Origin of the sequence: Cytobacillus kochii (assembly GCF_020171845.1) — a bacterium.
GTDB classification, from domain to species: Bacteria; Bacillota; Bacilli; order Bacillales; family Cytobacillaceae; genus Cytobacillus; species Cytobacillus kochii.
Map to the genome: position 1 here is coordinate 115343 of NZ_JAIVAM010000013.1, position 86916 is coordinate 202258.

Genomic DNA, 86916 nt, shown 5'->3' on the forward strand with positions numbered 1-86916 from the left:
AAGCAGTGAAGAATCATCCGAATGTGACAGTAATAAATGAGGAAGTAACGGATATTCCTGAAGGGATTACTGTTATTGCGACAGGCCCATTAACAAGTGAATTACTTTCTGAGAAACTACGTGAACTGTCTGGGGAAGATTATCTTTATTTTTATGATGCAGCGGCACCAATTATCGAAAAAGATTCCATTAATATGGATAAAGTCTATTTGAAATCTCGATATGATAAAGGGGAAGCAGCTTATTTAAATTGTCCGATGAACGAGGAAGAGTTCAATGTTTTTTACGAAGCGTTAATTAATGCTGAAACTGTGCCGCTAAAAGAATTTGAGAAAGAAATCTTTTTTGAAGGTTGTATGCCTATCGAAGTTATGGCATCTCGTGGGAAGAAAACAATGCTCTTTGGACCGATGAAACCTGTTGGTTTAGAGGATCCTAAAACAGGGAAGAGGCCATATGCTGTTGTCCAATTACGTCAAGATGATGCAGCAGGTACACTATACAATATTGTTGGATTCCAAACGCATCTAAAATGGGGGCCACAAAAAGAGGTACTTCGTTTAATACCAGGCTTAGAAAATGCTGAAATTGTAAGATACGGTGTTATGCATAGAAATACTTTTATTAATTCTCCTAAAGTGCTTAAATCAACTTATCAATTTAAGAATAGAGAATCTTTATTCTTTGCTGGGCAAATGACTGGCGTAGAAGGGTATGTTGAATCAGCTGCTAGTGGGTTAATTGCAGGGATTAATGCTGCCCGTCTTGTGAAGGGCCAAGAAACAGTAGAGTTTCCGATTGAGACTGCTATTGGGAGTATGGCAAGATATATTGCTAACGCCAATCCAAAGAATTTCCAGCCTATGAATGCCAATTTTGGTTTATTCCCAGAGTTAGAAAAAAGAATTAAAGGTAAGCAGGAGAGAAATGAACAACATGCTAATCGAGCATTAGAGACAATTCAGAACTTTGTGAAAAATATGTAAATTTTCTTGCGTGGGTTGCTTAAATATGATAGTATGATGAAGCCCTTGTGAGGTGAGTACAAAAAATGAGCGAAAATGTGAACATTTCTTTAAAGTTATTTATCGAATATTTACAAATCGAAAAGAATTATTCACAATATACAATTGAGCATTATCAGACGGATATAAAAGGATTTTTTATGTTCATGGCTGAACAAGGTTTGAAAAAGTTAAATGATGTCGAATATATGGATGTTCGATTATTTCTAACAAAGCTTTATCAAGAAGGTTTAGCTCGAAAGACAATTGCTCGTAAAATTTCCTGCTTAAGAAGCTTTTTTAAGTTATTGGTACGAGAAGGTATGGTTAATGATAATCCTTTCCAATTAACATCCATCCCAAAAGGTGATAAAAGACTGCCGCAGTTTTTTTATGAAGAAGAGATGGAACAACTCTTTAATAGTGTAGAGGTAGATACAGCACTTGGCCAAAGGAATATGGCGATTTTAGAAGTGATGTATGCAACAGGCATAAGGGTAGCTGAATGTGCTTCTATACAGCTAAGTGATATTGATTTGGATATTTCCGTAATTCTTATTCATGGAAAAGGGAAAAAAGATCGATACATACCATTCGGAAGCTTTGCTCACGATGCTCTTTTAAAATATTGTCATGATGGACGTCTAAAACTCCAAAAAGAGAAGAGCAACCATTTATTTTTAAACCACCGTGGTGGCGCATTAACTGACCGCGGTATAAGAGGTATATTAAATAAATTGATTGAAAAGTCGTCTCTAGAAGGTGGCATCCATCCCCATAAGATTAGGCATTCATTTGCTACACATTTAATGTCAAATGGGGCTGATATGAGAACAGTTCAAGAGCTTTTAGGTCATGCTTTTCTTTCATCAACGCAAATTTACACACATGTTACACCTGATTACTTGAAAAAGACATATAATCAGTATCATCCTAGAGCATAGATTTTAAAGAAGTTTAACTATATGATGGATAAACGAATAGTCATACTCATATATAGTCTATAGTGGATTATTAACATACTCCAAAAGGAGGAATAAACATGTCACAATTTCATGCAACAACAATTTTTGCAGTACAACACAATGGCGAATATGCAATGGCTGGAGATGGACAGGTTACATTTGGTGAATCGGTTGTCATGAAGCATACTGCAAGAAAGGTAAGAAAGCTTGCAAATGGCAAAGTGATTGCCGGATTTGCAGGGTCTGTTGCCGACGCATTTACTTTATTCGAGAAGTTCGAAGGAAAGCTTGAAGAATATAATGGTAACTTGCAGAGAGCGGCTGTAGAGCTTGCTAAAGAGTGGAGAAGCGATAAGGTTCTTCGGAAACTTGAAGCGCTTTTAATTGTTATGAATAAAGACGGTTTATTGCTCGTATCAGGAACAGGTGAAGTCATTGAACCTGACGATGGTGTACTAGCAATCGGTTCAGGTGGTAACTATGCATTAGCAGCAGGTCGATCTTTAAAGAGATTTGCAGGTGAACATTTAACAGCTCGGGAAATTGCAAAAGCTTCGCTTGAAATGGCTGCAGAAATTTGTGTATATACTAACCACAATATTATTGTGGAAGAACTGTAAAACAAAGGAGTGCTAAAATGGTTAAAATGACAAGTTTAACACCCCGTCAAATTGTCGAAAGACTAGACCAGTTCATAATCGGTCAAAAAAATGCCAAGAAAGCTGTAGCAGTTGCATTAAGAAATAGATATCGTAGAAGCCTACTGCATGAAGAGCTTCGTGATGAAGTAAGTCCTAAGAATATTTTGATGATTGGACCAACAGGAGTTGGTAAAACTGAGATTGCAAGAAGGATTGCGAAATTAGTTGGTGCTCCATTTGTTAAGGTAGAGGCAACGAAATTCACTGAAGTGGGTTATGTAGGTAGAGATGTAGAATCTATGGTTAGAGATCTAGTTGAGACATCTGTGCGACTTGTGAAAGAAGAAAAGGTAGCAAGTGTGCAAGAAATAGCAGAGAAAAATGCTAATCGCCGAATTGTCGAATTGCTCGTACCTAGTAATAAAAAGTCCGCCAATTATAAGAACCCTTTAGAAATGTTTTTTGGTGGTGGGAATGATCAACAAGAGAGCGATCATGAGCAACAAGATGATCAGTCAATTCAGCAAAAGCGTAAAGTAGTGAAAACAAAGCTTGAAAATTTAGAGCTAGAAGATGAAATAATCACTGTTGAAATAGAAGAACAGCAGCCGTCTATGTTTGATATGCTCCAAGGTTCGGGTATGGAACAAATGGGGATGAATATGCAAGATGCACTTGGTGGATTAATGCCAAAGAAAAAGAAGAAGCGAAAACTTACAGTAAGCGAAGCTAGAAAAGTTTTAACGAACGAAGAAGCACAAAAGCTTATTGATATGGATGAAGTAGGTTCTGAAGCCATCTATAGAGCAGAACAATCTGGTATGATCTTTATCGATGAAATTGATAAAATCGCAAGTAAAAACTCAGGTGGCTCCTCAGCAGATGTTTCTCGCGAGGGTGTGCAAAGAGATATTCTTCCTGTCGTTGAAGGATCAACGGTTGTAACGAAATATGGTACAGTAAAAACCGATCATGTCTTATTCGTTGCAGCTGGAGCATTCCATACCGCTAAACCGTCTGATTTAATACCTGAATTGCAAGGACGTTTCCCGATTAGAGTCGAATTGACAAAATTAACTGTGGATGATTTTGTGAAAATATTAGTTGAGCCTGATAATGCCTTAATCAAACAATATCAAGCATTATTGGAAACAGAAGGTATACAAATTGAATTTTCTGACGATGCTATACGTAGGATTGCAGAATTTGCTTATGATGTAAATCAAAATACCGATAATATTGGAGCAAGACGATTGCAAACGATTATGGAAAAAATGCTTGAAGACCTTTCGTTTGAAGCGCCTGAGGTAACATTAGAGAAGATTGTGATTACGCCACAATATGTAGAAGAGAAGCTCGGGGAAATTTCTAAGAATAAAGATTTAAGTCAATTTATATTATAATCCTTATTTGATGAAATTTCATTGTACTCCTAATCAAGCAAATCTTAGCAAAAAAATAAGTAACGAAACATTCAAGGGATTGAAATAATGTTCCAAAGTTATAGGAGGAAAAATCAATGAATTTATTAAAAAAATCAAGAACAATTAATGCAATGCTACAAAAGGCTGCAGGTAAGCCAGTTAACTTCAAAGAAATGGCAGAAACTTTAAGTGCTGTTATCGAAGCAAATATCTATGTAGTAAGCCGTAGAGGTAAACTATTAGGATATGCTGCGAACCAACAAATCGAAAATGAGCGAATGAAGAAAATGCTTGAAGATCGTCAGTTCCCAGAAGAGTACACTAAAAACTTATTTAACATTCAAGAGACATCATCTAACTTAGATGTGAATAGTGAATATACTGCATTCCCTATCGAAAATAAGGAGTTATTTGGCGCTGGATTAACGACAATTGTTCCTATTATCGGTGGAGGAGAACGTTTAGGTACCCTCATTCTGGCAAGAGTGGAAGATGCTTTTGAAGATGATGATTTAGTTTTAGCTGAATATGGTGCTACAGTAGTAGGTATGGAAATTCTTCGTGAAAAAGCAGAAGAAATTGAAGAAGAAGCTAGAAGTAAAGCAGTTGTACAAATGGCGATTAGCTCTTTATCATACAGTGAGTTAGAAGCAATTGAACATATCTTTGAAGAGTTAGACGGAAAAGAAGGTCTATTAGTTGCTTCAAAGATTGCCGATAGAGTTGGAATCACACGTTCGGTTATCGTTAATGCACTAAGAAAATTAGAAAGTGCTGGCGTAATTGAATCAAGATCATTAGGGATGAAAGGTACTTATATTAAAGTATTAAACGATAAATTCCTTTTCGAGTTAGAAAAATTAAAATCTAACTAAGAAGTAAAATAAAAAAACTTTTAAAATAACACGGAGACGCAGTGATGCGTTACCGTGTTATTTTTATGGTGTCAAATTTTTCTGTATTACAACTTTATTACGAACGAAATAATAAAGTAATAACGAATAAAGTAGAACTTTGAACCTATTTTTAAAAAACAAAATTCTTATAGTTCTTTATGCCTATTCAAAAATATGTTCGAACGGTTGATTCAACTGATAGTGATTGGTGTTTTTAAAAAATACGGAAAAATGAAGCGTATTTTTACCTAGTAAGAAAAATGTCGAAAATAGGACAAAAGAATTACCAAAAAACCCTTCTAGGTCATAGACTTATTATTTCATATTCTTTACAATGATGATAGATGAAATTATTAGTAAGTGCTAATTGGGGAGAATTTTGGAAAAATGAGGTGAAGTTTGTGAAAGTCTTCTCACAATCCATGTCGATTATCGAAAACGCAATTCAACAAACATCGACAAAACAAAAGGTGATCTCGCAAAATATCGCAAATGTTGACACGCCAGGATATAAAGCGAAAGATGTAAGCTTCAAATCTGCTTTTGATTCCGCATTATCTAACATGAATACATATAAAACGGATGAAAGGCATTTTGATTTCACGCCATCTAATTTAAATACCACCGTCTTGACGAAGAAAAATGTAACCTATAACGAAAGTGGTAACAGTGTAGATATGGATCAGGAAATGTCAGAGCTTGCAGCAAACCAAATTCAATATAACGCATTGGTTGACCGCATGAGCAGTAAATTTAATGGACTCGAAAACGTAATTAAGGGAGGTAGATAATCGATGACTATCTTTCATAGTTTAGATACAACAGCTTCCGCACTGACAGCGCAAAGGTTAAGGATGGATGTCATCTCTTCAAATATGGCCAATGCTGATTCTACTCGCAGCGTGACTGGGGAAGACCCTTATAGAAGAAAATCTGTCGTGCTTCAAGCGAAAGATAACGGCTTTTCATCATTTTTACAAACAGCAATAAATGAAAAAGGCCAAACGGGTAATGGTGTAAAGGTAACGAGAATTGTTGAGGATGAAACGCCTTTTGAACTCGTCTATAATCCATCTCATGCTGATGCTAACGCAGAAGGGTATGTAGAAATGCCAAATGTGGACCCATTAAGAGAAATGGTAGATTTGATGAGTGCAACACGTTCATATGAAGCAAACGTCACTGTATTTAATGCGAATAAGAATATGCTCTTGAAGGCATTGGAAATAGGCAAATAAGAAGGAGACTAAGAGATGAATATTAATAGCTTCTCTCCCGTCGTACATACAAATAGTCCGGATAATGCTCAAAATGTAAAAGAGATTACACCGAGTGATGCACATAATAGCTTTGCTTCGGCTTTGAAAAGTGCAATTGATAGTGTAAATGAAAGGCAAATATCATCGGATGAAATGACGACAAAACTTGCTACGGGGCAGGATGTTGATCTTCACGACGTAATGATCACCGCTCAAAAAGCGAGTGTATCCATGTCTTTAACACTAGAAGTACGTAACAAGGCAGTCGAAGCATATCAAGAGATGATGAGAATGCAAGTGTAAAACATGTATTCTCGTCTGATGACTAACCAAGGACCATCGGGGGATTTTTAGATGAAAGATTCTTTGCAAGCATATGGTACAAAGGTGAGAACGTTCTGGGATGCGAAAACAAAGGGGCAAAAGGCTCTAATAATCGGTGCTCCGTTATTATTAATCATTGGTATTAGTATCATTGTTTTTCTTTCGACCAGAACCACCTTAGTCCCACTATATAGTAACCTGACACCCTCAGAAACAGGCAGTATAAAAGAAAATTTAGATGCTAAGGGGATTAAGTCAGAAATCGTTGAAGGTGGTACAGCTATTAAAGTACCAGAAGAACAAGTAGATAGCCTCATGGTAGAGCTAGCTGCAGAAGGTATCCCAGATAGCGGTAATATTGATTACTCATTTTTTAGTCAAAATGCTGGGATCGGGATGACGGAAAATGAATTTGACGTGATGAAACTAGATGCGATGCAGTCTGAATTAGCAGAGTTAATGAAAGGTATTGATGGTATTAACAACGCTAAAGTCATGATAAACATGCCTGAATCTGGTGTGTTTTTAAATGAAACAGAGGAACAAGCATCGGCGTCTATCGTTTTAAACACGGATCCAGGTTATAAATTCGAAAATCAACAAATCCAAGCACTCTATCATTTAGTGTCTAAAAGTGTACCTAATTTACCTACTGATAATATCGTCATAACTAATCAAAACTTTGAGTACTTTGACTTGAAAAACAGTGAAGAATTTTCGACAGGCAATCAATTTGCCGTACAACATGAAATAAAAAAAGAAATCGAAAAGGATATCCAACGTCAAGTGCAAACGATGCTAGCTACCTTAATGGGTCAAGAAAAAGTAGTGGTGTCTGTTACAGCAGATGTCGATTTTACACAAGAGAATAGAGAAGAAAATCTTGTCGAACCAGTAGATGAAGAGAATATGGAAGGAATAGCCATTAGTGCACAAAAGCTAACAGAAACCTTTACAGGGAATGGAGATACAGAAGGGGGTATCCCGCAAAGTGAAGATGGTGCGGATGCACTCGGCTCTTCTTATGTTGAAGGTTCAAATAGCAACGGCGATTATGAAAAAATAGAAGAAACAATTAATAATGAAGTAAACAGAATAAGAAAAGAAATTGTTGAAAGCCCGTATAAAGTTAGGGATTTGGGCATTCAAGTAATGGTGGAACCACCTGATGCTAATAATCCAAATTCATTGCCACAAGATCGAATTAATGATATTACGCAAATCTTATCAACCATTATCCGTACATCTATCGATAAAGATACATTGGATGAAACGTTAACTGATGAAGAGCTACAAAATAAAATAGCTGTCTCCGTTCAAGAGTTCAATGGAAAAGTTGAGTTTCCAAATGAAGAAGCAGCAACGATTCCTTGGTGGATATATTTGGTTGTCGGATTACTATTATTAGTAATTATATTATTACTATGGTTATTTTTACGTAATAAAAAAGAGAAAGAAGAAGAGATTGTAGAGTATGAAGTGGAAGAGCAATTAAATGATTCTATACCTGATGTACATCAGGAAAAGGAAACAGAGGCAAGCATCCGAATCAAGCAATTAGAGAAGCTAGCTAAAGAGAAACCGGAAGACTTTGCCAAGCTCCTAAGAACATGGATTACGGAAGATTAGGAGGCCAGTCAAGCGTGAAAAGGGAGAAGAAAAATCTTTCAGGACGGCAAAAAGCAGCCATTTTATTAATATCTTTAGGTCCAGATATTGCTTCTAATGTGTATAAGCATTTAAGTGAAGAAGAGATTGAAAAGTTGACTTTAGAAATATCCGGTGTAAGAAAAGTAGACACTGAGGCAAAAGAAGATGTGCTAGATGAATTTCATCAAATCGCTCTTGCTCAAGATTACATTGCGCAAGGGGGGATCGGATACGCGAAGACTGTGCTCGAAAAGGCATTAGGAAACGAACAAGCAACAGCGATAATAAATCGTTTAACTTCGTCGCTTCAAGTGAGACCATTCGATTTTGCCAGAAAAGCTGACCCAACACAAATATTGAATTTTATTCAGAATGAACATCCGCAAACCATTGCGTTAATTCTTTCTTATTTAGAACCACAGCAGGCTGGTCAAATACTGTCGGAATTACCTCAAAATACGCAAGCAGATATTGCTAGAAGAATCGCAGTAATGGACGGCACTTCTCCTGAAATTATTAATGAGGTCGAACAGATTTTAGAAAGAAAGCTGTCCGCTACTGTTACACAAGATTATACGCAAACTGGTGGAGTTGAGTCTGTAGTAGAAGTGCTCAATGGAGTGGATCGCTCAACTGAACGTACGATTCTTGATGCATTAGAAATTCAAGATCCAGATTTAGCTGAAGAAATAAAGAAAAGAATGTTTGTGTTTGAGGATATTGTTACGCTTGATAATAAAGCGATTCAACGAGTGATAAGAGATTGTGCAAGTGAAGATCTTATGCTTTCTTTGAAAGTGTCTAGTGAAGAAGTAAAAGAGATTATTTATAAAAATATGTCACAGCGTACTGTGGATACATTTAAAGAGGAAATGGAATTTTTAGGACCAGTTCGACTTCGAGAAGTCGAAGAAGCACAATCAAGAATTGTCGCAATTGTACGCAGACTGGAAGAAGCTGGGGAGATCATCGTCGCCAGAGGCGGAGGGGATGATATTATTGTCTAGGTTATTTAAACATTCTTCTCACGATTACTTAAGTGAAGAGGAGCAAATAACAATCTCTATTCGGCCGATGTTTAAACAATCAGAGGATCATCCATCACAGCAGATGTCTGCCTATTATGACCAGGTGATTAATGAAGCAGAGAAGAGAGCGGAGGAAATTATTCAATCAGCAAATCAGCATGCTGATCGCATATATCAAACAGTTCAAGAAGAAAAGGAAAAGGCAAAAGAAGAACAAGAATTGGTACGTAAAGAGGCATATGAAGAAGGTTATCTCACCGGGATGAGTAAGGGTAAAGAAGATGGATTTAACTCATATTCATCTAGATTAGCAGAAGTAAAAGAGATAATTAATGCAGCAAAAACTGATTATGAAGAAACTATTCAGTCAGCGGACCGAACGATATTAAAAATTAGTATGAATGTAGCAGAGAAAATCATTGCAACGGAATTAACTCATCATACGGAGCACTATCAATCTTATGTAAAAAACGCATTAAAAGAAGCCAAGCATTACAAAAACATTAAACTTATTGTTCATCCTGATAAATATCTAGAGTTATTAAGCTATAAGGATGAACTAAAGGCAATGTTACCAGTTGAAGCTGGCCTATATATCCTTCCCGATGAAGAACTTTCTGTAGTAGATTGTGTGATTGATTCAGATAATGGTCGAATTGATGCCACGTGTAAAAGCCAAATAGACGAGATCAAAGAAAGACTATCAGAATGGTTGGAGACCCATCATGAACTTGGATAAGTTATTAGAGGAAATCCATGTCACAGATAGTTTCAAAAAATACGGGAGAGTCAAGAGAGTTGTTGGCCTAATGATCGAATCTCAAGGGCCGGTTAGTTCCATTGGTGATGTTTGCTATATTCATGTACAAGGTAAGAAGAGCAGGAAGATACGTGCAGAAGTGGTCGGATTTAAAGATGAGAATATTATTCTTATGCCGTATACAACGGTTACTGATATATCGCCTGGGAGTTTAGTAGAAACAACAGGAAAACCGTTAGAAATTAAAGTTGGGACTTCTCTTGTAGGGAATGTCCTTGATTCCTTGGGACAACCATTAGACGGGTCTCTACTTCCAAAAGGTTTAAGAGAGGTGCCAACAGAACAAGAGCCACCAAATCCCCTATTGCGACCACCCATTAGTGAACCAATTGAAGTAGGCGTTAGGTTGATTGATAGTTTACTAACAGTTGGTAATGGCCAAAGAGTGGGGATTTTTGCAGGTAGTGGTGTTGGTAAAAGCACCCTACTCGGCATGATTGCCAGAAATACAAAAGCAGACATTAATGTTATTGCTTTAATTGGTGAAAGAGGAAGAGAAGTCCGTGAGTTTATCGAGAGAGATCTTGGTCCTGAAGGATTAAAACGTTCAATTGTCATTGTAGCTACCTCTGATCAACCGCCATTAATGAGAATAAAAGGGGCCTATACTGCGACAGCCATTGCAGAATACTTTCGTGGCAAAGGTATGAAGGTTATGATGCTAATGGATTCTGTTACTCGGGTAGCAATGGCGCAACGGGAAATAGGTTTAGCAATTGGCGAACCCCCGACAACAAAAGGCTATACGCCATCAGTTTTTTCTGTTTTACCTAAGCTGTTAGAGAGAACTGGCACCTCCATAGAGGGGTCCATCACTGCCTTTTATACAGTGCTTGTTGATGGTGATGATATGAATGAACCAATTGCTGATACTGTGAGAGGTATATTGGATGGTCATTATGTGTTAGATAGAGAGCTCGCTAATAAGGGACAATATCCTGCTGTAGATGTACTCAAAAGTATCAGTCGTGTAATGAATCAAATTAGTAGTAAGAGGCATATAAAAGCAGCTGAGAGTTTAAGAGAATCACTTAGTACTTATAGGCAATCAGAGGATTTAATTAATATCGGTGCATATAAGAAAGGATCATCACAAGAAATAGATCGAGCGATTGCTTTATATCCACAAATTTTAAATTTTCTTAAACAACAAACGGATGAAAAAGTGACGATTGATGATGGAATTGAACAACTATTTGCGCTAGTTGGAGAAGGAGCACAGTAACAAATGTCTTTTAAATATAAGTTCGAGAAAATTATGCATGTAAAAGAACGTGAAAAAGATGAAGCTTTGGATATTTATAATCAAGCGACGAGACGTTTTGAAGAAGCTGCGACCAAACTATATGATTTGCTAAAGAAAAAAGAAGATTTAGATAGATTGCAATCAGAAAGACTAGTTAGTGGTTTACAAGTAGTGGAAATGCGTTATCAGCAACAGTTTATTTCGAATTTAGAAAAGACAATTAGTCATTATCAAAAAAGAGTAATGAATGCCCGTACTCAAATGTACTATTATCAAGAAAAGCTTGCAGAAAAAATGACAGAGTACAAGAAATATGAAGTCATTAAAGATAAGAAGAAGATGCAATACGTATCAGAAATGAAGAGATTAGAAAATATTGAAATGGATGATATTTCAATCCAGCAATTTATCCATAAAGAACTTTAGGTGATAAGATGGAAAGTCACAAAGAGAAAAAGTCTAGACCGGTCATTAAGATATTTATGATCATTGCCACCACTTTAATTGGACTTATCGCAATTGGATTATTAATCCTAACTGTAAGTGGATATAACATTTTTGATGTGGCGAAAAAGTATGGTCAAAATGTTCCTGTTCTATCTACCCTTTTTGAAGAAGATCAAACAGAAATGATGCAAACAATGGAAAATAGACTGATCGAACTAGAGGCAGAGGTAAATGACCGTGAGGCAAGAATTGAGCAACTGCAAAATCAAGTAGAAAGTAAAGATAATGAATTAAATAAAGCAAACCAAGAAAAAACACGATTAGAGAATAGAGTAGACGAATTAGTTTTAATGAAAGAAGAGAATAAGCGGGCATTTAGTGACATTATTAAAACTTATGAAGAAATGGCTGCTAAAAAAGCTGCGCCTATTTTATCTAATATGAATGAAGAAGAAGCGGTGCGAATCCTGGCAGAGGTAAAACCTGAAGTACTTGCTGATATACTGGCAAAAATGGAACCAACAAAAGCTGCTTCATTTACAAGCCTGGTAACAGCGTCTGTAGAAAATACTTCTACCACAGATGACGATGAGAAAGCCGCTGAATAAAGAGGGAGATGTTTCATGGAACTCATGTCACTGTTACCTATAAGTAATAACCATCAATCTACTAAAGAAATATCAGCTAATGAGAAGATGGGTAAAGGCGATTTCGCTCAATTTTTAGGGAGTGTTCTGTCAAATGTGGAAACGGTCAGTCCGAATAGCGACGTCACGAAAGATACAGTTACAGAGCAAGATGATTTGCTATCTCTTCTCGGGGTATTAGAGTGGGAAGATTTGCCGGAAGAATGGCAACCGTTTATGTATATCGACTTACGTGATGAACCGCTTGTTGTAGAACAGGCTAGTCAGTTATTAAACATTGAAGAAGAAGAGATGGAATTGATTTTTACTCATATCCAGTCATTGTTGACAAATCAAGCTAATATTTCTACAGATCTTCAAACGACAGAAGCTCGAGAGAATTTTCTTTCAAAGTTAGTTTCAGCAGTGGAAGGTGGACGTGCGCAAACGCAAACAACTGACCTTATCACTCAGAACAAAGCCGTCTTCCAAACAATAAAGCTTGTACAAATGATGAATCAACAAACAGAACCATCACCATTTAATCAACAACAATTAGCTGGTCTCGTAAAAGACATCGTGAAAATACTAGAAAACGAAGCAGTAGTACCGATACCTCAATCCATTTCTTTAAAAGCCCAAGAGGCACAACTTCGAACACAACAGTTGGTCAATCATTCACCACTAAGCATGACGTTAATAAATAGTGAGCAGAAGCAAATGGAAACAGAAGTGGAAATACGAGCAACAATTAGTAAAGGAATAGAGGATCAAAATCTGGACATTAAGACTGTGCAAGTTCCTACAAATCCGGTTGCAATCTCTAAGAACGATACTTTACAGTTGCATATTCCACAAAATGGAAAACCAATTCCGGCAGAACAATTAGTAAAACAGTTTGAGAATACCTTATCTCGTGCCAAATTTACGACGGTTAATGGAATACAAAAACTGAGCATACAACTCACACCAGAACATTTAGGCACATTGAAGATAGAAATTGTCCAAAAAGATCAAGTGATGATTGCTAGAATTATTGCAAGTACACAGGCAGCCAAAGATGCATTTGAATCTAGCGCACAAACTCTCAGACAAGCATTTCATACACAAAATATCAATGTCGATAAGATCGAAATTTATCAAACCTCATTAGAACAAAAGCATGCAGAGGAATCGTTCAATCAAAGAGAGAAGAATCAACCAAATCAAGATGGTGATGGTCATAACGGCAGAGATGAACAAGAGACTAAAGCAACCTCTTTCTTCGATGAATTAGAAGCAGAATTATTAAATCTAAAGGTTTAGGTGGTACGTTATATGACAAACAGTATTGATTCTTCTTTATTGCTATCACAATCACAAGCAGCCAATACCAGTAATAGCAATACATTAGGTAAAGATGACTTTTTAAAACTATTAATGGTTCAACTTCAAAATCAAGACCCAACAAGCCCGATGGATGATAAAGAATTCATTTCACAAATGGCTCAGTTTTCTTCTTTAGAACAAATGACTAATCTGACAACAAGTATGGAAGAAATGATCAACATTCAAGAGCAGAACCAATTACTATCTTATTCTCATTTTGTAGGTAAAGAGATTACTTGGCATAAATTAAATACTAATGAGGCTAATGTGGAAGTTGATCAAGGAACTGGAAAAGTTGCTTCCATACAGTTCAAAGATTCTACTGTCACATTTATTCTTGAAGATGGAACCGAGTTATCACCAAGTAATATTTCTGAACTAAATCAGCCAACGATTGATGAGAATACATTAGTTCAATCTAGTTTATTAATCGGAAAAGAAATTACTTATCAGGATGATCAAGGGGAAAATCAAATAGCTAAAGTGGAGTCAGTGTCCTTTAAAGATGGACAAACATATTTTCATATTTCAGGTTCTGAAAAATTAATTACCCCTCAGCAAATTATGAAAATTGAATAAAAGCGAAATGATATATTTGATGATTTAAAGGAGGAAATGCAATGTTACGCTCAATGTATTCAGGGATCAGTGGAATGAAGAATTTTCAAACAAAATTAGATGTAATTGGTAATAATATCGCCAATGTTAATACTGCCGGTTTTAAGAAGAGTAGAGTGACATTTAAAGATGCAATGAATCAAATGGTGGCTGGTCCATCCTCGCCGACAGAATTACGTGGGGGGCGAAATGCAACACAAGTTGGCCTAGGGTCTACTTTGGCTACTATCGATGTTATTCACTCTGGATCGAGTATGCAAACGACCGGTAGAGCATTGGATTTAGGCATTGAAGGAGATGGTTACTTTATCGTTCAGCAAGGCGGCGCCCAGTATTATACGCGCGCAGGTAATTTTTATTTGGATGATGATGGCAGTCTAGTGAATAGTGAGGGTTTAAAAGTACAGGCATATAATAGCAACGGTGTATTAGGTGATGTGGTTGTAAATGTGAATGCCACCCTTCCTTCAGTAACAACAGAATCAATCACTATCCAAGGAAATCTAGCAAAAGATGCGAATGTTGGAACGGTATTCAATCAACAAATAAAAACAATTGACAGTAATGGCAATGCCCATGCGTCAACTGTGTACTTTAAAAAGGTGGGCGAAAATAGCTGGGGTGTCTTTTTTGATGAAGAGCCAAAACCATCTTCTGTTGGTACAATCACAAGTTCAAATGAAGACGCTGGAAATATTAGTGTGAAAAATCCAGAAGGTTACAAGGGGACACAAACAGGAGAATGGGAAGTTGAGTTAAATAATGATGTATATACGATTTCAACACCTGATGGTGAGGTAACTGTAGATGCTTCTGCAGTGGAGAATGGCGTCTTATCTGCCCATGGCTTACAAATTGATGTATCAAATGTGAAAGAAAATGGTACTTGGACGTTTAATGTTACGGCACCCACCCAACCTGAGGATAATCTTACATTAAGCTTTGATGCCAATGGACAAATCGTAGGTGCTGATGCGTTAAAAGAAGGCATTAGAATACCAGTTCCTTCAGGTGTAACAGATAATATGGCAACGGCTGAAGATGAAAGTCAATTATTAGTTAATCTTGATTTTTCTGCACTTACACAAGTAGAAGGAGCATCGAATGCCAATGTATTCCCTGATGGTTATACGGAAGGGAAACTGGAAAGCTTTAACATTGGTGCATCTGGTGAAATTAATGGTGTCTATTCAAATGGTCTTATCGATATTCTTGGAACGATCGCTTTAGCCAAATTTAGCAATAGCTCAGGGTTAACAAAAGCTGGTAATAACCTTTATCAAGCTTCTGCCAACTCAGGTGTGGCTAATATTGGTATGGCAGGTGACGGAAGAGGGAGCTTAGCAGCAGGATCACTTGAAATGTCTAATGTTGATTTATCAGAAGAATTTACTGAAATGATTACTGCCCAAAGAGGCTTCCAAGCAAATACAAGAATTATTACGACGTCTGATGAGATCCTTCAAGAACTAGTTAACTTGAAACGTTAAAAAGGGAGGTTTAGGCAAGCTTAGGTTTGCCTATTACAATAAATTGATAAAATTATCGAGATTAAATGGTCAATCGTTTAGGTTAAATGCGTTTTATATCGAAACAGTCGAATCATTTCCTGATACAACAATCACACTTACCAATGGTAAAAAGTATGTTGTGAAGGAAAATGAATTAGAAGTAGTGGAAAGGATTCAGCAGTTCTACCAGGCTGTTGGTATGATTAAAGCTCATTCTATGTGGGAGGAGAACGGTGAAGATGAATAAAAAATGGCTCATCGTTGGAATTCTGTCATTGTTACTAGTTATTAGTGGTTCGTTATTTTACTTTACGGATGTATTTGCAAAGGATGCAAATGAGTCTTCTATTGATGATATTCTTGAACGCACTGTCTCTATTGACCAGATTACGACAAATCTAGCAAGTGACGATTATATACGGATATCTTTTACTATCCAAGTGGAGAGTAAAAAGGCGAAAGAAGAGTTAGAGAAAAGAGATTTCCAAGTGAAGAACTTAATGATCCAAGAGTTATCAGAAATGCAAGCAGATGATTTAAGAGGTAAAGATGGTCAACTATTATTACAGAAAAATTTAACAAAAAAAATAAATGACCTGATGGAATCGGGCAAAATTGAAAAAATCTATATAACTGAATCAATCCTCCAATAACATAATTGCTGACAGATTACTCATCTTTTAAAAATAAGAGTTTAATTCAAAGATATGGAGGTGACTTTTTTGCCAGGAGAAGTTTTATCGCAAAGTGAAATAGATGCGCTTCTATCAGCCCTTTCAACTGGAGAGATGGACGCTGATCAACTGAAAAAGGAACAGAGTGAGCGCAAAATTAAAACATATGATTTTAAACGTGCTCTTAGGTTCTCTAAAGATCAAATTAGAAGCATAACAAGGATTCATGAAAATTTTGCTCGGTTATTAACAACGTACTTTTCTGCACAATTAAGAACTTATGCGCAAATTTCAGTGACGTCTACTGATCAAATTCCATATGAAGAGTTTATTAGTTCTGTTCCAAAAATGACAATCCTTAATGTTTTCGATGTGCCACCACTTGATGGGAAAATATTGATCGAAGTAAATCCCAATATCGCATACGCATTAATGGATCGCATGATGGGTGGCAAAGGATCTAGCTTAAATAAAGTAGAAAACCTAACAGAGATAGAAACAAAAATTATGTCTAATACGTTTTCGAAAGCTTTTCTTCTCTTGAAAGAGGCTTGGAGTAATGTAATAGACATCGAGCCAAGTTATGCAGATTTTGAAGTCAATCCTCAATTCTTGCAGATGGTCTCACCTAATGAAACAGTTGTCGTAATATCTCTCACTGCCACAATAGGCGAGGCGAGTGGAATGATTAACATTTGTATCCCGCATGTGGCATTAGAAGCCATTATGCCAAAGTTATCAGTAAGATATTGGATTGAATCAGATGTAAAGAACAGAGAGCCTGAAGAGATAGAACGATTAACAAAGAATATTGAGATGGCCAGTATTCCCGTTGTCTGTGAATTAGGATCGACGGATATTAATATTGAAGATTTCTTAGATTTAACAATTGGTGATGTGATTGAGTTGGATCAGGGCATTAACGAACCGATGCAGATTAAAGTTGGCGAAATTCAAAAATTCACAGGACAACCTGGGAAAGTCCATAAAAAAATGGCTGTACAAATTTTGGATTTTGTGAAAGGAGAAGAAGAAAATGAGTAATGATATGCTTTCACAAGATGAAATTGATGCATTGTTAAAAGGAACGGGAGACGAGAACGAAACATTTTTTCGTTCTGCTCCAGAAGAGCAAGACAAAGGGCAAGAACTAACGCTTATTGAACAAGATGCTCTTGGAGAAATAGGTAATATTTCATTTGGTAGTTCGACGACAGCTTTGTCTACGTTATTAAATCAGAAGGTAGAAATAACGACTCCTTCTGTTTCTGTTATTGAATATGATAAATTAATCGAAGAATTCCCCCATCCTTATGTTGCCATTAAGGTGAATTATACAGAAGGGTTCAAGGGAACGAATATTCTTGTTATTAATCAACATGATGCATCAATCATTGCCGATTTGATGCTTGGTGGTGATGGAAGTCAACCATCGCCAGATATGGGAGATATTCATTTAAGTGCGGTGCAAGAAGCAATGAATCAAATGATGGGCTCAGCTGCTACTTCAATGTCCACTATTTTTGGGAAAAGGGTGGATATATCACCTCCGACAATTGATATACTTAATTTAACGACAGGTGAAGGGGCAGAAACGATTCCTAGGGAAGATCCTCTAGTGAAAATCTCTTTTCGCATCATCATTGGTCAATTAATTGATTCTCATATTATGCAAGTATTACCTTATCACTTTGCCAAAAGCTTAGTGAAGGAGTTATTACAAACAACAGCTGAAGAACAAAGTGACAAGGAAATGGAACAACAAAAAGCAAATGTTGTTCAACCGCAAGAGATTGCACAGATGAAAGAGACAAGCTCATCTTTAACAATGAGTGATATGTCTCATAGCTCTACTGAGAATGGTGATACATATAGTCAGCCTAATGATTATCAACAACCAACTGAGCCAATGCAAAAACAAGTGGCACAGGCGCAGATTCAGCCGGCCAACTTTTTAGAGTTTGGTTCGCAACAACCAGCTGAAAAGCAAACGAATAATTTGGATATGCTCTTAGACATACCTTTGCAGCTAACAGTCGAATTAGGACGTACCAAAAGATCTGTAAGAGAAATTTTAGATATGACGCAAGGGTCAATTATTGAATTAGATAAATTGGCAGGCGAACCAGTAGATATTTTAATAAATAGTAGATTAATAGCAAAAGGTGAAGTGGTTGTAATAGATGAAAACTTCGGTGTAAGGGTCACTTCAATAATCAGTCAACAAGATCGTCTTAAAAAGTTAAGGTAACCAAGGAGGAATAGAAAATGTCTCAAAAAATATTAATTGTCGATGACGCAGCTTTTATGAGAATGATGATTAAAGATATATTGGTGAAAAATGGTTTTGAGGTTGTAGGTGAGGCAGCAGATGGTTTACAAGCCGTTGAAAAGTACAAAGAAACAATGCCTGATTTAGTTACAATGGATATTACCATGCCGGAAATGGACGGAATCACAGCATTAAAGGAAATCAAAAAGATTAATAGTCAAGCTAAGATTATTATGTGTTCTGCTATGGGACAGCAGGCGATGGTGATCGATGCCATTCAAGCAGGTGCAAAAGATTTTATTGTTAAACCATTTCAAGCAGATAGGGTTATCGAGGCGATTTCAAAAACATTGAATCAATAAGCCGTAAGAAGTGAGATGTAATGAACATGTATAAACAAGTAATAGGAAGAATATGTCTACTAACCATTTCCTGCTTATTTTTGACGCAGTTACTTCATGTGACTGCGTCAGCTGAATCTAGAAGTGTTGAGGAAATGGTGAAGGATGAGGAAAAATCCGCAGAGAAAAATGAGGTTGAACCAAATATACACTCAGAAGAAATAACAGCAGACACTGCGGAAGTCGGGTTAAACGCTTGGGATTTTATTCAGATGATTTTTGCTACAGTGTTTGTTGTTGGATTGTTATATGGATTGTTAAAGTTTGTTAATAAAAAGAGCCGCTCTTATAAATCAACCAATGTCGTTAATCACCTTGGTGGGACTGCCTTAGGTCAAAATCGCTCGGTGCAAGTCGTCAAAATAGGTGAAAAAGTGTATATACTAGGCGTTGGTGAAAATGTACAACTCATCAGTGAGGTCGCTGATAAAGAAGAGCGGGATACTTTATTAAAAAATTATGAAGAACAAGGCGACCAGTCATTGCCAGCAAAACAGTTTCTTACTCAACCTTTCAAGATAATGAAGAAGTCGAAAAGTGAACAAGTTAAGAACCAATCGTTTCAAGATATTCTTAGTAAACAACTGGCAGATATGAAAAAAAAACGTTCCGACCAACTTGAAAACTTGAAGAAAGGTAATCACGAACATGAATGAAGTAATGGAGATATTTAATAACAGTTCACCCGATAATATTTCAACATCTATTAAACTGTTACTAATGTTAACGGTACTTTCTTTAGCGCCAAGTATTTTAATATTAATGACATGCTTTACGCGTATCGTGATTGTTCTCTCTTTCGTTAGGACGGCATTAGCTACTCAATCTATGCCTCCCAATCAAGTGATAATTGGACTTGCCTTATTTTTAACTTTTTTTGTGATGGCGCCTACTTTTCATGAGGTTAACGAACAAGCATTATCACCCCTATTCAATGAAGAAATTGATCTAGAGGAAGCATATGATAGAGCTTCCCTTCCCTTAAAAGAGTTTATGAGTGCTCATACGAGAGAAAAGGATCTACAGCTATTTCTAGATTATTCAGGAGCTGAAAAGCCTTCTTCTATCGAGGAGATTCCATTAACAGCACTAGTGCCAGCATTTGCTATTAGTGAAATTAAAACAGCCTTCCAGATTGGTTTTATGATTTTTATTCCTTTTCTAGTCATTGATATGGTCGTAGCCAGTGTATTAATGTCGATGGGAATGATGATGCTTCCACCTGTAATGATCTCATTACCTTTTAAGATTTTATTGTTCGTGTTAGTTGACGGTTGGTATTTAGTAGTGAAATCACTACTACAAAGTTTTTAAGTAAGGGAATGTTAGAGAAATGACTTCGGAAACCGTAATTTCAATCGCCGAGCAGGGGATAATGGCAGTACTAATTGTATGCGGACCATTATTATTACTAGCCTTAGTGGTCGGCTTAATTGTGAGTATCTTTCAAGCAACAACACAAATTCAAGAACAGACGCTAGCATTTGTGCCAAAGATTGTCGCTGTGTTAGTTGGTATAGTCGTCTTTGGACCATGGATGTTAAATTATATGGTTAGCTATACGAGTGATATTCTTTCTAATTTAACAAGGTATATAGGTTAAAGTTATTATGCAAGAATTATTCAACTATTTTCCAAGTTTCCTATTAGTATTTGTAAGAATTACTTCATTTTTTGTGATGATGCCGATTTTTTCATATAGGAATGTTCCTAATACAATGAAAATAGGGCTTGGCTTTTTTATTGCATGGATTATGGTATTTACACTCGATTTACCATTACTTGAAATAGACAATATGTATATTTTTCTCATTCTTAAAGAAGCATTGGTTGGTTTGTTTATCGGCTTTCTTGCTTATTTATTATTATCGGCGATTCAAACAGCAGGTGGCTTTATCGACTTTCAAATGGGTTTTGCGCTAGCGAATGTCATTGATCCACAAACTGGTGCACAAAGTCCGCTAACGGGTCAATTTTTATACATTATCTCACTTCTATTTCTATTATCGGTCAATGGTCATCATTTATTATTAGACGGAATCTTCTATAGTTATCAATATGTGCCACTAGATCAACCGTGGATTGCGTTTGGAAATGCTAATATGGCTGAATATATGGTGAAAGCTTTTAGTAGAATGTTTGTTATTGCCTTTCAAATGGCTATTCCCGTTGTCAGCTGTTTATTTCTTGTTGATGTGGCATTAGGGATTCTCGCTCGAACTTTCCCTCAGCTAAACGTTTTTGTTGTCGGGTTACCGTTGAAAATTGGTGTAAGCTTCATCATCTTATTTATTGTGATGGGTGTGATGATGTTAGTTGTATCAAAACTGTTTGAAGAAATGTTGTATTTCTTACGAGGCTTGATGAACTTGATGGGAGGGGCATAAAAAATGTTTCTCACACTCGATTTACAGCTTTTTGCTGGAGAAAAGACAGAGAAAGCAACACCGAAAAAGAAACAAGATAATCGTAAGAAGGGGCAAGTTGCAAAAAGCCAAGATGTAAATACCGCTATTATGTTACTAGCTGTTTTTATGTTCTTTTTCTTTGCCGCAGATTTTCTGCAAACTTCCATCATCACAATGCTTGAGCATTCTTTTAATGAATATTTATTACTTGATGTAACGGAAGCATCTGTTTTTAAGATTTTATTGGACATCTTAAAAGAACTAATTATGATTGTCGGCCCAATTATGATAGTGGCCCTTATCGCAGGAATCATTGCAAATTATATACAAGTTGGCGTGTTATTTACGACAAAACCAGTTGAACCGAAGCTTGAGAAGTTAGATCCGATTAAAGGCTTTAAGAGGATTTTTTCTCTCCGAGCCATCGTTGAATTGTTAAAATCGATTCTTAAAATTAGTATCATTGGCGTCGTTGTTTTTTCGATTTTGTGGTTAAGAATTGACGAGATTCTCATTCTTTCACAAAAAACAATAGGGGCTGCAATGAAAACAGTCATTGATTTAACCATCCAAATGGGGATATTTGCTTCCTTAGCGTTATTGGTTCTAGCAATATTAGATTATTTATACCAAAAATATGATTATGAAAAGAATTTACGAATGTCAAAGCAAGATATAAAAGATGAACATAAAAGTTCGGAGGGAGACCCTTTAATTAAATCTAAAATTAAGCAAAGGCAGAGGGAGATGGCGACAAGAAGAATGATGCAAGAAGTGCCAAAAGCAGATGTCATCATTACCAATCCCACTCACTATGCTATCTGTTTGAAATATGATGAGTCGAAAGCAGACGCACCTATTCTTACAGCTAAAGGGGTCGACCATGTCGCACAGAAAATAAAATTAATCGCTAATGAACATAAAGTAATCATGGTAGAGAATAGACCGCTTGCTAGAGGCCTTTATGATCAAGTTGATATTGGCGAGAGTATACCTGAAGAGTTTTTTAAAGCGGTTGCTGAAGTTTTAGCTTATGTATATAAAGTGAAAAACCAATTGGAGAAATGATAACTATTAAAAATAACCATCTATCAAAAGATGGAGAGATAGATTGTTTTATATATCGTTAGGAGAGAATCAGATGGCTGTAAAAGATTTATCGGTGTTGTTGAGCGTTATTCTAATTGTTGCTATGCTCATCATTCCTTTTCCCCATTGGCTATTAAGTATTTTAATTATCATTAATATGGCGCTCGCACTTATGGTTTTACTCATGGCCATGAGTATGAAGGAAGCACTGGAATTTTCTATATTTCCATCGCTTGTTCTTTTAATGACTTTATTTCGCATCGGGTTGAATGTCTCTACGATGCGTGCCATCCTTTCCGAAGGTGATGCGGGAAAAGTGGTTGAAACATTTGGTTCCTTTGTTACTGGAGGTAACGTAATCGTCGGTTTAGTTGTGTTCATCATTCTCGTTATCGTTCAGTTTATTGTTATTACAAAAGGGACTGAGCGGGTTTCTGAGGTTGCAGCAAGATTTACTTTGGATGCAATGCCTGGAAAGCAAATGAGTATTGATGCAGATTTAAATGCTGGGATGATCTCTGAACAAGATGCTAGAAATCGTCGTGAAAAAATCGGGCGGGAAGCAGATTTCTATGGAGCGATGGATGGTGCAAGTAAATTTGTAAAAGGCGATGCCATTGCGTCAATTATTATAACATTAATAAATTTAATCGTTGGAATTATCATTGGTGTCACGCAATTAGGTTTACCAATAGGAGAGGCTGCCACTCATTTTTCTATGTTAACAATTGGTGATGGATTAGTGAGCCAAATACCAGCTCTTCTAATGTCTACTGCTACTGGTTTAGTTGTCACTAGGTCAGCTTCAGAGGGGAATATTGGATCAGATATAACTGGGCAATTATTTTCATATCCTAAAATGCTCTATATTACCGGCGCGACTATTCTTTTCTTAGGTGTGTTTACACCGATTGGATTGTTATTAACACTTCCTATCGCAGGCTTGTTAATAGCAGGTGGGTATTTTATTTCTAAAACACCAGCACCTGACAAAGAACAATTACAAGAAATTGAAGAAGAAGTGCAAACAGATGAAATGAAAAGCCCTGAGAGTGTGATTAATCTATTAAATGTTGATCCGATAGAATTTGAATTTGGCTATGGGCTTATCCCACTAGCAGATGGGAATCAAGGTGGCGATTTACTTGATCGAATCGTTATGATTAGAAGGCAATTAGCCATAGAGTTAGGAATTATCATCCCTGTCGTTCGCATTAGAGATAATATTCAATTACAACCTAATGAGTATCGACTCAAAATAAAAGGGAATGTCATGGCCAAAGGGGAGCTTTTGTTAGATCATTATCTAGCCATGAGTCCAGGTGTAGAGGAAGATTCTATTGAAGGAATTGACACAATCGAACCCTCATTTGGCTTACCAGCTAAATGGATTAATGAAGACACGAAAGAGCAAGCTGAAATTTACGGTTATACCGTTGTTGATCCCCCCTCAGTTGTGTCCACTCATTTAACTGAAGTGATTAAAAATAATGCTCATGAGTTAATAGGTCGTCAAGAAACGAAGCAATTAATCGATCATTTACAATCAAGTTATCCTATATTGGTGGAAGAAGTCACACCGACGCCTTTAACAACGGGAGATATTCAAAAAGTGCTGGCGAAATTACTTAGAGAAAACATCTCTATTAAGAATCTACCAGTGATATTTGAAAGTTTAGCAGATACTGTTAGATCGACAACTGATACAGATTTATTAACGGAGTATGTTCGCCAAGCACTTGCTAGGCAAATCACCGATCAATTTCATGATGAAGGTGAATCGTTAAAAGTGATTACTTTATCTGGAAAAGTAGAAAAGATTATTGCTGATGGGATTCAGCAAACAGAACAGGGGCGTTTTTTATCGGTAGATCCGACACAAACACAAACGATTTTAGAGTCTCTCGCAAACCAAATCGAACAAAGCTCTATGTTGAATCATACACCAGTGGTCTTATGTTCACCTGCTGTTCGTTTATATGTAAGACAATTGACGGAAAGGTATTTTCCTCAAGTGCCTATTCTCTCTTACAATGAGATTGAAGCTAATGCAGAAGTACAAAGCGTTGGAGTGGTGAATCTATAATGAAAGTGAAAAAATTTACTGTTAATACAATGGCAGAAGGATTAGAGAGAATACGTAAAGATTTAGGACCAGATGCCATGATCTTACAGACGAAAAAAACTAAAAAAGCAACGGGATTTCTCGGTCTCTTTAAAAAGGAGCAACTAGAGATTATGGCAGGTGTCGACCCTGAGGCAAAGCAGCATAAATCTGATCAACCACCAGCCTTTCATACGCAGACTTCTTCAAGTGAGTTAGAGAATATGCAACAAATAATTACGCAGTTGAATGAAGTAAAAGGGCTAATGAAAGAAAAGTCAGACAATTTACATAGGCAAACTGAAATCGTGCCAACAGATGTTAAAACAATGATTGAACGATTACACCATTTGGAATTGCCAGCATTTCTTATAAGTGAGATGACAGACCATCTATTATCGAGATGGTATAAAGAATCAGAGCAATTACGTGATAGCAAGGTGACAGAATGGATAGAAGAATATCTGACTAGTAAACTAGAAGGTATTTCATTTGGCGGTATTACTTTTAATAATAAATTAATTAAACTGGTAGGTCCAACAGGGGTTGGGAAAACAACTACCATTGCTAAACTGGCTGCTGAAGCGGTATTAAAGCATAAGAAACAGGTAGCATTTATTACAACTGATACGTATCGTATTGCTGCTATTGAGCAATTAAGAACATATGCCGATATTTTCCATGCACCTCTAGAGGTTTGCTATTCTGCTGAAGATTATCAACATGCAGTAGAGAAGTTTGCTCATTACGATGTGATATTTATAGATACAGCAGGAAGGAATTATCGTCTCGAGGAAAATATAAAGGAGCTTTCCTCTGTAACAAAAGCCACTGATTCTCCGACTGAGACGTTCCTAGTGCTGTCACTTACTGCAAAAGTAGAAGATATGAAAGAGATCTATGAGCAATTTACCAAAATGGACATTGACCGTTTCCTATTTACTAAAATAGATGAAACAAGCAACCTAAATGCACTAGGAGAAATGGTATTTCGTTTTCAAAAAGGGATTGCTTATATGACAAATGGACAAGAAGTACCCGAAGACTTGCAAGAGATGACAAAGGAGAAATTTTTGAATATCGTTCTCAAAAAGGATTCGGCTTATGTATGATCAAGCAGCTAAACTACGTGATCATTTAAGGAATAATCAACCCTTTATCAATCAAGAAGGTCGTGTCATCTCTGTGATTAGTGGTAAAGGGGGCGTGGGGAAGTCAAATATATCCTTGAATCTATCCATTTTATTGAAAGAGCAACAGAAGAAAGTCTTGTTAATTGACATGGATATAGGTATGGGGAATCAAGATATTCTAATCGGTCGTTCTTTTCCGTTTACTTTAGCTGATTATTTTCATGAAAAGCGCTCATTCTATGAGTTAATAGAAAAGGGGCCATTAGGTATTGATATGATTGCCGGTGGTTCAGGACTCTCAAATATATTGCAACTGGATAAACAAAAGGTGGAAAACTTCCTTGATGATTTAAGTGTCGTTTTAAGGACATATGATTTCATCATTTTAGATATGGGAGCAGGGATGAGTTTGGAAGCTGTTTCATTTATTTCATCTTCTAAAGAAGTGATCGTTGTTACAACACCAGAGCCTCCAGCTATAATGGATGCTTACGGTGCGATAAAACAAATTGCCCGAAATCAGTCGGATGTTCAATTTTCAATGATTATGAATCGCGTTGATGAAATACAGCAAGCTGGTGAAGCATACGAACGTATTTCGGCAGTAGTCAAGAAGTTCTTACAATTGGAAATTGTATATTTAGGATGTGTGTTTGAAGATAAAAAAGTGAAAAAAGCCGTTCAACACCAAGTCCCTTTTGTCCAATTGGATCGACAAGGACAAGCTGCTAAACAATTAGCACTCATTACTTCTCAATTATTAAATGAAATAGAAGGAGTGGAACAAGGAAGCAGTACTTCTTTTATCCAGCGTTTAAAACATTTGCTTTTAAGTAGGAGGTGATGGGTGTGAGTAAGATAAAGGTAGTTGTAATTGATGACTCAGCATTTATGAGAAAGCTAATTACCGATTTTTTATCTGGAGATCCACTAATAGAAGTAATAGGTGTAGCGAGGAATGGGGAAGAGGGCGTCCGTGAAGTGATTCAAAAACAGCCTGATGTCGTTACACTAGATATTGAAATGCCTATTATGAATGGACTTGAGGCGCTGCAAAAAATAATGGCAAATAAACCTCTACCAGTTATCATGTTATCTAGTGCCGCGAAAGTAAGTACAGATCATACGATACTAGCATTTAAATATGGCGCATTTGATTTTATAGAAAAGCCATCGGGTCCAATTTCCTTAGATTTATATAAAATCAAGCATGATTTAATAGAAAAAGTGAAAATAGCCCGACAAACAAACATGAAATCGTTAATTAGTCCTATAAATCAACCCCATAAAAACATAAAAACATCTGCTGTTTATAGTAATATAGAACTAAAGGGTGAGCATTTAGTATTAAGAGAGAAAAAACCTTTACTCGTTACAATTGCTGCATCAACAGGAGGGCCAAGAGCCATTCAATCTATTTTACAAAGTTTTCCGCAAGATATAAATGCAACAATACTGATTGTTCAACATATGCCACCGTATTTCACCCATTCATTAGCAAACCGATTGAATCAAATGACTCATATTACGGTGAAAGAAGTAGAAGATGGAGAAAAGTTGGAGAAAGGTGTGGCTTATATTGCTAAAGGCGGCTTACATTTTACTATAAATCAAAAAGGCAGTTTTCTTTTCGCTCATTTATTACCACCGGAGAAAAAAGTGGGGCATTGTCCATCTGCCGATATGCTATTTGCTTCATTTAGTGAATTGCAGGGCTATAGACAGGTAGCTGTCGTATTGACCGGAATGGGCGTAGATGGAAAAAAGGGAGCACAAAAGTTAAAAGAGAAAACGAAAACAACAATTATTGCCGAATCGAAAGAAACAGCCATCGTTTACGGGATGCCAAAAGCGATAGTTGATAATGGATTAGCTGATGAAGTGGTAGAGTTACAAAATGTCTCATCTACAATCTTGAAGTATGTTTAATGGAGGTGTCCTTAGATGGAAATGAACCAATATTTAGATCTTTTTATTGAAGAAAGTAAAGAACATCTACAAAATTGTAATGATTTGCTGCTTAAATTAGAGCAAAGTCCAGAGGATTTATTCATTGTTAATGAAATTTTTCGCTCTGCTCATACTTTAAAAGGCATGTCAGCTACGATGGAGTTTAATGATCTAGCCCAATTAACTCATCAAATGGAGAACGTGTTAGATCTTATTCGTAATGAGAAATTAGCTGTATCTTCACAAGTACTTGATATATTATTTTTAGCAGCTGATTACTTAGAAGAAATGGTAGAATCTATTGCCAGTGGAGGCAATGGACAATTGAATGTAGAGACTGTAGTGAAACAATTGCAAAGCTTGGATGGCAAAGAACAGCTTGAGAATGTAAATGCACCGGAAACTGTGCAATTTGGGAAGCTGACCTACGATGATTATGAATGGACTGTATTAAGTCAATCAAAAGATACCGATTATCACCCCTTTGAAGTGACGGTGCAATTACATAAAGATTGTTTATTAAAAGCAGTTCGAGTGTTTATGGTTTTTGAAACACTAGAGAAAAATGGAGAAATCATTAAATCGCACCCTCAGGCAACTGCTCTTGAAGAGGAACAATTTGACTTTGAGTTTACAGTAACTATTCTCTCTTCTAATACAAAAGAAGAGATTGAAATGGAACTGTTGAAAATATCTGAAATCGACGCTGTCGAAATCATAGCGATAGATTTGTCTCAGGCAAGTGAAGAAGCGGCGGTAGCTGTAGAACAAGTGGTATTGCCTACAGAAAAAGAGGTTGAAGTAACACAGCAACAGACTTCATCATTCAAACAGCAGAGCAAACATGCAACGAAAACGATTAGGGTAAACATTGAACGACTAGATATCTTAATGAATTTATTTGAGGAATTGGTGATAGATAGAGGACGTCTACTACAAATTTCACAAGATTTAGACCATCAAGGGTTACAAGAAACAGTTGAACATATGTCTCGTATTTCCGGAGATTTGCAAAATATAATTCTCAATATGAGGATGGTTCCAATTGATACAGTCTTCAATCGTTTTCCTAAAATGGTTAGACAACTGGCGAAAGATTTGCATAAGTCTGTCAACCTAGAGATTATTGGTGCCCAAACGGAATTAGATCGAACAGTCATTGATGAAATTGGTGATCCACTCGTTCATTTGATTAGAAATGCAATGGATCATGGAATTGAAAAGCCCGAAGAGCGTATAGCAAAAGGTAAGTCACAACAAGGAACAATTATCTTGAAGGCTTACCATAGTGGAAATCATATTTTCATAGAAATAACGGATGATGGGGCAGGAATAAATAAAGACAATGTGTGTCGAAAAGCCATTTCTAAAGGGATTATTAAAGAAGAAGAGATCGCTTCTATGGAAGATCAAGATATTTATCAGCTTATTTTTTCATCAGGTTTTTCTACAGCTAAGGAAATTTCCGATGTTTCGGGCAGAGGCGTCGGTTTAGATGTTGTGAAAAGTACAATTGAATCATTAGGTGGATATGTTACGATTCAGTCTAATGAAGGAAACGGCTCAACCTTTTCTATTCAATTACCTTTAACCCTTTCAATTATTTCCGCTATGTTAGTAGAAGTAGAAAATGAAAAGTATGCTATTCCTTTATCGTCAATTATTGAAACAGCAATTATAAAAAAAGCTGACATTATGAAAACACATAATCAGCAAGTAATCGATTTTAGAGGTAAAGTCGTTCCGCTCGTTTCTTTACAATCTATTTTTGAAGTGAATGATGAAAGTGAAGAAATACCAGAGACGCTTTCAGTTGTTATTGTTCGAAAAGGAGAAAAGCTGGCTGCATTAATCGTGAGTTCTTTTATCGGGCAACAAGAGATTGTACTGAAATCATTAGGTGATTATTTAACGAATGTTTTTGCCATATCGGGTGCGACAATATTAGGCGATGGACAAGTAGCGCTAATTATTGATTGTAATGAGTTGATAAAATAATAGGAAGATGGTGATTGGACTGTGGAAAATAAACAACATACTGTTCAATTAATTGTATTTCAGCTTGGTGATAAAGAATATGGGGTACCTGTTGCAGATGTACTCTCAATAGAAAAAATAGAACATATTACGAGAGTGCCAGGAACAGAGAAGTATATTAAAGGCGTCATTAATCTTCGTGGTGTTATACTGCCAATTGTCGATTTACGCACAAGATTTAATTTACCCGAACACCCGTATTCCGAACATACTAGAATTATTATTACGAAAAAAGGTGAAAAGGAAGTGGGGTTAATTGTCGATGCAGCTAATGATGTGATAGATGTGGCAACATCACAATTAGAGCCCCCGCCTGAAGTGGTGGGAACAGAGTCATTTGATTATATAAAAGCTGTCGCCAAAATGAATCAACAAATTCTTATTTTGATTGACTTAGCTAAAGTATTAAATATAGAGGAGAATGTAGAAGTTTAATGGCTGATTCTTATTCTATTAATGATCGACACCATCTCCCAAAATTTATTGATATGTTAAAAGAGGTAGCAAATATTGGTGCAGGTAATGCAGCAACAGCACTTTCTTCTTTATTGGATAAAAAAGTAAATATGCATGTTCCCTCGGTTCACATATATACCTATCAAGAGGTAGTCGAGGCGAACGGTAATGACGAGAATGTAACGGTTGGGGGTCTATCGCAAGTCTCAGGCTCTCTTTCAAGCCAACTATTATTATTACTGTCTTATCAAAATGTAGAACGGTGGATAGCAGACTTGCTACAAAGCCAAAATGAAATGTTTAGTAGTCTATACGATCACATGGAACAATCAGCATTAGCGGAATTAATGAATATGTTAACAGGCGCCTACGCTTCAGCACTTGGGGATTTTTTTGAAGAACCACTCTTTTGCTCACTTCCTGCTATAAGTATCGATATGTCAGCTGCACTAATCAGTGATGCTTGTATTACACAATCATACGACTATGATGAGTTATTAGTTATTCAAACGAGTATGGAGATTGTTGAAGAATCGAAAGAAGAGCTTTGTCACTTATTGATCTTCCTCGATAATCACTCGTTATCTGAAATCTTAAAGAGATGTGACGGATAAATATAATGAATACAAGTGAAGTCGTGAAAGTTGGGATAGCTGACTGTCATATTGTTCAGGCACCTCAGTTAATTAGGACGTCAGGTTTAGGTTCTTGCGTAGGTGTCGTCCTTTATGATCAAAAAAAGAAAATAGCAGGATTGGTTCATATAATGCTCCCTGACTCGTCCTTAGCAAAATCAAAGGTATTTAACCCCGCTAAGTTTGCTGATTCAGGAATTAAGCATTTGTATGATGAGTTAATTAAAAGTGGTGCGCATCGTATTTCCATCATGGCTAAGTATGCAGGTGGGGCACATATGTTTAAATTTTCATCCGGTCAAGATGTGATCCGTATTGGTGAAAGAAATATAGCGACTACAGAACGAATACTAAAAAACTTGCAAGTTGAAGTGACAGGTAAGGATGTAGGCGGTCATTGTGGACGAACGATAGAGTTCAATCCAGAGAATGGAAAGATGATGGTTAAGACGGTTAATCAAGGAGTGACATATATATAAATATTTGTTAGAGGAGGTGAGTATCTGGTTTAAATCATGTATTTAACCAGATTTAATGAATGCTACAAGTTTCAGAAGAGAAAGCTTGGGATGAGTGGGTATGTTCACGGAATCAAGATGCCGGTAATTTTCTCGTTAAAAGATATATGCCACTTGTAAGTTATCATGTTCAAAGGATTGCAGCAGGTCTCCCTAAAAGCGTGTCAAGGGATGAATTAAAAAGTTTAGGCATGATGGGTTTATTTGATGCACTAGAAAAATACGACCCCAATCGTGACCTTAAATTTGATACGTATGCATCCTTTAGAGTAAGGGGCGCCATCTTAGATGGTTTAAGAAAAGAAGACTGGCTATCTAGAAGCACGCGAGAAAGAACAAAAAAAGTGGAAGCGGCGATTGAAAGATTAGAGCAGGCCTATATGCGTAATGCCACAGTTGAAGAAATTGCTCTTGAGGTACAATTATCAACTAAGGAAGTATATGCTACTCTAAATGAACAATACATGGCCAACTTATTATCTATTGATGAAAAACCGAGTGACTATGATTATGATGATTATTCATTTGTTCTACAAGATGAGAGAGCGATTTTACCAGAAAAACAGCTTGTTAAAAATGAATTAATTGAAGAATTAACGTCCCAAATTAAGCAATTAAACGAAAAGGAACAATTAGTGGTTAGTTTATTTTATAAAGAAGAACTGACATTAACCGAAATTGGTGAAGTTTTACAACTTTCTACATCTAGGATTTCACAAATTCATTCAAAGGCAATTCAAAAGTTAAAGAAAACATTAGAAAAAATCGTCTAATGTTCTTTGAAGGAGGGTTTTTCTATGGTAGGAGGGCATATCATTTCTGTATCACCTGATAGGTTAACTGCTATGTTACATCTACAAGCAAATGAGATACAAGATGATAATATTAAACAAGTAATAGAAAAAAGTATTCGTAAAGCGAATATTACATACGGACTTGACCATGCGCTAATCGCGAAAATCGTTGAAGACCCTCTAGCCTACACTTACCCAATCGAAATTGCAAAAGGCGAGAAACCAGTCGCTGGAAGAGATGCTTATTTAGTAAAGGAAAAATTAAATATGCATAGTGAGAAGCGAGAGAAGCTTAATGACATACATGAGCATATGGTGACAGTAGCAAATGGAGAGGTGATCGCAACCATTTTTCCAGCTACACCTGGTTCGGACGGAATCGATGTTCATGGACAAAGGGTTAACAGCATGAATGGGAAAGAATTACACATCACTCCAGGGGAAAATGTGATCTTACATCATGAGCAATATTATTCTTTAATTAATGGTGAAGTCTTACTCTCAAAAAACACCTTGTCTGTGTTACCGATACAACTGATAGATGGTGATTATCATCCAGGAAAAGGTATAATGAAATTTGATGGCAATGTGGTTGTGAAAGGGAATGTTTTAACAGGAAGCCATATAGTGGCAACAGGTAATATAAGGGTAGAAGGAACAGTTGAAAACGCAAAACTAGAGGCACAAGGCTATATTTATATTGAAGGTGGAGTCCTTGGAAGCCAATATGGTAAAATTCAGGCTCAAGGTAGTATAAGAGCCCATTTTTTAAATCAAGCAGTAGTAGAATCTGAAAGTAATATATATATAGAGCGTTCAATCCTTCATAGTGTAGTATTTGCCAAGGAACATATTTATGCAAATAAAGCATCTGTCATCGGGGGACATTTATCAACATATGGTGGAATGATTGTCAAAGATATTGGCAATCACCATTTTACATATACTGAAATTGAATTAAAAGATGAGGATTATTCACTTCAAGATAAGTTAGGAGAAATCTCGAACAAACTTGCTGATTTAAATATTGTAAAACAAAAGCTAGTTTCTATTGAGTCTAAATTGCAGGAGGATCAACAGGGACATCCGTTGGCATTAAAACATAAAAAGACTAAGAAACATATCGAGCAAGAAATTTTAAATCTAACGAAAAAGAAACAAGAGATAGAAAGTCACCACGCTTTTCAAAAGGATAAGCTAGCTATCAAAATTCTTGGAGAGCTATACCCTCAAACAAAGATTAAAAAAGGTAAGTACGCCAAGCTATTTAAAAAGCCGAATGCGCATATTACCATTCATTTTGATAAATCAGAATTTATTGTATTACCTATTGAAAATTAAAAAGTAGAGAGTCACTAATAGTTGACAAAAAAGAAGGGATAAATAATGATTGTTTTCTTCCTTATCATTAGTCTCATATTGAATATACTCGCAATCACTGCGATTCTTCTCCTTTATTTACGGCAAAATCGTTTTGTTTCTTTAGAAAAAGAACAAAAAAATAATATAGAACAAATGGATCAATTATTAGCGATATACATAACGGAAATGCGTGAAGAGAACGAAGCCTTTTTGAAGCAAGTCCAGCAAAGAAATATATTATCTCCAGTAAATGACGAATCTAACGTACAAAATGAGCCAAATCCACAAGAGTTGAATAAGCGCTATCCAGCAACAACAGCTAAAAAGAAGGCTGCATCTATTTATCAAGCTAATCAAGCCAATAAGGATACTCATATTGACCGTCAAAAAGAAAAGAATGAAGCCACTACCCATACTTCTATTCAGGACCTTTATCATCAAGGGCACTCCGTTGATGAAATTGCAAAACGCATGAATAAAGGAAAAAAAGAGGTAGAACTTTTATTGAAATTTTCTAAGGAATGATGATAAGTCTTGCTTACTTACTGGAGTTATGCTATATTATAAAACGGTGTTAATACACACGCTTATTGATTTAACTAGTTGGTGCTGTCAATACAGTTTCTAGTTAAAGATGATATGAGCGGAGGAAAATAAAAACCATTAGGAGGAAACATCCATGTCAGTAATTTCTATGAAGCAATTGCTTGAAGCTGGTGTACATTTCGGACACCAAACTCGCCGTTGGAACCCAAAAATGAAAAAATACATTTTCACTGAGCGTAACGGCATCTACATTATCGACCTTCAAAAAACAGTTAAGAAGGTAGAAGAAGCTTATAATTTCGTTAAAGAACTAGCTGGTGAAGGCGGAACAGTTCTTTTCGTTGGTACTAAAAAACAAGCGCAAGATTCTGTTAAAGAAGAAGCAATTCGTTCTGGTATGTACTATGTAAACCAACGTTGGTTAGGTGGTACATTAACAAACTTTGAAACAATCCAAAAGCGTATTGCACGTCTTAAAGATATCGAAAGAATGTCTGAAGATGGCACTTTTGAAGTACTTCCTAAAAAAGAAGTTGTTCAATTAAGAAAAGAGCAAGAACGTTTAGAAAAATTCTTAGGCGGAATCAAAGATATGAAAGCTCTTCCTGATGCTTTATTCATCATTGATCCTCGTAAAGAGCGCATTGCAGTTGCAGAAGCGCATAAATTAAACATTCCGATCGTTGGTATTGTTGATACGAACTGTGATCCAGATGAAATCGATGTAGTAATCCCTGCAAACGACGATGCAATTCGTGCCGTTAAACTTTTAACTGGTAAAATGGCGGATGCAATTTTAGAAGCTAAACAAGGTGAAGAAGTAACGACTGCATAATTGCTATGAAATGCGTTATTTTTGAAAAGGTGATAATAGGGAGCACCCTTTATCACCTTTTTTTAAAAAGAATGACGTATTTGTTGCCTGCAATTCAAAAGAACGATTGGCACACGCAATATTTGGAAAAGATAATGTAATAATAAAAAATCATGCTGAATGTTCATATACGACATTTACATATTTAATAAGGAGGATTCCATAATGGCAATCACTGCACAAATGGTAAAAGAATTACGTGAAAAAACAGGTGCTGGAATGATGGATTGTAAAAAAGCACTTCAAGAAGTAGACGGAGATATGGAAAAAGCAATTGACTTTCTTCGTGAGAAAGGTATTGCAAAAGCTGCGAAGAAAGGCGATCGTATCGCTGCTGAAGGCTTAACTTCTATTAAAGTAGAAGGAAATGAAGCTGTTATTCTTGAAGTAAATGCTGAAACAGACTTCGTTGCTAAAAACGAAGGTTTCCAAACACTTGTAAAAGAATTAGGAGAGCACTTGTTAAGTGTAAAGCCTGCGTCAGTTGAAGAAGCACTTCAAGGATCTATGACAAATGGTAACACAGTTGAGTCTCATATCAATACAGCTATTTCTAAAATTGGAGAAAAACTATCATTACGCCGTTTTGAAGTTAAAACAAAAACAGATAACGATGCTTTTGGCGCGTACCTACACATGGGTGGACGTATTGGTGTACTTACAGTTCTTGAAGGTACGACTGATGAAGAAGCAGCAAAAGACGTATCTATGCATATTGCAGCATTAAACCCTAAATATATCTCTCGTGATGAAGTTTCACAAGAAGAAGTTGAACATGAGCGTCAAGTTCTTACTCAACAAGCGCTTAACGAAGGTAAACCAGAAAAAATCGTTGAGAAAATGGTTGAAGGTCGCTTAGGTAAATATTTCGAAGAAGTTTGTGTAAACGACCAATCATTTGTTAAAAACCCAGATGAAAAAGTTGGGAAATTTGTTGCTTCTAAAGGCGGGAAAATTAGCGAATTCGTACGTTATGAAGTAGGAGAAGGTATCGAAAAACGCGAAGATAACTTTGCAGAAGAAGTAATGAGCCAAGTGAAAAAATAATAAATCTACCATAGTAGATGAATTTGTGGGGAACACTGTGTGTTCCCTGTTTGTTAGAATAAATGTAGTTTGAAATTTTAAGCAAAAGCTTTTTTTGCTTACTATTCATTATGGAGGTTCTTATGAGCGACCCTAAATATAAAAGAGTTGTTTTAAAATTAAGTGGTGAAGCATTGGCTGGAGAACAAGGTTTCGGCATTAATCCATCAGTAATTAAGTCAGTCGCACAGCAAGTGAAAGACTTAGCTGAGCTAGATGTTGAAGTAGCTGTCGTTGTTGGTGGCGGAAATATTTGGCGTGGTAAGATTGGTGAAGAGATGGGTATGGAACGTGCTAATGCAGATTATATGGGAATGCTTGCAACGGTAATGAACTCCTTAGCACTTCAAGATAGTTTAGAACAACTTGGGATTGAAACAAGAGTACAAACTTCAATTGAAATGAGACAAGTTGCTGAGCCATATATCCGTAGAAAAGCCATTCGTCACTTGGAAAAGAAAAGGGTCGTTATTTTCGCTGCAGGCACAGGAAACCCTTATTTCTCAACAGATACAACAGCTGCACTAAGAGCGGCAGAAATTGATGCTGAAGTTATCTTAATGGCAAAAAATAATGTTGACGGTGTATACTCTGCTGATCCAAGAATTGATAAAAATGCAAAAAAATACGATGAATTATCCTATTTAGATGTCATTAAAGAAGGATTAGCAGTCATGGATTCCACGGCATCATCACTTTGCATGGATAATAATATTCCACTGATTGTCTTTTCTATTATGGAAAAAGGAAATATCAACCGCGCTGTATTAGGCGAGCCAATCGGTACAATCGTAAGGGGGAAAAACTAAATGCCAAAAAATATCATAGCTAATGTAAAAGATCGTATGACAAAAGCAACACAATCTTACTCACGCGAATTAGCCGGTATTCGAGCTGGGAAAGCTAACTCTTCTATATTAGATAGAATAACAGTAGATTACTATGGTGCACCAACACCTATTAACCAATTAGCTGGTGTTTCTGTACCAGAAGCACGTTTATTAGTCATTCAACCCTATGATAAATCTATATTAGGTGACATTGAAAAGGCAATCTTGAAATCAGATTTAGGACTTACTCCAACAAGCGATGGAAACCTTATTCGTTTATCCATTCCACAACTAACTGAAGAGCGCCGTAAGGAACTTGTAAAAGTTGTGAAAAAAGAGGCGGAAGAAGCAAAAGTAGGCATCCGTAATATTAGAAGAGACGGTAATGATGATCTGAAAAAACTAGAAAAAAATGGAGAAATCACTGAGGATGATCAACGTGGTTACTCAGATGATATCCAAAAAGCAACAGATGAGTTCATTAAGAAAATTGATGAGCTTACAAAAGATAAAGAAAAAGAAATTTTAGAAGTATAATCTTATTTACATTATATAGGACATACTTTTTCGATTGTAGGCGAAGCCCTCTATGATAAATAGGGGGCTTTTTCTATAATGGACCGATTCTAAAACTTCGTGTTTTATGAATGAAGTGAAAAAGGCAGTAGCGTAGAAGAAAATTGAACTATTTTCTTTACTGATAGAATTTGTTGGCAGATAAACCAAAACGGCAATCTTTGAAATCGAACTCTTAATTTATAATTAATATCTTAAAAAAATATCTTATTGCATCGTTTTGTGGTAATCTTTAAAATGAGGAGCACAATTGGAGGAAAGTTATTGATGTGCTTACTTATTCTGCCTATAATGAATATATCTGAAATGGCAAAAGCGTCACTCGTTTAATCATCGAAGTAGTATGAACGGAAAAGGGTGCTTATCCATTAAATACATGGCATTACTTATTTAATGGTAAATCAGCCGATTAAAAGGAGTATTCAAATGTTCGATAAAATGAAACTTTGGAAAAATAATAATGACTCAATAGATCTTCAAGAAAGAATAGATAATATTAAAGCACAGCCAATTCCAGAGCATGTAGCAATCATCATGGATGGTAATGGTCGCTGGGCTAAAAAAAGAACGTTGCCGCGTGTTGCAGGTCATCATGAAGGGGCAAAAGTCGTTAGAAAAATCACACGATTCGCCAATCAACTGGGTGTTAAAACGTTAACATTATACGCCTTCTCTACTGAGAATTGGAAAAGGCCAAAAATGGAAGTCGATTTCCTTATGAAGTTGCCATCTGAATTTCTGCAAACGTTTTTACCCGAATTAATTGAAGAGAATGTTCAAGTGAAAATGATCGGAAATAAATCTATTTTACCGGCAGCGACATTAAAAGCAATTGACGAAGCGATCCAATCTACTGCTCATAATGATGGGTTAGTGTTAAATTTCGCTATGAACTACGGGAGTCGAGCGGAAATTATTGAGGCAGTTAAAAACGTCTTAATTGATGCGCAAAGTGGTATAATAGATGAAGAAAAGTTAACAGAAGAAGTTTTTTCATCATATTTAATGACAAATGAGTTGGCCGATCCAGACCTACTGATACGAACGAGTGGGGAAATTCGTTTAAGTAATTTTATGCTATGGCAACTAGCTTATGCTGAGTTTTGGTTTACAGATGTTTTATGGCCAGACTTTGGGGAAGAACATTTTGTTGAAGCAGTTGAAGTATTCCAAAAGCGTCAAAGGCGTTTTGGAGGAGTTTAATAAAGGTGTTGAAATGAATGAAAGAAAGAGTAATCACAGCAATCATTTTTGGAGCAGTTCTCTTGCCACTAGTATTTATTGGTGGGTGGCCATTGATGCTCCTTGCCTATTTTTTTGCAACAGTAGGCTTATACGAGCTATTAAGAATGAAAGGGTTTAATCTATTTTCCCTTCCAGGACTCATATCTACGTTTATATTATGGATGATCATGATTCCTACAGAATTTTATTTTGCTTGGTTGATACGAGCAGGAGTTGGAAAGACAGATATTTTAGTACTTGGTGTACTTCTTTTGCTTACATATACAGTATTAACAAAGAATCGTGTTACATATGATGATATTGCCTTTATGCTCATTTCTACTATCTATATAGGTTTTGGTTTTCATTACTTTCTAGAAACGAGAGCGATGGAGAATGGACTTATTTGGATCTTTTTTAGCCTATTTATTATATGGGCTTCTGATTCAGGTGCGTATTTCTTTGGAAAGGCATTTGGAAAAAGAAAGCTATGGCCAGATATTAGTCCTAATAAAACAATAGAGGGTAGTATTGGCGGCGTTATTTCATCTGTTGTCGTTGCTTGTTTGTTTTTGATTTTTACAGATATTAGTGAACCCGCAATTCTCATTATTCTTATGACCTGTCTATTAGCTGTCTTTGGACAAGTTGGCGACTTGGCAGAATCAGCATTTAAAAGACATTACGGAGTAAAAGATTCGGGTAGAATATTACCTGGTCATGGTGGGATACTTGACCGTTTCGACAGCTTGTTATTTGTTTGGCCATTTATGTATATTATTTTATCTATCATGTAATAAAAGACAGAGTAGAGAAACGATTATATAGAGACGCTGTTTTTAGCGGAGAAAAGTGTAATCATACCTTATGATATGTGGCTCAGTAGACGCTTTTCTTAATAGGAGATGTTTTAGAAATGAAAAAAATTAGTTTAATGGGTGCTTCAGGTTCTATCGGTACACAAACGTTAGATATCATTAGACAGCATCCTGATGAATTCCAATTAGTCGCTTTTTCAGTAGGTAAAAATATTCATTTTGCCCGTCAAGTAATCAACGAATTCCATCCAGAGCTTGTTTCCGTCTTAGAAAAAAGTTCGATGGAGATGCTTAAAGCTGAGTTTCCAAGCATATCATTTACATATGGACAACTCGGTTTAACAGAAGTGGCTGTATATAATAAAGCAAATATATTGGTAAATGCTGTTTTAGGTCGTGTAGGACTAGAACCAACATTACAAGCAATTGAAGAAAGAAAAACGATTGCTATTGCAAATAAGGAAACATTGGTAACAGCGGGGCATTTAGTCATGGAATCAGCAAAAAACTATGGTGTTGACCTTTTACCTGTTGATAGTGAGCATTCAGCGATTTTTCAAGCATTACAAGGAGAGAATGCCAAGAATATCGATCGATTGATTTTAACCGCTTCTGGAGGATCTTTTCGTGATTATAGCAGAGCGGATTTAGAAGCAGTAACAGTAGAACAAGCGTTAAATCATCCTAACTGGTCAATGGGAGCTAAAATCACAATTGACTCGGCAACAATGATGAATAAGGGCTTAGAGGTAATCGAAGCTCATTGGTTATTCTCATTACCATATGATAAGATTGACTGTCTTCTTCATAATGAAAGTATCATTCATTCAATGGTTGAATTCCATGATAGTAGTGTCATCGCACAATTAGGTACACCGGATATGAGGGTTCCTATCCAGTACGCTCTTTCTTACCCAGACCGTTTACCATTAAAGAATAAACGATTAGATCTAGCCAAAATTGGCCAGCTCCATTTTAAAGAAATGGATTATGATCGCTTTCGTTGTTTAGCGCTTGCCTACCAAGCAGGAAAAGAAGGTGGATCGATGCCTGCGGTTTTAAATGCAGCAAATGAAGCAGCGGTTGCAGCATTTTTAGAAGGAAAAATAAGCTTTTTAAAGATTGAAGAATTAATTGAACAAGCTTTAACAAGACATTCCTGTATAAAAGCACCGACATTATCAGAAATACAAGAAGTAGATGAGGAAACAAGAGCCTATATCTATTCGCTTTTATCAAGCTGATTCGTTTTTGATTCAGAAAAAAAGGTGGTTAAAAATTGAGTACAGTCATAGCCTTTATTATCATTTTTGGGGCACTAGTATTTTTCCATGAACTTGGACATTTAATCTTTGCGAAGCGAGCAGGTATCCTATGTCGTGAGTTCGCGATTGGTATGGGACCAAAGGTTTTTTCATTTACAAAAAATGATACACTTTATACGATCCGGTTGTTACCGATAGGTGGCTATGTGCGGATGGCTGGTGAAGATGTTGAAATGGTCGAATTGAAAGCAGGTTACCGAGTAGGATTAGTCTTCAACGACCAAAATGAAGTTCAGAAGATTATTTTAAATAACAAAGATAAATATCCGGATGCAAGGATTCTCGAAATCGAACATGCAGATATTGAACATGAATTGATATTAAAAGGGTATGTCGAAGGCGAGGAAGAAGAGAAATTAGAAACGTTTAAGGTAAATCGACGAGCAGTATTGGTGGAAGATGGAACAGAAACACTGATTGCTCCTTATGATCGCCAATTTTCTTCTAAAACTTTAGGACAAAGAACAATGGCTATTTTCGCTGGACCGATGATGAACTTTGTTTTAGCTTTTGTTATTTTTGTCATCATCGCTTTATTACAGGGGATGCCATCAAATGCGCCGATGCTTGGGGAATTAACAGAAGATGGTGCAGCGATTGATGCAGGATTCAAACAAGGTGACATTGTTCATTCAGTCGATGGTGCAGAAATTTCGAGCTGGCAAGATGTTGTAGAAATCATTCAGAAAAACCCTAATAATGAGCTTGAATTTCAAATTGATCGCGGTGGGGAAGAAATGACGATCCCGGTTACACCTAAGTCGCAAGAAATAGAAGATGGTCCGACAATCGGTGTGATCGGTGTATATAGTCCGATGGAAAAAAATCCATTAAAATCAGTCGTATACGGTGCTGAGGAGACCTTATTATGGACAAAAGAAATTTTTGTTATTTTAGGGAAGTTAATCTCTGGGGAATTTACAATTGATGCCCTTTCAGGTCCTGTTGGTATCTATGTTTCAGTTGACACAGTTGCTCAATCAGGTATATTTTATTTAATGAAGTGGGCAGGTGTCTTAAGCATCAATTTAGGTATCATGAACCTATTGCCTATCCCTGCTCTCGATGGTGGAAGATTAATGTTCTTTGCTATTGAGGGAGTTAGAGGAAAACCGATAGACAAACAAAAAGAAGGTATGGTTCACTTTGTAGGCTTTGCGCTATTAATGCTGCTTATGTTAGTTGTAACATGGAATGACATTCAGCGATTCTTTTTATAAGAAGATGAAACCTGAGGCTCAGAGATCCGTTTTAACTAAATGGTTTCTGAGCCTTGATAATGAAAATAAATAATAGAGGTGTATAAATTAAGATGAAACAAAGTCAGGTATTAATTCCAACTTTAAGGGAAAACCCTGCTGATGCAGAAATTAAAAGTCATCAACTTTTATTAAGAGCAGGATTTATTCGTCAAAATGCTAGTGGTATTTATAGTTATTTACCAATGGCAAGAAAAGTGTTACAAAATATTGAAACGATTATTAGAGAAGAGCTTGAAGCCATTAATGCCGTAGAGATGCTTATGCCTGCACTTCAGCAAGCAGAGCTGTGGCAAGAGTCTGGTCGCTGGTATACATATGGTTCAGAATTAATGAGAATGAAAGACCGTCATGAGCGTGAATTTGCTCTTGGACCAACACATGAAGAGGTTGTGACGAGTCTTGTGCGTGATGAAGTGAAATCATATAAAAGGCTACCTCTTGCTCTGTATCAGATTCAAACGAAATTTCGCGATGAAAAGCGTCCGCGTTTTGGTGTGCTAAGAGGTCGAGAATTTATTATGAAAGATGGTTATTCCTTCCATTCAAGCCAAGAAAGTTTAGATGAGATGTACGATCTTTTTTATCAAGCTTATTCCAATATTTTTTCTCGCGCAGGTTTGAATTTTAGAGCTGTTATTGCGGATTCTGGAGCAATGGGTGGTAAAGATACTCATGAATTTATGGTTCTGTCCGAAATTGGAGAAGATACGATTGCTTATTCTGATACCTCTCAATATGCAGCAAATATTGAAATGGCAGAGGTAGTTTCAACATATGAAAAATCTAATGAAGAGTTAAGAGAACTTGAAAAAGTTAGTACTACGAATCAAAAAAGCATTGCTGAAATTGTGGATTATTTAAATGTCTCAGCAGATAAATGCATAAAATCATTACTATTTAAAGTAGATGAAGATTATGTATTGCTACTTGTTCGTGGTGATCATGAAGTGAATGATATTAAAGTAAAGAATCTGCTTGCAGCCAATGATGTGGAATTAGCTGATGCTGAGGAGACAAAATCAGTTATTGGCTGTGAAATTGGTTCCATCGGTCCCGTTCATGCAAATGTACGGATCATTGCCGACCATGCTGTCAGTGCAATTGTTAATGGTGTCTGCGGTGCAAATGAAGCTGGATACCACTATGTCAATGTAAATGTGGATCGCGACTTTACCGTAGAACAATATGCAGATGTTCGCTTTATTCAAGAAGGAGACCCATCACCTGATGGAGAAGGTAGTATTCTTTTTGCAAAAGGAATTGAAGTTGGTCATATATTCAAGCTTGGTACGAGATATAGTGAAGCAATGGATGCGACTATTCTCGATGAAAATGGCCGTTCACAACCAATGATTATGGGTTGTTATGGCATCGGGGTTTCTCGTGTAATGGCAGCTATTGCGGAACAACATAGTGATGAAAATGGACTTGTTTGGCCGGAGAATATCGCACCTTATCAACTTCACCTTGTTTCATTAAATATGAAAAAAGAAGACCAAGTGCAATTAAGTGAAAGAGTATACGATTCTTTGAAAGATTTAGGGTATCGTATTTTATGGGATGATCGCGCTGAACGAGCTGGCGTAAAATTTGCTGATAGTGATTTAATCGGTTTACCTTTACGAATTACTGTTGGTAAAAAGGCAAATGAAGGCATCGTAGAAGTGAAATTAAGAAGTACAGGCGAGCAATTTGAAGTATCAGTGGATGAATTACCACAATTCATTCATCATCAGTTAGCATAAACAACCTAAACATTCCTATATAAAAATGATCCGACCCCATTAGTCGTCAAATGCTAAGATGAGAATGGGATCGGTTTTTTATTTTATCATCGATAGAAGAAGTTTGTAGTCCTATTAAAAAATTGCGTCACTGTCCGAATTATAGCTCGATATTTATGTTGAATGCCTGCGCTTCATTCATTTTTGAAGTTTTAAATAACCCGATCATTCCTCGGGGAAATAATATCCATTACCACAAAATAGTTGACAATTAGCGTGATTTTTACTTTATCAAATCTAGTATTTAATTATGATATAATAGTGACCGATTGAAAAAAATAGAACGTTAATGAAGGGGGAGGGCTGAAATGAGCGATGTAAAAGGAAACAAAGAACGTTTTCAGCTCCTGTTACAACAATTAGAATTAACAGAAGATGCTTTTGTTCATTATTTTGAACAAGCCGAAATCATGAAAGTATATATTCAAAAAAAGGAAAAAAGATGGCATTTTTCCTTTAGCCTAGAACAAATCTTACCGGCAACTGTTCTTCAAAGATTTGCAGCTCAATTGCACCACAAGTTTTCTCATATTGCACGTACCTCTTTTTCTATTACTGTTACGAATCAACAATATGATGAGAGTTTAATTCAAGATTATTGGACATTTTGTATGAAAGAAATTGAAGGCATCTCACCACCGATGCTCAAGCTTCTTCATGAGCAAGTGCCGAAAATAAAGGGAAATAAGGTAATCGTTACCGTTAGTAATGATATGGAAAGTCAGTCCATTAAAAATAAGTATGCGCCACTTATTCTTGATAGCTTTCAATCATTTGGATTTCCACCATTTCAAATTGAAACAGAATTGTCAACCGAAGAGAGCAATGAAGCATATGAGCGTTTTTTAGAAGCAAAGAGAAAAGAAGATCAAGAACGCGGCATGCAAGCAGCAATTGAAATGGAGAAGAAAGCATTAGAGCAAGAATCAGATACACCGATACCACAAGGGCCATTGACAGTTGGCTTGACAATTAAAGATGATGCTGACTTCCGCAAACTAATTGATATAGTTGATGAAGAAAGAAGAATTGCTGTGGAAGGTTACGTCTTTCATGCAGAAACAAAAGAACTCAGAAGTGGTCGGACATTATTAACTTTCAAAATTACAGATTATACAAGCTCGATACTTGTAAAAATGTTTTCCCGAGATAAAGAAGATGCTGCACTTTTTCAAATGGTACAAAAAGGTATGTGGCTGAAAGTTCGCGGTAGTATTCAAAATGATACCTTCGTACGTGACCTAGTCATGATTGGTAATGATTTAAATGAAATTAAACCAATTGAAAGAAAAGATACAGCTAAGGAAGAGGAAAAGCGGGTTGAACTTCATCTTCATACACCAATGAGCCAAATGGATGCCGTTAGTTCGGTTAGTGCGCTTGTTTCACAAGCGAAGAAGTGGGGACATAAAGCGATTGCGATTACAGACCATGCCGGTGCTCAATCCTTTCCAGAAGCATTTAATGCTGGTAAGAAAAATGGTATCAAAATACTGTATGGTGTTGAAGCGAACTTAATCGATGACGGTGTACCAATTGCTTATAATGATGCACATAGACGAGTAGCTGAAGATACTTATGTTGTGTTTGACGTTGAAACGACTGGATTATCTGCTGTTTATGACACCATTATAGAACTTGCAGCCGTGAAAATTCACGACGGCGAGATTATTGATCGTTTTGAATCTTTTGCTAATCCACATCATCCTTTATCTGCTACGACTATTAATTTAACGGGCATAACGGATGATTTAGTAGAGAATGCCCCGGAAGTAGCTGACGTTTTAAAAGATTTTTACGAATGGACTGGCGATAGTGTGCTTGTGGCACATAACGCTTCATTTGATATGGGTTTTTTAAATGTAGGGTATAAGAAAATAGGTCTTGGAAAAGCAACAAATCCCGTAGTAGATACACTTGAATTAGCGCGATTTTTACACCCTGAAATGAAAAATCATCGCCTCAACACATTGGCAAAGAAGTTTGATGTTGAACTAACCCAACATCACCGGGCAATATACGATGCGGAAGCGACAGGCTATATATTAATAAAAATGCTGAAGGATGCGATGGCTAAAGGCATTGAATACCATGATCAATTTAATGACAATATGGGTAAAGGAAATGCTTATCAAAGGGCTAGACCGTCCCATTGTACTTTGATAGCGCAAACGAGTGAAGGATTGAAGAATCTTTTTAAATTAGTCTCGATTGCTCATATTAATTATTTTTATCGTGTGCCACGTATTCCTCGTTCGGTATTACAGAAATATAGAGAAGGTATTATTGTTGGTTCTGGATGTGACAAAGGTGAAGTTTTTGAAGGGATGATGCAAAAATCGCCTGATGAAGTGGAAGAGATAGCTGAGTTTTATGATTATCTAGAGGTTCACCCTAAAGAGGTCTATGCTCATTTATTAGAATTAGAGTTAGTTCGTGATGAAAAGGCGCTCGAAGAAATCATTACGAACGTTGTACAACTTGGTGAAAAATTAAATATCCCAGTTGTGGCAACAGGGAATGTTCATTACTTAAATCCGAATGATAAGATTTATCGTAAGATTTTAGTGAATTCTCAAGGTGGGGCAAATCCGCTCAACCGTCATGAACTGCCTGATGTGCATTTTCGCACGACCAATGAAATGCTTGAATGCTTTGCATTTTTAGGAAAAGATATAGCAAAAAAAATCGTAGTAGATAATACGAATAAAGTTGCTGATATGATTGATGAAATTAAACCAATAAAAGATGATCTCTATACGCCAAAAATAGAAGGCGCAGACGAAGAAATGCGTGAAATGAGCTATAGCATGGCGAGAAGTATTTACGGAGAAGAACTACCTGAAATCGTAGAAGCTCGTTTGGAGAAAGAATTAAAAAGTATTATCGGACATGGCTTTGCCGTTATTTACTTGATTTCCCATAAACTTGTTAAAAAGTCATTAAATGATGGCTACTTAGTAGGATCAAGGGGTTCGGTAGGTTCCTCATTTGTTGCGACAATGACGGAAATTACAGAAGTTAATCCACTGCCTCCTCATTACGTCTGCCCTAATTGTAAACACTCTGAGTTTTTTGATGATGGTTCAGTAGGTTCAGGGTTTGATTTACCAGATAAGGATTGTCCAAACTGTTCTCAGCATTATCGTAAAGATGGCCATGATATTCCATTTGAAACTTTCTTAGGCTTTAAAGGGGATAAAGTACCAGATATTGACTTGAACTTCTCCGGAGAATATCAGCCTAGAGCCCATAACTATACAAAAGTTCTTTTTGGTGAAGAATATGTGTATCGGGCAGGTACGATCGGTACTGTAGCAGATAAAACGGCATTCGGCTATGTTAAAGCGTATCAAAATGATAATAATCTTCAAATTAGAGGCGCAGAAATTGATCGCTTAGCTTCTGGTTGTACCGGTGTTAAGCGAACAACTGGGCAACATCCAGGCGGCATTATTGTTGTTCCTGATTATATGGATATTTATGATTTTTCACCTATCCAGTTTCCGGCTGATGATCGTAATTCAGAATGGAAAACAACTCATTTTGACTTCCATTCCATTCATGATAATGTGTTGAAGCTAGATATACTTGGTCATGATGATCCCACTGTTATTAGGATGTTGCAAGATTTAAGTGGGATTGATCCGAAGACCATTCCAACCGATGATCCAGAAGTAATGAAGATTTTCAGTGGAACGGAATCGTTAGGCGTTTCAGAAGAGCAAATTATGTGTAAAACGGGGACATTTGGTATTCCAGAGTTTGGAACAAGGTTTGTTCGGCAAATGCTAGAAGATACGAAACCAACGACATTTTCTGAGCTTGTTCAAATTTCAGGTCTTTCACATGGAACTGACGTATGGCTCGGCAATGCCCAAGAGTTAATTCATAACAATACATGCACATTAAGTGAAGTTATTGGATGTCGTGATGATATTATGGTGTATTTAATTTATCAAGGCTTAGAACCGGCTTTCGCTTTTAAAATCATGGAATCAGTTCGAAAAGGAAAAGGGCTGACAGAAGAGATGGAAGCGGAAATGAGGAAGAATGAAGTACCTGAGTGGTATATTGACTCTTGCTTAAAGATAAAATATATGTTCCCTAAAGCCCATGCCGCTGCCTATGTCTTAATGGCGGTACGTATTGCCTACTTTAAAGTTCATCATGCGCTTTTATATTATGCAGCTTATTTTACCGTTCGTGCAGAAGATTTTGATATAGATGCGATGGTAAAAGGCTCACAGGCGATCCGAGCAAAAATTGAAGAAATCAATGCGAAAGGCTTAGATGCTTCTACAAAAGAAAAAAACTTGCTGACTGTAATGGAGTTAGCGCTTGAAATGAATGAAAGAGGATATAGTTTCCAAAAAGTTGATTTGTATAAATCCAGTGCAAGTGACTTTATTATTGAAGGTAATACACTGATTCCGCCGTTCAACTCTATACCAGGATTAGGTACGAATGCAGCACTGAATATTGTAAAAGCAAGAGGAGAAGGGGACTTCCTATCGAAGGAAGATCTTCAGCAAAGAGGTAAGGTATCTAAAACAATTATCGAGTACTTAAATAATCATGGTTGTTTAGAAGAATTACCAGACCAAAATCAGTTAAGTTTGTTCTAAGTCGCTTTTACAGCTATTCCATTTGCATAAAAATTATGGTTATGGTATAGTTTTATTGGAAATACTAACGGATATCTTCGCAAACAAGAGTGGGGCAACCCACTCTTTCGTCTTGTTATTAACCAAAATTTTCATCGGTTACTAAGATGATCCGGTATATCTCGATTAGCAGCAACTCTAGTGTTTGCTGCTACATTTATAATGAATAGGCATCTTGCTAGAAGGAGGGATAAAGATGAGTAAAGTGACTGAAGAAGTTGAACAATTAGTCACTCCTATTTTGAGCGATCTTCAGTTGGAATTAGTTGAGATCGAATATGTGAAGGAAGGAAAAGACTGGTTTCTTCGTGTCTTTATTGATAAAGAGACAGGCGTTGATATAGAAGAGTGTGGAGTAGTTAGTGAACGCTTAAGTGAGAAATTAGATGAAATTGACCCAATTCCTTATAACTATTTCCTTGAGGTCTCTTCACCAGGAGCGGAACGCCCTCTAAAAAAAGAACAAGATTTCATGAAAGCAATTGGTAAAAACGTATTTATAAAAACGTATGAACCAATAGATGGAGAGAAAACATTTGAAGGTGTACTAACAGACTTCGATGGCCATATCGTAAAAGTTGAAATGAAAGTTAAAACAAGAAAGAAAACGGTAGAATTACCGTATGAAAAAATCGCAAAAGCTCGCTTAGCTATTGTCTTCTCATAAAGCAATTGGCGTAACGCAACTTATTTAAAGGGGGATATGAATCACATGAGCAGTGAATTATTAGATGCTCTTATTTTGCTTGAAAAGGAAAAAGGAATTTCACGAGATGTCATTATTGATGCAATGGAAGCCGCGTTAGTGTCTGCTTATCGTAGAAACTTTAATCAAGCACAAAATGTCCGTATTGATTTAAATTTGGGTAGTGGCACTATGAAAGTATTTGCCCGCAAAGAAGTCGTTGATGAAGTGTTTGATCCAAGATTAGAGATTTCTATCGAAGATGCACGCAAGATTAATCCTAACTATACGGTTGAAGATATTGTAGAAATGGAAGTAACGCCAAAAGATTTTGGTAGAATTGCTGCACAAACAGCCAAACAAGTCGTTACTCAACGTGTTCGTGAAGCAGAAAGAGGCATTATTTATTCTGAATTCATTGATCGAGAAGAAGATATCATGACAGGCATTGTCCAAAGACAAGACGCAAAATTTATTTACGTTAGTCTTGGTAAGATTGAAGCGATTTTACCTGTAAGTGAACAGATGCCTAGTGAACAGTATCGCCCACATGATCGTATTAAAGTGTTTATTACAAAAGTCGAAAAAACAACAAAAGGTCCACAAATTTATGTTTCTAGAACACATCCAGGACTTTTAAAACGTCTTTTTGAAATTGAAGTACCAGAAATTTATGACGGTACTGTTGAATTAAAATCTGTTGCGCGTGAAGCGGGAGATCGCTCAAAAATCTCTGTACATTCTGATAATCCAGAGGTAGATCCAGTTGGTTCATGTGTTGGACCTAAAGGTACACGTGTGCAAGCCGTTGTTAATGAGTTAAAAGGTGAAAAAATTGACATTGTGAAGTGGTCTAGTGATCCAGTTGTCTTTGTAGCCAATGCATTAAGTCCTTCTAAAGTGTTAGATGTTGTAGTAAATGAAGAGGACAAAGCGACAACGGTTGTTGTTCCAGATTATCAACTGTCGCTAGCTATTGGGAAACGTGGACAAAATGCAAGACTTGCGGCGAAGCTTACTGGTTGGAAAATTGATATTAAATCAGAGACAGAAGCAAGAGAAGCCGGCACATATCCAAGAGATGAAGCTCTTTTAAGCTATCATCAAGATGATGAAGATGAAGATTTTACATTCCCTGAAGACAAGGAATAAGAGGTGAATGGCTGGTGAACAAAAGCAGAAAAATTCCGATGAGAAAATGTATAGCGACGGGGGAAATGATGCCGAAGAAATCACTCGTACGCATTGTTCGCTCAAAAGAAGGCGAAGTTTCGGTTGATGTTACAGGTAAGAAATCCGGTCGCGGAGCGTATCTTACAAAAAGTAAGGAAGCCATCTTACTTGCAAAAAAGAAAAATATTTTAGCTAGTCATCTAGATGTACAAGTGGATGAGGACATATATAACGAACTTTTAGATCTTATTGAAAAGGAGAAATGACCGTCCAAAATGAATGAGAGAAAATGGATGTCATTACTTGGCTTGGCCAATCGAGCGCGTAAAATCACTTCAGGTGAAGAGCTTTCTATAAGCGATATTAGAAAAGGGAAAGCGAAGCTGGTTTTGTTGTCTGCAGATGCTTCTGCTAATACGACAAAAAAAGTAACAGACAAATGTAAATCTTATGCTGTTCCTTATAAGATTGTCCCAGACAGAGAATTGTTAGGGCAAGCAATTGGCAAGGAAGCAAGAGTAGTGGTGGCTGTTTTAGACGCTGGATTCGCCAAAAAGCTATTAACGTTGCTCGATTAATTCTAGCGGGGGTGAAAGCATGAGTAAAATTCGCGTTTACGAATATGCTAAAAAACATAATCTATCTAGTAAAGATGTAATTACGAAATTAAAGGAAATGAATATAGAGGTTTCGAATCATATGACAACATTAGAACCAGGTGAAGTAACAAAATTAGACGGTATTTACAATAAGCAAGAAGAGAAACAACCACAAAAACAACAATCAGCGCAAGCACAACCTGCAAACAATCAGAAAAATAAACCAGCAGGTGCACCAAAAGGCAATAGAAATAAGCCAAATAACAATAATAATAATAATAAGAATCAAAAACCTAATCGCAATAATAATCAAAAAAATAAACCAAAGAATAAAGGGCAGAAGCCACCTCAACCACCAGCACCTAAAAAAGTAAAAGAATTACCAGAGAAAATCACTTTTACTGAATCACTAACAGTTGGTGAGCTTGCTAAGAAGCTCCATAGAGAGCCTTCAGAAATCATTAAAAAGCTATTTATGCTTGGTGTGATGGCAACAATTAACCAAGAACTAGATAAAGATTCCATTGAGTTAATTGCAGGCGAATATGGTGTTGATGTAGAAGAAGAAGTATTAGTAGATGTGACAGATTTAGAAGCATATTTCACTGAAGATGAAGAGACTAATCTTGAGGAACGTCCATCTGTTGTAACGATTATGGGTCACGTTGACCATGGTAAAACGACATTACTTGATTCCATTCGTCACACAAAGGTAACTGCTGGCGAAGCTGGTGGAATTACACAGCATATTGGTGCCTATCAAGTAGAAGATAAAGGTAAGAAGATTACATTTCTAGATACACCTGGTCACGCGGCATTTACAACAATGCGTGCCCGTGGAGCGAAAATAACTGATATTACAATTTTAGTTGTTGCAGCGGATGATGGTGTGATGCCGCAGACAATTGAAGCAATTAACCACGCTAAAGCTGCTGAGGTACCTATTATTGTTGCTGTTAATAAAATGGATAAAGAAGCGGCAAATCCTGACCGTGTAATGCAAGAGCTAACAGAACATGGATTAGTTCCTGAAGCATGGGGCGGAGATACAATCTTTGTACCGATTTCAGCCATTAAAGGTGACGGTATCGATGAGTTGTTAGAAATGATTCTCCTTGTTGGTGAAGTAGAAGAATATAAGGCGAACCCTAATCGCAATGCTGTCGGAACAGTTATTGAAGCACAGCTTGATAAAGGTAGAGGATCAGTAGCCACTTTACTTGTACAAAACGGAACATTGAAGGTTGGTGATCCGATTGTTGTCGGTAATACATTTGGTCGCGTACGTGCGATGGTTAATGACCTTGGACGTCGAGTAAAGACTGCAGGACCATCTACTCCTGTAGAAATTACAGGATTGAATGATGTCCCTCAAGCAGGTGACAGGTTTGCTGTTCTAGAAGACGAGAAATCTGCGCGCCAAGTAGGGGAAGCACGTGCACAATTAGCTCTACAAGCACAAAGATCTGAGAAATCTCGTGTTAGCCTTGATAACTTATTTGAGCATATGAAAGAAGGGGAAATGAAGGACATAAACATCGTTGTAAAAGCTGATGTTCAAGGTTCAGCTGAAGCCCTAACTTCCGCATTAAATAAGATCGATGTAGAAGGCGTAAAAGTACGTATTCTTCATACAGGTGCGGGTGCCATTAATGAATCAGATATTACGCTTGCTGCTGCATTTAACGCAATTGTCATCGGCTTTAACGTAAGACCTGATACGAATGCAAAACGTGCGGCTGAAGCAGAAGATGTTGATATTCGTCTACACCGTATCATTTATAACGTAATTGAAGAAATTGAATTAGCAATGAAAGGGATGCTAGACCCAGAGTTTGAAGAAAAAATTATTGGTCAAGCAGAAGTCCGTCAAACATTTAAAGTATCAAAAATTGGTACAATTGCCGGTTCTTATGTTACGGAAGGTAAAATCACAAGAGATTCTGGTATCCGCCTAATTAGAGACGGCGTTGTTATTTTCGAAGGTGAAATTGATGCGTTAAAACGCTTCAAAGATGACGCGAAAGAGGTAGCAACAAATTACGAATGTGGTATTACAATTAAGAACTACAATGATGTCAAAGAAGGCGACATCATTGAAGCTTATATTATGCAAGAAATTGAGCGTAAATGATTGTAGGTTTGGTTTCGTGTGAGTGTATGATATATGATGCTCGTTCATTAAAGGAAAAGAGAAGTGTATTACAGCGAATCCTCACTCGTCTGCAACAGAAGTTTAACATTTCTGTTGCAGAAGTTGGGTTTCAAGATACATGGCAACATACACAGATTGCCATAACTGCTGTAGCTTCAAGTAAGCAGGCCGTTGAGTGGGAGCTTTCAAATGCGCTTAAATTAATTGATTCTTTTCCTGAGATTGAGCGGACAATTACAGACATTGAATGGCTTTGAAAAAGAGGTGTAACAATTGAGCCTAAGATCAAATAGAGTTGGCGAGCAAATGAAAAAAGAGCTCGGAGAAATTATCGGTCGAAAAATTAAAGACCCACGAGTGGGATTTGTAACAGTAACAGATGTTCATGTGACAGGTGATTTACAACAAGCTACTGTCTATATTTCTGTTCTCGGTAATGAAGAACAAAGAGAAGATACATTGAGAGGATTGGCTAAAGCTAAAGGGTTTATCCGTTCAGAAATCGGTCAGAGAATACGTTTGAGAAAAACCCCTGAAATCACTTTTGAGTTTGACGAATCAATCGATTACGGTAATCGTATTGAAACACTCCTTCATCAAATTCAAGATGACGGTCAATCCAAAGATAAGGAATAAATAATGATTGGCGGATAGACGTTTGTCTATCCGTATTTATTTCACCTTAATTTGAATTTTAGTGAAAGGGGGCGTACAAAATGGAAGGAATATTACCTTTATTAAAGCCAAAAGGAATGACTTCTCATGACTGTGTATTTAAGTTACGCAAGATTCTAAAAACGAAAAAGGTGGGTCACACAGGAACATTGGACCCTGAAGTCACTGGCGTATTACCTATTTGTATTGGACGGGCTACGAAGGTTGCCGAATATATTACGGATGCAGGTAAAGAGTATGAAGGAGAGGTCACAATAGGTTTCTCGACAACGACAGAAGATGCCTCAGGCGAAGTGGTTGAAGAGAAGAAGGTAGATAAACCGATTACTCGAGAAGAGATTATCGCGGTGTTCCAGCAATTAACTGGAGAGATTGTCCAAACACCACCAATGTATTCTGCTGTTAAAGTGAATGGTAAAAGACTTTATGAATATGCACGACTAGGGCAAGAAGTGGAGCGGCCAAGTAGAAAAGTGCGCATTGATCGTATCACATTGCTAAATGAGCAGGAAGTATATAATGGGGAACAGATTACTTTTCGTTTTCGTGTTGCTTGTGGAAAAGGAACATATATTAGAACCTTAGCAGTTATGATGGGTGAACTTCTTGGTTATCCTGCCCATATGTCTGATTTAACTCGCATCCGGTCTGCAGACTTTACCATTGAGGATTGTTTGACATTACCACAAGTGGAGGAAGTGATGAACGAGGGAAGAATAGCTGATGTGCTCAAACCGTTAGAATGGGGGATTAGCTATTTGCCGAAATATCAAATAAATGATAAAGTAGCAATGAAAGTGAAGAATGGCGCAGTTCTTCCTACTCCTGAAGAACTTGAGAGTGTATCTGGTCCTATTGTAATGGAGACTGTGAACAATCAAGCGTTGGCCTTGTATATCCATCATCCTGATAAACCAGGTATAATAAAGCCAACTAAAGTTCTATACATAGGTGAATAGGGTAAAGGTAAACGTTCTTTTACATAAAGTAGACGTTCTATGCCTATCTTCATGTTTAAACAATATAAAAAGGTGAATGATCATGGAAGTTATAAAAATAGTACATCCACATAACCACAGTAAAGATAGCTGGCCACCTCTTTCAATGGCATTGGGCTTTTTTGACGGTGTTCATCTTGGTCACCAGAAAGTGATGCAAAATGCAAAGGAGAAGGCAGCTGAACTAGGGTTGAAAAGTGCCGTAATGACATTTGATCCTCATCCATCAGCTGTATTAGGTGATCCACAAGAACAAATTAGATACATCACACCGATAAATGAAAAAATCAAGATTGTTGCACAGTTAGGCATTGATTATTTATTTATTGTGCACTTTTCTAAAGCATTTGCTAATCTAGATCCAGAAGCTTTTATCGATCAGTATATTATTGATTTAAATGTTTCTCATGTATCTGCTGGATTCGATTATACGTATGGTAAATTCGGTAAAGGCACTATGGATACGATAAAGACACATGCTAAAGGGTATTTCTCTACAACCACGATTCCACAGTTAAAAAGAGACAATGCCAAGATTAGCTCCTCCCTCATTAGGACTTACTTAAAAGAGGGGAGCGTTGAAAAAATCCCTCCGCTTTTGGGAAGATACTATACAGTTAGTGGTCCGGTCGTGCAAGGTGATCAAAGGGGGAGACAATTAGGTTTTCCAACAGCAAACGTTGCTGTTAGCGAAGATTTCATCACCCCACCTACAGGTGTATACGCTGTAAGAATTTTTGTTCAAGGAAAATGGCGTAAAGGGGTCTGTAATTTAGGCTATAAGCCAACTTTCCATGATGACTTAAAGACCCCTTCTATTGAAGTCCATATTTTTGATTTCGATCAAGATATATATGGTGAAGAGGTTGAAGTAGAGTGGCATCAACATATTAGAGATGAACGGAAGTTTAATGGAATTGAAGCATTAATTGAGCAAATTGCTAAGGATAAGCAAGCAACACTCGATTATTTTGCAAAAAACAACGGTTAATTCTTGCATTTTGTTTAAAAAAGTTGTATTCTTATAAACGTATTGATTGATGAACCTTTGCTTGGCAAGTCGAGTCACCGACGCTTGCTCAGTAACAGGGGATTGAAATTTTAGGAGGTGAATCGGATGGCTATCACTAAAGATCGTAAAAATGAACTTATCAATGAGTACAAAACTCATGAAAATGATACTGGTTCTCCAGAAGTTCAAATCGCTGTCCTTACAGAAGAAATCAACAATTTGAACGAACATTTACGTACTCATAAGAAAGATCACCACTCTCGTCGTGGTCTATTAAAAATGGTAGGTAAACGTCGTAACCTATTAACTTACCTTCGTAACAAAGATGTACAACGTTACCGTGAGTTAATCAATAAGCTTGGTTTACGTCGATAATAAGAAGCTTGTCTTCTTATTTGAAGAAGCGGGATTTTTTCCCGCTTTTTTATTAGCCTAAAAACGCTATTCTACATAAAATTTTGTTATTTTATATATTTGAAAAAGTGTGCATAATAGTATTAATGATGAAAATATGTCATGGCATTTTGCTTTAGTATATATGATTTTGTAAGTGAAATGGTAGAGAGGGGTACAAATATGGGACAAGATAAGCATACCTACAGCATAGATTGGGCTGGACGCAAGTTGTCTGTTGAAATCGGACAATTAGCAAAGCAAGCAAACGGTGCTGTTTTGGTTCGCTATGGTGATACAGCTGTACTAAGTACAGCAACAGCATCAAAAGAACCGAAGAACTTAGATTTCTTTCCACTTACTGTGAACTATGAGGAAAGATTATACGCAGTCGGTAAAATACCTGGCGGCTTTATTAAACGTGAAGGTCGTCCAAGTGAAAGAGCCATTCTAGCTAGCCGATTAATTGATAGACCAATTCGACCACTTTTCCCGGACGGTTTCCGTAACGATGTTCAAGTTGTCAGTATGGTTATGAGTGTCGACCAAGATTGTTCTTCGGAAATGGCGGCAATGTTTGGGTCATCTCTTGCATTAAGTGTTTCTGATATTCCGTTTGCCGGTCCAATTGCAGGTGTAACTGTTGGCAGAGTAAACAATGAATTTATCATTAACCCTTCTGTAGAACAAACAGAAAAAAGTGATATTCATTTAGTCGTTGCTGGTACGAAAGATGCGATTAACATGGTAGAAGCAGGGGCAGAAGAAGTTCCTGAAGAAACGATGCTTGAAGCAATTATGTTTGGTCATGATGAGATTAAACGATTAATTGCCTTCCAAGAGAAGATTGCTGAAGAAATTGGTAAAGACAAGATGGAAGTTACGCTTTATCAAGTCGATGAAGAGATTAATGCAACTGTGCGCTCTATGTGTGAAGCGGATATGATTCCTGCTATTCAAGTTCAAGAAAAACATGCTAGAGAAGCGGCCATTAAAGTTGTCAAAGATAAAGTGATTACCCATTTTGAAGAGCAAGAAGTCGATGATGACTATCTTAAACAAGTAAAGCAAGTACTTGATAAAATTGTTAAACAAGAAGTACGCCGCTTAATTACTGAAGATAAAGTAAGACCTGATGGGCGTGGACTAGAGGAAATTCGTCCGCTATCATCTGAGATTGACTTACTTCCACGTACACATGGATCAGGACTGTTTACACGTGGTCAAACACAAGCGTTGAGCATTTGTACATTAGGTGCGCTTGGTGATGTACAAATTCTAGATGGTCTTGGCATTGAAGAAGAAAAACGTTTTATGCACCATTATAATTTTCCGAATTTCAGTGTTGGTGAAACTGGCCCGATGAGAGGACCTGGTCGTCGTGAAATCGGACACGGTGCTTTAGGAGAAAGAGCTTTAGAGCCAATTATTCCATCAGAAAAGGATTTCCCTTATACGATTCGACTTGTTTCTGAAGTGTTGGAATCTAATGGTTCCACTTCACAAGCAAGTATCTGTGCAAGTACTTTAGCAATGATGGATGCTGGGGTACCAATTAAAGCGCCAGTTGCTGGTATTGCGATGGGTCTTATCAAATCAGGTGATTATTACTCTATTCTAACCGATATTCAAGGAATGGAAGATCACTTAGGTGATATGGACTTTAAAGTAGCAGGTACAAGTAAAGGCGTCACAGCACTACAAATGGATATTAAAATCGATGGTCTTTCTAGAGAAATTTTAGAAGAAGCATTACAACAAGCAAAAATCGGTAGAATGCAGATTCTTGATTCCATGCTAGCAACGATTGCTCAACCTAATAAAGAGCTTTCACAATATGCACCGAAAATCTTAATGATGTCAATTAACCCAGATAAAATCCGTGATGTTATTGGGCCAAGTGGAAAACAAATCAATAAAATCATTGAAGAAACGGGCGTAAAAATTGATATCGAACAAGATGGTACAGTATTTATTTCTTCGATCGATGAAGCGATGAACCAAAAAGCGAAGAAAATCATTGAAGATATCGTTCGTGAAGTAGAAGTTGGACAAATGTATTTGGGTAAAGTGAAGCGCATTGAGAAATTTGGTGCTTTCGTAGAGATCTTTAATGGGAAAGATGGACTTGTTCATATTTCTGAACTAGCTGAAGAGCGCGTAGGAAAAGTCGAAGATGTGCTTTCAATAGGTGATGAAGTCCTTGTAAAAGTGACGGAAATCGATAAACAAGGTAGAGTGAACCTTTCTCGTAAAGCTGTATTAAAAGAGCAGCGTGAACAAAAAGAAAAAGCTGAGAATAAATAAATTTGTAAGAAAGTCAGGGTTGTCCCCTGATTTTTTTCTTTCTTTTTTTGTTAGAATATAAAATGATGATGTATATTTTAAGTGAGCCCTCGGCTTGTTTCTTTTAATTGTCGAAGGGGATTGTTATTATGTAAGCGCTTTATCGAATAGTTAAACTGTTCTACCTTGTCCTCCTTTAACATATTTTAATGAAGAGGGAGGCTGGTGTTATGAGAAAAATTGGATACACGCTGGTAATAGTCATTAGTGGATTTTTAATCGTTGCGAACCCGTTAACAGATCAATATATGTCTTTAGCACTAAATGAAAGCATATCGGTAAGTAAAGTAGATGATCCGCTTTTAATAGAAATAAAGGAGCAAGCGAAGACGTTTGAAGTCCCTGCCAAGGATGCTGTTATAGATAAAGTATGGAAGGCGATTCCAGGATTAAATGGACTAAAGGTTGATGTGAATGCATCTTATAAAAAGATGAAAAAGGACGGATCCTTTGATAAAGAGAAACTCGTATTTACCGAAGTTAAACCAAAAATCCATCTAGAAGATTTAGAACCTTCACCGATTTATAAGGGCCATCCAGACAAGCCGATGGTTAGTTTATTAATTAATGTAGCATGGGGAAATGAGTATCTTCCTAAAATGTTGGAAACATTAAAGAAACATAATGTAAAAGCAACGTTTTTTTTAGAAGGAAGATGGACGCAAAATAATCCTGATTTAGCAAAAATGATTGTTGCCGCAGGGCACGAAATTGGCAATCATTCTTATACGCATCCTGATTTAAAAGTTGCTTCTGATCAAAAAACGAAAGAAGAAATTGTGAAAACTAACGAAGTCATAGAGGCGACGACTGAACAAAAAGTGAAATGGTTTGCCCCCCCAAGTGGTAGTTATCGTAATCAAACCGTCGACATTGCTAGTGGGCAAGGACTACTTACTGTGATGTGGACTGTCGATACGATAGATTGGCAAAAACCATCACCTGAAACGATTATTAATCGTGTAGTCAATAAAGTAGAAAATGGTTCAATGGTCTTAATGCATCCAACAGAATCAACAGCAAATGCACTGGATAGAATGATTGTAGGGATTAAAGACAAAGACTTACAAATTGGGACAGTGACATCCTTATTATCAGAGGAAAGAATCGGATCACACGAAAAGCCGAAAAAATAACAAGCGAGATTTTGCAAAAAATAGCAACTATAGATACACTTATGTTATTCTACCATCATGAGTCTTTTTTTCTTATGAATGATAAACAGTTGTTTTGAAAAGCATTCCGTATCATTCGAAAAAAGACAGCTTGCAAACAGAACAGGAGGAGCATGCTTGATTAAAAGATATACTTGCAAAAATGGAACAAGAATCGTATTAGAAAATATTCCGACTGTCCGCTCTGTTGCCATTGGCGTTTGGATTGGAACAGGATCAAGAAATGAAGATAAAGAGAATAATGGGATTTCCCACTTTCTTGAACATATGATTTTTAAAGGTACAGAGTCAAAAACAGCTAGAGAAATAGCGGAGTCTTTTGATAGTATTGGTGGACAAGTGAACGCTTTCACATCAAAAGAATATACATGCTATTACGCAAAAGTACTGGATACTCACGCCTCATTTGCGTTAGATGTACTAGCAGATATGTTTTTCAACTCTTCCTTCGATAACGAAGAGTTGAAAAAAGAGAAAAATGTTGTCTATGAAGAAATTAAAATGTATGAAGATACACCGGATGATATTGTCCATGATGTTTTAAGTAAGGGTGTATATGAAAGTCATTCATTGGGGTACCCGATACTCGGAACGGAAGAAACACTAGAAACGTTTAACGGGGACACATTAAGAGACTATATGCATAATCACTATATACCTGAGAATGTCGTCATCTCCATTGCAGGTAATGTGCCTGAATCATTTATTCAAGAAGTAGAGTCCCATTTTGGTACATATACAGGTGGTAGTCCGGCAGTAAACGAAACAGTACCTACTTTTCACAATAATAAGATCGCCAGAAAGAAAGAAACAGAACAAGCGCATCTTTGTTTAGGGTTTAACGGACTTCCCGTTGGTCATGATGATATGTATCAGTTGATCGTTCTAAATAATATTCTTGGTGGTAGCATGAGTAGTCGCTTATTCCAAGATGTGAGGGAAGATAAAGGTCTCGCATACTCTGTGTTTTCTTATCACTCTTCTTTTAAAGATAGTGGTTTGGTTACAATATATGGCGGTACCGGTGCGAAACAAATGAATGTTCTTTTCGAAACGATTCAGAACACATTAGACGTTTTAAAACGAAACGGAATAACAGAAAAAGAATTAGTCAATAGTAAAGAGCAATTAAAAGGTGGCTTAATGCTAAGTTTAGAAAGTACAAATAGTCGCATGAGCCGTAACGGCAAAAATGAGCTATTGCTTGGATCTCATCGTACATTAGATAAAATTATTGAAGAAATTGATGAAGTATCAATGGATGAAGTCAATGAAATGGCGAAAAAGATCTTTACAGATGACTATTCATTAGCCTTAATTAGTCCAGATGGTGAGTTACCTCAAGGGCTATAAATAAAAGAGAACAATTTCCCATTTGTAAAGATAGGAAATTGTTCTTTTTTATTATAAACATATATTTTCTTTAGCCTTTTTTCTTTTTTAACACCGCACGAAAACAATTTAATTCTCCCCATATGGTTGATGTGAGGACATTAGAAGGTCGGGTGAAGGTCACTTGATCAAAAAAGGTTAATCCAGCTTCGTGAATCATACGATTGAACATGTCTAAATCGATGGTAGGATAGTCACAAGTTAAAATAATGAGTCCATCCTCTTTTAATACACGTTTAAACTCTACAAGGCTTTTATATATATCCTCACTACTTAAATGTTCAATAACGGAAATACAGAAGATTTTATCAAATAATTGCCCACTGTATGGTAAATCAGTTAAGGAACAGCAATTCATAGATACGTTGTTTATTAAACGTTGTACATTTTCTTCTTGTATGTCGTCATGTGTATATGTTTCCTTCATATCTAAAAAAATGGCTTTACTGTCTAATAATCTCTCATCGATATCACAGGCAAAAGTGTGTTTGCATATCTCACTTAAATAAAACTTTAAAGGATGCCCCAATCCACAGGCTGCATCGAGAACAATTTCATTTTTGTCTGCAAAATTTTTTGCCCATTCATACTCATAGGGTCTTGTTTCCCATTCCTTAGGTAACTGGAAGACGAACTGCTGAGATTTCGGATCGTCAGTTGTAATAAACCTTGAATCAGTTATGTTTTTCATTTCATTTCCTCCTCACTTAGCATTTTATTGTATGTGAATAAAGATGAGTCGCTACCTCACGATTTAATCACTTTTCCTATTTAAAATGTTTTTTTAATGGTAGGAGTTTCGTCCTTCACTCCTTATCAATCTTCTCTTCAAAACAAAGGTTCAAACTTAGCGTCTATTCTTTGTTAGAGAACTCACCGAATAGGTCATTTCTACATAAGATGTTGAAGTAATTGAGTAAAAGAACATAAAAAGTTCTTTAAAAGAAGGTGAGTGTTGCATGCTGACAGGATTACAAATTGCAGTGATCGGTGGAGATGCAAGGCAGCTTGAGGTCATTCGTAAGCTGACAGAATTGGATGCAAAATTATATTTAATTGGTTTTGAACAGCTTGACCACGCTTTTTCTGGTGCAGTAAAGGAGAAGTTAGATGAAGTTGACTTTACATGCATTGACGCCATTATATTGCCAGTGCCTGGGGCTGGGGTGGATGGACAGATTGATACAATTTTCTCTAATGAAAAAATTACGATAAATGAAGAAATCTTAAAGAAAACACCGCAACATTGTAAAATTTATTCTGGTATTAATCCTCCTTATCTTCAAGAAATTTCAACCAAAGCAGATCGTGAAGTTGTTCAATTATTTAATCGTGATGATGTCGCAATATACAATTCAATCCCCACTGTTGAAGGTGCATTAATGATGGCCATTCAACATACTGATTTTACAATTCACGGATCAAATGTGACTGTATTAGGACTTGGAAGAACAGGAATGAGTATAGCCCGTGCATTTCATGCTTTAGGAGCTAAAGTGAAAGTAGGAGCTAGAAAAAGCGAGCATATAGCAAGAATAACTGAAATGGGTCTTACGCCTTTTCATTTGAGTGATATTGAAGAAGCCGTTGTGGATGCAGATATATGCATTAATACAATTCCCTTACAAGTCGTGGTGGCATCAGTAATAGCGAAAATGCCAGTTCATACCCTCATTATTGATTTAGCTTCTAAACCAGGTGGTACGGACTTTAGATACGCAGAGAAACGCGGGGTAAAAGCTCTATTAGCACCTGGCCTACCAGGAATCGTTGCACCAAAAACAGCGGGACGTATTTTAGCTAATGTTCTTTCACAATTGATTTTGGCTAATTTTGATGAAAGGGAGGATAAACAATCATGAATTTAAAAGGGAAAAAAATAGGATTCGGTTTAACGGGGTCGCATTGCACATATGATGCCGTTTTTCCGGAAATAGAGAAGTTAGTCGGGGCAGGAGCTGAAGTAATACCAGTCGTGACTTTTACAGTTCAAAATACGGTAACAAGATTTGGCGATGGAGAAGATTGGATTAAAAGAATAGAAGAAGTGACTGGGAATAAAGTTATTGATTCTATTGTAAAAGCAGAACCATTAGGCCCGAAAATCCCATTAGATTGCATGGTTGTTGCCCCATTAACAGGAAACTCCATGAGTAAATTTGCAAATGCTATGACAGATTCTCCAGTGCTTATGGCTGCCAAAGCGACATTAAGGAACGAAAAACCAGTCGTACTAGGTATATCGACTAATGATGCACTAGGCTTAAACGGCACAAATCTCATGCGTTTAATGTCTACAAAAAATATTTATTTTATCCCATTTGGGCAAGATGACCCAGTGAAGAAACCGAACTCAATGGTCGCCCGTATGACAGCATTATCTGATACAATAGTGAAAGCAATAAATGGTGAACAGATTCAGCCAGTCATTGTAGAAAGATACAAAGATGGTAACTAAGTTCGAGATTTATCATAGTTCCCTTCGTTAAGTGATGAATGTTTGCAGACGACGGCTTTCGCCAGTAGACTTGGCGATAAGCCATGTTTTCTCATAAAATTTTATTTTTTAATGCGGGAATATGATAAAATATAAAATAATCTTAGTATACTATCTATAGCTCGCTCTCATAGCTGAAATACGACTGAAAGATAGTCGCTCACTTGTTTGTTAGCTGAAAGGTAAACTAAAAAATATCAATCATTATGTTGGCCGGAAGGAGAAATGGTTATGACAGAGAAAAAAGACTTCCATGTAGCTGTAGTAGGAGCAACAGGAGCAGTAGGTGAACAAATGTTAAAAACATTGGAAGAGCGTGCTTTTCCGATATCAACATTGAAAGTATTATCTTCGTCTCGCTCAGCTGGGAAGAAGATTCAATATAACGGCAAGGAATATACTGTAGAAGAAGCTACACCTGATAGTTTTGAAGGTGTAGATATTGCTTTGTTTAGTGCAGGGGGAAGTGTATCCAAACAATTAGCTCCAGAAGCGGTAAAGAGAGGAGCAATTGTGGTTGATAATACGAGTGCATTCCGTATGGATGAAAATACTCCACTTATCGTACCTGAAGTAAATGAAGAAGACTTGCATAACCATAACGGCATCATTGCCAACCCCAATTGTTCAACCATTCAAATGGTTGTAGCGCTTGAACCGATTAGAAAAGCATTTGGTTTAAATAAAGTGATTGTCTCCACTTATCAAGCAGTCTCTGGCTCAGGGCAAGCAGCTATTGATGAATTGCAAGAGCAAACAAGAGCGATTTTAGATAATCAAACATACACGCCTGAAGTATTGCCAGTAAAGGGTGATAAAAAGCATTATCAAATCGCTTTTAACGCCATTCCTCAAATAGATAAATTTGTTGATAACGGTTATACATTTGAGGAAATGAAAATGATTAATGAAACGAAAAAAATTATGCATCTGCCTTCTTTACCAGTAGCTGCGACTTGTGTTCGTCTACCCGTGGGAACTGGTCATTCTGAATCTGTGTATTTTGAGATTGATCAGGAAGGCATTAACGCAAAGGATATAAAAGCTTTGTTAAGTACCGCACCAGGTATAGAACTACAAGATGACCCTGAACAGCAAATTTATCCAATGCCAGCAGATTGTGTTGGTAAATCAGAAGTGTTCGTCGGTCGTATTCGCAATGACTTAGATGAGCCAAAAGGGTTCCATATGTGGGTCGTTTCTGATAATCTACTAAAAGGTGCAGCCTGGAATTCTGTACAAATCGCAGAAAGTCTTGTTAAATTAAAGTTAGTGAAATAAATTGCAATTACTCGAGGTGTTAAGATGAAAATCGTCGTTCAAAAATTTGGCGGTACATCGGTAAAAAATGAAGAAGGCAGGAGTCATGCATTAAGGCATATTAAAAATGCCGTTCATGAAGGGTTCAAAGTGGTAGTTGTTGTTTCTGCAATGGGAAGAAAGGGAGACCCTTATGCAACAGACACGTTATTATCACTTGTTGGTGCGCCCCTTGCCAAAATCAATAAACGTGAAACAGACTTATTACTATCTTGTGGAGAAGTGATTTCAAGTGTTGTATTTACGAATATGCTTATAGAAAATGAGCTAACGGCGACCGCATTAACAGGTGCGCAAGCTGGTTTTCGTACAAATCATGATCATATGAATGCGAAAATTATTGATATGAAATGTGAACGTTTAAAAAACGAGTTAGAATTACATGATGTTGTTGTCGTTGCAGGTTTCCAAGGATCAGCTAGAAACGGTGATACAACGACGATTGGACGTGGCGGCAGTGATACTTCAGCAGCTGCGCTAGGTTCTGCCCTTAATGCAGAGTGGATTGATATATTCACAGATGTTGAAGGGATTATGACAGCTGATCCGCGGATTGCACAGAATGCACGTTCTTTGGATGTTGTAACTTATACGGAAGTTTGTAATATGGCTTATCAAGGTGCAAAGGTTATCCATCCAAGAGCAGTTGAAATCGCGATGCAATCAAAAATTCCCATTCGTATCCGTTCCACTTATACAGACGGTTTAGGTACGCTAGTTACGGCTGTTACGAAACAAAGTAGAGGAACAGATATAAAAGAAAGACCGGTTACCGGGATTGCACATGTAGCGAATATTACGCAAATTAAAGTGGTTGCTAAAGAAAATCAGTATGACCTACAATCAGAGGTTTTTAAGGCAATGGCCAAAGAAGGCATTAGCGTTGATTTCATTAATATTTATCCACATGGAGTAACCTATACAGTGACCGAGGAAATGACCGATAAAGCGATTCAAATTTTAAATGGATTAGGTCATGAACCAAAAGTGGAAAGAGGCTGTGCGAAAGTTTCAGTTGTCGGTGCAGGTATGCAAGGTGTACCTGGTGTTGCCTCTAAAATTGTAACAGCACTTTCGGAACAAGGCATTAGAATTATGCAATCAGCAGATAGCCATACGACTATTTGGGTTTTAGTTGAACAAGAAGATTTGCCGAAAGCAGTCAATGCACTCCATGATGCCTTTCATTTAGAAAAAGATCAAGTAGAAATGATATAAGTGATTATTAAAAAGAGGTGTAAAAATGGTTTTATTCGGAAGAGTTTCAACAGCAATGGTTACGCCATTCGATATCAATGGGCATATTGATTTTGCAAAGACAACTCAGTTGATTAATCATTTGATTGAGAATGGGACAGATTCCCTTGTTGTTGCTGGAACAACAGGCGAATCACCAACGTTAACGAAAGAAGAAAAACTCGCATTGTTTAAACATGTAGTGAAGGTAACGGATGGACGCGTGCCAGTTATTGCCGGTACAGGTAGCAATAATACTTACTCATCCATTGAATTAACGAAAAAAGCAGCAGAAATTGGTGTAGATGCCATCATGTTAGTCGCTCCTTATTATAATAAGCCAAACCAAGCAGGCTTATATGAGCATTTTAAAGCGATCGCAGCAAGTACAGATTTACCTGTTATGTTATATAATATTCCAGGTCGATCATCTGTTAATATTGCACCTGAAACAATTATTGAACTATCCAAGATTAAAAATATTGTCTCTGTGAAAGAAGCGAGTGGTGATCTTAATGCAATGACGAAGATTATCGCTGAAACAGATGACGATTTCTTGTTATATAGTGGCGACGATGGTATCGCTTTACCAGTCTTATCCATTGGTGGAGCAGGTGTTGTATCAGTGGCCTCACATATAATCGGCTCTGAAATTCAAGAAATGGTGCAAGCATTTTTAGATGGCCGCTATCAAGAGGCTGCAAAATTGCACCAATCCTTATTACCAATAATGGAAGCGATGTTTGCAGCGCCAAGTCCTGTACCAGTTAAAACCGCTTTGCAGGTCAAAGGCCTTGATGTCGGTTCAGTGCGTTTACCAATGGTACCACTTTCTGAACAAGAAAGAGCTTCACTGATTGACATTATTAAAAAGTAAGCAAAAAATCTGAGCGATCATTCCCACCTTGGGTATGAATTGTTCAGGTTTTTTTGTGTGATGCCATAACATATATACTCTGGATAGGGGAGTAAAAAGAGGGCTCTTCGTATATCTCACAAATCTAAAAAACATATTGAGCAAACATAAGTAGCTCAGGTTGAAGAAGTTTTCGCTCACTAGCTGAACTAGAGATACTTAAATCTGATTACTACTATTTAGTCCTTGTTAAATCCAAACCCAATACATCAATCTGGATGAAGGAAATTTACACGTTTCTTGAGTCTTTTAGGTTCTCTTTTTTTAAAAGCAAGACTAACTGAATGATTATAAACTTGATATTTAGGTATCGCTTTTAGAAGAGAGTATTTGTTAAAGTAAAACGATCCTTTTTGTGCCGTCTTCTTTAATCACTAAAGTGTTTAATTACTTAATTTAACTGGATAAATTGCTTAATAACCGCAAAAATGCATAAATTTGGTTGTTATTATTTTCTTAGTTAAAGTATAATGGGAATAACTGATTTTGATCGGGTGAATGAACTATAGGAGGATACATAAGTGAAAAGACAGAACGAAAGCATCAAGTTAGCAGCACTAGGTGGAGTTGGTGAATTAGGAAAGAATATGTACATAATTGAAGTTGATGAGGATTTATTCGTAATCGATGCAGGTTTAATGCTTCCAGAGAACGAAATGCTTGGAATTGATACGGTTATTCCAGATTTCACCTATCTTATTCAACAAAAAGATCGTGTGCAAGGAGTATTTTTAACCCACGGACATGAAGACCATATTGGAGCTTTATCTTATTTGCTTCGGCAAATTGAGGCACCGGTATACGGAACTAAGCTTACAATTGCGTTAGCAAAAGCAAAAATGAAAGAGCAAGGATTTAAAGGGAAAGCTAAACTAGTGGAAATACATAGTGATACTGAACTTCACTTTGATCATTGTGAAATTTCATTTTTTAAAACAAATCATAGCATCCCAGACAGTGTTGGGGTATGTATTCATACCTCACAAGGCAGTATCGTCTACACTGGGGATTTTAAATTTGACCAAGCGGCTGGACCACTTTATAAAGCCGAAATTGGAAAAATGGCCAAAATCGGAGAAAATGGCGTTTTGTGCTTATTATCTGATAGTACAGAAGCAGAAAAGCCAGGCTACACAAAATCGGAAGCTGAAGTATTAGATGATTTAGTGAAGCATTTTTATCAAGCAAAAGGGAGAGTCGTAGTGGCTACATTTGCGTCTGAGTTAATCAGGATTCAACAAGTATTTGACGCTGCGAAACAGACTAACCGAAAAGTAGCAATAGTAGGAAGAAGTTTGCAAAAAATATATGATATTGCCATCAGATTAGGGTTTTTGGATATTTATGAAGACGTAATGGTGTCTATGAACGATGTAAAAAACTTGGCAGATGAAGAAATCATTTATTTAGTGACAGGTACGCAAGGAGAGCCCATTGATGCGCTGTATAAGATGGCGAAAAACTCTCACCGTCAAGTGCATATTCAAGCTGGAGATTATGTGATATTCTTTGCTTCTCCTTTGAGAGGGTCGGAGGTTTATTTATCAAAAACAGTTGATGTATTGTTCAGGGGCGGAGCACATGTGGTTTCAGGCAAAGGGAGTTTTAATACATCTAGTCATGGTAGCAAAGAAGAGCTTAAATTCATGATTAATTTAATGAATCCGAGATATTTCTTTCCTGTTCATGGAGAATACAGGATGTTAAAGGCACATGCAAAAGTAGCTGAGTCGACTGGTATGGAAAGTGATGCTATTTTTATTCCTGAAAAGGGAGAATTATATGAAATAGCAAAAGGAACCATGAAGAATGTGGGGAAAATCCCAACCGGACATGTATTAATTGATGGCAGTGGTGTTGGTGATGTTGGTAATATTGTCCTTAGAGATCGTAAATTATTATCTCAAGATGGGATATTACTTGTGGTTGTTACGTTAAACAAAAAACAAAAAATCATTTCAGCAGGACCAGAAATAATTACAAGAGGCTTTGTTTATGTGAGAGAATCTGAAGAATTACTAGCTGAAGCAAGCAAATTGGTAAAAGAAATTGTTGAAGCAAAACTATCGAAAGAAGCTTTTGACTGGTCAGGTATCAAACAAGATATGAGAGAAGGTCTCAATCAGTTCTTATTTGATAAAACAAAACGTCGTCCGATGATCTTACCGATAATTATGGAGTCCTAAAAAAGCAGGCAATTACGTATTCGTGATTGCCTGCTTATATTTTTATTTCGATAATAGATATCTTCGTTTCCAAAAGCATTAATAGAATGAAAATCCCATCCCTGTTCATACTAAATATATAAAAGTTTGAAGGGAGAAGTCTTATGGATTTTGAAATGAATGGGAATGATCAAGAGCAACAACCTAAAGAAGATAAACAATCGCCTTTAATGGAAAAGATACAGCAATTAGGTCAAACAAATGTACCGCAACTATCTCAAGATTCCAAAATTCACTGTTTGACAATCGTTGGACAAATAGAAGGGCATTTACAATTACCGCCACAAAATAAGACAACAAAATATGAACATCTTATCCCTCAGATTGTAGCCATTGAGCAAAATCCAAAAATAGAAGGTTTGTTAGTAATATTAAATACTGTAGGGGGAGATGTAGAAGCAGGGTTAGCGCTTGCTGAAATGTTGGCATCATTGTCAAAGCCTACAGTCTCAATCGTGTTAGGTGGTGGACACTCAATAGGTGTACCTATAGCCGTATCTTGTGATTATGCTTATATTGCTGAATCAGCAACGATGACCATTCACCCCATTCGGTTAACTGGCTTAGTGATTGGGGTGCCACAAACTTTTGAGTATTTAGATAAAATGCAAGAACGTGTCATTAACTTTGTAACAAAACACTCACAGATTACTGAAGAGAAGTTTAAAGACTTAATGTTTGCTAAAGGAAATTTGACAAGAGATATTGGAACGAATGTGATTGGTGCTGACGCTGTTGAGTTTGGTTTGATTAATGAAGTAGGTGGTATTGGTCCAGCATTAAAAAAACTTGAGGAGTTAATTGAAAACAATGAACAGCAGGAGGGGCTTGTACAATGATATTATATACAGCCATGCCAAGTGAATGGATATACCAAGCTGAACCATCTGAATATGCGAAACAAAAAGTGGTTAACTTTGAAGGTATCCCGTTACTAGTGGAATTCACTAGTGGTTCTGAATATCGTGTAATCCAAGTAATGAGTACGGACCCAAATGATTTCATGAATGAAAATATTGGACCTGGAGTAAAAATCACCCTCAGTTAAGCAAAAGATGGATGAAATTATGCTATAATAAATGAACAAACGTAGAGCAGCCACTAAAAGGCTGCTCTCTTCTTTCATGCATCATTCAAGTACTTATAAATCAGGTGATAAAATGGCGAAAAAAAAGAAGCGTAAAACGCGAAAAAAGCAACAAGTGAGACAAACTTTAAAATATGAATTAACTGCTCTAGTGATGCTCGCATTAGCAGTGATTGCGATAGCGAAATTAGGGGCAGTAGGTGGAGCAATTGTACTTTTTTTCAGGTTTTTTACCGGGGAATGGTACATGCTTTGTTTAATTGGATTAGTGATTTATGCAGGGTTTCTAATGTGGAAAAGGGAGAGACCTGATCTCTTTCATATGAAATTAGTGGGCATGTACTTCATCATTAGTGCACTTCTGTTATTAAGTCATGTAACGTTATTTGAATTACTTTCAAATGGGGGAGCATTTACCGACCCAAGTGTAATAATGAATACATGGCGTCTCTATTGGGGTGAGGTGACAAATCAAGCCAGCACTTCAGATTTGGGTGGGGGCATGATTGGAGCATTAATGTTTGCTGTTTTCTATTATTTATTTGATGAAGCAGGCTCAAAAATTATTGCATTCCTTTTGATTATCGTAGGAATTATATTAATTACAGGAAAAACTTTTGGCCCTGCGATGGGTGATATGACCATTTCATTTGCTCAATTTCTAAAAAAACAATGGCTAGCATTTCTTGAAGATGTAAAAGGTTGGGTAAGTAAAAAGAATAAGCGCAATGTTAAATCTCGTACGAGAAGAAGTAAAGAAAATCAAGAAGAGCCGGCAATAACGATTCATAACAGCTCAGAAGAAATGGATAAAGACAGTACACCAGAAGAACCAATTATTTCTAGTTTTTCTCAAAATGCTTATGACCAAGAACAAGATGGTACAGTACCGGTACAAGGGGTAAGCGAGAGTCAACCGGAGGACGAAGAGCAGCAAGATGAGACTGTACCACCGATAACATTTACAGAAGTGGAAAATAAGGATTATAAACTACCACCAATGAAATTATTAAAGGCACCTAATCACACCGACCAGAGCGGTGAATATAAACTCATTCATGATAATGCAGCAAAGCTTGAGAGAACCTTCCAAAGCTTTGGTGTCAAAGCTAAAGTAACCCAAGTTCATCTTGGACCGGCAGTAACCAAATATGAAGTACATCCTGATGTAGGTGTGAAAGTAAGTAAAATTGTTAGTTTAAGTGATGACTTAGCCCTTGCATTAGCAGCAAAAGATATCCGAATTGAGGCACCAATTCCAGGAAAATCAGCTATCGGGATAGAGGTACCGAATTCAGAAGTTGCGATGGTTTCCTTAAGAGAGGTCATTGAACCTAAAGGTAAAGATCGCAATGATTCAAAGCTATTAATCGGTTTAGGAAGAGATATTACTGGCGAAGCTGTCACAGCAGAGTTGAATAAAATGCCGCATTTGCTCGTCGCTGGAGCGACAGGAAGTGGGAAGAGTGTTTGTATTAATGGCATTATTACTAGTATTTTAATGAGGGCGAAACCTCATGAAGTGAAATTGATGATGATTGATCCAAAAATGGTAGAGCTTAATGTATATAATGGGGTCCCACATTTATTAGCCCCTGTTGTGACAAATGCCAAAAAAGCTTCTCAAGCACTGAAAAAGGTTGTAAGCGAAATGGAGAGAAGATATGAATTATTCTCCCATACAGGCACAAGAAACATAGAAGGTTATAATGAATTTATAAAAAGGCAAAATAAAACAGAGGAAGCTAAGCAACCACTACTTCCTTACATCGTTGTTATTGTTGATGAGTTAGCGGACTTAATGATGGTTGCTTCATCGGATGTTGAGGATGCGATCACTAGATTAGCACAAATGGCTAGGGCAGCTGGTATTCATCTTATCATTGCCACTCAACGTCCATCAGTGGATGTCATCACCGGTGTGATTAAAGCAAATATTCCATCAAGAATTGCGTTTGCTGTTTCTTCTATGACGGATTCAAGGACGATTTTAGACATGGGCGGAGCAGAGAAGTTATTAGGAAGAGGCGATATGTTATTTATGCCAGTCGGCGCATCAAAACCTATTCGGGTGCAAGGCGCATTTTTATCGGATGATGAAGTTGAAGAAATTGTTGATTTTGTCATCGGTCAGCAAAAAGCGCAATATCAAGAAGAAATGATTCCCGATGATTTACCAGATTCACAAGCAAGTGAAGTTGATGACAAATTATATGATGAAGCAGTTGAGCTTGTCATTGAAATGCAAACAGCCTCTGTTTCCATGTTGCAAAGGAGGTTCCGTATCGGTTATACGCGAGCAGCGAGGTTAATTGATGAAATGGAGCTGCGAGGAATCGTTGGACCTTATGAGGGAAGTAAACCAAGAACAGTACTCGTCAGCCAAATTGTTGATGAGGCATCTTCTTAAAACTATATTTAACGCTTTTTAGCAACACAGCTTTAATCAACAATTGAAAGAAAGTATGTACAAAGAATAGGTTAATATTTATTATAAATATGACCTATTCTTTTTTTAGGGTTTCTAAAATATTTTAGTAGCATTTGATTTTTATCATAAGAAGCCTATAACGAAAGGGAAAATAATTAAACAAAACTCTTTAAGACATCAACTATGAGTCAACAAATGTGAAAAATATTCACTTTTTTCACTATCTTTTTCGACATTTTTTGAAAAATATGTTTCTTTATATTTAGAAAAATGGTATAGTATTTTCGATTAGTAGAGATGATTGAACATCAGAGGTCTGATGTCTTGAGATTTGGATTTGGAGGAGCACAGCATGTCTATTAAGTCAGATAGCCGCCATTTATATTTACAAGTAATTGATCGTTTGAAGCAAGATATTGATAAAGGAATTTATAAAGAGAGAGAAAAATTACCTTCAGAATTTGATCTTGCCAAACAATTAGGTGTCAGTCGTGCGACATTAAGAGAGGCATTAAGGATATTAGAAGAAGAAAATGTCATTATTCGTAGACACGGTGTCGGCACGTTTGTAAATACAAAGCCATTATTTACATCAGGAATTGAACAGTTAAATAGTATCACTAATATGATTACCCAAGCAGGTATGCAACCTGGGACTATATTCCTTAGCTCAGAGACGCAATGTCCTAGTGAGGAAGATATCAGACTTTTTTCCTGTTCAGCAGATGAAGAAATCTTAGTAGTAGAACGGGTAAGAACGGCAAATGGTGAACCTGTTGTTCATTGCTTGGATAAAATGTTGGCGAAGCATATTCCAGACTCTATCTCTTGGGAAAAAGAATCTATTTTTGAAAATTTGGAAGAAAAAACAGGCAGAAGAATTACATATGCGGTCTCTGAAATTGAACCGATTGGTTATCACGAGAAGGTCTCACCTATTTTAGACTGTAGTCCTGAGACAGCTCTACTTGTTCTTAAGCAAATGCATTACACTGAACAAGACGAGCCATTACTCCTCTCGGTTAACTATTTTAGAGCAGACAAATTTAGCTTCCATGTTCTTAGAAAAAGGATTAACTAATCAATCATACTCATCTACTAATGTAAACCAATTCCTTAAGGGGGAGCAAAATGAAAAAACGTAAACTTGGATTAGTACTTTCTTTTGCACTAGCAGCAGGTACCATTTTAGGAGCATGTGGTTCTTCAGAAGAAAACGAAAAAGGATCAAGTTCAGAAGGCAACAAAGAAGAGTCATTCACGGTTGCAATGGTAACAGATGTTGGTGGCGTAGATGATAAATCATTTAACCAATCTGCATGGGAAGGGATTAAAGCTTTTGGTGAAGACAATGGCTTAGAAGAAGGTAAAGGTGGATACACTTACCTTCAATCCCAATCTGATGCTGATTATGCAACAAATTTAAATAACTTAACTCGTCAAAAATTCAATTTAGTGTTTGGTGTTGGAGCGATGATGCATGATGCGATTGCTGAAATTGCCGAACAACAAAAAGATAGCCAATTTTCAATTATTGATTCAGAAGTAGAGGCAGATAATGTAGCTAGCATTATGTTTAAAGAACAAGAATCAGGTTTCTTAGCTGGTGTCGTTGCTGCAAATGCAACAAAAGGGGATACAGTTGGTTTTATCGGCGGGATGGAGCTCCCTGTTATTGAACGCTTTGAAGCAGGGTTTATTGCAGGTGTTAGAGCTGTAAATCCAGATATTAAAGTAGAAAGCAATTACTCAGGTGCATTTGACAAAGCAGAGCTTGGTCAATCGATTGCCTCTAAGATGTATGCCTCTGGCATTGATGTCATCTTCCATGCGGCTGGTGGAACAGGTAATGGATTATTCAAAGAAGCACGTGACTTAAAAGGAAAAGATCCAGAGAGAGAACTTTGGGCAATTGGTGTTGACGCAGACCAATCAGCAGAAGGGGTAGTCGGAGATCATAATATTATCCTTACATCTGCTATGAAACGTGTAGACGTTGCTGTACAAGATATCGCTACTAAAGCAAAAGATGGGAACTTCCCTGGTGGCGAAACTACTGTTTACGGTTTAAATGAAGATGGTGTGACTTTGGCACCAATCAACGAAGAGTTCGCTGGCAAAGCGGAAGTTGAAACACAAGTAAACGAATGGATTGAAAAAATTAAGAGTGGAGAAGTTACTCCTCCTCAATCAGTAGAAGAAGCGAAGGCATTTACAGCAGAGTAATGAGGAAAGGAATAAGGGACTTGAAATCTCTTATTCCTTTTTAACTTAAAAGGTTAATTGAAAAGAATAATAATTACACAAATTATCCTTTTCAATTAGGTTTTTAAAAATAAGCCTAAAATTTCATTCATGGATGTTCAATCAATCATAAATAAAAAGCGAGGTCTGACCTCTAACTACATAAGGGTAAGGAGTGGAGAGGGTGGAATATGTTATTGAAATGCTCAATATTCGTAAAGAGTTTCCGGGTATTGTAGCGAATAATAATATCACACTTCAAGTTAAACCAGGAGAAATTCATGCGCTCCTCGGAGAAAATGGTGCAGGAAAATCAACATTAATGAATGTTTTATTTGGTCTTTATCAACCTGAAAAAGGGGAGATTAAAGTCAGGGGAAACATTGAAAAAATCACCAATCCAAATGTCGCCAATGAGTTAGGTATTGGGATGGTTCATCAACATTTCATGTTAGTTGATAAATTCACAGTAACAGAAAATATTATTTTAGGCAAAGAGATCACTTCAAAAGGTAAAATTGATTTAAAAGAAGCGGAAAAAGTAGTTAGCGAAATTTCAAAAAAATATGGTTTATCGGTAGATCCAAAAGCAAAGATTGCAGATATTTCCGTAGGAATGCAACAGCGAGTTGAAATTTTAAAAACACTTTATCGAGGAGCAGATATCCTAATATTCGATGAACCTACAGCAGTGCTAACACCACAGGAGATTGCAGAGCTTATTCAAATAATGGGTAAGCTGATTAAAGAGGGTAAATCTATCATTCTAATTACTCATAAACTAAAAGAAATTATGGAAGTATGTGACCGAGTAACGGTTATTCGTAAAGGTGAGGGAATCGGAACGTTAAATGTATCTGAAACAAATCCCGATGAATTAGCTAGTTTAATGGTTGGTAGGGAAGTCACGTTTAAAACTGAAAAAACAGAAGCTAAGCCGAAAGAAGCGTCATTAGAAATACAATCACTTACAGTAAAAGATTCCCGCAATATCGCAGTGGTAGACAATTTAAACTTAACAGTCAGAAAAGGGGAAATTGTCGGTATTGCAGGTGTAGATGGTAATGGACAAACAGAATTGGTAGAAGCAATTGCAGGATTAAGAAAAGTAGATAAAGGGTCAATTCTGTTAAACAATAAAGAAATTACTAAATTAAATACAAGAAAAGTAACTGAATCAGGTATTGGACATATACCGCAAGATCGCCATAAACATGGCTTAGTATTAGATTTTACAATTGGTGAAAATATGGTACTACAAACCTATTACCAACAGCCTTATTCGAAAACAGGTTTGATGAATAAGAAAGCGATTTATGACCAAGCAAATAGATTAATAGAAGAATATGATGTACGAACACCAAGTGAATATACACCAGCTCGCGCTCTTTCTGGAGGTAATCAGCAAAAAGCGATTATCGGCAGAGAGGTAGATCGTAATCCAGATTTATTAATTGCCTCACAACCGACAAGGGGGCTTGACGTGGGTGCAATTGAATTCATCCATCGCAAGTTAATTGACCAAAGAGATCAAGGTAAAGCCGTGCTGTTAGTTTCTTTTGAAATGGACGAAATCATGAATGTGAGTGACCGTATTGCTGTTATTTTTGAAGGGAAAATCATTGCAATGGTTGATCCCAAGGAAACGACAGAGCAAGAGTTGGGCTTATTAATGGCCGGTTCAACGAAGAAAAAGGTAGGTGATGGAAATGTCTAACCGTATGCAGAATATATTAATACCGATCATTGCCGTGCTACTTGGTATCATTGTTGGGACTATTTTAATGATTGTAACAGGTTATGATGCTATTGCAGGGTTTATAGCTCTTTGGAATGGTGCATTTGGTGATGTTTATTTTTTCGGTGAAACCGTTAGACAAATCATTCCCTATATATTAGCTGGCCTTGCAGTTGCATTTGCTTTTAAAACAGGACTTTTTAACATCGGAGTTGAAGGACAATTAATTGTAGGTTGGTTAGCTGCTGTTTGGGTAGGTGTAGCTTTTGAACTACCGAAGATCATTCATTTACCTTTAGCTGTGCTAGCTGCTGCTTTAGCGGGAGCGATTTGGGCATTTATACCTGGGTTCTTAAAGGCGCAATATCGTGTTCATGAAGTTATTGTCACAATTATGTTGAATTATACAGCACTTCATATTACGAACTATATTATTCGAACAAAATTGTCAGAAGGTAGTGATAGTTCGGATCCAATTGCTGAAACAGCAAGTCTTCGTTCACCTTTATTAGAATCTTTAACAGATTACTCTCGTATGCACTGGGGAATTGTTATTGCCATTATTGCTGTTATTATTATGTGGTTTATTTTGGAGAAAACAACGAGAGGATTTGAGTTGAAGGCTGTTGGCTTAAATCAACATGCTTCAAATTATGCAGGCATGAATGTTAAAAAGAATATTATTCTTTCCATGGTGATATCCGGAGTTTTTGCTGGTTTAGCTGGTGCTATGGAAGGGCTTGGGACTTTCGGATATGCCGCTGTGAAAAGTGGATTTACTGGGGTCGGATTTGATGGTATCGCTGTAGCTTTATTAGGTGCTAATTCACCGATAGGTATTGTTTTGGCGGCGATTCTTTTCGGGAGCTTGAAGGTTGGTGCCCTTAATATGCCACTAGAAGCAGGCGTTCCGAACGAATTGGTTGATATTATTATTGCTTTAATTGTTTTCTTTGTGGCTTCAAGTTATATGATTCGTTTACTCATAAGAAAGATTAATAAGAAGGGGGTGAAGTAAGTGGGTATCATGGAAATATTAATGATTATTGTGCCAACTACTTTACTTTGGGCAGCACCCCTTATTTTCACCGCGTTAGGTGGAACTTTCTCAGAACGTTCAGGTGTAATTAATATTGGATTAGAAGGATTAATGGTAATTGGTGCTTTTACAGCAATTGTCTTCAATTTATCGTTTGCCGATGTATTAGGGGCATGGACCCCTTGGGTTTCACTATTAGTAGCCATGCTTGCTGGAGTTATTTTTTCAGCTATTCATGCGGTCGCATCCATCACTTTTAGAGCGGATCAAACCGTTTCTGGTGTCGCAATCAATCTGTTAGCAGTAGGGGTTACCTTATTTCTAGTAAAATTTATTTATGATAAAGGGCAAACAGATATCATTCAAGAGAGCTTCAGTAAAATAGATATTCCGCTTTTAAGTGATATCCCGTTTATTGGCCCGATATTCTTTTCTAATACGTATTACACTTCGTTTGTAGCAATCATTTTCGCTGTGGTTGCTTGGTATGTCATTTATAAGACAAAATTTGGTCTCAGATTACGGTCCGTTGGCGAACATCCGATGGCCGCAGATACAATGGGGATTAATGTGACAAAAATGCGCTATTATGGCGTATTACTTTCGGGAGCGCTAGGTGGTATAGGTGGCGGTGTATATGCCCAAGCGATCTCTTCTGATTTTGGTCATGCGACAATTAGTGGACAAGGATTTATGGCATTAGCTGCAATGATATTTGGGAAATGGCATCCGTTAGGAGCAATGGGTGCAGCGATATTCTTTGGCTTTGCCCAAAGTTTGAGTATTATTGGTTCTAGCTTACCGCTATTAGAGAATATTCCAAATGTCTATCTACTTGTTGCACCATATGTATTAACGATTATAGCACTCACTGGATTTATAGGTAGAGCAGATGCGCCAAAAGCATCTGGGGTACCGTATGTAAAAGAGAATAGATAATAAGTAAAGTCTCGGGAGATTAGCCCTGAGACTTTTATTTTACTTATTTTCTCCTATAGATGACTGCAAGATTAGCATAGGATGGTTATTAACGTATATAATAGAAAATATTGTTTTCTTTTCATACATATACTAAAAAGATGACAAAATAGGAAGTAGAGAGATGCAAATAGGATGTTTTAAGGTAAAAAGGAATAAGGAGGTTTATTAATGAATATTACAACAGAAACAGTTAAAGAAATTGATGGTGTTAAGCTCCATCAAATTAAAACAGATAAATATAAAACCAATACGATTGTTTGGAAAATGAAAGCGCCTTTAAGTAAAGATACTGTTACACTAAGGGCTTTATTACCGCATGTGTTAGAAAGTAGTAGCGCTGCTTATCCTACCACGGCTAAGCTGAGGGCATACTTAGATGAGCTTTATGGCGCTTCCTTATATGTGGACCTCTCAAAAAAAGGGGAGTACCACATTATTTCCATGACTATTGAAATGGCAAATGAAAAATTTCTATCTGATCAGACTCCACTACTTAGAAAAGCTTTTGAATTACTTTCAGAGCTTTTACTCCATCCATTATCTAATAATGGAGCTTTTGACCGAGAGGTGGTTGAAAGTGAGAAAAGAACATTAAAGCAACGGATACAAGCAGTTAATGATGATAAAATGAGATATGCCAATTTACGTCTTGTACAAGAAATGTGTAAAGATGAAGCCTATGCGCTCCATGTACACGGTGAATTAGATGATTTACCATTAATTACGGAATCGTCTCTTTATCATTATTACGAAAAGGCTCTAGCTGAAGATGAGCTTGATTTATATATGATTGGTGATATTGATACAAATGAAGTTGAACAATATGTTCGTGAATTATTACCTTTAAAAACTCGACCTATTAAAGAAGCCTCAATAGCAAGAGCAAACGATTTGATTGAGCCAGAAACGATTAAGGAAGAGCAGGATGTGAAACAAGCGAAATTAAATATTGGTTATCGTACGGGTATCACTTATGGTGATCCTGAATATAGTGCGTTACAAATATTTAACGGAATTTTTGGCGGATTCTCACACTCAAAATTATTTATTAATGTAAGAGAAAAAGCTTCTCTAGCCTATTATGTCGCCAGTCGTTTAGAAAGTCACAAAGGTTTATTGATGGTGATGTCTGGAATTGACAACAACAGCTATGGGCAAGCAACTTCTATTATTGAAGAACAATTAGAGGAAATGCAGAAGGGTGCCTTTACAGAAGAGGAGATTACGCAGACAAAAGCGGTCATTCAGAACCAAATGTTGGAAACGATGGATACAGCAAGAGGTGTCGCAGAAGTGCTCTATCATAATATCGTTTCTCAACAAAAAATGGACTTAACTGAATGGATGAATGGAATGGAAGCAGTGACAAAGGAAGACATTATAACTGTAGCTAAGAAAGTTCAGCTTGATACAATTTACTTTCTTCATGGAAAAGAGGTGCAAAAATAATGGAACAAATCGCATTTGATCAGCTTCAAGAAAAACTTTATTATGAAAAAATGGCCAATGGTTTAGATGTCTATGTCCTACCGAAAAATGGTTTTAATAAGACTTTTGCAACATTTACGACAAAATACGGATCGATCGATAATCACTTTGTCCCGCTTGATAAAAATGAACCAGTTAAAGTACCAGACGGCATCGCCCATTTCTTAGAGCATAAAATGTTTGAAAAAGAAGATGGAGATGTGTTTCAACAATTTAGTCGCCAAGGTGCATCTGCCAATGCATTTACTTCATTTACTCGCACGGCCTATCTTTTTTCAAGTACTTCAAACGTTCAAGAGAATTTAACTACATTGATTGACTTTGTCCAAGACCCTTATTTTACTAAGGAAACGGTAGAAAAAGAAAAAGGCATTATCGGACAAGAGATTACAATGTATGATGATAATCCTGACTGGCGTCTATATTATGGTCTAATAGCAAACCTATATCATCATCACCCTGTGAAAATCGATATTGCGGGAACGATTGAAAGTATCTCTCACATTACAAAGGATATGCTGTATGAATGTTATCATACTTTTTATCACCCAAGTAATATGTTGCTTTTTGTAGTGGGTCCAGTTGACCCAGAAGCTATAATTGCTCAAGTAAGGGAAAATCAGGCTAGTAAAAGTTATAGCGAGCAGCCTGCAATTGATAGAATCTTTGATCAAGAGCCGCAAACGGTTGCTGAAACGATAAGTACATTAAGAATGAATGTGCAAACCCCGAAATGTATGGTGGGCATTAAAACAAACGATGCCAGCCAGCAAGGGGCGGAGATGCTTAAAAAAGAACTAAGCCTAAATGTTATGTTAGACTTGTTATTTGGAAAAAGTGGGCAACATTACAATGATCTCTATCGTGAAGGTTTAATCGATGATACTTTCTCTTACGATTACTCCCAAGAATCTGGGTTTGGCTTTGCTATGATTGGCGGAGATACAAGTGACCCAAATAAACTTGCTGAAAAAGTGAAAGAGATTTTATTGCAGTCTACGAATGGTGCAAATTGGGATGAAGCGGCACTTCAACGCTCAATCAAGAAGAAGATTGGTGGGTTTTTAAGGGCACTTAACTCTCCTGAATATATAGCCAATCAATTTACTCGTTACTCATTCAATGATATGGACCTCTTTCAAATTGTTCCTTTTCTTGAAAAGTTAACGTTGGATGATATTAATGAAGCGGCAAAAGAATTAATTTCTGAGGAAAGAATGTCTGTGTGCCAAGTTTTACCAAAATAAATGATGCTAGCCCCGTTTTAGGTGGGCTAGCTTGATTTATGTATTTGTTTTTTGGAGGAAAAAAATGAAGAAATTTGTATTAATAACGGGAGCTAGTGGAGATATTGGCGAAGCAATTGCACAGGTATTAGCTAAAGAAGGTTATTCCCTTTATTTGCATTACAACAAAAATCAATCTCGTATTGATCAGTTAATGGCTGCTTTGAATACTTATGGCGGTGAATATATCGCTATTTCTGCTGATTTAACCTCACCTGAAGGATATCAAAAAATTGTTAGAAACATTTTTTCACTTGATGCGATCATTCATTGCAGCGGTCATGCTTATTATGGTCTACTAACTGACATGACAGATGTTGATGTCCAACATTTAATGAACGTACACGTCTTAAACCCGATTTTATTAACGAGAGCATTAATGCCAAAACTTGTAACAAAACAACGAGGAAATATACAGTTTATTTCTTCGATATGGGGACAAACAGGCTCTGCCTGTGAAACGGTCTATTCAGCTGTTAAAGGAGCACAGATTAGCTTTGTGAAGGCATTGAGTAAAGAAGTCGCTTATAGCGGTATACGGGTAAATGCAATTGCTCCAGGTGCCATTGAGTCAAAGATGATGTCCTCCTTTAACGACATGGAAATGGAAGATATTAAGAATGATATTCCCATCGGTCGGTTCGGTCATCCAAGTGAAGTAGCTCATGCTTGTGCATTTTTATTATCTGACGCCTCTTCTTATATAACTGGCCAAACCATAAGTGTCAATGGTGGCTGGTATACATAAAGAATGAATAATTTATTTCTCCTCGTTGCATGATAATATTGTACGTTCTAATATTTTGCATTTGCACCATCTACCTGTTGAGGCAAATGTCTATAACGAGGAGGAAATACCATGTCTGTACTAGATAATTGGCAACAATGGAAAGATTTTTTAGGTGAGCGTTTAGAACAAGGTCAAGATCAAGGGATGAATCAATCTACGGTAAGTGAAATTGCTTATCAAATTGGAGATTATCTTGCTGGATCAGTAGAGCCAAAAAACGACCAAGAGAAAATTCTTGCTGATCTTTGGTCTGTCGCAAGTGAGGAAGAACAACATGCGATTGCTAATTTAGTTGTGAAATTAGTACAAAAATAATTAGCAGGTATGGGAAAAGCAATGAAGGTGTATATGCCTTTAATTGCTTTTTTCTTATTTTACATATATTTTTACGAACGGAAAGGATTTTCCTTTCATATTAGTGGAAAATCATATATTATAGAACCTAGATTTAATTAAAAATAAATTAATATTGTGTAATAAGAATATCTGGAACTGTAGGCGAATAAGGAGTGTTTTAGGTGGAGAAAAAAGAATGGTATTTCGAATATGAAATCCAAAAAAACAGACCTGGATTACTCGGAGATATTTCATCATTGTTAGGGATGCTTTCCATCAACATTATTACCATTAATGGAGTTGATCAAGGTAGACGTGGAATGCTGATCCTTGCTAAAGATGATGACCAAATCGTTCGATTGGAATCAATATTAAAGACGATGGATACGATTAAGCTCATTAAACTAAGAGAGCCAAAGCTTCGCGATCGGCTGGCTGTGAGACATGGGAGATACATACAGAGAGACGCAGATGATAAGAAGACTTTTCGATTTGTCAGAGATGAGCTCGGTCTTTTAGTAGACTTTATGGCAGAATTATTTAAGAAGGAAGGCCATAAATTAATTGGTATTCGTGGCATGCCTAGGGTCGGGAAAACAGAATCTATTGTAGCATCAAGTGTTTGTGCGAATAAACGATGGCTGTTTGTTTCGTCAACGTTGCTTAAACAAACGATTCGCAATCAATTAATTGAAGATGAGTATAGCGATGATAATTTATTTATCATTGATGGGATCGTCTCGACAAAAAGAGCAAATGAACGTCATTGGCAACTTGTGAGAGAGATAATGAGACTCCCAGCTATTAAAGTAATTGAACATCCTGATGTTTTTGTGCAAAATTCAGAATATACTTTGGATGATTTTGATTATATTATCGAGCTTCGTCACGACCATGATGAAGATATCGTCTATGATGTAGTCGAACGTAACAATCATAATATGTTCTCCGATACAGGCTTCGGAGGTTTTGATTTTTAGTAATGTTGGAAGGTGTTAGTTTTGACAGAATTAGGTAGTCGTTTGAAAGAAGCACGTTTACAAAAAGGGATGTCTCTTGATGAGTTACAGACAGTTACAAAAATACAGAAAAGATATTTAATCGGCATAGAAGAAGGTAATTACCGTATAATGCCGGGTAAATTTTATGTGCGTGCTTTCATTAAGCAATATGCAGAGGCAGTAGGCTTAAATCATGAAGAGCTGTTAGATGAGTATAAAAGTGAAATTCCAGCAACAACCAATGAAGATATTCCAGAGAAACTTTCACGTGTGCAAACAAGTAAGAATATCTCTCCTTCAACTTCGAAGTTTTTAGATCTTTTACCAAAAGTTTTAATTATTGTCTTTATCATTGGTGTTCTTGCCGTCATTTATTATTTTGTTGAAAATAACGCGTCTAGTAGTGATAAGCAATCAAATGAAGACAATAATAACCCAGGTGCCATTGTTGAAAATAATATGCCTAAAGATGAGAAACAAAATGAAGATACTGCTTCTGAGGAAGAAAAAGACGATGCAGCAGATGAAAATACAGAAGAAGAGGAGAAACCTGTACAAGAGTTAAGTGTACAAGAATCCTCTGGTAAAAACACTGTATATGAATTGAAAAATACGGATACGTTTACACTATCTTTATTAGCAGAAGGTAAAAGCTGGGTAAGAGTGGCTAGTGCTGACAATGAAACCTTCTATGAAGAAACAATGGAAGAAGGCGTTGAAAAAGAGTTAGATTTAACAGATCAAAAAGAAGTACAAGTAATCATTGGAAATACAACTGCTACTGAAATTAAAATCAATGATGAGAAACTCGAATATGAAGTTTCACCATCAGAGTATGTAAACCAAAATATTACAATCCGTTTTACATCGCTTGGCGAATAGTCATCAACCATTGATGACTATTTTCGTGTTTAGCCCCCTGAGGTGGGAAATATAGTTAAATCCTAACATTGTATCGCAAATTTAGGCTTTATGACTTTTTTTTGATAAAATATGATCATCCCACCTAGGGAAGAATTACATAATTACCGGAGGGAACTTATGAATTTACCAAATAAGATAACGATTTCAAGGATATTGTTAATACCGATTTTCATTATTATTATGTACAACCCTTTCTCATGGGGAGACATGAATTTTATCGGTGTGACGCTCCCAATTGCCCATTTTGTTGGCGCGCTTATTTTTATATTCGCTTCCGTTACAGATTGGATTGATGGATATGTAGCGAGAAAATATCAATTAGTAACCAATTTAGGGAAATTTTTAGACCCTTTAGCAGATAAGTTATTAGTTTCCAGTGCATTAATCATCCTTGTAGAATTAGGGATGGCTCCCGCTTGGATTGTGATTATTATTATTAGTAGGGAGTTTGCAATAACCGGTCTTCGCCTGATTTTAGCAGGTGGTGGTGAGGTAGTTGCAGCGAATATGTTAGGTAAGATTAAAACTTGGACGCAAATTATAGCTGTTTCTGCGTTGTTGTTGCATAATACAATCTTCGCATTGATTTCATTTGACTTTGCAACATTTGCTCTATGGGTGAGCATGGTGTTTACTGTTTGGTCTGGCGTTGATTATTTTATTAAAAACAAACATGCCTTTACCAATTCAAAATAATAGGAGAGTGGTCATCATGAATGCTGAAATTATTGCCGTTGGCTCTGAGTTGTTATTAGGACAAATTAACAATACGAACGCCAAATTTTTATCACAGCAGTTAGCTGACCTTGGTGTGAATGTTTTTTATCATACGGTCGTCGGAGACAATTCGGGGCGCTTAGAGTCTGCTATAAAAATTGCTGAAAATAGAGCGGAACTCATTATTTTCACTGGTGGGCTTGGTCCGACAAAAGACGATTTAACAAAAGAAACCATTGCTAAGCATTTGCAAACAAATCTCGTAATGGATGATATAGCACTGGCGTCTATTGAAGAATATTTTAAACGGACGAATCGACCGATGACTGAAAATAATCGTAAGCAAGCCTTAGTGCTTTCTGGTGCGAAAGTACTTCCTAATGATTACGGTATGGCACCTGGTATGTTTTATCAGAAGGAAAATAAGCAATATATGCTTTTACCTGGGCCACCAAAAGAAATGGAACCGATGTTTTTGAAATACGGATTTTCCGCAATTAAATCACAAGCAGTAGAAGAAGCAGTTATCTCGTCGCGTGTCCTTAGATTCTTTGGCATTGGTGAAGCAATGCTAGAGGCGGAAATAGAAGATATACTTGATAACCAAACAAACCCGACGATTGCACCGTTAGCGGGAGATCATGAAGTTACATTGAGGTTGACAGCCAAACATCATAATCTTGATACGGCTATAACACTTTTGGAAGAGAAAGAGAAAGAAATTATGGCAGTAGTAGGAGAGTATTTTTACGGTTATGATGATACGTCGCTATTTAAAGAGCTCTCAAAAAGAATGCAGGAAAAGAAATTAACCCTGTCTGCTGCGGAAAGTTTAACTGGGGGCATGTTTCAAGAAACATTTACATCGATTCCTGGAGCTGGTGGGCTCATAAATGGTGGCGTCGTTTGTTATACAAATGAAGTAAAAGCTAAAGTACTAAATGTAAAGCAAGAGACAATTAAAAATGAAGGTGTTGTCAGTGCTACATGTGCAAAGGAACTTGCGGAAAATGTTGCCAAATTAATGGAAAGTGACATTGGTGTAAGCTTTACGGGTGTTGCCGGACCTGATGAATTAGAAGGCAACCCAGTCGGTACCGTTTATATAGGGATTTATCACGATGGTGAAGCAAGGGCTGAGAAGCTCAACCTTGGTGGTTCTCGTACATCAATCAGAAAGAGGTCATCTCTTTATGGCGCCTATTTTCTATTGAAATCCTTGGCGTAGTGAGGTGTTTTAGATACTGAAGAAAGTAAGTAGTAGTCGAAGAAATCCGGACAATGATTGAACAGCCCCCTGTCAAGTAGACAGTGGAAATAATAAAAAGTTACCTAAGCGGCTATAGCTCTATATTCCATAGGGCTATAGCCGTTTAGTCGTTTTTGGTATCGATTATGATTATAG

General features: G+C 36.8%; 85 protein-coding genes (1 of these 85 running past the window's edge). 83 read left to right on the plus strand and 2 right to left on the minus strand.

Features of this window, described 5'->3' with window-relative positions; genetic code table 11:
* The 61 genes from trmFO to LCM23_RS20835 form a co-directional block, all read left to right on the plus strand.
* On the plus strand, window positions 1–986 hold the 3' portion of the coding sequence (trmFO, locus tag LCM23_RS20535) for an FADH(2)-oxidizing methylenetetrahydrofolate--tRNA-(uracil(54)-C(5))-methyltransferase TrmFO (RefSeq protein ID WP_224938593.1). The gene continues 322 nt to the left of window position 1, outside the view; only the last 986 of its 1308 coding nucleotides appear in the window; its start codon lies beyond the left edge, outside the window; its stop codon occupies window positions 984–986.
* Between the two features lie 65 nt (window positions 987–1051).
* Entirely contained in the window at window positions 1052–1948 is an 897-nt protein-coding gene (gene xerC, locus LCM23_RS20540; RefSeq protein ID WP_095369539.1) for a tyrosine recombinase XerC, read from the plus strand.
* A gap of 98 nt (window positions 1949–2046) precedes the next feature.
* Window positions 2047–2589, plus strand: coding sequence for an ATP-dependent protease subunit HslV (gene hslV / locus LCM23_RS20545; RefSeq protein ID WP_095369538.1), 543 nt, complete (start codon window positions 2047–2049; stop codon window positions 2587–2589).
* A gap of 26 nt (window positions 2590–2615) precedes the next feature.
* The gene (hslU, locus tag LCM23_RS20550; RefSeq protein WP_373370913.1) at window positions 2616–4013 is read left to right on the plus strand and encodes an HslU--HslV peptidase ATPase subunit; all 1398 of its coding nucleotides are present in this window, start codon (window positions 2616–2618) and stop codon (window positions 4011–4013) included.
* Window positions 4014–4129: 116 nt separating this feature from the next.
* Window positions 4130–4909, plus strand: a complete 780-nt coding sequence (codY, locus tag LCM23_RS20555; protein ID WP_224938594.1) for a GTP-sensing pleiotropic transcriptional regulator CodY — start codon at window positions 4130–4132, stop codon at window positions 4907–4909.
* Window positions 4910–5331: 422 nt separating this feature from the next.
* Window positions 5332–5721 carry a flagellar basal body rod protein FlgB gene (flgB, locus tag LCM23_RS20560; RefSeq protein ID WP_224938652.1) on the plus strand — a complete coding sequence of 130 codons (390 nt, stop codon included), beginning with the start codon at window positions 5332–5334 and terminating at the stop codon, window positions 5719–5721.
* Window positions 5722–5724: 3 nt separating this feature from the next.
* Window positions 5725–6168 (plus strand): flagellar basal body rod protein FlgC, encoded by a 444-nt coding sequence (gene flgC, locus LCM23_RS20565; protein ID WP_224938595.1) that lies wholly within the window; start codon window positions 5725–5727, stop codon window positions 6166–6168.
* Between the two features lie 15 nt (window positions 6169–6183).
* Window positions 6184–6492, plus strand: a complete 309-nt coding sequence (gene fliE, locus LCM23_RS20570) for a flagellar hook-basal body complex protein FliE (protein ID WP_224938596.1) — start codon at window positions 6184–6186, stop codon at window positions 6490–6492.
* A gap of 51 nt (window positions 6493–6543) precedes the next feature.
* Complete coding sequence (gene fliF / locus LCM23_RS20575) at window positions 6544–8142, plus strand: flagellar basal-body MS-ring/collar protein FliF (RefSeq protein ID WP_224938597.1); 1599 nt, start codon at window positions 6544–6546, stop codon at window positions 8140–8142.
* Window positions 8124–9170, plus strand: coding sequence for a flagellar motor switch protein FliG (fliG, locus tag LCM23_RS20580; protein ID WP_224938598.1), 1047 nt, complete (start codon window positions 8124–8126; stop codon window positions 9168–9170). Before fliF ends, fliG begins: the two co-directional genes overlap by 19 nt.
* Window positions 9163–9930 (plus strand): flagellar assembly protein FliH, encoded by a 768-nt coding sequence (gene fliH / locus LCM23_RS20585; protein WP_224938599.1) that lies wholly within the window; start codon window positions 9163–9165, stop codon window positions 9928–9930. The genes fliG and fliH overlap by 8 nt, the downstream gene beginning before the upstream one ends.
* Window positions 9917–11236, plus strand: a complete 1320-nt coding sequence (gene fliI, locus LCM23_RS20590) for a flagellar protein export ATPase FliI (RefSeq protein WP_224938600.1) — start codon at window positions 9917–9919, stop codon at window positions 11234–11236. Before fliH ends, fliI begins: the two co-directional genes overlap by 14 nt.
* 3 nt (window positions 11237–11239) lie before the next feature.
* Complete coding sequence (gene fliJ, locus LCM23_RS20595; protein WP_224938601.1) at window positions 11240–11683, plus strand: flagellar export protein FliJ; 444 nt, start codon at window positions 11240–11242, stop codon at window positions 11681–11683.
* A gap of 8 nt (window positions 11684–11691) precedes the next feature.
* The gene (locus tag LCM23_RS20600) at window positions 11692–12312 is read left to right on the plus strand and encodes a MotE family protein (protein ID WP_224938602.1); all 621 of its coding nucleotides are present in this window, start codon (window positions 11692–11694) and stop codon (window positions 12310–12312) included.
* 15 nt (window positions 12313–12327) lie between these two features.
* Window positions 12328–13635: a flagellar hook-length control protein FliK gene (locus LCM23_RS20605; RefSeq protein WP_224938603.1), complete on the plus strand. Its 1308-nt coding sequence runs from the start codon at window positions 12328–12330 to the stop codon at window positions 13633–13635.
* Window positions 13636–13647: 12 nt separating this feature from the next.
* Entirely contained in the window at window positions 13648–14277 is a 630-nt protein-coding gene (flgD, locus tag LCM23_RS20610; RefSeq protein WP_224938604.1) for a flagellar hook assembly protein FlgD, read from the plus strand.
* A 41-nt stretch (window positions 14278–14318) separates the two neighbouring features.
* Window positions 14319–15806, plus strand: a complete 1488-nt coding sequence (locus tag LCM23_RS20615) for a flagellar hook protein FlgE (RefSeq protein ID WP_349773837.1) — start codon at window positions 14319–14321, stop codon at window positions 15804–15806.
* Between the two features lie 43 nt (window positions 15807–15849).
* On the plus strand, window positions 15850–16074 hold the full coding sequence (locus LCM23_RS20620; protein WP_224938605.1) for a flagellar FlbD family protein: 225 nt from the start codon (window positions 15850–15852) through the stop codon (window positions 16072–16074).
* A complete protein-coding gene (gene fliL / locus LCM23_RS20625; RefSeq protein WP_095369523.1) occupies window positions 16067–16480 on the plus strand; it encodes a flagellar basal body-associated protein FliL in 414 nt (137 codons plus the stop codon). The genes LCM23_RS20620 and fliL overlap by 8 nt, the downstream gene beginning before the upstream one ends.
* 69 nt (window positions 16481–16549) lie before the next feature.
* On the plus strand, window positions 16550–17545 hold the full coding sequence (gene fliM, locus LCM23_RS20630; RefSeq protein ID WP_224938606.1) for a flagellar motor switch protein FliM: 996 nt from the start codon (window positions 16550–16552) through the stop codon (window positions 17543–17545).
* Window positions 17538–18752, plus strand: a complete 1215-nt coding sequence (gene fliY / locus LCM23_RS20635; RefSeq protein ID WP_224938607.1) for a flagellar motor switch phosphatase FliY — start codon at window positions 17538–17540, stop codon at window positions 18750–18752. Before fliM ends, fliY begins: the two co-directional genes overlap by 8 nt.
* Before the next feature lie 17 nt (window positions 18753–18769).
* Entirely contained in the window at window positions 18770–19135 is a 366-nt protein-coding gene (locus LCM23_RS20640) for a response regulator (RefSeq protein WP_095369520.1), read from the plus strand.
* Between the two features lie 20 nt (window positions 19136–19155).
* Window positions 19156–19830: a flagellar biosynthetic protein FliO gene (locus LCM23_RS20645; RefSeq protein WP_224938608.1), complete on the plus strand. Its 675-nt coding sequence runs from the start codon at window positions 19156–19158 to the stop codon at window positions 19828–19830.
* Entirely contained in the window at window positions 19823–20488 is a 666-nt protein-coding gene (gene fliP / locus LCM23_RS20650; protein WP_224938609.1) for a flagellar type III secretion system pore protein FliP, read from the plus strand. The genes LCM23_RS20645 and fliP overlap by 8 nt, the downstream gene beginning before the upstream one ends.
* A 19-nt stretch (window positions 20489–20507) precedes the next feature.
* Window positions 20508–20777, plus strand: a complete 270-nt coding sequence (gene fliQ, locus LCM23_RS20655) for a flagellar biosynthesis protein FliQ (protein WP_095369517.1) — start codon at window positions 20508–20510, stop codon at window positions 20775–20777.
* A 7-nt stretch (window positions 20778–20784) separates the two neighbouring features.
* Window positions 20785–21561 carry a flagellar biosynthetic protein FliR gene (gene fliR / locus LCM23_RS20660; protein WP_224938610.1) on the plus strand — a complete coding sequence of 259 codons (777 nt, stop codon included), beginning with the start codon at window positions 20785–20787 and terminating at the stop codon, window positions 21559–21561.
* A gap of 3 nt (window positions 21562–21564) precedes the next feature.
* Window positions 21565–22650: a flagellar biosynthesis protein FlhB gene (gene flhB, locus LCM23_RS20665; RefSeq protein ID WP_224938611.1), complete on the plus strand. Its 1086-nt coding sequence runs from the start codon at window positions 21565–21567 to the stop codon at window positions 22648–22650.
* 73 nt (window positions 22651–22723) lie between these two features.
* Window positions 22724–24757 carry a flagellar biosynthesis protein FlhA gene (gene flhA, locus LCM23_RS20670; protein WP_224938612.1) on the plus strand — a complete coding sequence of 678 codons (2034 nt, stop codon included), beginning with the start codon at window positions 22724–22726 and terminating at the stop codon, window positions 24755–24757.
* Window positions 24757–25887 carry a flagellar biosynthesis protein FlhF gene (gene flhF / locus LCM23_RS20675; RefSeq protein WP_224938613.1) on the plus strand — a complete coding sequence of 377 codons (1131 nt, stop codon included), beginning with the start codon at window positions 24757–24759 and terminating at the stop codon, window positions 25885–25887. The genes flhA and flhF overlap by 1 nt, the downstream gene beginning before the upstream one ends.
* Entirely contained in the window at window positions 25880–26752 is an 873-nt protein-coding gene (locus LCM23_RS20680; RefSeq protein WP_224938614.1) for a MinD/ParA family protein, read from the plus strand. Before flhF ends, LCM23_RS20680 begins: the two co-directional genes overlap by 8 nt.
* Window positions 26752–27837, plus strand: coding sequence for a protein-glutamate methylesterase/protein-glutamine glutaminase (locus LCM23_RS20685; protein WP_263624372.1), 1086 nt, complete (start codon window positions 26752–26754; stop codon window positions 27835–27837). The genes LCM23_RS20680 and LCM23_RS20685 overlap by 1 nt, the downstream gene beginning before the upstream one ends.
* 15 nt (window positions 27838–27852) lie before the next feature.
* Window positions 27853–29856: a chemotaxis protein CheA gene (locus tag LCM23_RS20690; RefSeq protein WP_224938616.1), complete on the plus strand. Its 2004-nt coding sequence runs from the start codon at window positions 27853–27855 to the stop codon at window positions 29854–29856.
* Between the two features lie 21 nt (window positions 29857–29877).
* Complete coding sequence (locus tag LCM23_RS20695; RefSeq protein ID WP_224938617.1) at window positions 29878–30330, plus strand: chemotaxis protein CheW; 453 nt, start codon at window positions 29878–29880, stop codon at window positions 30328–30330.
* Entirely contained in the window at window positions 30330–30965 is a 636-nt protein-coding gene (locus LCM23_RS20700) for a chemotaxis protein CheC (protein ID WP_224938618.1), read from the plus strand. Before LCM23_RS20695 ends, LCM23_RS20700 begins: the two co-directional genes overlap by 1 nt.
* Before the next feature lie 5 nt (window positions 30966–30970).
* Window positions 30971–31465 carry a chemotaxis protein CheD gene (locus LCM23_RS20705; RefSeq protein ID WP_180316976.1) on the plus strand — a complete coding sequence of 165 codons (495 nt, stop codon included), beginning with the start codon at window positions 30971–30973 and terminating at the stop codon, window positions 31463–31465.
* 59 nt (window positions 31466–31524) lie between these two features.
* Window positions 31525–32277, plus strand: a complete 753-nt coding sequence (locus LCM23_RS20710) for a FliA/WhiG family RNA polymerase sigma factor (RefSeq protein ID WP_224938619.1) — start codon at window positions 31525–31527, stop codon at window positions 32275–32277.
* A gap of 24 nt (window positions 32278–32301) precedes the next feature.
* Window positions 32302–33639 carry a DUF342 domain-containing protein gene (locus LCM23_RS20715; protein ID WP_224938620.1) on the plus strand — a complete coding sequence of 446 codons (1338 nt, stop codon included), beginning with the start codon at window positions 32302–32304 and terminating at the stop codon, window positions 33637–33639.
* A gap of 45 nt (window positions 33640–33684) precedes the next feature.
* Window positions 33685–34185: a hypothetical protein gene (locus LCM23_RS20720; RefSeq protein ID WP_224938621.1), complete on the plus strand. Its 501-nt coding sequence runs from the start codon at window positions 33685–33687 to the stop codon at window positions 34183–34185.
* A gap of 154 nt (window positions 34186–34339) precedes the next feature.
* Window positions 34340–35041 (plus strand): 30S ribosomal protein S2, encoded by a 702-nt coding sequence (rpsB, locus tag LCM23_RS20725; protein WP_095369504.1) that lies wholly within the window; start codon window positions 34340–34342, stop codon window positions 35039–35041.
* A gap of 204 nt (window positions 35042–35245) precedes the next feature.
* Window positions 35246–36127 carry a translation elongation factor Ts gene (gene tsf / locus LCM23_RS20730; protein ID WP_095369503.1) on the plus strand — a complete coding sequence of 294 codons (882 nt, stop codon included), beginning with the start codon at window positions 35246–35248 and terminating at the stop codon, window positions 36125–36127.
* A 122-nt stretch (window positions 36128–36249) separates the two neighbouring features.
* Complete coding sequence (pyrH, locus tag LCM23_RS20735; RefSeq protein ID WP_095369502.1) at window positions 36250–36975, plus strand: UMP kinase; 726 nt, start codon at window positions 36250–36252, stop codon at window positions 36973–36975.
* On the plus strand, window positions 36976–37533 hold the full coding sequence (gene frr / locus LCM23_RS20740) for a ribosome recycling factor (RefSeq protein ID WP_224938622.1): 558 nt from the start codon (window positions 36976–36978) through the stop codon (window positions 37531–37533).
* 465 nt (window positions 37534–37998) lie between these two features.
* Entirely contained in the window at window positions 37999–38775 is a 777-nt protein-coding gene (locus tag LCM23_RS20745) for an isoprenyl transferase (RefSeq protein ID WP_224938623.1), read from the plus strand.
* A 17-nt stretch (window positions 38776–38792) separates the two neighbouring features.
* Window positions 38793–39593, plus strand: a complete 801-nt coding sequence (locus LCM23_RS20750) for a phosphatidate cytidylyltransferase (RefSeq protein ID WP_224938624.1) — start codon at window positions 38793–38795, stop codon at window positions 39591–39593.
* 119 nt (window positions 39594–39712) lie between these two features.
* Complete coding sequence (gene dxr, locus LCM23_RS20755; RefSeq protein ID WP_224938625.1) at window positions 39713–40858, plus strand: 1-deoxy-D-xylulose-5-phosphate reductoisomerase; 1146 nt, start codon at window positions 39713–39715, stop codon at window positions 40856–40858.
* Window positions 40859–40893: 35 nt separating this feature from the next.
* Window positions 40894–42159 (plus strand): RIP metalloprotease RseP, encoded by a 1266-nt coding sequence (rseP, locus tag LCM23_RS20760; RefSeq protein ID WP_095369497.1) that lies wholly within the window; start codon window positions 40894–40896, stop codon window positions 42157–42159.
* Between the two features lie 92 nt (window positions 42160–42251).
* Window positions 42252–43946: a proline--tRNA ligase gene (locus LCM23_RS20765; protein ID WP_224938626.1), complete on the plus strand. Its 1695-nt coding sequence runs from the start codon at window positions 42252–42254 to the stop codon at window positions 43944–43946.
* A gap of 347 nt (window positions 43947–44293) precedes the next feature.
* A complete protein-coding gene (locus LCM23_RS20770) occupies window positions 44294–48613 on the plus strand; it encodes a PolC-type DNA polymerase III (RefSeq protein WP_224938627.1) in 4320 nt (1439 codons plus the stop codon).
* 235 nt (window positions 48614–48848) lie between these two features.
* On the plus strand, window positions 48849–49319 hold the full coding sequence (gene rimP, locus LCM23_RS20775; protein ID WP_095369494.1) for a ribosome maturation factor RimP: 471 nt from the start codon (window positions 48849–48851) through the stop codon (window positions 49317–49319).
* A gap of 45 nt (window positions 49320–49364) precedes the next feature.
* A complete protein-coding gene (gene nusA, locus LCM23_RS20780; RefSeq protein WP_191812158.1) occupies window positions 49365–50489 on the plus strand; it encodes a transcription termination factor NusA in 1125 nt (374 codons plus the stop codon).
* A 14-nt stretch (window positions 50490–50503) separates the two neighbouring features.
* Entirely contained in the window at window positions 50504–50776 is a 273-nt protein-coding gene (gene rnpM / locus LCM23_RS20785) for an RNase P modulator RnpM (RefSeq protein WP_095369493.1), read from the plus strand.
* A gap of 9 nt (window positions 50777–50785) precedes the next feature.
* The gene (locus LCM23_RS20790; RefSeq protein ID WP_095369492.1) at window positions 50786–51088 is read left to right on the plus strand and encodes a YlxQ family RNA-binding protein; all 303 of its coding nucleotides are present in this window, start codon (window positions 50786–50788) and stop codon (window positions 51086–51088) included.
* A gap of 19 nt (window positions 51089–51107) precedes the next feature.
* A complete protein-coding gene (gene infB, locus LCM23_RS20795; protein WP_224938628.1) occupies window positions 51108–53243 on the plus strand; it encodes a translation initiation factor IF-2 in 2136 nt (711 codons plus the stop codon).
* The gene (locus LCM23_RS20800) at window positions 53240–53521 is read left to right on the plus strand and encodes a DUF503 domain-containing protein (RefSeq protein WP_095369490.1); all 282 of its coding nucleotides are present in this window, start codon (window positions 53240–53242) and stop codon (window positions 53519–53521) included. The genes infB and LCM23_RS20800 overlap by 4 nt, the downstream gene beginning before the upstream one ends.
* A 16-nt stretch (window positions 53522–53537) precedes the next feature.
* Entirely contained in the window at window positions 53538–53900 is a 363-nt protein-coding gene (gene rbfA / locus LCM23_RS20805; protein WP_095369489.1) for a 30S ribosome-binding factor RbfA, read from the plus strand.
* 80 nt (window positions 53901–53980) lie between these two features.
* A complete protein-coding gene (gene truB, locus LCM23_RS20810) occupies window positions 53981–54898 on the plus strand; it encodes a tRNA pseudouridine(55) synthase TruB (protein ID WP_224938629.1) in 918 nt (305 codons plus the stop codon).
* Window positions 54899–54980: 82 nt separating this feature from the next.
* Window positions 54981–55928, plus strand: a complete 948-nt coding sequence (ribF, locus tag LCM23_RS20815) for a bifunctional riboflavin kinase/FAD synthetase (RefSeq protein ID WP_224938630.1) — start codon at window positions 54981–54983, stop codon at window positions 55926–55928.
* A 126-nt stretch (window positions 55929–56054) separates the two neighbouring features.
* The gene (gene rpsO / locus LCM23_RS20820) at window positions 56055–56324 is read left to right on the plus strand and encodes a 30S ribosomal protein S15 (RefSeq protein ID WP_224938631.1); all 270 of its coding nucleotides are present in this window, start codon (window positions 56055–56057) and stop codon (window positions 56322–56324) included.
* A 201-nt stretch (window positions 56325–56525) separates the two neighbouring features.
* Window positions 56526–58649 carry a polyribonucleotide nucleotidyltransferase gene (gene pnp, locus LCM23_RS20825; RefSeq protein WP_224938632.1) on the plus strand — a complete coding sequence of 708 codons (2124 nt, stop codon included), beginning with the start codon at window positions 56526–56528 and terminating at the stop codon, window positions 58647–58649.
* A gap of 209 nt (window positions 58650–58858) precedes the next feature.
* Window positions 58859–59824 (plus strand): polysaccharide deacetylase family protein, encoded by a 966-nt coding sequence (locus LCM23_RS20830; RefSeq protein ID WP_224938633.1) that lies wholly within the window; start codon window positions 58859–58861, stop codon window positions 59822–59824.
* A 156-nt stretch (window positions 59825–59980) separates the two neighbouring features.
* Window positions 59981–61216, plus strand: a complete 1236-nt coding sequence (locus LCM23_RS20835; RefSeq protein WP_224938634.1) for a M16 family metallopeptidase — start codon at window positions 59981–59983, stop codon at window positions 61214–61216.
* 70 nt (window positions 61217–61286) lie between these two features.
* Here LCM23_RS20835 and LCM23_RS20840 read toward each other — a convergent pair whose 3' ends face one another.
* Window positions 61287–61946, minus strand: coding sequence for a class I SAM-dependent methyltransferase (locus tag LCM23_RS20840; RefSeq protein WP_224938635.1), 660 nt, complete (start codon window positions 61944–61946; stop codon window positions 61287–61289).
* A gap of 268 nt (window positions 61947–62214) precedes the next feature.
* On the opposite strand from LCM23_RS20840, the gene dpaA reads away from it, so the two are divergent.
* The 22 genes from dpaA to LCM23_RS20950 all read left to right on the plus strand — a co-directional run bounded on the left by dpaA (window position 62215) and on the right by LCM23_RS20950 (window position 86739).
* Entirely contained in the window at window positions 62215–63117 is a 903-nt protein-coding gene (dpaA, locus tag LCM23_RS20845) for a dipicolinic acid synthetase subunit A (RefSeq protein ID WP_224938636.1), read from the plus strand.
* A complete protein-coding gene (gene dpaB, locus LCM23_RS20850) occupies window positions 63114–63713 on the plus strand; it encodes a dipicolinate synthase subunit B (protein ID WP_095369480.1) in 600 nt (199 codons plus the stop codon). Before dpaA ends, dpaB begins: the two co-directional genes overlap by 4 nt.
* Before the next feature lie 270 nt (window positions 63714–63983).
* Window positions 63984–65033 (plus strand): aspartate-semialdehyde dehydrogenase, encoded by a 1050-nt coding sequence (asd, locus tag LCM23_RS20855; protein WP_224938637.1) that lies wholly within the window; start codon window positions 63984–63986, stop codon window positions 65031–65033.
* A 24-nt stretch (window positions 65034–65057) separates the two neighbouring features.
* On the plus strand, window positions 65058–66290 hold the full coding sequence (gene dapG, locus LCM23_RS20860; RefSeq protein WP_224938638.1) for an aspartate kinase: 1233 nt from the start codon (window positions 65058–65060) through the stop codon (window positions 66288–66290).
* A 25-nt stretch (window positions 66291–66315) separates the two neighbouring features.
* Window positions 66316–67185 (plus strand): 4-hydroxy-tetrahydrodipicolinate synthase, encoded by an 870-nt coding sequence (gene dapA, locus LCM23_RS20865; RefSeq protein ID WP_224938639.1) that lies wholly within the window; start codon window positions 66316–66318, stop codon window positions 67183–67185.
* A 560-nt stretch (window positions 67186–67745) separates the two neighbouring features.
* Entirely contained in the window at window positions 67746–69410 is a 1665-nt protein-coding gene (locus tag LCM23_RS20870) for a ribonuclease J (RefSeq protein ID WP_224938640.1), read from the plus strand.
* A gap of 155 nt (window positions 69411–69565) precedes the next feature.
* Window positions 69566–70288: a ClpP family protease gene (locus LCM23_RS20875; RefSeq protein WP_224938654.1), complete on the plus strand. Its 723-nt coding sequence runs from the start codon at window positions 69566–69568 to the stop codon at window positions 70286–70288.
* Window positions 70285–70497, plus strand: coding sequence for a YlzJ-like family protein (locus LCM23_RS20880; RefSeq protein ID WP_224938641.1), 213 nt, complete (start codon window positions 70285–70287; stop codon window positions 70495–70497). Before LCM23_RS20875 ends, LCM23_RS20880 begins: the two co-directional genes overlap by 4 nt.
* 112 nt (window positions 70498–70609) lie before the next feature.
* Entirely contained in the window at window positions 70610–72946 is a 2337-nt protein-coding gene (locus LCM23_RS20885; protein ID WP_224938642.1) for a DNA translocase FtsK, read from the plus strand.
* Between the two features lie 373 nt (window positions 72947–73319).
* Window positions 73320–74048 carry a GntR family transcriptional regulator gene (locus tag LCM23_RS20890; protein WP_095369473.1) on the plus strand — a complete coding sequence of 243 codons (729 nt, stop codon included), beginning with the start codon at window positions 73320–73322 and terminating at the stop codon, window positions 74046–74048.
* A gap of 50 nt (window positions 74049–74098) precedes the next feature.
* Window positions 74099–75193 (plus strand): BMP family lipoprotein, encoded by a 1095-nt coding sequence (locus LCM23_RS20895; RefSeq protein WP_224938643.1) that lies wholly within the window; start codon window positions 74099–74101, stop codon window positions 75191–75193.
* 202 nt (window positions 75194–75395) lie between these two features.
* Window positions 75396–76928: an ABC transporter ATP-binding protein gene (locus LCM23_RS20900; RefSeq protein WP_224938644.1), complete on the plus strand. Its 1533-nt coding sequence runs from the start codon at window positions 75396–75398 to the stop codon at window positions 76926–76928.
* The gene (locus LCM23_RS20905) at window positions 76921–77967 is read left to right on the plus strand and encodes an ABC transporter permease (RefSeq protein ID WP_095369470.1); all 1047 of its coding nucleotides are present in this window, start codon (window positions 76921–76923) and stop codon (window positions 77965–77967) included. The genes LCM23_RS20900 and LCM23_RS20905 overlap by 8 nt, the downstream gene beginning before the upstream one ends.
* Entirely contained in the window at window positions 77968–78927 is a 960-nt protein-coding gene (locus LCM23_RS20910) for an ABC transporter permease (protein WP_224938645.1), read from the plus strand.
* 210 nt (window positions 78928–79137) lie between these two features.
* Window positions 79138–80418, plus strand: coding sequence for an EF-P 5-aminopentanol modification-associated protein YfmF (yfmF, locus tag LCM23_RS20915; RefSeq protein ID WP_224938646.1), 1281 nt, complete (start codon window positions 79138–79140; stop codon window positions 80416–80418).
* Complete coding sequence (gene yfmH / locus LCM23_RS20920; protein WP_224938647.1) at window positions 80418–81704, plus strand: EF-P 5-aminopentanol modification-associated protein YfmH; 1287 nt, start codon at window positions 80418–80420, stop codon at window positions 81702–81704. The genes yfmF and yfmH overlap by 1 nt, the downstream gene beginning before the upstream one ends.
* 64 nt (window positions 81705–81768) lie before the next feature.
* On the plus strand, window positions 81769–82491 hold the full coding sequence (gene ymfI / locus LCM23_RS20925; RefSeq protein WP_224938648.1) for an elongation factor P 5-aminopentanone reductase: 723 nt from the start codon (window positions 81769–81771) through the stop codon (window positions 82489–82491).
* A gap of 111 nt (window positions 82492–82602) precedes the next feature.
* Window positions 82603–82848, plus strand: coding sequence for a DUF3243 domain-containing protein (locus LCM23_RS20930; protein ID WP_095369466.1), 246 nt, complete (start codon window positions 82603–82605; stop codon window positions 82846–82848).
* A gap of 203 nt (window positions 82849–83051) precedes the next feature.
* Window positions 83052–83849 carry a DUF3388 domain-containing protein gene (locus LCM23_RS20935; protein ID WP_095369465.1) on the plus strand — a complete coding sequence of 266 codons (798 nt, stop codon included), beginning with the start codon at window positions 83052–83054 and terminating at the stop codon, window positions 83847–83849.
* Between the two features lie 12 nt (window positions 83850–83861).
* Window positions 83862–84752 (plus strand): helix-turn-helix domain-containing protein, encoded by an 891-nt coding sequence (locus LCM23_RS20940; protein WP_224938649.1) that lies wholly within the window; start codon window positions 83862–83864, stop codon window positions 84750–84752.
* A 159-nt stretch (window positions 84753–84911) separates the two neighbouring features.
* A complete protein-coding gene (gene pgsA / locus LCM23_RS20945; RefSeq protein WP_191812097.1) occupies window positions 84912–85490 on the plus strand; it encodes a CDP-diacylglycerol--glycerol-3-phosphate 3-phosphatidyltransferase in 579 nt (192 codons plus the stop codon).
* A gap of 16 nt (window positions 85491–85506) precedes the next feature.
* Window positions 85507–86739, plus strand: coding sequence for a competence/damage-inducible protein A (locus LCM23_RS20950; RefSeq protein WP_224938650.1), 1233 nt, complete (start codon window positions 85507–85509; stop codon window positions 86737–86739).
* A 104-nt stretch (window positions 86740–86843) separates the two neighbouring features.
* Here LCM23_RS20950 and LCM23_RS26255 read toward each other — a convergent pair.
* Window positions 86844–86916: IS3 family transposase (locus LCM23_RS26255; RefSeq protein WP_404826626.1), on the minus strand; the 73-nt coding region annotated here is incomplete at its 5' end.

What these genes read in the sequence shown, in the direction of transcription:
- LCM23_RS20930 (WP_095369466.1), top strand. Translation starts at nt 82,603, where the DNA reads ATGTCTGTACTAGATAATTGGCAACAATGGAAAGATTTTTTAGGTGAG.
- dpaA (WP_224938636.1), top strand. Translation starts at nt 62,215, where the DNA reads ATGCTGACAGGATTACAAATTGCAGTGATCGGTGGAGATGCAAGGCAG.
- dapG (WP_224938638.1), top strand. Translation starts at nt 65,058, where the DNA reads ATGAAAATCGTCGTTCAAAAATTTGGCGGTACATCGGTAAAAAATGAA.
- hslV (WP_095369538.1), top strand. Translation starts at nt 2,047, where the DNA reads ATGTCACAATTTCATGCAACAACAATTTTTGCAGTACAACACAATGGC.
- ribF (WP_224938630.1), top strand. Translation starts at nt 54,981, where the DNA reads ATGGAAGTTATAAAAATAGTACATCCACATAACCACAGTAAAGATAGC.
- LCM23_RS20645 (WP_224938608.1), top strand. Translation starts at nt 19,156, where the DNA reads ATGAACATGTATAAACAAGTAATAGGAAGAATATGTCTACTAACCATT.
- LCM23_RS20880 (WP_224938641.1), top strand. Translation starts at nt 70,285, where the DNA reads ATGATATTATATACAGCCATGCCAAGTGAATGGATATACCAAGCTGAA.
- LCM23_RS20705 (WP_180316976.1), top strand. Translation starts at nt 30,971, where the DNA reads ATGAATACAAGTGAAGTCGTGAAAGTTGGGATAGCTGACTGTCATATT.
- LCM23_RS20685 (WP_263624372.1), top strand. Translation starts at nt 26,752, where the DNA reads ATGGGTGTGAGTAAGATAAAGGTAGTTGTAATTGATGACTCAGCATTT.
- rpsB (WP_095369504.1), top strand. Translation starts at nt 34,340, where the DNA reads ATGTCAGTAATTTCTATGAAGCAATTGCTTGAAGCTGGTGTACATTTC.
- LCM23_RS20700 (WP_224938618.1), top strand. Translation starts at nt 30,330, where the DNA reads ATGGCTGATTCTTATTCTATTAATGATCGACACCATCTCCCAAAATTT.
- LCM23_RS20720 (WP_224938621.1), top strand. Translation starts at nt 33,685, where the DNA reads ATGATTGTTTTCTTCCTTATCATTAGTCTCATATTGAATATACTCGCA.
- LCM23_RS20615 (WP_349773837.1), top strand. Translation starts at nt 14,319, where the DNA reads ATGTTACGCTCAATGTATTCAGGGATCAGTGGAATGAAGAATTTTCAA.
- fliQ (WP_095369517.1), top strand. Translation starts at nt 20,508, where the DNA reads ATGACTTCGGAAACCGTAATTTCAATCGCCGAGCAGGGGATAATGGCA.
- fliG (WP_224938598.1), top strand. Translation starts at nt 8,124, where the DNA reads ATGGATTACGGAAGATTAGGAGGCCAGTCAAGCGTGAAAAGGGAGAAG.
- yfmH (WP_224938647.1), top strand. Translation starts at nt 80,418, where the DNA reads ATGGAACAAATCGCATTTGATCAGCTTCAAGAAAAACTTTATTATGAA.
- tsf (WP_095369503.1), top strand. Translation starts at nt 35,246, where the DNA reads ATGGCAATCACTGCACAAATGGTAAAAGAATTACGTGAAAAAACAGGT.
- LCM23_RS20905 (WP_095369470.1), top strand. Translation starts at nt 76,921, where the DNA reads ATGTCTAACCGTATGCAGAATATATTAATACCGATCATTGCCGTGCTA.
- flgD (WP_224938604.1), top strand. Translation starts at nt 13,648, where the DNA reads ATGACAAACAGTATTGATTCTTCTTTATTGCTATCACAATCACAAGCA.
- truB (WP_224938629.1), top strand. Translation starts at nt 53,981, where the DNA reads ATGGAAGGAATATTACCTTTATTAAAGCCAAAAGGAATGACTTCTCAT.
- flhF (WP_224938613.1), top strand. Translation starts at nt 24,757, where the DNA reads ATGAAAGTGAAAAAATTTACTGTTAATACAATGGCAGAAGGATTAGAG.
- dxr (WP_224938625.1), top strand. Translation starts at nt 39,713, where the DNA reads ATGAAAAAAATTAGTTTAATGGGTGCTTCAGGTTCTATCGGTACACAA.
- asd (WP_224938637.1), top strand. Translation starts at nt 63,984, where the DNA reads ATGACAGAGAAAAAAGACTTCCATGTAGCTGTAGTAGGAGCAACAGGA.
- ymfI (WP_224938648.1), top strand. Translation starts at nt 81,769, where the DNA reads ATGAAGAAATTTGTATTAATAACGGGAGCTAGTGGAGATATTGGCGAA.
- fliY (WP_224938607.1), top strand. Translation starts at nt 17,538, where the DNA reads ATGAGTAATGATATGCTTTCACAAGATGAAATTGATGCATTGTTAAAA.
- fliR (WP_224938610.1), top strand. Translation starts at nt 20,785, where the DNA reads ATGCAAGAATTATTCAACTATTTTCCAAGTTTCCTATTAGTATTTGTA.
- flhA (WP_224938612.1), top strand. Translation starts at nt 22,724, where the DNA reads ATGGCTGTAAAAGATTTATCGGTGTTGTTGAGCGTTATTCTAATTGTT.
- LCM23_RS20890 (WP_095369473.1), top strand. Translation starts at nt 73,320, where the DNA reads ATGTCTATTAAGTCAGATAGCCGCCATTTATATTTACAAGTAATTGAT.
- LCM23_RS20680 (WP_224938614.1), top strand. Translation starts at nt 25,880, where the DNA reads ATGTATGATCAAGCAGCTAAACTACGTGATCATTTAAGGAATAATCAA.
- LCM23_RS20765 (WP_224938626.1), top strand. Translation starts at nt 42,252, where the DNA reads ATGAAACAAAGTCAGGTATTAATTCCAACTTTAAGGGAAAACCCTGCT.
- flgC (WP_224938595.1), top strand. Translation starts at nt 5,725, where the DNA reads ATGACTATCTTTCATAGTTTAGATACAACAGCTTCCGCACTGACAGCG.
- nusA (WP_191812158.1), top strand. Translation starts at nt 49,365, where the DNA reads ATGAGCAGTGAATTATTAGATGCTCTTATTTTGCTTGAAAAGGAAAAA.
- codY (WP_224938594.1), top strand. Translation starts at nt 4,130, where the DNA reads ATGAATTTATTAAAAAAATCAAGAACAATTAATGCAATGCTACAAAAG.
- LCM23_RS20800 (WP_095369490.1), top strand. Translation starts at nt 53,240, where the DNA reads ATGATTGTAGGTTTGGTTTCGTGTGAGTGTATGATATATGATGCTCGT.
- frr (WP_224938622.1), top strand. Translation starts at nt 36,976, where the DNA reads ATGCCAAAAAATATCATAGCTAATGTAAAAGATCGTATGACAAAAGCA.
- LCM23_RS20895 (WP_224938643.1), top strand. Translation starts at nt 74,099, where the DNA reads ATGAAAAAACGTAAACTTGGATTAGTACTTTCTTTTGCACTAGCAGCA.
- LCM23_RS20715 (WP_224938620.1), top strand. Translation starts at nt 32,302, where the DNA reads ATGGTAGGAGGGCATATCATTTCTGTATCACCTGATAGGTTAACTGCT.
- xerC (WP_095369539.1), top strand. Translation starts at nt 1,052, where the DNA reads ATGAGCGAAAATGTGAACATTTCTTTAAAGTTATTTATCGAATATTTA.
- LCM23_RS20950 (WP_224938650.1), top strand. Translation starts at nt 85,507, where the DNA reads ATGAATGCTGAAATTATTGCCGTTGGCTCTGAGTTGTTATTAGGACAA.
- LCM23_RS20790 (WP_095369492.1), top strand. Translation starts at nt 50,786, where the DNA reads ATGAATGAGAGAAAATGGATGTCATTACTTGGCTTGGCCAATCGAGCG.
- LCM23_RS20885 (WP_224938642.1), top strand. Translation starts at nt 70,610, where the DNA reads ATGGCGAAAAAAAAGAAGCGTAAAACGCGAAAAAAGCAACAAGTGAGA.
- pnp (WP_224938632.1), top strand. Translation starts at nt 56,526, where the DNA reads ATGGGACAAGATAAGCATACCTACAGCATAGATTGGGCTGGACGCAAG.
- fliJ (WP_224938601.1), top strand. Translation starts at nt 11,240, where the DNA reads ATGTCTTTTAAATATAAGTTCGAGAAAATTATGCATGTAAAAGAACGT.
- pyrH (WP_095369502.1), top strand. Translation starts at nt 36,250, where the DNA reads ATGAGCGACCCTAAATATAAAAGAGTTGTTTTAAAATTAAGTGGTGAA.
- fliE (WP_224938596.1), top strand. Translation starts at nt 6,184, where the DNA reads ATGAATATTAATAGCTTCTCTCCCGTCGTACATACAAATAGTCCGGAT.
- LCM23_RS20690 (WP_224938616.1), top strand. Translation starts at nt 27,853, where the DNA reads ATGGAAATGAACCAATATTTAGATCTTTTTATTGAAGAAAGTAAAGAA.
- rimP (WP_095369494.1), top strand. Translation starts at nt 48,849, where the DNA reads ATGAGTAAAGTGACTGAAGAAGTTGAACAATTAGTCACTCCTATTTTG.
- LCM23_RS20710 (WP_224938619.1), top strand. Translation starts at nt 31,525, where the DNA reads ATGCTACAAGTTTCAGAAGAGAAAGCTTGGGATGAGTGGGTATGTTCA.
- LCM23_RS20770 (WP_224938627.1), top strand. Translation starts at nt 44,294, where the DNA reads ATGAGCGATGTAAAAGGAAACAAAGAACGTTTTCAGCTCCTGTTACAA.
- infB (WP_224938628.1), top strand. Translation starts at nt 51,108, where the DNA reads ATGAGTAAAATTCGCGTTTACGAATATGCTAAAAAACATAATCTATCT.
- hslU (WP_373370913.1), top strand. Translation starts at nt 2,616, where the DNA reads ATGACAAGTTTAACACCCCGTCAAATTGTCGAAAGACTAGACCAGTTC.
- fliL (WP_095369523.1), top strand. Translation starts at nt 16,067, where the DNA reads ATGAATAAAAAATGGCTCATCGTTGGAATTCTGTCATTGTTACTAGTT.
- yfmF (WP_224938646.1), top strand. Translation starts at nt 79,138, where the DNA reads ATGAATATTACAACAGAAACAGTTAAAGAAATTGATGGTGTTAAGCTC.
- pgsA (WP_191812097.1), top strand. Translation starts at nt 84,912, where the DNA reads ATGAATTTACCAAATAAGATAACGATTTCAAGGATATTGTTAATACCG.
- fliF (WP_224938597.1), top strand. Translation starts at nt 6,544, where the DNA reads ATGAAAGATTCTTTGCAAGCATATGGTACAAAGGTGAGAACGTTCTGG.
- LCM23_RS20875 (WP_224938654.1), top strand. Translation starts at nt 69,566, where the DNA reads ATGAATGGGAATGATCAAGAGCAACAACCTAAAGAAGATAAACAATCG.
- dpaB (WP_095369480.1), top strand. Translation starts at nt 63,114, where the DNA reads ATGAATTTAAAAGGGAAAAAAATAGGATTCGGTTTAACGGGGTCGCAT.
- LCM23_RS20640 (WP_095369520.1), top strand. Translation starts at nt 18,770, where the DNA reads ATGTCTCAAAAAATATTAATTGTCGATGACGCAGCTTTTATGAGAATG.
- LCM23_RS20745 (WP_224938623.1), top strand. Translation starts at nt 37,999, where the DNA reads ATGTTCGATAAAATGAAACTTTGGAAAAATAATAATGACTCAATAGAT.
- LCM23_RS20840 (WP_224938635.1), bottom strand. Translation starts at nt 61,946, where the DNA reads ATGAAAAACATAACTGATTCAAGGTTTATTACAACTGACGATCCGAAA.
- rpsO (WP_224938631.1), top strand. Translation starts at nt 56,055, where the DNA reads ATGGCTATCACTAAAGATCGTAAAAATGAACTTATCAATGAGTACAAA.
- dapA (WP_224938639.1), top strand. Translation starts at nt 66,316, where the DNA reads ATGGTTTTATTCGGAAGAGTTTCAACAGCAATGGTTACGCCATTCGAT.
- LCM23_RS20750 (WP_224938624.1), top strand. Translation starts at nt 38,793, where the DNA reads ATGAAAGAAAGAGTAATCACAGCAATCATTTTTGGAGCAGTTCTCTTG.
- LCM23_RS20600 (WP_224938602.1), top strand. Translation starts at nt 11,692, where the DNA reads ATGGAAAGTCACAAAGAGAAAAAGTCTAGACCGGTCATTAAGATATTT.
- LCM23_RS20830 (WP_224938633.1), top strand. Translation starts at nt 58,859, where the DNA reads ATGAGAAAAATTGGATACACGCTGGTAATAGTCATTAGTGGATTTTTA.
- flhB (WP_224938611.1), top strand. Translation starts at nt 21,565, where the DNA reads ATGTTTCTCACACTCGATTTACAGCTTTTTGCTGGAGAAAAGACAGAG.
- fliP (WP_224938609.1), top strand. Translation starts at nt 19,823, where the DNA reads ATGAATGAAGTAATGGAGATATTTAATAACAGTTCACCCGATAATATT.
- LCM23_RS20605 (WP_224938603.1), top strand. Translation starts at nt 12,328, where the DNA reads ATGGAACTCATGTCACTGTTACCTATAAGTAATAACCATCAATCTACT.
- fliI (WP_224938600.1), top strand. Translation starts at nt 9,917, where the DNA reads ATGAACTTGGATAAGTTATTAGAGGAAATCCATGTCACAGATAGTTTC.